This window comes from Pseudomonas sp. MYb118, assembly GCF_040947875.1.
Classification (GTDB): Bacteria; Pseudomonadota; Gammaproteobacteria; order Pseudomonadales; family Pseudomonadaceae; genus Aquipseudomonas.
The window spans coordinates 1,139,467-1,244,125 of sequence record NZ_JBFRXN010000001.1 but is presented as its reverse complement, the minus strand read 5'-3'; the positions used below and the strand labels follow the sequence as shown (position 1 = coordinate 1,244,125).

General features: G+C 62.4%; 84 protein-coding genes and 4 pseudogenes (1 of these 88 cut by a window edge). 49 read left to right on the top strand and 39 right to left on the bottom strand.

All coding sequences use genetic code 11. From position 1 onward, the window contains the following. Positions 1–80: 80 nt before the first annotated feature. Positions 81–956, bottom strand: a complete 876-nt coding sequence (locus ABVN20_RS05785) for a substrate-binding periplasmic protein (RefSeq protein ID WP_368554535.1) — start codon at positions 954–956, stop codon at positions 81–83. Positions 957–959: 3 nt separating this feature from the next. Further along, positions 960–1,420 (bottom strand): annotated as a pseudogene (gene pedF / locus ABVN20_RS05780) (cytochrome c-550 PedF). Between the two features lie 257 nt (positions 1,421–1,677). Here pedF and exaA point away from each other — a divergent pair. Together exaA and ABVN20_RS05770 are read left to right on the top strand one after the other, a co-directional pair. Further along, a pseudogene (gene exaA, locus ABVN20_RS05775) lies at positions 1,678–3,566 on the top strand (quinoprotein ethanol dehydrogenase). Positions 3,567–3,741: 175 nt separating this feature from the next. Beyond that, positions 3,742–4,388, top strand: a pseudogene (locus ABVN20_RS05770) (pentapeptide repeat-containing protein). 139 nt (positions 4,389–4,527) lie between these two features. Here the strand turns inward: ABVN20_RS05770 and ABVN20_RS05765 are convergent. From ABVN20_RS05765 to ABVN20_RS05755, 3 genes are read right to left on the bottom strand one after another with little or no spacing between them, the layout of a single operon-like run. Then, the gene (locus ABVN20_RS05765) at positions 4,528–5,160 is read right to left on the bottom strand and encodes a response regulator (protein ID WP_368554534.1); all 633 of its coding nucleotides are present in this window, start codon (positions 5,158–5,160) and stop codon (positions 4,528–4,530) included. Next, positions 5,157–6,434, bottom strand: a complete 1,278-nt coding sequence (locus ABVN20_RS05760) for a histidine kinase (RefSeq protein WP_368554533.1) — start codon at positions 6,432–6,434, stop codon at positions 5,157–5,159. The genes ABVN20_RS05765 and ABVN20_RS05760 overlap by 4 nt, the downstream gene beginning before the upstream one ends. 2 nt (positions 6,435–6,436) lie before the next feature. Then, a complete protein-coding gene (locus ABVN20_RS05755; protein WP_368554532.1) occupies positions 6,437–6,559 on the bottom strand; it encodes a hypothetical protein in 123 nt (40 codons plus the stop codon). A gap of 157 nt (positions 6,560–6,716) precedes the next feature. Here ABVN20_RS05755 and ABVN20_RS05750 point away from each other — a divergent pair, with 157 nt between their 5' ends. From ABVN20_RS05750 to ABVN20_RS05725, 6 genes are all read left to right on the top strand, one after another. Next, positions 6,717–7,901 carry an ABC transporter substrate-binding protein gene (locus ABVN20_RS05750; RefSeq protein ID WP_368554531.1) on the top strand — a complete coding sequence of 395 codons (1,185 nt, stop codon included), beginning with the start codon at positions 6,717–6,719 and terminating at the stop codon, positions 7,899–7,901. A 35-nt stretch (positions 7,902–7,936) separates the two neighbouring features. Beyond that, complete coding sequence (locus ABVN20_RS05745) at positions 7,937–8,896, top strand: YVTN family beta-propeller repeat protein (RefSeq protein WP_368554530.1); 960 nt, start codon at positions 7,937–7,939, stop codon at positions 8,894–8,896. Further along, positions 8,893–9,624, top strand: a complete 732-nt coding sequence (locus ABVN20_RS05740; protein ID WP_368554529.1) for an ABC transporter ATP-binding protein — start codon at positions 8,893–8,895, stop codon at positions 9,622–9,624. The genes ABVN20_RS05745 and ABVN20_RS05740 overlap by 4 nt, the downstream gene beginning before the upstream one ends. Beyond that, the gene (locus ABVN20_RS05735) at positions 9,621–10,412 is read left to right on the top strand and encodes an ABC transporter permease (protein ID WP_368554528.1); all 792 of its coding nucleotides are present in this window, start codon (positions 9,621–9,623) and stop codon (positions 10,410–10,412) included. The genes ABVN20_RS05740 and ABVN20_RS05735 overlap by 4 nt, the downstream gene beginning before the upstream one ends. 226 nt (positions 10,413–10,638) lie before the next feature. Next, entirely contained in the window at positions 10,639–11,196 is a 558-nt protein-coding gene (locus ABVN20_RS05730; protein ID WP_368554527.1) for a PQQ-dependent catabolism-associated CXXCW motif protein, read from the top strand. A gap of 56 nt (positions 11,197–11,252) precedes the next feature. Then, positions 11,253–11,918, top strand: a complete 666-nt coding sequence (locus ABVN20_RS05725; protein WP_368554526.1) for a response regulator — start codon at positions 11,253–11,255, stop codon at positions 11,916–11,918. A 178-nt stretch (positions 11,919–12,096) separates the two neighbouring features. Here the strand turns inward: ABVN20_RS05725 and nahK are convergent, their stop codons facing one another. The 4 genes from nahK to ABVN20_RS05705 all read right to left on the bottom strand — a co-directional run bounded on the left by nahK (position 12,097) and on the right by ABVN20_RS05705 (position 18,450). Further along, complete coding sequence (gene nahK, locus ABVN20_RS05720) at positions 12,097–14,733, bottom strand: hybrid sensor histidine kinase/response regulator NahK/ErcS' (RefSeq protein WP_368554525.1); 2,637 nt, start codon at positions 14,731–14,733, stop codon at positions 12,097–12,099. Next, complete coding sequence (gene nosP / locus ABVN20_RS05715; RefSeq protein ID WP_368554524.1) at positions 14,663–15,826, bottom strand: nitric oxide-sensing protein NosP; 1,164 nt, start codon at positions 15,824–15,826, stop codon at positions 14,663–14,665. The genes nahK and nosP overlap by 71 nt, the downstream gene beginning before the upstream one ends. A 443-nt stretch (positions 15,827–16,269) precedes the next feature. Then, the gene (locus tag ABVN20_RS05710) at positions 16,270–17,454 is read right to left on the bottom strand and encodes a porin (protein WP_368554523.1); all 1,185 of its coding nucleotides are present in this window, start codon (positions 17,452–17,454) and stop codon (positions 16,270–16,272) included. A gap of 189 nt (positions 17,455–17,643) precedes the next feature. Continuing rightward, positions 17,644–18,450: a sulfite exporter TauE/SafE family protein gene (locus ABVN20_RS05705; protein WP_368554522.1), complete on the bottom strand. Its 807-nt coding sequence runs from the start codon at positions 18,448–18,450 to the stop codon at positions 17,644–17,646. Between the two features lie 159 nt (positions 18,451–18,609). Here ABVN20_RS05705 and ABVN20_RS05700 point away from each other — a divergent pair, with 159 nt between their 5' ends. Together ABVN20_RS05700 and ABVN20_RS05695 are read left to right on the top strand one after the other, a co-directional pair. After that, positions 18,610–19,473 (top strand): MBL fold metallo-hydrolase, encoded by an 864-nt coding sequence (locus ABVN20_RS05700; protein WP_368554521.1) that lies wholly within the window; start codon positions 18,610–18,612, stop codon positions 19,471–19,473. A 123-nt stretch (positions 19,474–19,596) separates the two neighbouring features. Further along, positions 19,597–20,451 (top strand): tyrosinase family protein, encoded by an 855-nt coding sequence (locus tag ABVN20_RS05695; RefSeq protein ID WP_368554520.1) that lies wholly within the window; start codon positions 19,597–19,599, stop codon positions 20,449–20,451. Between the two features lie 12 nt (positions 20,452–20,463). Here the strand turns inward: ABVN20_RS05695 and bkdR are convergent, their stop codons facing one another. After that, positions 20,464–20,952 (bottom strand): Bkd operon transcriptional regulator BkdR, encoded by a 489-nt coding sequence (gene bkdR, locus ABVN20_RS05690; RefSeq protein WP_368554519.1) that lies wholly within the window; start codon positions 20,950–20,952, stop codon positions 20,464–20,466. 186 nt (positions 20,953–21,138) lie between these two features. Here bkdR and ABVN20_RS05685 point away from each other — a divergent pair, with 186 nt between their 5' ends. From ABVN20_RS05685 to ABVN20_RS05665, 5 genes are all read left to right on the top strand, one after another. Next, complete coding sequence (locus ABVN20_RS05685; protein WP_368554518.1) at positions 21,139–22,374, top strand: 3-methyl-2-oxobutanoate dehydrogenase (2-methylpropanoyl-transferring) subunit alpha; 1,236 nt, start codon at positions 21,139–21,141, stop codon at positions 22,372–22,374. A 1-nt stretch (position 22,375) separates the two neighbouring features. Further along, on the top strand, positions 22,376–23,434 hold the full coding sequence (locus ABVN20_RS05680) for an alpha-ketoacid dehydrogenase subunit beta (protein ID WP_368554517.1): 1,059 nt from the start codon (positions 22,376–22,378) through the stop codon (positions 23,432–23,434). Then, complete coding sequence (locus ABVN20_RS05675; protein WP_368554516.1) at positions 23,435–24,706, top strand: dihydrolipoamide acetyltransferase family protein; 1,272 nt, start codon at positions 23,435–23,437, stop codon at positions 24,704–24,706. A 3-nt stretch (positions 24,707–24,709) separates the two neighbouring features. Next, positions 24,710–26,092, top strand: coding sequence for a dihydrolipoyl dehydrogenase (gene lpdA / locus ABVN20_RS05670; protein WP_368554515.1), 1,383 nt, complete (start codon positions 24,710–24,712; stop codon positions 26,090–26,092). A 238-nt stretch (positions 26,093–26,330) separates the two neighbouring features. Then, positions 26,331–27,350 carry a branched-chain amino acid aminotransferase gene (locus ABVN20_RS05665; protein ID WP_368554514.1) on the top strand — a complete coding sequence of 340 codons (1,020 nt, stop codon included), beginning with the start codon at positions 26,331–26,333 and terminating at the stop codon, positions 27,348–27,350. A 577-nt stretch (positions 27,351–27,927) separates the two neighbouring features. Here ABVN20_RS05665 and ABVN20_RS05660 read toward each other — a convergent pair. Both ABVN20_RS05660 and ABVN20_RS05655 read right to left on the bottom strand, forming a co-directional pair. Beyond that, positions 27,928–28,755: a TIGR03915 family putative DNA repair protein gene (locus ABVN20_RS05660; protein ID WP_368554513.1), complete on the bottom strand. Its 828-nt coding sequence runs from the start codon at positions 28,753–28,755 to the stop codon at positions 27,928–27,930. Continuing rightward, positions 28,752–29,972: a putative DNA modification/repair radical SAM protein gene (locus tag ABVN20_RS05655; protein WP_368554512.1), complete on the bottom strand. Its 1,221-nt coding sequence runs from the start codon at positions 29,970–29,972 to the stop codon at positions 28,752–28,754. Before ABVN20_RS05655 ends, ABVN20_RS05660 begins: the two co-directional genes overlap by 4 nt. A 204-nt stretch (positions 29,973–30,176) precedes the next feature. Here ABVN20_RS05655 and ABVN20_RS05650 point away from each other — a divergent pair, with 204 nt between their 5' ends. After that, positions 30,177–31,208, top strand: coding sequence for a D-cysteine desulfhydrase family protein (locus tag ABVN20_RS05650; RefSeq protein WP_368554511.1), 1,032 nt, complete (start codon positions 30,177–30,179; stop codon positions 31,206–31,208). Between the two features lie 3 nt (positions 31,209–31,211). Here ABVN20_RS05650 and ABVN20_RS05645 read toward each other — a convergent pair whose 3' ends face one another. Further along, on the bottom strand, positions 31,212–31,550 hold the full coding sequence (locus tag ABVN20_RS05645; protein ID WP_368554510.1) for an FKBP-type peptidyl-prolyl cis-trans isomerase: 339 nt from the start codon (positions 31,548–31,550) through the stop codon (positions 31,212–31,214). A gap of 229 nt (positions 31,551–31,779) precedes the next feature. Between ABVN20_RS05645 and ABVN20_RS05640 the strand changes: the two genes are divergently transcribed. The 3 genes from ABVN20_RS05640 to ABVN20_RS05630 all read left to right on the top strand — a co-directional run bounded on the left by ABVN20_RS05640 (position 31,780) and on the right by ABVN20_RS05630 (position 35,260). Then, positions 31,780–32,841: a diguanylate cyclase gene (locus ABVN20_RS05640; protein WP_368554509.1), complete on the top strand. Its 1,062-nt coding sequence runs from the start codon at positions 31,780–31,782 to the stop codon at positions 32,839–32,841. 325 nt (positions 32,842–33,166) lie between these two features. Continuing rightward, positions 33,167–34,459, top strand: a complete 1,293-nt coding sequence (locus tag ABVN20_RS05635; protein ID WP_368554508.1) for an MFS transporter — start codon at positions 33,167–33,169, stop codon at positions 34,457–34,459. 24 nt (positions 34,460–34,483) lie between these two features. Beyond that, complete coding sequence (locus ABVN20_RS05630; RefSeq protein ID WP_368554507.1) at positions 34,484–35,260, top strand: substrate-binding domain-containing protein; 777 nt, start codon at positions 34,484–34,486, stop codon at positions 35,258–35,260. On the opposite strand, the gene ABVN20_RS05625 is transcribed toward ABVN20_RS05630, so the two are convergent. After that, a complete protein-coding gene (locus ABVN20_RS05625; RefSeq protein ID WP_368554506.1) occupies positions 35,250–36,155 on the bottom strand; it encodes a LysR family transcriptional regulator in 906 nt (301 codons plus the stop codon). The two genes, ABVN20_RS05630 and ABVN20_RS05625, sit on opposite strands and share 11 nt — an antisense overlap. Positions 36,156–36,403: 248 nt before the next feature. On the opposite strand from ABVN20_RS05625, the gene ABVN20_RS05620 reads away from it, so the two are divergent. Both ABVN20_RS05620 and ABVN20_RS05615 read left to right on the top strand, forming a co-directional pair. Beyond that, complete coding sequence (locus ABVN20_RS05620) at positions 36,404–38,212, top strand: monovalent cation:proton antiporter-2 (CPA2) family protein (protein ID WP_368554505.1); 1,809 nt, start codon at positions 36,404–36,406, stop codon at positions 38,210–38,212. A 150-nt stretch (positions 38,213–38,362) separates the two neighbouring features. Then, entirely contained in the window at positions 38,363–39,463 is a 1,101-nt protein-coding gene (locus ABVN20_RS05615) for a DNA alkylation repair protein (RefSeq protein WP_368554504.1), read from the top strand. A gap of 112 nt (positions 39,464–39,575) precedes the next feature. On the opposite strand, the gene ABVN20_RS05610 is transcribed toward ABVN20_RS05615, so the two are convergent. Next, a complete protein-coding gene (locus tag ABVN20_RS05610) occupies positions 39,576–40,463 on the bottom strand; it encodes a LysR family transcriptional regulator (RefSeq protein WP_368554503.1) in 888 nt (295 codons plus the stop codon). Between the two features lie 132 nt (positions 40,464–40,595). Here ABVN20_RS05610 and ABVN20_RS05605 point away from each other — a divergent pair, with 132 nt between their 5' ends. The 3 genes from ABVN20_RS05605 to lldD all read left to right on the top strand — a co-directional run bounded on the left by ABVN20_RS05605 (position 40,596) and on the right by lldD (position 45,452). Then, entirely contained in the window at positions 40,596–42,242 is a 1,647-nt protein-coding gene (locus ABVN20_RS05605; protein ID WP_368554502.1) for a GMC family oxidoreductase, read from the top strand. A 237-nt stretch (positions 42,243–42,479) separates the two neighbouring features. After that, positions 42,480–44,102 (top strand): MFS transporter, encoded by a 1,623-nt coding sequence (locus ABVN20_RS05600; protein WP_368554501.1) that lies wholly within the window; start codon positions 42,480–42,482, stop codon positions 44,100–44,102. A gap of 195 nt (positions 44,103–44,297) precedes the next feature. Then, on the top strand, positions 44,298–45,452 hold the full coding sequence (lldD, locus tag ABVN20_RS05595) for an FMN-dependent L-lactate dehydrogenase LldD (protein ID WP_368554500.1): 1,155 nt from the start codon (positions 44,298–44,300) through the stop codon (positions 45,450–45,452). Between the two features lie 33 nt (positions 45,453–45,485). On the opposite strand, the gene ABVN20_RS05590 is transcribed toward lldD, so the two are convergent. Next, positions 45,486–45,854 carry a DUF427 domain-containing protein gene (locus ABVN20_RS05590; protein ID WP_368554499.1) on the bottom strand — a complete coding sequence of 123 codons (369 nt, stop codon included), beginning with the start codon at positions 45,852–45,854 and terminating at the stop codon, positions 45,486–45,488. Positions 45,855–46,120: 266 nt separating this feature from the next. Here ABVN20_RS05590 and ABVN20_RS05585 point away from each other — a divergent pair, with 266 nt between their 5' ends. From ABVN20_RS05585 to ABVN20_RS05570, 4 genes are all read left to right on the top strand, one after another. Next, positions 46,121–48,367: a C1 family peptidase gene (locus tag ABVN20_RS05585; protein ID WP_368554498.1), complete on the top strand. Its 2,247-nt coding sequence runs from the start codon at positions 46,121–46,123 to the stop codon at positions 48,365–48,367. A gap of 257 nt (positions 48,368–48,624) precedes the next feature. Further along, entirely contained in the window at positions 48,625–50,574 is a 1,950-nt protein-coding gene (locus ABVN20_RS05580) for a DNA topoisomerase III (RefSeq protein WP_368554497.1), read from the top strand. A 540-nt stretch (positions 50,575–51,114) separates the two neighbouring features. After that, complete coding sequence (locus ABVN20_RS05575; RefSeq protein WP_368554496.1) at positions 51,115–51,444, top strand: hypothetical protein; 330 nt, start codon at positions 51,115–51,117, stop codon at positions 51,442–51,444. An 805-nt stretch (positions 51,445–52,249) separates the two neighbouring features. Then, positions 52,250–52,552: a hypothetical protein gene (locus ABVN20_RS05570; protein WP_368554495.1), complete on the top strand. Its 303-nt coding sequence runs from the start codon at positions 52,250–52,252 to the stop codon at positions 52,550–52,552. 20 nt (positions 52,553–52,572) lie between these two features. On the opposite strand, the gene ABVN20_RS05565 is transcribed toward ABVN20_RS05570, so the two are convergent. Together ABVN20_RS05565 and ABVN20_RS05560 are read right to left on the bottom strand one after the other, a co-directional pair. Continuing rightward, complete coding sequence (locus tag ABVN20_RS05565) at positions 52,573–54,075, bottom strand: aldehyde dehydrogenase family protein (protein WP_368554494.1); 1,503 nt, start codon at positions 54,073–54,075, stop codon at positions 52,573–52,575. A 78-nt stretch (positions 54,076–54,153) separates the two neighbouring features. Continuing rightward, positions 54,154–55,230, bottom strand: a complete 1,077-nt coding sequence (locus ABVN20_RS05560; RefSeq protein WP_368554493.1) for a methyl-accepting chemotaxis protein — start codon at positions 55,228–55,230, stop codon at positions 54,154–54,156. Positions 55,231–55,880: 650 nt separating this feature from the next. Here ABVN20_RS05560 and ABVN20_RS05555 point away from each other — a divergent pair. Genes ABVN20_RS05555 through ABVN20_RS05545 form a run of 3 tightly spaced genes read left to right on the top strand, consistent with a single transcriptional unit; the run spans position 55,881 to position 57,414 of the window. Further along, on the top strand, positions 55,881–56,084 hold the full coding sequence (locus tag ABVN20_RS05555; RefSeq protein ID WP_368554492.1) for a hypothetical protein: 204 nt from the start codon (positions 55,881–55,883) through the stop codon (positions 56,082–56,084). A 54-nt stretch (positions 56,085–56,138) separates the two neighbouring features. Next, complete coding sequence (locus ABVN20_RS05550) at positions 56,139–56,654, top strand: DoxX family protein (protein WP_368554491.1); 516 nt, start codon at positions 56,139–56,141, stop codon at positions 56,652–56,654. 58 nt (positions 56,655–56,712) lie between these two features. Continuing rightward, positions 56,713–57,414, top strand: coding sequence for a dienelactone hydrolase family protein (locus ABVN20_RS05545; RefSeq protein WP_368554490.1), 702 nt, complete (start codon positions 56,713–56,715; stop codon positions 57,412–57,414). Positions 57,415–57,552: 138 nt separating this feature from the next. Here the strand turns inward: ABVN20_RS05545 and ABVN20_RS05540 are convergent, their stop codons facing one another. Continuing rightward, on the bottom strand, positions 57,553–58,173 hold the full coding sequence (locus tag ABVN20_RS05540) for a cell wall hydrolase (protein WP_368554489.1): 621 nt from the start codon (positions 58,171–58,173) through the stop codon (positions 57,553–57,555). Positions 58,174–58,370: 197 nt separating this feature from the next. On the opposite strand from ABVN20_RS05540, the gene ABVN20_RS05535 reads away from it, so the two are divergent. Next, complete coding sequence (locus ABVN20_RS05535; protein ID WP_368554488.1) at positions 58,371–59,225, top strand: CAP domain-containing protein; 855 nt, start codon at positions 58,371–58,373, stop codon at positions 59,223–59,225. Beyond that, on the top strand, positions 59,222–60,121 hold the full coding sequence (locus ABVN20_RS05530; protein WP_368554487.1) for a bestrophin family protein: 900 nt from the start codon (positions 59,222–59,224) through the stop codon (positions 60,119–60,121). The genes ABVN20_RS05535 and ABVN20_RS05530 overlap by 4 nt, the downstream gene beginning before the upstream one ends. On the opposite strand, the gene ABVN20_RS05525 is transcribed toward ABVN20_RS05530, so the two are convergent. Further along, entirely contained in the window at positions 60,106–60,894 is a 789-nt protein-coding gene (locus ABVN20_RS05525) for a DeoR/GlpR family DNA-binding transcription regulator (protein WP_368554486.1), read from the bottom strand. The genes ABVN20_RS05530 and ABVN20_RS05525 overlap by 16 nt on opposite strands. 70 nt (positions 60,895–60,964) lie before the next feature. Continuing rightward, positions 60,965–61,627 carry an ATPase gene (locus ABVN20_RS05520; RefSeq protein WP_368554485.1) on the bottom strand — a complete coding sequence of 221 codons (663 nt, stop codon included), beginning with the start codon at positions 61,625–61,627 and terminating at the stop codon, positions 60,965–60,967. A 236-nt stretch (positions 61,628–61,863) separates the two neighbouring features. On the opposite strand from ABVN20_RS05520, the gene ABVN20_RS05515 reads away from it, so the two are divergent. Then, positions 61,864–63,429: a methyl-accepting chemotaxis protein gene (locus ABVN20_RS05515; protein ID WP_368554484.1), complete on the top strand. Its 1,566-nt coding sequence runs from the start codon at positions 61,864–61,866 to the stop codon at positions 63,427–63,429. A 126-nt stretch (positions 63,430–63,555) separates the two neighbouring features. On the opposite strand, the gene ABVN20_RS05510 is transcribed toward ABVN20_RS05515, so the two are convergent. Then, the gene (locus ABVN20_RS05510; RefSeq protein WP_368554483.1) at positions 63,556–66,345 is read right to left on the bottom strand and encodes an amino acid adenylation domain-containing protein; all 2,790 of its coding nucleotides are present in this window, start codon (positions 66,343–66,345) and stop codon (positions 63,556–63,558) included. A 116-nt stretch (positions 66,346–66,461) separates the two neighbouring features. After that, positions 66,462–67,394 (bottom strand): LysR substrate-binding domain-containing protein, encoded by a 933-nt coding sequence (locus ABVN20_RS05505; protein WP_368554482.1) that lies wholly within the window; start codon positions 67,392–67,394, stop codon positions 66,462–66,464. Between the two features lie 141 nt (positions 67,395–67,535). Between ABVN20_RS05505 and ABVN20_RS05500 the strand changes: the two genes are divergently transcribed. Both ABVN20_RS05500 and ABVN20_RS05495 read left to right on the top strand, forming a co-directional pair. Further along, a complete protein-coding gene (locus ABVN20_RS05500) occupies positions 67,536–67,943 on the top strand; it encodes a RidA family protein (RefSeq protein ID WP_368554481.1) in 408 nt (135 codons plus the stop codon). 48 nt (positions 67,944–67,991) lie between these two features. Further along, positions 67,992–68,486: a PaaI family thioesterase gene (locus ABVN20_RS05495; RefSeq protein ID WP_368554480.1), complete on the top strand. Its 495-nt coding sequence runs from the start codon at positions 67,992–67,994 to the stop codon at positions 68,484–68,486. 237 nt (positions 68,487–68,723) lie between these two features. Here the strand turns inward: ABVN20_RS05495 and ABVN20_RS05490 are convergent, their stop codons facing one another. The 3 genes from ABVN20_RS05490 to ABVN20_RS05480 all read right to left on the bottom strand — a co-directional run bounded on the left by ABVN20_RS05490 (position 68,724) and on the right by ABVN20_RS05480 (position 73,057). Further along, positions 68,724–70,121, bottom strand: coding sequence for an MFS transporter (locus tag ABVN20_RS05490; RefSeq protein ID WP_368554479.1), 1,398 nt, complete (start codon positions 70,119–70,121; stop codon positions 68,724–68,726). A 494-nt stretch (positions 70,122–70,615) separates the two neighbouring features. Further along, complete coding sequence (locus ABVN20_RS05485; protein WP_368554478.1) at positions 70,616–71,629, bottom strand: GlxA family transcriptional regulator; 1,014 nt, start codon at positions 71,627–71,629, stop codon at positions 70,616–70,618. A gap of 51 nt (positions 71,630–71,680) precedes the next feature. Continuing rightward, positions 71,681–73,057, bottom strand: a complete 1,377-nt coding sequence (locus tag ABVN20_RS05480) for a Fic family protein (RefSeq protein WP_368554477.1) — start codon at positions 73,055–73,057, stop codon at positions 71,681–71,683. Positions 73,058–73,368: 311 nt separating this feature from the next. Between ABVN20_RS05480 and ABVN20_RS05475 the strand changes: the two genes are divergently transcribed. Then, the gene (locus ABVN20_RS05475) at positions 73,369–73,794 is read left to right on the top strand and encodes a hypothetical protein (protein ID WP_368554476.1); all 426 of its coding nucleotides are present in this window, start codon (positions 73,369–73,371) and stop codon (positions 73,792–73,794) included. Positions 73,795–73,956: 162 nt separating this feature from the next. Here the strand turns inward: ABVN20_RS05475 and ABVN20_RS05470 are convergent, their stop codons facing one another. From ABVN20_RS05470 to ABVN20_RS05460, 3 genes are all read right to left on the bottom strand, one after another. Further along, positions 73,957–74,607: a response regulator transcription factor gene (locus ABVN20_RS05470; RefSeq protein ID WP_368554475.1), complete on the bottom strand. Its 651-nt coding sequence runs from the start codon at positions 74,605–74,607 to the stop codon at positions 73,957–73,959. Between the two features lie 97 nt (positions 74,608–74,704). Next, on the bottom strand, positions 74,705–75,166 hold the full coding sequence (locus tag ABVN20_RS05465) for a lecithin retinol acyltransferase family protein (RefSeq protein ID WP_368554474.1): 462 nt from the start codon (positions 75,164–75,166) through the stop codon (positions 74,705–74,707). Between the two features lie 112 nt (positions 75,167–75,278). Next, positions 75,279–80,756 (bottom strand): AAA family ATPase, encoded by a 5,478-nt coding sequence (locus ABVN20_RS05460; RefSeq protein ID WP_368554473.1) that lies wholly within the window; start codon positions 80,754–80,756, stop codon positions 75,279–75,281. Between the two features lie 284 nt (positions 80,757–81,040). On the opposite strand from ABVN20_RS05460, the gene ABVN20_RS05455 reads away from it, so the two are divergent. Then, entirely contained in the window at positions 81,041–81,430 is a 390-nt protein-coding gene (locus ABVN20_RS05455; protein ID WP_368554472.1) for a response regulator transcription factor, read from the top strand. A gap of 272 nt (positions 81,431–81,702) precedes the next feature. Further along, on the top strand, positions 81,703–82,650 hold the full coding sequence (locus tag ABVN20_RS05450) for an MBL fold metallo-hydrolase (RefSeq protein WP_368554471.1): 948 nt from the start codon (positions 81,703–81,705) through the stop codon (positions 82,648–82,650). Positions 82,651–83,247: 597 nt separating this feature from the next. Here ABVN20_RS05450 and ABVN20_RS05445 read toward each other — a convergent pair. Both ABVN20_RS05445 and ABVN20_RS05440 read right to left on the bottom strand, forming a co-directional pair. After that, positions 83,248–83,592: a hypothetical protein gene (locus ABVN20_RS05445; RefSeq protein ID WP_368554470.1), complete on the bottom strand. Its 345-nt coding sequence runs from the start codon at positions 83,590–83,592 to the stop codon at positions 83,248–83,250. Positions 83,593–83,799: 207 nt separating this feature from the next. Further along, positions 83,800–84,180, bottom strand: a complete 381-nt coding sequence (locus ABVN20_RS05440; protein ID WP_368554469.1) for a response regulator transcription factor — start codon at positions 84,178–84,180, stop codon at positions 83,800–83,802. Positions 84,181–84,733: 553 nt separating this feature from the next. On the opposite strand from ABVN20_RS05440, the pseudogene ABVN20_RS05435 reads away from it, so the two are divergent. The 4 genes and pseudogenes from ABVN20_RS05435 to ABVN20_RS05420 form a co-directional block, all read left to right on the top strand. Continuing rightward, positions 84,734–85,090, top strand: a pseudogene (locus ABVN20_RS05435) (phage infection protein); the annotation flags it as partial. A gap of 255 nt (positions 85,091–85,345) precedes the next feature. Continuing rightward, positions 85,346–85,735 carry a phage infection protein gene (locus ABVN20_RS05430; protein WP_368554571.1) on the top strand — a complete coding sequence of 130 codons (390 nt, stop codon included), beginning with the start codon at positions 85,346–85,348 and terminating at the stop codon, positions 85,733–85,735. 161 nt (positions 85,736–85,896) lie between these two features. Further along, positions 85,897–87,420, top strand: a complete 1,524-nt coding sequence (locus ABVN20_RS05425; RefSeq protein ID WP_368554468.1) for an ATP-binding protein — start codon at positions 85,897–85,899, stop codon at positions 87,418–87,420. A gap of 74 nt (positions 87,421–87,494) precedes the next feature. Continuing rightward, the gene (locus tag ABVN20_RS05420) at positions 87,495–88,514 is read left to right on the top strand and encodes a GlxA family transcriptional regulator (RefSeq protein ID WP_368554467.1); all 1,020 of its coding nucleotides are present in this window, start codon (positions 87,495–87,497) and stop codon (positions 88,512–88,514) included. On the opposite strand, the gene ABVN20_RS05415 is transcribed toward ABVN20_RS05420, so the two are convergent. Further along, positions 88,506–89,951: a mechanosensitive ion channel family protein gene (locus ABVN20_RS05415; RefSeq protein WP_368554466.1), complete on the bottom strand. Its 1,446-nt coding sequence runs from the start codon at positions 89,949–89,951 to the stop codon at positions 88,506–88,508. The two genes, ABVN20_RS05420 and ABVN20_RS05415, sit on opposite strands and share 9 nt — an antisense overlap. Positions 89,952–89,978: 27 nt before the next feature. Further along, positions 89,979–90,941, bottom strand: a complete 963-nt coding sequence (locus ABVN20_RS05410; RefSeq protein ID WP_368554465.1) for a LysR family transcriptional regulator — start codon at positions 90,939–90,941, stop codon at positions 89,979–89,981. Positions 90,942–91,298: 357 nt separating this feature from the next. On the opposite strand from ABVN20_RS05410, the gene ABVN20_RS05405 reads away from it, so the two are divergent. From ABVN20_RS05405 to ABVN20_RS05385, 5 genes are all read left to right on the top strand, one after another. Further along, positions 91,299–92,822: a sensor histidine kinase gene (locus ABVN20_RS05405; RefSeq protein ID WP_368554464.1), complete on the top strand. Its 1,524-nt coding sequence runs from the start codon at positions 91,299–91,301 to the stop codon at positions 92,820–92,822. A gap of 25 nt (positions 92,823–92,847) precedes the next feature. Then, a complete protein-coding gene (locus ABVN20_RS05400) occupies positions 92,848–93,498 on the top strand; it encodes a response regulator transcription factor (RefSeq protein ID WP_368554463.1) in 651 nt (216 codons plus the stop codon). A 217-nt stretch (positions 93,499–93,715) separates the two neighbouring features. Then, positions 93,716–94,921: an NAD(P)/FAD-dependent oxidoreductase gene (locus ABVN20_RS05395; protein WP_368554462.1), complete on the top strand. Its 1,206-nt coding sequence runs from the start codon at positions 93,716–93,718 to the stop codon at positions 94,919–94,921. 89 nt (positions 94,922–95,010) lie between these two features. Next, entirely contained in the window at positions 95,011–95,259 is a 249-nt protein-coding gene (locus ABVN20_RS05390) for a transmembrane sensor/regulator PpyR (protein ID WP_368554461.1), read from the top strand. Positions 95,260–95,789: 530 nt separating this feature from the next. Further along, positions 95,790–96,461 (top strand): class I SAM-dependent methyltransferase, encoded by a 672-nt coding sequence (locus tag ABVN20_RS05385; protein WP_368554460.1) that lies wholly within the window; start codon positions 95,790–95,792, stop codon positions 96,459–96,461. 22 nt (positions 96,462–96,483) lie between these two features. Here the strand turns inward: ABVN20_RS05385 and ABVN20_RS05380 are convergent, their stop codons facing one another. Next, positions 96,484–97,308, bottom strand: coding sequence for an alpha/beta fold hydrolase (locus ABVN20_RS05380; RefSeq protein WP_368554459.1), 825 nt, complete (start codon positions 97,306–97,308; stop codon positions 96,484–96,486). Positions 97,309–97,524: 216 nt separating this feature from the next. Between ABVN20_RS05380 and ABVN20_RS05375 the strand changes: the two genes are divergently transcribed. Next, positions 97,525–97,929, top strand: coding sequence for a helix-turn-helix domain-containing protein (locus tag ABVN20_RS05375; RefSeq protein ID WP_368554458.1), 405 nt, complete (start codon positions 97,525–97,527; stop codon positions 97,927–97,929). A gap of 10 nt (positions 97,930–97,939) precedes the next feature. Here the strand turns inward: ABVN20_RS05375 and ABVN20_RS05370 are convergent, their stop codons facing one another. The 5 genes from ABVN20_RS05370 to ABVN20_RS05350 all read right to left on the bottom strand — a co-directional run. After that, entirely contained in the window at positions 97,940–98,887 is a 948-nt protein-coding gene (locus tag ABVN20_RS05370; RefSeq protein WP_368554457.1) for a helix-turn-helix transcriptional regulator, read from the bottom strand. Positions 98,888–99,014: 127 nt separating this feature from the next. Further along, complete coding sequence (locus ABVN20_RS05365) at positions 99,015–99,575, bottom strand: cysteine hydrolase family protein (RefSeq protein ID WP_368554456.1); 561 nt, start codon at positions 99,573–99,575, stop codon at positions 99,015–99,017. Between the two features lie 71 nt (positions 99,576–99,646). Next, a complete protein-coding gene (locus ABVN20_RS05360; protein ID WP_368554455.1) occupies positions 99,647–101,110 on the bottom strand; it encodes a catalase in 1,464 nt (487 codons plus the stop codon). 500 nt (positions 101,111–101,610) lie between these two features. Then, a complete protein-coding gene (locus ABVN20_RS05355; RefSeq protein ID WP_368554454.1) occupies positions 101,611–103,038 on the bottom strand; it encodes an efflux transporter outer membrane subunit in 1,428 nt (475 codons plus the stop codon). Beyond that, positions 103,038–104,659: the 3' portion of an efflux RND transporter permease subunit gene (locus tag ABVN20_RS05350; RefSeq protein WP_368554453.1), read on the bottom strand. Its footprint extends 1,570 nt past the window's final position; 1,622 of the gene's 3,192 nt are visible here — the last part of the coding sequence; the start codon falls outside the window, past its right edge; it ends in the stop codon at positions 103,038–103,040. The genes ABVN20_RS05355 and ABVN20_RS05350 overlap by 1 nt, the downstream gene beginning before the upstream one ends.

The following is a 104,659-nucleotide window of genomic DNA, read 5'->3' as shown; positions in this document are numbered from 1 at the left end:
CACCGGGTCCTTGCCCGCCGGGGCGGCGGCGTGCGCGGCCAGGGGCAACCAGCAGGCCAGCAACCAGCTTGCCCGCCAATTCATGGCTGGTACATCTCGGGCACGGCATAACGCAGGCCGTAGCGAGCGTAAATGGCTTGCACCAAGCCATCGAGGATCAGCGCCTCCAGCGCCTCTTCCACGGCGTAGGCCAATTGCCGATTGCTTTCATGCACGGCCATGCCGATCTCCCAGCGCTGCTTGCCCATGTTCGGGTAGGCGTTTTCCGCCAGGGCGATTTGCGGGTCGGCCGCTTCGTGCACCTGCCAGTCGATCTCGCCGCGCATGGCCATCACCGCATCGACTTCGCCGGCCTGCATCGCCGCGAACGCCTGGGGCACGCCCGGGTAGTGGCGGGTCTTGCCGGCGAGCATGCCGTTGAACACCGAGGTCAGGTAGAACGACGGCACGCTGTCGACTTCGACGCCAATGGGGTGCTCCTGAAACACCGCGACGCTGGCCACCGAGTCCAGGCGCCGGCGGTCATAGGCCACCTGCCATTGCTCGGTCTGGTACGGGCCGAACATCACCACATGCTCGTTTTCCAGTTCGCCGACGTCATTGCGCTTGCGCGCGTAGTCCTGGTCATAGGGCACGCGCATCATCAGGTCCGCCAATTGCTGGTTGTGCAACTGGCTGGCGCGCCAGATGTAGTCGCGCAGGTCGTCGTCGAGCTTCTCGCCGGGCGGCGCCCAGATCAACGCCAGGCGCACGCCGAGCTTGTCGGCCAGGGCGCTGGCGAGTTCGACGTCGACGCCCCTGGGCGTGCCGGCGTCTTCGAAACTGTAGGGAGCGAAGTCCTTGTAGACCGCCACCTTCAGCTCCCCGGCGGCGATCATCTGGTCATAGCTGCGAACCTGCGCCTGCACCGGGCAGCACAACAACACAGCGCTGAGCAACAACGCGAGCAGGCGCATGGATCAATTCTCGACGCGAACGCTGTCGAGGTAGGTGCGCACTGCCCACAGGGCTTCCTGGCTCAGGTAGTCGGCCATTTTCGGCATGTACACCCGCCCGTCGCGCACCGCACCGTGGCGCACGCGCTCGACGAACCACTCATCACCGGCGTCGTCGGCATCAAGCATGCGCAAGTCGGGGGCGATGCCGCCGGACTTGGCTTCCAGGCCATGGCAGGCCGCACAGTTCTGGTTGTAGGCCGACGAGCCGATTTCCACGGCCTTGTCGTGCTCGGGAGACTTGCGGTAAGGGTTGACCGAGGCCCAGCCATCAGCATCGACCTGTACGCCGGCGTCCTTGATCGGGGTCAGTCCCTTCGTCTCCACGGCCTGCGGACCACGTTGCCGTGGGCGAAGACCGAACCTGCACTGATAACGCCGGCCAGCAGGCCGGCAACGAGCAAGGCGTTGCGTTTAGTTGTCATTGTTATGCCCTCAGGATTGCACGCAAAAACCTCTTGGCAGAGGCTATGGCAGCCATCTTAGAAAGCACCCGCCGCCATCCCCATGCTGCTTTGGTGGTCGCGACTTAGTACCTTGGTAGTAGGGCTTGTGGGGCACACCCAAATCAGGTGCGCCCTGGGAACTCTTTCCCGGCAACGGCGGGACTTTTTCCGTATGCCAACGCCCCACCCGCAGCCCACCCTGTGCAGGCCAAAACCTCCACTGGGAACTGCAAACCATGACAATAAGATCGCTACCCGCCCTTTCCCCCCTGACCCTCGCCCTGGTATTGGCGGGCGTCTGGCCCTGAGCACTGCCAGCCATGGCGCCGATGCCAAGGCCGCCACCAGCCATAACGTGACCTGGGAAGACATTGCCAACGATCACCTGACCACCAAGGACGTGCTGCAATACGGCAGGGCACCAACTGCCCAGCGCTGGAGCCCGTGGCCCAGGTCAACGACAAGACCGTGTTCAAGCTGACCCCGGCCTGGTCCTACTCCTTCGTGCACGTCGAGAAGCCGCAGCGCCGGCCAGGAATCCCAGGCCATCGTCAGCGACGGTGTGGTGTACGTCACCGGTTCCTACTCGCGGGTGTTCGCCCTCGACGCCAAGACCGGCAAGCGCCTGTGGACCTACAACCACCGCCTGCCGGACAACATCCGTCCGTGCTGCGACGTGGTCAACCGAGGGGCGGCCATCTATGGCGACAAGATCTACTTCGGCACCCTGGATGCGCGGGTGATCGCGCTGGACAAGAACACCGGCAAGGTGGTGTGGAACAAGAAGTTCGGCGACCACGCCGCCGGCTACACCATGACCGGCGCCCCGGTGCTGATCAAGGACAAGACCAGCGGCAAGGTCCTGCTGATCCACGGCAGTTCCGGCGATGAGTTCGGCGTGGTCGGCCAGTTGTTCGCCCGCGACCCGGACACCGGCGACGAAGTATGGATGCGCCCATTCGTCGAGGGCCACATGGGCCGTCTCAATGGCAAGGACAGCACGCCGACCGGCGACGTCAAGGCGCCGTCCTGGCCGAACGATCCGACCACCGAAACCGGCAAGGTCGAAGCCTGGAGCCACGGCGGTGGCGCGCCCTGGCAGAGCGCCAGTTTCGACGCCGAGACCAACACCATCATCGTCGGCGCCGGCAACCCCGGCCCGTGGAACACCTGGGCGCGCACCTCCAAGGATGGCAACCCGCACGATTACGACAGCCTGTACACCTCAGGGCAAGTCGGCGTCGACCCGAGCACCGGCGAAGTGAAATGGTTCTACCAGCACACGCCGAACGATGCCTGGGACTTCTCCGGCAACAACGAGTTGGTGCTGTTCGACTACAAGGACAAGGACGGTAAGACCGTCAAGGCCACCGGCCACGCCGACCGCAACGGCTTCTTCTATGTGGTCGACCGCAACAACGGCAAGCTGCAGAACGCCTTCCCCTTCGTCGACAACATCACCTGGGCCAGCCACATCGACCTCAAGACCGGGCGCCCGGTGGAGAACGAAGGCCAGCGCCCGGCCAAGCCACTGCCCGGCGAAACCAAGGGCAAGCCGGTGGAAGTGTCGCCACCGTTTCTCGGCGGCAAGAACTGGAACCCCATGGCCTACAGCCAGGACACCGGGCTGTTCTACATCCCGGGCAACCAGTGGAAAGAGGAATACTGGACCGAGGAGGTCAACTACAAGAAGGGCTCGGCGTACCTGGGCATGGGCTTTCGCATCAAACGCATGTACGACGATCACGTCGGCACCCTGCGGGCGATGAACCCGACCACGGGCAAGGTGGTGTGGGAGCACAAGGAACACCTGCCGTTGTGGGCCGGCGTACTGGCGACCAAGGGCAACCTGGTGTTCACCGGCACCGGCGATGGCTTCTTCAAGGCCTTCGACGCGAAAACCGGACAGGAACTGTGGAAGTTCCAGACCGGCAGCGGCATCGTCTCGCCACCGATCACCTGGGAACAGGACGGCGAGCAATACATCGGCGTAACCGTCGGCTACGGCGGCGCGGTGCCGTTGTGGGGCGGCGACATGGCCGAACTGACCAAACCGGTGGCCCAGGGCGGGTCGTTCTGGGTGTTCAAGATTCCGAGCTGGGATAACAAGGTCGCGAAAAAATAACCCACTCCCCCGCTCGCTCCCTGACTGTCTTGCACTGTGTGGGAGCGAGCCTGCTCGCGATGGTCGTGAACGATTGCACGGGGCATCAGATACCCCGCGGCGGTCTTGAGTCCATCGCGAGCAGGCTCGCTCCCACAGGGTTGAGTCAGGGTGGCCTTTGCACAGAGATCCTGCGATGAACTACCTCCCCCTATTCCTGCTCCTGACCCTGTCCGTCGCCCACGCCACCGACGACGACAGCCCACCCACCGTCAACGGCTGCATCCTCGCCGAACACAGCCAATGCCCCGGTGCCAACCTGCGCGGCGCCGACCTGAGCAACCAGGACCTGCGCAACATGAACCTCAGCGGTGCCGACTTGCGCGGGGCCGACCTGCGCCATGCGCGACTGGACCTGGCCAACCTGGAAAAGGCCCAACTGCAAGGCGCCAACCTGTCCCGCGCCAGCCTGCAACAGAGCAATGCGCGCCTGGCGGATTTCACCGGAGCCAACCTGATGGCGATCCAGGGCTGGGGCCTGTTCGCCCAGGGCGCGCAGTTTCAGGACGCCAACCTCAGCGCCGCCTACCTGCAATTCGCCAGGTTGTCCGCTGGGCCAGACTGCACAACGCCAACCTGCGCGCCGCCGACCTGGAAATGACCTGGCTGAGCAAGGCCGACCTCAAGGGCGCCAACCTGGGCGATGCCAATCTGCAGGAAGCCAAGTTCGGCGAAAGCAACCTCGAACAGGCGAACCTCAGCGGCTCACGCCAGCATTATGCGAATTTCCAGGATGCGAATATGGAGGGGTGTGAGGGGTGTCCGAAAACCTGGGACAGGTAATCCGAATGCCCTGCCCCACCCCAATCCACTGTGGGAGCGAGCCTGCTCGCGATGGGGTCAGTACAGTCAACACTGATTGTTCTGGCCTCATCGCGAGCAGGCTCGCTCCACAGGTGTTCAATTTGCGGTCCTGACAAAGTCATCCCGCCTTTCTCACCACCCCCAGATCAATCCCCAAATGCACCAGCTCGGCATGGGAGCTGACCTGCAGCTTGCTCTTGAGCAGGGTCAGGTGATTGGACACGGTCTTGCTGCTGATGCTCAGTTGCTCGGCGATCTGCCGGGCCGGGGTGCCTTTGGCGAGCATGACGAAGATCTCCAGCTCGCGCTGGGTCATGCTTTGCAGGCGCGGGTCCTGCTGGTGCGGGTGGCAGGCCAGTTGGGTGGCCAGAGGCTGTTCGATGTAAACATGCCCGGCGAGGATGCGATGCACCGCCTCGACCAGCACCTGCGGCGCCGAGGTCTTGGTCAGGTAGCCCGAGGCCCCGGCGTCCAGGGCCTGGCGCACCAGCGGCAGCTCATCGTGCATGCTGAAAAACAGCACGCGCAGTTGCGGCAGGCGCTGGCGCAGGCGGCGGGTGGTTTCCAGGCCGCTGATGCCTGGCAGGCCGAAATCCATGATCACCAGGTTCGGCACGGCCTCCTGCACCCGCGCCAGCGCTTCCTCGCCGGTTGCCGCTTCGCGCACTTGCATGGCCGGCAGCAAGGCGCGCAACAGGCTGGCGTAGCCCTGGCGGACCACCGCATGGTCATCGACCAGCAGAATATTCATGACACCTCTCCAGGCATGTTCAAGACAGGCACGTTCAAGGCCAGCGCCCAACCGGCACCGGGTTGGCTGATGATGCGCAGTTCGCCGCCCAGGCTGCGCGCGCGTTCGAACATCGAGTACAGGCCGACACCCGGCCGCTGCGGTTGCTGTGCACCGCAACCGTTGTCGCGGATCAGCAGGCGCCAGTGCCGGCCCCGCTGGTGCAGGCGCACACTCACGGCGCTGGCGCCGGCATGCCGGGCGATGTTGGTCAGGGCTTCCTGCAACAGGCGATACAGGTGGGTCTTGGCCGGCGTCGATAACTCCGGCACCTGTACGCCGACCCGCAACCGACAGTCGATGCCCTGGCGCGTCTGCCATTGCTCCACCAGCAAGCCCAGGGCTTCGGCCAACGGCAGGTGTTGCAACACCACCGGATACAAATCGCGCACCAGCGCGCGGAAACCCTGCTGCAAATGTTCGCAGTTGTGTTCCAGTTCGCGCACGGTTTGCGCTACCACTGACGGCTGATCCGCTACCAGCGGTAACAGGCAGGCCTGGGCGCGGATGCCCGCCAGGTATTGGCCGAGGTCGTCGTGCAGGGTCTGCGCCAGGTGCGTGCGCTCCTGCTCCTGTAACGCCAGCAGGGTCTGGGTCAGTTGGGTGTTGTCAGCCCGGGCCTGTTCCAGGGCAGCGGTCATCTGGTTGAAGTGCATCGCCAGTTGCCGCGCCTCCGGCAGGCCCTGCGCCGGCAGGCGCACCTTGAGCTGGCCGGCGGACACCTGGCGCAAGGCGTGCAGCAGGTCGTCGAGCAAGCCCATGCCCCGGCGCACGGCCCAGCGGATGGTCAGCAGGCTGAGCAGCAACGCCAGCGCGCACAGGGCCAGCAGTTGTTGCAGGGAATCCCAGACCTCATCAATTTCGTCCCGTGGGTCGACGGCGATCTGCACGCGGCGGCCATCGGCCAGGTCCAGCACGCGCTCACTGTGGCGCGCCTCGGCGAACAACAGCCGGCCGAGCCAGGCGTCCAGGCCTGCCTGCGTTGGCAAGGTGGCTGCCTCGTCCGCCCCCAGCCAGCGCACCCGCACATGGCGCAGGCTGCGGGTCAGTCGCGGTTGCAGGCTGGCGGGGTCGCGCTCGGCGGTTTCGCTCAGGTAATGCACCACCGCCTCGGCCGATTGCAGCTCGCGCTCCACGTCCGCCAGCGCCTGATGCACCAGCAGCGCCATGCACGCCACGGTGACCAGGGTGAAAAACCCGCAGACCCACAGGTTGATCCGCCACAGCGCCGACATGTTCAGCGCCCCGGAAGCGCCGGCAAAACCGGCAACGGGGCCGGGCGTGGGCCGTGCAGTTTGTCGACGCCGATCAGGCTGAGGATCAACAGCAACGGCAGCAGTAACGCCTTGAGAATGCGCATGTTCAATCTCCTTGGGGGGTGATGGCCGTTAACACCATGCTAAAACCGCGCCGCCCGGCGTGTGTTACTACCTTGGTACTGCCCGCTTGGTACTTTCTGCATATTTCCTCACCCCGTTCGGCTTCCTATGCTGGCGCTACCTGTAACGGAGTGACTTATGCGCCAGCTAGCCCCTTACGCCCTGATCTACCTGCTCGCGATCGCCTGCGCCGCTGGCCTGGCCACCCGGAGCCAGGCCGCCGAAGCACCGTTGCAGGTGCGCATCGGCTACCTGGGTTATCGCCCTGATCCGGGCCCGCTGCTGTCCAACATCATCCCCGAGCCCAGCGACGCCGGGTTGCGCGGTGCCGAACTGGCGATCACCGACAGCAACAGCACCGGGCGCTTTCTCAATCACAGCTACAGCCTGGTCGCCGCCAGCGTCGACAGCCCCGAAGCCCTGCTCGACGCCGCCAAGGCCCAGCACGCCCAAGGCCTGCGCCTGTTCGTGATCAATGCCCCGGCCGCCAGCCTGCGCCAGCTCAGCGCCGCGCTGCCCGACAGCCTGCTGTTCAACGCCGGCAGCCCGGACGACGCCCTGCGCACCCGCGACTGCCTGCCCAACGTGCTGCACACCCTGCCAAGCCGGGCGATGCTCGCCGATGCGCTGGCGCAGTTCCTGGTGGTGCGCAAATGGCCAAAGGCGCTGCTGATCGTCGGCCCCACCGAGGACGACCAGGCCTACGCCGCCGCCCTGCGCCGCGCCGCCAAGCGCTTCGGCCTGCAACTGGTGGCGGAGAAGGCCTGGAGCTTCGACAACGACCAGCGCCGCAGCGCCCAGGCCGACATGCCGCTGTTCACCCAGACCGCCGAATACGATGTGGTGCTGGTGGCCGACGAACGCGGCGATTTTGGCGAATACGTGCCCTACCAGACCTGGTACCCGCGGCCGGTCGCCGGTACCCAGGGCCTGACCCCGGTGGGCTGGCACAAGACCGTCGAGACCTTTGGCGCGGCGCAATTGCAGAAACGCTTCGAAGCCCTGGCCGGGCGCTGGATGAACGACCGCGACTTCGCCGCGTGGATGGGCGTGCGCAGCATCGCCAGCGCGGTGAGCAAGTTGCGCCAGACCGACGCGATGGCCATCCGTGACCTGGAAATCAGCGATCAACTGCCCCTCGACGGGTTCAAGGGCCGCAAGCTCAGCTACCGCCCGTGGAACGGCGAACTGCGCCAGCCGATCCCCATCGTGCAGCCGCGGGCACTGGTCAGCACCTCGCCGCAGGACGGTTTCCTGCACCCCTTCAACGAAATGGACAGCCTGGGCTACGACAAGCCCGAGGTCAGCTGCCAATTCCCCTGACCGTTCTCCACAACCACAACAATAAGGAACATGCCATGCGCCGTACCCTGCTTTCCTGCGCCCTGCTCTTAGCCGCCGGGCACGCCGTGGCCAGCACCGCCTGGGTCTCCAACGAGAAGGACAACAACCTCAGCCTGATCGACATGCAGACCCTGCAGGTGATCGACACCCTGCCCGTCGGCCAGCGCCCGCGCGGCCTGCTGCTGTCCCACGACAACAAGCTGTTGTACATCTGCGCCAGCGACTCGGACCGGGTCCAGGTCATGGACGTGGCCACGCGCAAGATCATCAAGGAGCTGCCGTCCGGCAAGGACCCCGAGCAGTTCGCCCTGCACCCCAATAACCGCTGGCTGTACGTGTCCAACGAGGACGATGCACTGGTGACGGTGATCGACACCGAAACCTCGAAAGTGCTCGGCCAGATCAACGTCGGCGTCGAGCCCGAGGGCATGGCGGTCAGCCCCGACGGCAAATGGGCGGTGAACACCAGCGAAACCACCAACATGCTGCACTGGATCGACACCAGCACCCAGACCCTGGCCGACAGCACCCTGGTGGATCAACGCCCGCGCTTCGTCGAGTTCTCGCCTGACGGCTCCAAATTGTGGGCTTCGGCGGAAATCGGCGGCACGGTGACCATTCTCGATGTCGACAGCCGCAAGATCCTCAAGACCCTGAACTTCCAGATCAAGGGCGTGCACCCGGACAAGGTGCAGCCGGTGGGCGTCAAGCTCAGCGCCGACGGCAAGTACGCCTTCGTCGCGCTGGGCCCGGCCAACCATGTGGCGGTGGTCGACGCCAAAACCTTCGAAATCCTCGATTACCTGCTGGTGGGCCGGCGCGTCTGGCAGATGGCGTTCACCCCCGACCACAAGCAGTTGCTGGCCACCAACGGGGTCAGCGGCGATGTCTCGGTGATCGACGTCGACAGCCTCAAGGTGCTCAAGTCGGTGAAGGTCGGGCGTTATCCGTGGGGCGTGGTGGTGACGCCATGAACGCCCTGGAGGTCAGCGAGCTGAGCTTTGCCTACGGTGCGCGGCAGGCGCTGAACCAGGTGAGTTTCCAGCTGGCGCCGGGGCGATTCGCCGCGCTGTTGGGGCCCAACGGCGCGGGCAAGTCGACGCTGATCGCGCTGCTGACCCGGCTGTACGACCTGCAACGCGGCGACATCCGCGTCGGCGGCCATTCGCTGCGCGATGCACCGCGCCCGGCGCTGCGGCAACTGGGCGTGGTGTTCCAGCAAAGCACCCTGGACCTGGACTTGAGCGTCGAGCAGAACCTGCGTTATCACGCCGCCTTGCATGGCCTGTCGCGGCAACAGGGCGCGGCGCGGGTCGATGCCGAACTGGCGCGCCAGGCCTTGACCGAGCGCCGGCGCGAACGGGTGCGCGAACTCAACGGCGGGCATCGACGCCGGGTGGAAATCGCCCGCGCCCTGCTGCATGAGCCACGCCTGCTGCTGCTCGACGAAGCCAGCGTCGGCCTCGACCCCGCCAGCCGCCTGGCGCTCAACCAACATCTGCGCAGCCTGTGTGTCGAGCAACGCATCAGCGTGCTGTGGACCACCCATCTGCTGGATGAAGTACAGGCCAGCGACGACCTGCTGATCCTGCATCAGGGCCGTCTGGTCGCCAGCGGCCAGGCCGATGCGCTGAGCCTTGAGCACGGCGGCGACCTGGGCTCGGCCTTTACCCGCCTGACCACCTCGGGAGCCCGTCCATGAACGCTTACTGGCAATGCTTGCAAGGCATCGTGCTGCGCGAATGGCTGCGTTTCGTGTTGCAGCGCACGCGGTTTCTCAGTGCGCTGGTGCGCCCGCTCCTGTGGCTTCTGGTGTTCGCCGCCGGGTTTCGCGCAGCGCTCGGCATCGCCATCATCGAGCCGTACGACACCTACATCCCCTACGAGGTGTACATCATTCCGGGCCTGGCCTGCATGATCCTGCTGTTCAACGGCATGCAGGGCTCGCTGTCGATGGTCTACGACCGCGAGATGGGCAGCATGCGCGTACTGCTGACCAGCCCGCTGCCGCGCACCTTCCTGCTGTGCAGCAAGTTGCTGGCGACTTCGCTGATTTCGCTGTTGCAGGTGTACGCGTTCCTGGCGATTGCCTGGGTCTACGGTGTGCAGCCACCGGCCATGGGCCTGCTGATCGCGCTGCCGGCGCTGCTGCTGGTGGCGCTGATGCTCAGTGCGCTGGGCTTGCTGTTGTCCAATGCGATCCGCCAGTTGGAAAACTTCGCCGGGGTGATGAATTTCGTGATCTTCCCGCTGTTCTTCCTGTCCTCGGCGTTGTACCCGCTGTGGAAAATGCGCGAGGCGAGCGAGTGGCTGTACTGGCTGTGCGCGCTCAACCCGTTCAGCCACGCCGTGGAGCTGGTGCGGTTTGCCCTGTACGAACGCTTCAACCCCCTGGCACTGGCGGTGTGCGCCGGGCTCACCGTGGTGTTCGCCCTGCTCGCGGTGCTGACGTTCAATCCGCAGCATGCGGCGTTGCGTAAGGCCGGCTGACCACACACTCCCCCTGTAGGAGCGAGCTTGCTCGCGATCGCAGTCTGTCAGCTTGCACATGTGTCGACTGATACGCCGTCATCGCGAGCAAGCTCGCTCCTACAGGGGCGGCGGTGAAATCCGTGGGGAAACTACGACTTTAGTACTGGTTCGCCCTGTCTATCGTCGCATTCCCAACGCACCGCGACTGGCATGTAATGGGCTCATAACTATAAGGACCATCCCCATGCCGCGTGCCCGCCGCTGTCTGCTGCGCCCTTCTCTGGCCGTGTTGTCGCTGAGCCTGCTGCTGGGCGTCGCGCAGGCCGAGACCCCGCTGTTTTCCGAAGACGGCTATCGCATCGGCCTGTACCGCAGCCCGACGCCAGCCCAGGCGCAAGGCGCTACCCTGGTCGACACCCCCACCCTGCAGGCGCTGCTGGCCCAGACCCCGCCGCCGGTGCTGATCGACGTCTACAAGCGCCAATACCTGCAAGGGCGCTTCATCGAAGACCAGCCCCATGCCAACCTGCCCGGCAGTCACTGGCTGGCCAACACCGGCGACGGTGACCTGACGCCCGACTGGCAGGCCTACTTCAGCCGGCACCTGAAGCAGTTCACCGCAGGCGATGTGCGCCAGCCGCTGGTGTTCTACTGCCGCTCCGATTGCTGGCTGAGCTGGAACGCGGTCAAGCGTGCCGCCGCCATGGGCTACACGACCCTGTATTGGTACCGCGACGGCCTGGATGCGTGGCAAGCGGCGAACCTGCCCGTGAGCCCCGCCCAGCCGGAACCCTTCCCGTAGGCTTTACGCATGCGCGTTGTTGCCACACCATAACGAAAATAATGAGGTGAAAGGCTATGTACAAAATCCTGATTGCCGACGATCACCCGCTGTTTCGCGAAGCCATTCACAACGTCATCAGCGATGGTTTTCCGGGCAGCGAGGTCATGGAAACCGCCGACCTGGACAGCGCCCTGGCGCTGACCGAAGAGCATGACGACCTCGACCTGATCCTGCTCGACCTGAACATGCCCGGCATGCACGGCCTCAATGGCCTGATCAACCTGCGCAACGAGGCGCCGACCATTCCGGTGGTGATCGTTTCGGCCGAGCAGGACAAGCAGATCGTGTTGCAGGCCATCACCTATGGCGCTGTGGGTTTCATCACCAAATCCTCGCCCCGCCTGCAAATGACCGACGCCATCCAGCAGATCCTCAACGGCAACGTGTACCTGCCGCCGGACATCATCCGCACACAGAAAAACAGCGCCAGCCGGCGGATGAACGACACCCCGAGCTTCCCGCCCGAACTGCTCCAGGCGCTGACCCGTAAACAGCTGCTGGTATTGGAGCGCATGACCAAGGGCGAATCGAACAAACAGATCGCGTATACCCTGGAAATCGCCGAAACCACGGTAAAAGCGCATGTGTCGGCGATCCTGCGCAAGCTCAATGTGCACAACCGGGTGCAGGCGATCCTGAGTGCGGGGGATATTGATTTCGGCTCTTACCTGCGGCGTTAACACCGCCGCCCCCCCTGTAGGAGCGAGCTTGCTCGCGATGGTCGTTAACGATGACGCTGACTGCCTGACTGCCCGCGGTGCCTGGGCTACCATCGCGAGCAAGCTCGCTCCTACAGGGATTCATGTCCCCTGTAGGAGCGGGCTTGCCCGCGATGAGGCCCGCCAGGCACCGCGACGCTCAAGGCCGACCAAGCAAATGACTCATCGCCGTCTTCAGCTTCATCGGCCGCACCGGCTTGTGCATCAGGGTGTGCCCCAGCTCGCGGATCTGCACTTTCAATTCATTGCTGTAGTTGGCGGTGATCATCATCGCCGGGATCGCTGAGCCACGCCGCGCGTTGATCCGCGCCACCGCATCGACGCCATTCTGCTCGTCATCCAGGTGATAGTCGGCAATCAGCAAGTCGGCCTCGGCATGGTAATTGTCCACCTGGCGGGCCAGGTCCTGTTCCGACAAGGCCGTGACCACCTGGCATCCCCAGCCTTCCAGCAAGGTGCGCATGCCGGCACAGATGGCCGCGTCGTTGTCCAGCACCCAGACCCGCGCACCCCGCAGGCGTTCGAGCATCGGCTCGCTGATCAACGGCGAAGGCAACGCCTTGGGCGCCGTGGCGCTCAGGGGCACCTCGACGCTGAACACCGAGCCCCGGCCCGGCCACGAGCGCACGTGAATGCGGTGGCCGAGGATCCCGGCGATTTTCTCGACGATGGCCAGCCCCAGGCCCAGGCCACGGTCCTGGTCGGGCCGCTGCACTTCGCCGCGCTTGAACTCCTGGAAAATTTCCTCCAGGCGATCCTCGGCAATGCCCATGCCGCTGTCCCACACCTCGATCGACAGCTTCTGCGGATGCCGCCGGCAACCGAGCACCACTCGGCCGCTGTAGGTGTAGCGGATGGCATTGCTCAACAAATTGCGCAGGATCCGCGCCAGCAGCTGGATATCGCTGCGCACCAGCGCCGAACAGCGGATGAAATGCAGTTGCAGCCCTTCGCTGCGCGCCACCTGGGTGTATTCGGCGGCGAGGTTTTCCAGCAATTCGCTCAAGGCGAACGGCGCGATGTCAGCCTTGATCACCCCGGCATCGAGCTTGGAAATATCCACCAGGGTGCCCAGCAGGTTTTCCACATCATCCAGTGAATTGCTGACGTTGCGCACCAGAATCTGGTTGGGCAGCGGCTCGCCCCGCTCAAGCAAGGCGCTGGTGAACAGCCGCGCGGCGTTCAGCGGCTGCAGCAGGTCATGACTGACCGCCGCGAGGAATTTGGTTTTCGACAGGTTGGCCTGCTCGGCGTCCAGCTTGGCTTCGCGCAGGCGTGATTCGACGCGGCGGCGCTCGTCGATCTCCTTGAGCAACTGATCGTTGAGGGTGGTCAGTTCCGCCGTGCGCTCGCGCACCCGCAGTTCCAGATTCTGGTAGGCCTGGTGCAGCGCCTCGGCGGTGCGGCGGCGCTCGGTGATGTCGCGGATCAACACGAAGATCCCCACCACCTCGCCGCTGGCCAGCCGATTGGGCACATAGGAGCGCAGCATGTAGCGCTCCTGGTTGTTGATGTTGGTTTCGGCAAACTCGAACGTCACGCTTTCACCGGCCAGCGCCCGTGCCACATAAGCTTCCAGGCGCTGGTAATGCTGTTCGCTGTGCACCTCGCGCAGGCTCTGCCCGAGCATCACCCCGCGCGGCCAGCAGTACCATTCCTCGTAGACCTTGTTGGTGAATTCATAGACCAGGTCGGCGTTGAGGTAGGCGATCAACGCCGGTACGTGGTCGGTGATCAGGCGAATCCAGCGCTCGCTCTCGCTCAGGGCCTCGGCGTGCTGGTACCGCTCGGTGATGTCGGTGAAGGTGTTGACGAAACCGCCGGTGGGCAGCGGATGGGTGCGGATTTCCAGGACCCGGCCATCGTACAGGCGCTGTTCCAGTTCCTGCACCGGGCGGCCATTGCCGTCGCGGCTGGCCGGGGTCAGGAGGCTCAGTTCGCTGTCCGCGATCACCTCGGCGAACGGCCGATGGGCCGCCACCGGGGCCAGGCCGCTGAGTTCGAGGAAACGCCGGTTCCACAACTCCAGCACGCCCTCGGCATTGACCATCGCCACGCCCTGGGACAGGTTGTCGACTGCCCGTTGCAACAGGTGCGACTTCTGCGCCACCGCCTGTTCGCGGCGCATGGTCTCGCTGAGTTTGACGTCGGTGATGTCGGTGAGCAGGATCACCCGTCCGCCGTCCTGGGTCGGCCGTTCGCTCGCCTGCAGCCAGCGGCCATTGTGCAGGCGATACAGCAGGTTTTCGTCGGCCTGGCCGCGTGGTTCTTCGGTGAACAGGCCGGTGGCGAACATCAGGCGTTTGACTTCGCTCAAGCGCATGCCGGCGTTGATACGCACCCGGCTATGGCTCCAGAACGCCTTGAAGCGGCTGTTGAACAGCACGATGCGTTGCTCGGCATCGAACAGCACGAAGGCGTCGGAAATGCTCTCGATGGCGTCGATCAGGTGCTGGTGCGCGGTTTCCGCCCGCAGCCGCGCTTCGCTGAGCAGGCGATTGCCCGACTTGAGCTCGGCCATGGCCTGGTTCAGCGCATCGGTGCGTTCGCGTACCTGTTCGGCGAGCACCACCGAATGCTGGAACGCGCGATAAGGGTCGTTGCCGCGGGTCACGCCGGACTCGATGCGCTCGATCAGCGCGGCATTGATGCGCCGCAGCTTGCGGTTTTCATGTTCAAGGCTGGCGATCCGCGCCTGATCGCCGTCAATGTCGCCCAGGGGAACGGCCACGGGCAATGGCGACCCCGGTGAAGGTCTGGTTGATGTGCATGCCATTGAACTGTTCTCCGTAGGTGTTGAACCCCAGCACCCGTTGATCGCGCAGAAAACTGCCGATCTGTTCCAGGCTGCCGTCGGCCTCCAGCTCCAGCCGCCGCAGGAAGCAGTCGCAGCCGATGGTCAGGAGCAAATCGCCGAGGCGCGCCTGCAAGCCGTCGAACAGGTTTTGCAGGTTCGGCAGCATGGGGCCCGGGGTCATGACGGTGAGGACGATGCCGTTTTCCACGGCGCAGTAGAAACTCAGGCTCAGGTCCGCATGCACCTGCTGGATCGCCCGCACGTAGTATTGATCGTTGATCCGCACCGCCAGCGGGTGCGCGGCGAACACCCGGTGATCCAGCGTTGCCACCGGCACGCCGATGTGCCGGGCGTATTCCTCGGCGGCGGGCTCGGCGTTCAGCTCGAAGACCCGGCGCGAGGTGCTGTCGGCGCCGGTGACCACCAGCTTTTCCGCGCGCGGCAGGATGTGGTGGGTGGTGAACACTTCGAAATCCAGCCAGGTGTTGACCAGCACCACCACCGCAGCGCCGCTGTGGAATTCGCCGCCGAAATAGACATGGGTGTGGTGCAGGTAGTTGTCGTCGCCGGCCGAGCCACCGAAATGCGGGATGTCGCCCAGGGCCGCACTCAGCGCCGCCAGGACCATTTCCTCACGACTGGACAGGCCGTCGAGCAGGGTCAGAGCAAAGCTGTTGCCCTTGATCGGTGCCAGGGTATTGCTGCGACAGCCACTGACCAGACGCTCGACCATCTGCTGGGCGTCGATCAGGCTGAAGCGCTCCATTTCATCGATCAGCTCGGCGTCGATGGAAAAATGCCGATGGTCGAAACCCACCGCCGTCACGCAGTTGCGGCCATAGCCTTGCGGGGTGATTTCGCCGGCGCTGGTGCAGCCCACCAGGCGAATGCCGCCAAAGCTCTGCTGCAAGGCCTGGCCCAGGGCCTGCAAGTCGTACTCGGCGGAGCAGAAAAACAGCACGAAGCCCAGGTGCGGATGCAACAGCTGCCGCGCCAGCTCCTGCGCCACCTGCTGCGCATCGGTCGCCTGGGACATGGCGCTGACGATACCGTCGTTGTTCACCCCTTGCATCGTCGCCTCCCGCAGGCGCCTGTTGGTGGCTCGAGTGTACGAAGGCCGGGGGCTGCGCCGTATGCTACTTGGGTAGCGGTCTGGCGGTTCGATGGGATTAGGTGTGTGCGGATGAACCACACAAAACCGCTTTTCTGTGGGAGCGGGCTTGCTCGCGAAGGCGGTGTGTCAGTTGGCCCATATGTTGACTGACACACCGCCTTCGCGAGCAAGCCCGCTCCCACAGGGGTAGGTCTGTGGGGCTGGGAAAGGATTACCAAGTCAAGACTGCACCCTGCGCGAAGAATGGAAATTTTCAGCCGCCATAAACCAATGTGGGAGCGAGCCTGCTCGCGATGGCGCCGGGTCAGTCGCTTTCGAGTTGACTGATCCACCGCTATCGCGAGCAGGCTCGCTCCCACAGGGGGGGATGTCTCCCACAACGGGGATGTGTAGGCACAGAATTACCAGTTCAACACCGCACCCACCGCAAAGGTATCGGTGTCTTCGTTCTGCGCGCTGGTGTGATGCCCGTTGATTTCGAACTGGTTGTACTCGGCCACCAGCTTGAGGTTGTCGTTGACGTCATGGAACAGCGCAATACCGCGGGTCTCGTAGTCGGCGCCGGTGCCCACCGCGCCGTTGCCGTCATCCTTGGTCTTGCCGTAGGACAGGGCCACGCGGTTTTTGCCGAACTTGTACGAGCCCTGCAACAGGTAGCCATCGCTGTCGACGTTGCGCAGGGTCGGCTCGCCGGCGTTGTTGGTGAAGAACGGGTTGATGCCCTTGGCCTGGAACCCCGAGCCGGTCAGCGAGAAGCCGCCCATTTTCGCCTGCACGCCGTAACCGACGCCTTTGGAGGTCACCGACTGCACCGTCGAATCGGTATTGTCGGAAGTCTGGTAGCTGCCGTTGAGCCAGCTGTAGATCTTCGCCCCGCCGACATCGAACTGGTAGGTGATCTCGCTCTCGGTGCGCGGGTTTTCCTGGTAGGCCTTGCCGGTCGGGCTGCTGTCGTTGGTGTCCACCGGGTCCATGATGCCCACCGCCACGCGCAAGCCGTCCATCACCGGCGTGCGGTAGGTGATCTGCGAAGTCGGGAACGGATACGGGTAACCGCTGCCGATGTTGCCGAACGACACGCCGCCACCATCGACCAGGCCCAGGGTGTCGCTGACCTGGCCCACCCCTGGCAGCAACTCATCGAGCAGGATATTGGAACGGGCGAACAGGCCAAAGTCCTTGCCGATCAGCACTTCGCCCCACTCCGGGTTGGCCACGGTGCCGTAGAACTGGCGCACGTCGATGGCGGTGTCGGTGCCGTTGGTTTCGCTGTCGTTGATGGTCACCCAGAACGACGCCCGGGCGCCGAGCTTGAGGTCATCGACCAGCTTGCCCATGTTGAAGCCGATGTAGTTGGGCAGGAAGCCCATCTTCACCCGCGACTGGCGACGATCGTACTGCTCGCCGGCGCGGTCGACGTCGCTGTTGACGTAGAAGGCGTTGATGTAGCCGTCGGTGGAAAAGGTGGTCTGGTCCTTGTCGTACAGCATGATTTCGGCTTCGGCCAGGGTGCTCAGGCCAAGGCCCGACAGGCTGGCGATGAAGGCTGGCAAGTAACGACGCTTGAAGTTCTTATTGTTGTGCATGACGCGCTCCGCAGCGTGGGGACTGGATGTCGGAGGCGATTATCGAAAGGCGACCGGCGGCGTCATACGCTGCCTTGGAGGCGGTTTTCAGGTGCTTTGGACTGGCGGGCCGGGCGTGCCAAATGAGCCCGGCCACTTGGGCGTAGGACCGGGCCGCGACAGGGCCCGGAACTTAGGGCGTAAGACCGCCTAGCCCTGAGAACGAAACAGCATATAGGCCGCCACCACCAGGCACACGCTGGCGAAGCCCACCTGCAACGCCCGCGCAGGCACCCGGGCACACAGCTTGCGGCCGATGATCATGCCGACCACGCTGGCGGCGATGAAGGCGAAACCCAGGCCGTCGATGCGCACCCCGGCATGCAGCGCGCCGATCACGCCGATGGCGGAAATCAGGCTGATGACCATCAGCGAGGTGGCGACGATGCCGCGCATCTGCACATCGGTCAGTTGCTTGAACGCCGGGACGATCAGGAAGCCGCCGCCGACACCGAGCAGGCCGGAGACCACACCGGTGACCGCGCCTAGGGCCGCCAGGGTCGCGGTGCATTTGGCGGTCCAGGAGAAGCGCCCGGTCTGCTGGTCGAGCATGCAGTTTTTCTGCCCCCAGTTGGCGTGGCCGTGGTCGCTGGGGCCGTCATCGTGGCGCTCGCGGCGCAACATGCGCCAGGCCACCATGACCATCAGGCCGCTGAACAGGATCATCAGCACCCGTTCCGGCAACTGGTGGGCGAAGTAAATGCCGACCGGGGAAAACACCGCACCGAGCAAGGCGATCAACAGCGCCGCCCGGTAGCGCACCAGGCCATGGCGCAAGCCGTCAATGGCGCCGACCGCCGCCGCGCTGCCCACGGCGAACAGCGCCACCGGCGCCGCCTGGGTCATGCTCAGGCCCAATCCCAACACCAGGGCCGGAACGGCGAGGATGCCGCCCCCTGCCCCGGTCAACCCCAGAAGCAGGCCCATGACCACGCCAAACACGCTTGCCAGCAGCATAAAACACTCGAAATCCGCGAGAAGAGCCGGGAACGCCCGGTATCGTTGAGTGACAGGATAGAGCCCGCGCAGTTTTTTTCATCAAATGAATGGGCCGCACTGGCCAGCAACAGGAAAATGCCACTACCCTCATGGCCTACTCACCAAGAAGCGGCCACCATGCCTGCCCTGATCGAAGCCTTCCTCGACCCCGCGTCATCGACCTTCAGCTACGTCATTTATGAAGACGATGGCGGCCAGTGTGCGATTGTCGACCCGGTGCTCGACTACGACGCCGCTGCCGGGCGCACCGCCACCACCCAGGCGGACCGCATCGTCGCGTTCGTCAACGGCCACCGCCTGCAGGTGCAATGGTTGCTGGAAACCCACGCCCATGCCGATCACCTGTCCGCCGCGCCTTACCTGCGCAAGTTGCTCGGTGGGAAAATCGCCATCGGCCAGTCGATCAGCGCGGTGCAAGGCGTGTTCAAGGGCCTGTTCAACCTCGAAGCCGAATTTGCCGTGGATGGTTCGCAGTTCGATCACCTGTTCTCGCCGAACGAGTCGTTCCAGATCGGCAACCTGCACGCCATGGCCCTGCACGTGCCCGGCCACACCCCGGCGGACATGGCTTACCTGATCGGCAACGACATCATCCTGGTGGGCGATACCCTGTTCATGCCGGATGTCGGCACGGCGCGCTGCGATTTCCCCGGCGGCAACGCCAACCAGCTGTATGCCTCGATCCAGAAACTGCTCGCCTTCCCCGCCAGCGTGCGGCTGTACGTGTGTCACGACTACCCGCCCGAGGGTCGCGAACACCAATGGCTGACCACTGTCGGTGAGCAGCGCAAAAACAATATCCATGTGCACGACGGCATCAATGAAGCGGCGTTCGTCGAGATGCGCACCAAACGTGACGCCGGGCTGGGCATGCCGACCTTGTTGCTGCCGGCCATTCAGGTCAATGTGCGAGCAGGAAACCTGCCGCAGGCGGAAAACAACGGCGTGGTCTACCTGAAAATTCCGCTTAATGCCTTTTGAGCGGCATTGTCTGCGCCGCTCTAAGTGACTTTTCCCACCCCCGCCAGCGAAAGGAGTGAATTGAAGCCCGCGTCATCCACGCAGAGACTTGATTGGGCAAACAACCAATGGAGTTTTCGCAATATGGATATTCGTACCAACCACCGGGACATGACGGCGGACCAGAAGTCGCGGTTCATCAATGCCATCCTCAAACTGAAAACCGATGTCGACAGCGTTCTGCGGCCCGGCGAGCAGAGTCGCTACGACGACTTCGTGCAAATCCACAGGAACTCGATGGGACGTGGCAACCCGCTGACCCCCAATCCCCATTCCAGCCCGTTGTTTTACCCCTGGCACCGGGTGCTGCTGCGCCAGTTCGAATTGGCATTGCAATCCGCCGCCAGCGATACCGGCATTACGCTGCCCTATTGGAACTGGCAACTCACGGGCGCCGACAATCCTTTCACTTCGGACTTCATGGGGGGCAACGGCGACAGTTCGCAACAACAGCACGTGACCAGCGGCCCCTTCACCGTCGAAGGGGGTCGGTTCAGTGTGGCGGTGTGGAACACCGAGAACGGCGATATCAATTTGCGCCGTAACCTTGGCCAGGACGGCGGCCTGCCGCCGCCCGCGATGGTCATTGATGCGCTCAACAGCACCGTTTACTGGGAGGAACGCGCCGGATGGGAAAACGTCTCGGAAGCGCAATTGCACAACCCGGTACACGCCTGGATTGGCGGCAACATGACAGAGGCAGCCTCTCCCAACGATCCGATCTTTTTCCTGCACCACTGCTACCTCGACCTGCTATGGGAGCGCTGGAGGCAGCAGCACCGCGACGCACTACCGTTTTCCAGCCCGGCGGGCGCTGCCGGCCTGAACGAAGTGCTGGTCTTTCATCCGGGCAACGAACCGGCTCCGTGGACGCGAGCCTACACAGTACGCGATACCCTCGACACTCGGGCGCTCGACTACACCTACGCCTACGTCTGACGCTGACATTGATCAACTGCCCAGGGTCAAACCATTGGCTGGCAATGGCAGCGCGGTCTTGTAGCGCACCTGCTTGAGGGCAAAGCTGGAGCGGATGTTCGCCACGCCAGGCACCTTGGTGAGGAAGTCCATCATGAAGCGCTCCAGCGCCTGGATGCTCGGCACCAGTACGCGGATCAGGTAGTCCGGGTCGCCCGCCATCAGGTAGCACTCCATGACTTCCGGGCGATCGGAAATCGCTTCCTCGAAATGCTGCAGGGCCATTTCCACCTGCTTCTCCAGGCTGACGTGGATGAACACGTTGACGTGCAGCCCCAGCAGGTCGGCGTCTAGCAACGTCACCTGCTCACGAATCACTCCCAGTTCTTCCATGGCCTTGACCCGGTTGAAACACGGGGTGGGCGACAGATTGACCGAGCGCGCGAGGTCGGCGTTGGTGATGCGCGCATTCTCCTGAAGGCTGTTGAGAATGCCGATGTCGGTACGGTCCAGTTTACGCATGAGACAAAAACACCTGATTTTTATGTTTGTGCAGATTTTTTATCTGCAAATGATCGCCAACGCAACGAAACACAGATAAATATTCTCCTGCGCCGAGCCTATGATGTTTGTAGGACAAGATTTCCATCACCCATGGAATGAATGTCAGCTCACTACAAGAAATTCACAAGATCGAGCGTAGAAGCCATGACCCAAGCGTATGAACCGCTGCGTCTGCACGTCCCCGAACCCTCGGGCCGCCCAGGCTGCAAAACCGACTTCTCCTACCTGCGCCTGACTGACGCGGGTACGGTGCGCAAACCCGCCATTGACGTTGAACCTGCCGACACCGCCGACCTGGCCCGCGGCCTGATTCGCGTGCTCGACGATCAAGGCAATGCCTTGGGCCAATGGGCCGAAGACATTCCGGTGGAGATCCTGCGCAAAGGCATGCGCGCCATGCTCAAGACGCGCATCTACGACAACCGCATGGTGGTCGCCCAGCGCCAGAAGAAAATGTCGTTCTACATGCAGAGCCTTGGCGAGGAAGCCATCGGCAGCGCCCAGGCCCTGGCGCTGAACATCGACGACATGTGCTTCCCCACCTACCGCCAGCAGAGCATCCTGATGGCCCGTGAGGTGCCGCTCGAAGGCCTGATCTGCCAGTTGCTGTCCAACGAGAAGGACCCGCTCAAGGGTCGCCAGCTGCCGATCATGTATTCGATCAAGGACGCCGGCTTCTTCACCATTTCCGGCAACCTCGCCACCCAGTTCGTCCAGGCTGTCGGCTGGGGCATGGCCTCGGCGATCAAGGGCGACACCAGGATTGCCTCGGCCTGGATCGGCGACGGCGCCACCGCCGAGTCCGACTTCCACACCGCCCTGACCTTCGCCCACGTCTACCGCGCGCCGGTGATCCTCAACGTGGTCAACAACCAGTGGGCGATTTCCACCTTCCAGGCGATTGCCGGCGGTGAAGCCACCACCTTCGCCGGACGCGGCGTCGGCTGCGGCATCGCTTCGCTGCGGGTCGATGGCAACGACTTTGTCGCGGTGTACGCCGCCTCGCGCTGGGCCGCCGAACGGGCGCGCCGCAACCTCGGCCCGACCATGATCGAATGGGTCACCTACCGCGCCGGCCCGCACTCGACCTCGGACGATCCGTCCAAGTACCGCCCGGCCGACGACTGGAGCCACTTCCCGCTGGGCGATCCGATTGCCCGCCTCAAGCAGCACATGATCAAGATCGGCCACTGGTCCGAGGAAGAACACAGCGCCGTCAGCGCCGAACTGGAAGCCGAAGTGATCGCCGCGCAGAAAGCCGCCGAACAGTTCGGCACCCTGGCGGGCGGGCAGATTCCAAGCGCCGCGACCATGTTCGAAGACGTCTACAAAGAGATGCCGGAGCACTTGAAGCGCCAGCGTCAGCAGCTGGGGATCTGACATGAACGATCACAACAACAATATTGCGCTGGATACCGCCATGACCACGACCACCATGACCATGATCCAGGCCCTGCGCTCGGCCATGGATGTGATGCTTGAGCGTGACGACAATGTCGTGGTGTTCGGTCAGGACGTCGGCTACTTCGGCGGCGTGTTCCGTTGTACCGAAGGCCTGCAGAGCAAATACGGCACCTCGCGGGTGTTCGACGCGCCGATCTCCGAAAGCGGCATCGTCGGCACCGCCGTGGGCATGGGCGCCTACGGCCTGCGCCCGGTGGTGGAAATCCAGTTCGCCGACTACGTGTACCCAGCCTACGACCAGATCATTTCCGAAGCGGCGCGCCTGCGTTACCGCTCGGCCGGCGAGTTCACCGCGCCGCTGACCCTGCGCATGCCCTGCGGCGGCGGCATCTACGGCGGCCAGACCCACAGCCAGAGCATCGAGGCGCTGTTCACCCAGGTGTGTGGCCTGCGCACCGTGATGCCGTCCAACCCCTATGACGCCAAGGGCCTTTTGATCGCCTCCATCGAAAACGATGACCCGGTGATCTTCCTGGAGCCCAAGCGCCTATACAACGGCCCGTTCGATGGCCACCACGAACGCCCGGTCACCCCGTGGTCGAAACACCCCGCCGCCCAGGTACCGGACGGTTACTACACCGTACCGCTGGACGTGGCCGCCATCGCCCGCCCGGGCAAGGACGTGACCATCCTGACCTACGGCACCACGGTGTATGTGTCGCAAGTCGCCGCCGAAGAAAGCGGCGTCGATGCCGAAGTCATCGACCTGCGCAGCCTGTGGCCGCTGGACCTGGAAACCATCACCAAGTCGGTGAAGAAAACCGGCCGCTGCGTGATCGTCCACGAAGCGACCCGCACCTGCGGTTTTGGCGCCGAACTGGCAGCCCTGGTGCAGGAACACTGCTTCCACCACCTGGAAGCGCCGATCGAACGCGTCACCGGTTGGGACACCCCCTACCCGCACGCTCAAGAGTGGGCGTATTTCCCTGGCCCGTCCCGTGTGGTCGCGGCTTTGCATCGGGTCATGGAGGTCTGAATGGGCACGCACGTTATCAAGATGCCGGACATTGGCGAAGGCATTGCAGAAGTTGAGTTGTCGGTGTGGCACGTCAAGGTTGGCGACATGGTCGTCGAGGACCAGGTGCTGGCCGATGTGATGACCGACAAGGCGATGGTCGACATCCCTTCGCCGGTGCACGGCAAGGTGATTTCGCTGGGCGGCGTGCCGGGCGAAGTCATGGCGGTCGGCAGTGTGCTGATCAGCATCGAGGTCGAAGGCGCGGGCAACGTCAAGCATGCGCCCCAGCCTGAAGCGGTCAAGGAAGCTGCGGCGCCGGTGGTAGAAGCCAAAGTGGAAAGCAAGCCGGTTGCGGCGCCTGCACCTGTCGCAAAAGCGCCGGTGGCCCAGGGGCCGATGGTGGCACGCGAAGCGGATGAACGCCCGCTGGCCTCCCCGGCCGTGCGCAAACACGCGCTGGACCTCGGTATCCAGCTACGCCTGGTGCGCGGCAGCGGCCCGGCCGGCCGCGTGCTGCATGACGACCTCGAAGCCTATCTGGCACAGGGTCAGTCCAATGCATCGAGCGTCCCTGCCGCTTATGCGCAGCGCCATGACGAAGAACAGATCCCGGTGATCGGCATGCGCCGCAAGATCGCCCAGCGCATGCAGGACGCCACCCAGCGTGCCGCGCACTTCAGTTATGTCGAGGAAATCGACGTGACGGCCGTGGAAGAACTGCGCGCTCACCTGAACGAAAAACATGGTGCAACGCGTGGCAAGCTGACCTTGCTGCCGTTCCTGGTCCGCGCACTGGTCGTGGCCCTGCGCGATTTCCCGCAGATCAACGCCCGCTACGACGACGAAGCCCAGGTCATCACCCGTCTGGGTGCCGTGCACGTGGGCATCGCCACCCAGGCCGACATCGGCTTGATGGTGCCGGTGGTGCGTCACACCGAGGCCCGCAGCCTGTGGGACAACGCCAGTGAAATCGCCCGCCTGGCCAACGCCGCGCGCACCGGCAAAGCCAGCCGCGATGAGTTGTCCGGCTCGAGCATCACCCTGACCAGCCTTGGCGCGCTGGGCGGCATCGTCAGCACACCGGTGCTGAACCTGCCGGAAGTGGCGATCGTCGGCGTGAACAAGATCGTCGAACGGCCGATGGTAATCAAAGGCCAGGTGGTGATCCGCAAGATGATGAACCTCTCCAGCTCGTTCGATCACCGGGTGGTCGATGGCATGGATGCGGCGCAATTCATCCAGGCCGTTCGTGGCCTGCTCGAACAACCCGCTACCCTGTTCGTGGAGTAAGGCATGCAGACTTTGAACACCACGCTGCTGATCATCGGCGGCGGCCCCGGCGGTTATGTGACGGCGATTCGCGCCGGTCAACTGGGCATCCCGACCATTCTGGTCGAGGGCCAGGCGCTGGGCGGCACCTGCCTGAACATCGGCTGCATCCCTTCCAAGGCGCTGATCCACGTGGCCGAGCAGTTCCACCAGACCCACCAGCACAACCAGCACTCGGCGCTGGGCATCAGCGTCGGCGCGCCGAGCCTGGATATCGGCAAGAGCGTGGAATGGAAGGACGGCATCGTCGATCGCCTGACGACTGGCGTGGCAGCGTTGCTGAAGAAAAACAAGGTCCAGGTGATCCAGGGCTGGGCCAAGGTCATCGACGGCAAGACCGTTGAAGTCGGCGACCAGCGTATTCACTGCGAACACCTGGTACTGGCTACCGGTTCGAAGAGCGTCAACCTGCCGATGCTGCCGATTGGCGGGCCGATTATCTCCTCCACCGAGGCCCTGGCGCCGAAGTCGCTGCCCAAGCGCCTGGTGGTGGTCGGTGGCGGTTACATCGGCCTGGAGCTGGGGATTGCCTATCGCAAGCTCGGTGCCGAGGTCAGCGTAGTCGAGGCCCAGGAGCGCATCCTGCCAGCCTACGATGCCGAACTGACCCAGCCGGTGCATGAGGAACTGAAGAAGCTTGGCGTGAAGCTTTACTTGAAGCATAGCGTGCAAGGCTTTGATTCTAATAGTAATACCCTGCAAGTCAGCGACCCGAATGGCGACACCTTGAACCTGGAAACCGATCAGGTGCTGGTGGCGGTCGGACGCAAGCCGAACACCCAGGGCTGGAATCTGGAAGCGCTGAACCTGGAGATGAACGGCGCGTCGATCAAGGTCGACCACCGGTGCCAGACCAGCATGCGCAACGTCTACGCCATTGGTGACCTGAGCGGCGAACCGATGCTCGCGCACCGGGCCATGGCCCAGGGCGAGATGGTCGCCGAGCTGATCAGCGGCAAGACCCGCGAGTTCAGCCCCACCGCCATCGCTGCCGTGTGCTTCACCGACCCGGAGCTGGTGGTGGTCGGCAAGACCCCGGACCAGGTCAAGGCCGCGAGCCTTGACTGCATCGTGGCGAACTTCCCGTTCGCGGCCAATGGCCGGGCCATGACCCTGGAGTCGAAAAGCGGCTTCGTGCGAGTGGTCGCTCGTCGCGACAATCATCTGATTGTCGGCTGGCAGGCAGTGGGCGTGGGCGTTTCGGAGTTGTCGACCGCCTTCGCGCAAAGCCTGGAAATGGGCGCCCGCCTGGAAGACATCGCCGGCACCATCCACGCGCACCCGACCCTGGGCGAAGCGGTGCAGGAAGCGGCGCTGCGGGCGTTGGGGCATGCGTTGCACCTTTAGATCGGGGGCGCGGCCATCGCGGGCAAGCCCGCTCCTACAGCGGCAACGCATTCCCCTGTAGGAGCGAGCTTGTCGAGGCGTCGAACCGTCACGATCTTTTCAGGACGACGAGATTTTCTGCCCGTCATCCGATAGTCCGGGCTGCGAAACAACCCCGGAATGAAGTATTGTTGTGCCCATCCAAAAAACGTCAGAAGCCTTGAACCGTTTCGACGGTTGTTAAGTGATAGAGGGTGTCATGGGTAACGAAAGCATCAATTGGGACAAGTTGGGTTTTGACTATATCAAGACCGACAAGCGCTATCTGTCGTACTTTCGCAATGGCGAGTGGGACAAGGGCACCCTGACCGAAGATAACGTGCTGCACATCAGCGAAGGCTCCACCGCCCTGCACTACGGCCAGCAATGCTTCGAAGGCCTCAAGGCCTACCGTTGCAAGGACGGCTCGATCAACCTGTTCCGCCCGGACCAGAACGCCGCCCGCATGCAGCGCAGCTGCGCACGCCTGCTGATGCCGCACGTGTCCACCGAGCAGTTCGTCGAGGCCTGCAAGCAAGTGGTTCGCGCCAACGAGCGCTTCATCCCGCCTTACGGCACCGGCGGCGCGCTGTACCTGCGTCCGTTCGTGATCGGCGTGGGTGACAACATCGGCGTGCGTACCGCGCCGGAGTTCATCTTCTCGGTGTTCGCGATCCCGGTCGGCGCCTACTTCAAGGGCGGCCTGACCCCGCACAACTTCCAGATTTCCACCTTCGACCGCGCCGCGCCACAAGGCACCGGTGCTGCCAAAGTGGGTGGCAACTACGCCGCCAGCCTGATGCCAGGCTCCCAGGCCAAGAAAGCGCACTTCGCTGACGCCATCTACCTGGACCCACTGACCCACAAGAAGATCGAGGAAGTCGGTTCGGCCAACTTCTTCGGGATCACCCACGACAACAAGTTCGTCACCCCGAACTCGCCATCGGTCCTGCCAGGCATCACCCGCCTGTCGCTGATCGAACTGGCCAAGACCCGCCTGGGCCTGGAAGTGGTCGAAGGCGACGTGCTGATCGACAAGCTGTCGGACTTCAAGGAAGCCGGCGCCTGCGGTACCGCTGCGGTGATCACGCCGATCGGCGGCATCAGCTACAACGACCACCTGCACGTGTTCCACAGCGAAACCGAAGTCGGCCCGATCACCCAGAAGCTCTACAAAGAGCTGACCGGCGTGCAAACCGGCGACATCGAAGCGCCAGCGGGTTGGATCGTCAAGGTTTGACCTGACGCTACAAGAAAAAGCCCCCCATCGCGTTGGTGATGGGGGGCTTTTTTGTGTCTCCTGGAAACAGGGTCTCCCCACCCCTGTAGGAGCGGGCTTGCCCGCGATGGTAGCCCAGACACCGCAGGACATCAGGCAGCCAGCGTCATCGTTGGCCTCCATCGCGAGCAAGCTCGCTCCTACAGGGGGCCTGGTCGCTCACAGAATATGTGTCTACCCCCAAACCCTGTGGGAGCGGGCTTGCTCGCGATGGTAGCCCAGACACCGCAGGGCATCAGGTAGCCAGCGTCATCGTTGACCTCCATCGCGAGCAAGCTCGCTCCTACAGGGGACCTGGCCGTTCACAGAATATGTATCTACCGCAAAACCCTGTGGGAGCGGGCTTGCCCGCGATGGTAGCCCGACCACCGCAGGGCATCAGGCAGCCAGCGTTATCGTTGACCTCCATCGCGAGCAAGCTCGCTCCTACAGAGGCCGGGGCCGTTCACAGAATATGTATCTACCGCAAAATCCTGTGGGAGCGAGCCTGCTCGCGATGGTAGCCCAGACACCGCGGGGCATCAGGCTACCCACCTCATCACCCACGCCCCTCATGCACAATCCGCTTCCCCGCCCTGCCCTTGATTCCGCTCGCCTGGCCGTCCTGCTGCTTGCCGGTACGCGCTTGAGTGATCAAACCGGGAATCAGCGCACCTTCGGGCAGGTTCTTCCAGAACCGGGTCGGCAGATGGCCCTGCATGACCTTCGGGTTCAGCCGCGCCGGGTTGAAGATGTGGCTGTAGTAGGTCAACCACATGTCGCCGTGAGGATCGTCAACGTTCTGCGCCAGTTGCTGCCACTCCAGCGGGCACTCGCGCTGGTAGATCAGTTGCTCACCGTCGTAGTAAACCCCATCCCGAGGCGTAGCGATCAGCCAGCGGTGGCGGCCCATGCGGCCGATGAAATGTTCGCTGGCGCTGTGCAGGATGTCATGGGCCGGCTCATGCCACGCCACGTAATGCGGCCCGGGGTTTTCCGGCAAGGCGACGAAGCGCACAAATGCATGTAGATGATGAGATTCACGTCGTATCTGCTTGATTCTTCTCTGTAATTCACTGCCAAGCCGATCCCCCGCCATCATCGCCGTGCGGTCGCCATGGCTGACTCGCCACAGCACCTCGTACAACAGACTCCAGCGTTGATCACCGCGATAATGCGACGCCTGTTCCAACGTATCGAGCAACGTTCGCGGGATTCGCGCCTGAAACGGCCCCAGGTCCGCCGGCAAGGGTTCATCACTGGCGAACAGGTCTGCCACCTCTTCACGTGCCCAACTGGCCCGACTGGGGTCCACGCCATGGCTCAACAGCCAGCGCGCCTGCTGGCGCCAGGTGTCGAACAGGTCGGCGCAATCGAGGTGGATCATCCCCACAAACCCATTTGCTGCGGCTGCGGCCTGTCGCGCATCTGCTGGTACAACAGATCACTGGTGACCTCGGCCTGCTGCGGGTGGTAGTCGCTGGTGATGAAAAACGGTTTGGCCTTGGTCAGCACGCAACGCATGCGCGCCAGGTCTTCGTAACGAATCCGCCGTTGCCGGCGAAGCTCGACCAGTCGTTCGGTGGTGCGCAGGCCGATGCCGGGGATCCGCGCGATCAGCGTCGCCTCGGCACGATTGAGGTCCAGCGGAAACACCTCGCGGTTCGCCAGCGCCCAGGCCAGCTTCGGATCAATGTCCAGCGCCAGGTGTCCGGGGCCCTTGAACAACTCTCCGGCGCTGTACCCGTAACTGCGCAAGAGGAAATCCGCCTGGTACAAGCGGTGTTCGCGCATCAGTGGCGGCGCGGCCAGGGGCACGCTTTTCGGGCTGTTGGGAATCGGGCTGAAGGCCGAGTAATACACCCGGCGCAACTTGTAGTTGCCGTACAAAGCCTGGGCACTGTGAAGGATGGTGCTGTCGTCGGTCTCGTCCGCGCCGACGATCATCTGCGTGCTTTGCCCGGCCGGTGCGAATCTGGGCGCCCGGGGTTCGTTGAGCACGGTCTGCTCGCCGGTGTAGATGGTCTTCATCGCCTGGCGAATCGAGCCCAGCTGTTTTTCCGGGGCCAGGGTCTGCAGGCTGGCGTTGGTGGGCAACTCGATGTTCACGCTCAAGCGATCGGCATAACGCCCCGCTTCCTCGATCAACGCCGGATCGGCTTCGGGAATGGTCTTGAGGTGGATGTAGCCGCGAAACTCGTGCTCTTCGCGCAGCAGCTTCGCCACACGCACCAGTTGTTCCATGGTGTAGTCCGCCGAGCGGATGATCCCGGAACTGAGAAACAAGCCGCTGACGCAATTGCGCCGGTAGAAATCCAGAGTCAGCTTCACCACTTCTTCCGGGGTGAACCGCGCCCGGGGCACATCGCTGGAGCGGCGGTTGACGCAATACTGGCAGTCGTACAGGCAGAAGTTGGTCAGCAATACCTTCAACAACGACACGCAACGCCCATCCGGGGTATAGCTGTGACAAATGCCCATGCCATCGGTAGCCCCCAACCCGCTCTTGCCCTCGGAACTGCGCTTGGGCGCCCCGCTGCTGGCGCAGGAGGCGTCGTACTTGGCGGCGTCGGCGAGAATACTGAGCTTGTCGATGAGTTCCATGGGGCTGGCCTTTTACTGTGTAAACATACAGTATCCCGACACTCACGCGCGCACAAGCCATCAAGCAAACCCTTGGTCGGGCCGCAACGAACGCAAAAGCCTGATTCATTACATCAAGTCAAAGCTGTAATAACTTGAGCAACGTTTATCACCCGGATCTTTGTCCCTAGAGTCGCTGCAACAATCGTCAGCGAGGCAACCTCTATGTACACCCCACTGGACCAGGCCCTGAGTGCCTTTGCCCGAACCGAGCTGCTGCAAGGCCCGACGCCCATCCAGCGGGCCGAACGGCTGGAACGGCTTTTAGGCCTGGATACCCAGAAAATCGGTCTGTATCTCAAGCGTGACGACCACATGTCGCTGGGCGGTGGCGGCAACAAATTGCGCAAACTTGAGTTCCATCTCGGCGCCGCACAGCAGGCTGGGGTCGATACCGTCATTACGGTCGGGGGCCTCCAGTCCAACCATGCGCGCCTGACCGCTGCGGCCTGCGCCAGCCGGGGCATGGCCTGTGAATTGATACTGACGCGCTCGGTCCCCAAAGCCGATGTCGATTACGAACTCAACGGCAACGTATTGCTCGACCAATTGTTCGGCGCTCAGCTGCAGGTGCTCGCCGCAGGCACCGACGCGCTGGCCAACGCCGAAGCACGCGCTGCGCACCTGCGTGATTCAGGGCACCGGGTTTTGGTGATCCCCATGGGCGGTTCCACGCCCCTGGGCAGCCTCGGCTATGCCCGCTGCGCCGCAGAGATCGCAGGCCAGGAAAGCGAACTGGGCCTTACCTTCGACCAGATCGTCGTGCCAAACGGCAGCGCAGGCACCCACGCCGGCCTGGCTGCCGGTTTCCAGCTGCTGGAACGCGGTACTTCGATCGTCAAGTCCTACTCGGTGCTGTCGGACCGGCACCTGTCGGCGATCCGAACCCTGAACCTGACACTGGACACCCTGGCCTTGCTCGGCAGCCAGGCCAGACTGACGGACGCAGATATCGTCATCGACGGCAGCCAATTGGGCCAGGGCTACGGCCTGCCGACCCACGCCATGCAGGACGCCGTCCGCCTGATGGCCCGCGCCGAAGGCCTGCTGATCGACCCGGTCTACTCCGGCAAAGCCTTCGCCGGCCTGCTGGCCGACCTGCGCCAAGGGCGCTTCCGCCCCGGCGACAACGTGCTGTTCGTCATGACGGGCGGCACACCGGGGCTGTATGCCTATCGGGAAACGCTTCAGGCCTGAGCCTCAATCGTCCCGCGTCAGCACTTCCAGCAATTCAATCTCGAAAACCAGGTTGGAATTGGGCGTGATCTTGCCCATGGTGCGCTCGCCGTAGGCCAGGTGCGCCGGCACCCGTAATTTGCGTTTGCCGCCAACCTGCATGCCCATCAGGCCCTGGTCCCAGCCTTTGATGACCCGTCCGGTGCCGATCACGCATTGGAAAGGTTTGCCCCGGCTGTAGGAGGAATCGAATTCGGTGCCATCTTCCAGCCAGCCGCGGTACTGGGTGGTGATCAGCGCGCCCTTGACGGCGGCTTTGCCGCTGCCCGGCTCGATGTCGATGATTTGCAGTTCGTCGTTCATGTTTGCACTCGTTCACTGTCGCCCGGCTACGGGCGCGGACGCAGGTTTTCGCAGAATTTGTCGTCCATGGCAATCCATGGAACCGCGTGGTGTTTAACGCGATCCCATAAATGAGGAACTATCCTGCACAGTACCGGGAGTTTCTTTACTGGCTCTAGCTGCTTTGAGCCGGTGTGTGGTCTACCATAGGCGCAATTTCGCAATGATGGCCAGCCATGATGGCACCCCAATGAATTTCGTCTGGATCAGCGCAGTGCTTGGCGCAACGGTGGTCGTTCTGATCGCCGCGATGGTCTGGCGTGAGCGCTCGTTGCGCAGGCAATTGGCCGAACAGCAGGTGCGAATTGGCAGCTTGACCGAGCGGCAAACGGCCCTGGAGAAAGGCGACGCCGAACGCTACAAACGCAGCCAGTACTTTGCGCGTATCGGCACCTGGGACTGGGATGTCGACACCGAACGTCTGTATTGGTCCGACGCGATCTTTGGCATGTTCGGTTTCAAAATTGGCGAAGTCGTGCCTTCCTACGCGCTGTTTTGCAGTTGCGTACACCCTGAGGATCGCGAGCGGGTGCGCGCAGGCGAGTTGCGCTGCCTGGAAACCGGCGAAAACCATGATGAGGAATACCGGGTCGTCTGGCCGGACGGCACCATTCGCTGGCTGCGCGAAACCGGTAATGTGGTGAAGAACGCCCACGATGAAACCATCAAGATGATGGGCGTGGTGCGCGACATCACCGAGGAAAAAGCCTCCGCCAGCTACCTCAAGCACCTGGCCCATTTCGACCCGCTGACCGGGCTGCCCAATCGCCTGGTGCTCGAAGAACGGCTGTCCGATGCATTGGAACAGGCGCGCATCAGCGGTACTCGCGTGGCGCTGGTGTTCATCGACCTCAACGGTTTCAAGGCGATCAACGACCGTTACGGCCACGCCGCTGGCGACCGTGTGCTCGTCACCATGGCCACCCGCCTCAAGCGTATTCTGCGGGCCACCGACACCGTCGCGCGCATCGGTGGCGACGAATTCGTGGTGATCCTCCAGGGCTTGCCGGAGGGTGGCAATTTGCAGGATGAAGCCCGGGTGATCTGCCAGAAGATCTTCGTCGAGCTGTCGCCGCCCATCAACATCGGCAGTGACCACCGCCATATCGGCACCAGCCTGGGTGTGGCGATGTTCCCCGATCATGCGCCGAGCATGGATCGCCTGATCCATATTGCCGACCTGGCGATGTATGAGGCCAAGCGCAGTGGGAACAACCAGTATCGGTTGGGTGGGCAGGTGGTTGGGCATTGATGCCCTTGATTTTCTGGCGACTGGGATTACGCCATCGCGAGCAGGCTCGCTCCCACAAAATGCACCGCTGTCCCCTGTAGGAGCGAGCATGCTCGCGATGGAGGTCCAGACACCGCGGGGTATCAGTCAGCCAGCGTTATCGTCAACGACCTTCGCGAGCAAGCCCGCTCCCACAAAAGCAGGAGAGTATTGATCCGCTTCACGCATCAATCTATGCCAACAATGCACTTATCATATCGGTCCCCCTGCTCCACCATTCGCCCCAATAAGAACCGTGCGCCGCGTCCCTTTGGTGCACGTCATAACAGCGGTGGAGTACAGGTCAATGACTGCAGCAATCCCTTCCGGGCGTTCACGCGCCGGTGCCATTTTCCGAGTGACGTCGGGTAACTTCCTCGAACAGTTCGACTTCTTCCTTTTCGGTTTTTATGCCACGCAGATCGCTGCCGTGTTCTTCCCGGCCAGCAGCGAATTCGCCTCCCTGATGATGACTTTCGCGGTGTTCGGCGCCGGCTTCCTGATGCGTCCGCTCGGCGCGGTGGTGCTGGGTGCCTACATTGATGACGTGGGCCGGCGCAAAGGCCTGATCGTCACCCTGTCGATAATGGCCAGCGGCACGATACTGATTGTGCTGGTGCCCGGTTACGAAACCATCGGCTTGTTCGCCCCCGCCCTGGTGCTGATCGGCCGCCTGCTGCAAGGCTTCTCCGCCGGTGCAGAGCTGGGTGGCGTGTCGGTGTACCTGGCGGAAATCGCCACCCCTGGCAGAAAGGGCTTTTTCACCAGTTGGCAGTCCGGCAGCCAGCAAGTGGCGATTGTCGTCGCGGCAGCGCTGGGCTACGGCCTGAACCAGTGGATGGCACCGGCGGCGATTGCCGATTGGGGCTGGCGCATTCCGTTTTTCGTCGGCTGCATGATCGTGCCGTTCATTTTCCTGCTGCGCCGCAACCTGCAGGAAACCGAAGAGTTCGCCCAGCGTAAACACCGCCCAAGCATGCGCGAGGTATTTCGCACCCTGGCGCAGAACTGGACCATCGTGCTCGCCGGCATGCTGATGGTGGCACTGACCACCACCGCGTTCTACCTGATCACCGTGTATGCACCGACCTTCGGCAAGACCGTGCTGCACCTGAGCACTTCCGATGCCTTGCTGGTGACCCTGCTGGTGGGTGTGTCGAACTTCTGCTGGCTGCCGATTGGCGGCGCCCTGTCTGACCGCATCGGCCGCCGTCCGCTGCTGATCGCCATGGCCCTGCTGGCCCTGGCCACCACGTACCCGGCGCTGACCTACCTGGTCAACGCCCCGAGCTTCGCCCACATGCTGCTGGTGCTGCTGTGGCTGTCGTTCATCTACGGCCTGTACAACGGCGCAATGATCCCGGCGCTGACCGAAATCATGCCGGCCGAAGTGCGCGTGGCCGGTTTCTCCCTGGCCTACAGCCTGGCCACCGCGGTGTTCGGCGGTTTCACCCCGGCGGTGTCGACCTTCCTGATCCAGTACACCGGCGACAAGGCGGCACCTGGCTACTGGATGAGTTTTGGTGCGCTCTGCGCGCTGTGCGCGACGCTGTACCTCTACCGCCGCGCCAGCGGCCGCCTGCAACCGGCGATGTCCTGAGCCTGCCCCTTGGAGAACAATAAAATGAAAAAACTGTTCAACCTCGCCGCCCTCACACTGGCCGCCAGCCTGGGCCTGTGCAGCCTCGCCCAGGCCGAAGAAATCCGCGTGATGACCTCCGGTGGTTTCACCGCTGCCTATAAAGTCCTCGGGCCGAAATTCGCCGCGTCCACCGGCAACACCCTCGACACCGCTCTCGGTCCGTCGATGGGCAAGGCGCCGGAAGCGATCCCCAATCGCCTGGCCCGTGGCGAACAGGCCGATGTGGTGATCATGGTCGGTTACGCCCTCGACGAGCTGATCAAGCAAGGCAAGGTCGACCCGGCATCGCGCGTCGAACTGGCTGACTCGCGGATCGGCCTGGTGGTGCGCGAAGGCGCGCCGAAGCCGGACATCAGCTCGGTGGATGGCCTGAAAAAGACCCTGCTCGACGCTAAATCGGTGGCCTACTCCGACAGTGCCAGTGGCGTGTACATCGAAGACCAGCTGTTCAAGCGCCTGGGTATCGAGGATCAGCTCAAGCCCAAGTCGAAGATGATCCCGAAGATCCCCGTGGGTTCGGTGGTTGCCACGGGTGACTATCAACTGGGCTTCCAGCAGGTCAGCGAATTGCTGCCGGTGCCGGGTGTGAGTTTCGTGGCGAAGATTCCGGAATCGGTGCAGTCGGTCACCCGGTTTGCCGCCGGCATCCCGGTCGGCGCCCAGCACCCGGCGCAAGCCAAGGCGCTGCTCGACTACCTGGCGTCTTCCGCCGCACAAGCGGACGTGAAAGCCACCGGGCTGGATTCGGTCAGTCGCTGACTTCGACCTTCATTTCCACCACCAGGCGTTCCAGCTCCAACGCCGCCGGGGTCAGCGTACGACCCCGGCGCTTGATGATACCGACGCTGCGCATCACCTGCGGGTCGGTCAACGGCACCCGCGTCAGGATCGGATGATCCGCCGCCGGCATCGCCATCAGCGGCACCGCCGCCACCCCCAGCCCCGCTTCCACCAGGCCGATCATGGTCGTCACATGCCGGGTTTCGCAGATGCTCTGGCGCTGCGGCACGATCCCGGTCAAGGCTTGATCGAGCAGAAAACGATTGCCCGAGGTTTTATCCAGCGAAATGTAGTCCTGCTGGTAGAACTCGTCCCAGGTCACGCTGCTGCGCCCGGCCAGCGGATGATCGCGCCGACAAGCCACCACATACCCCTCCTGCACCAGCGGCTCGAAATCGACTTCGGCTTCCAGGGTGCCCATGAAGCTCAGGCCGAAATCCGCTTCGCCGTTGACCACCGCGCTCAAGACGTCGTGGGCGCTGGAGTCGAGGACCTTGACCTTGATGCGCGGAAACTGGCGGTGGTAGTGGGCCACGACCCGCGGCATGAAGTAGTACGCCGCTGACGGCACGCAGGCCACCGTGACATGACCGAGCCGGGTCGAGGCCACTTCGCTGATGCCCAACAGCGCCACGTCCAGGTCGTCGAGCAAGCGCTCGACACTGGGCATGAAGCCGCGACCGGCCTGGGTCAGGCTGACCTTGCGCGTGGTGCGCTCGAACAGCCGTACGCCCAGGGCATCTTCGAGCTTCTCGATGCGCCGGCTCAGGGCCGGTTGGGAGATGCGTACGGCGTCGGCGGCCTTGCGGAAACTGCCCTGCTCGACCACGGCACGAAAGGCTTGCAGGTCGTTGAGGTCGAAGTTGATGGCCATGCACGGGCTCGGGGCGTGGGAAAGATTGATCAGCTTATCCTATGAATGTAACTTTTTAATGCAAAATGTAACTGGATTTGTGTTGTTAGAGAGGCCGCCATCGCGGGCAAGCCCGCTCCTACAGGGGATTTGTGTCGTTGGAAGGCCTTCTGTGGGAGCGAGCCTGCTCGCGATAGCTTTTACTGACGCACACAGCCTCAACCTTTATCCTTGCGCCCCCCGCCACACCGAGTCCTGGAGTTTTCCCGATGCCCCATGAAGGCAACCTGTTGCAAGCCGCTGTCGTGTTCCTGTTCGCGGCGGTGCTCACCGTTCCCCTGGCCAAGCGCCTGCAACTGGGGGCGGTGCTGGGCTATCTGTTTGCCGGCGTGATCATCGGCCCGTCGGTGCTGGGGCTGATTGGCAACCCGCAGAGCGTGAGCCATATCTCCGAACTCGGGGTGGTGTTGCTGCTGTTCATCATCGGCCTGGAATTGTCGCCACGGCGTTTGTGGGTGATGCGCAAATCAGTGTTCGGCGTGGGCCTGGCGCAGGTGTTGCTGACCGGTTCGGTCATCGGTGTGGTCGCGCTGTTCCTGTTCGGCCAACCGCTCAACAGCGCCATCGTGCTGGGTCTGGGCCTGGCGTTGTCGTCCACCGCCTTCGGCCTGCAAAGCCTGGCCGAGCGCAAGGAGCTGACCAGCCCCCATGGCCGGCTGGCGTTTGCGATCCTGCTGTTCCAGGACATCGCCGCCATCCCGCTGATCGCCCTGGTGCCGATGTTGGCCGGCGGCGATCACACCACCAGCGCTTCCCAGGATTTGAACCACGCCCTGCAAGTGCTGGGCAGCATCGCCGTGGTGGTCATCGGCGGACGCTACCTGTTGCGTCCGGTATTCCGCGTGGTCGCACGCACCGGTTTGCCGGAAGTGTCCACGGCCACTGCCCTGCTGGTGGTGATCGGTACGGCATGGCTGATGGACCTGGTGGGCGTGTCGATGGCGCTGGGCGCCTTCCTCGCCGGCCTGCTGCTGGCGGACTCCGAGTATCGCCACGAACTGGAAGCGCAGATCGAGCCGTTCAAGGGTTTGCTGCTGGGCCTGTTTTTCATCAGCGTCGGCATGGGCGCCAACCTCGGGCTGCTGCTCAGTGCACCGATCACCGTGCTGGGCCTGACGCTGCTGTTGATTGCAATCAAGCTGCCGCTGCTGTTCGTGGTGGGCCGACTCGCGGGTGGCCTGGGCAAGGTCAGCGCGATTCGCCTGGGCATCGTGCTGGCGGCAGGTGGTGAATTCGCCTTCGTGGTGTTCAAGATCGGCCGCGATCAGGGCCTGTTCGAGCCGCGCCTGTACGACCTGCTGGTGCTGACGATCACCCTGTCCATGGCGCTGACACCGCTGTTGCTGCTGGTCTGCGCCCGGCTGGTCAGCCCGAAGGTGCAGCCGGTGGCGGTGCCGGAGAAATTCCGCGAAATCGACACCGACGAGCCTCGGGTGGTGATCGCCGGCATGGGCCGCATGGGCCAGATCATTGCGCGTATCCTGCGGGCGCAGAACATCAAGTTCGTCGCCCTCGACACCTCGGTGGAAACCATCGAACTGTCGCGCAGCTTCGGCGGCGTGCCGGTGTTCTACGGCGACCCGATGCGTCCGGAAATCCTCAGCGCGGCCAAGGTCGAGCAGGCGGAATACTTCATCATCGCCACCGATGACCCGGACGCCAACATCAAGACCGCCGAGGTCGTGCACCGCCTGTACCCGCACATCAAGATCATCGCCCGCGCCCGTAACCGCCAGCACGTGCACCGCCTGGTGGACCTGGGCGCCGAGGCGATCCGGGAAACCTTCTATTCGAGCCTGGAAATGAGCCGGCGCACCCTGGTCGGTCTCGGCCTGACCGAAGCCCAGGCGGATGCGCGAATCAAGCGTTTCAAGCATCACGACGAGCAGGTGCTGGAAGCGCAGCATGCGGTGTATGACGATGCGGCGAAGGTGTTGCAGACGGCGCAGGAAGCTCGGGCTGATCTGGCCAAGCTGTTTGAGTCGGATCAGCTTGAGGAGCAGGCCAGTAAGAATTGATGTGAGCTATAGGGCCCCATCGCGAGCAGGCTCGCTCCCACAATGGATCTCTTGTGGACATAGCATTTGTGCTCACCCAAAACCCACTGTGGGAGCGGGCTTGCTCGCGATGAACGATAACGCGGTCTAACTGATTAAAGGGACATGCTGATGGCAACCGACCAACCCGCCCCAGCCCTCAAGGAAATCTTCAACGCCGAGCGCCTCCAGCACATCGCCACCGAGATGAGCGCGGTCTACCCCGAATTCGACGCCCGCACCTTCCTGCGCATGGCCAACGACGGCCTGGCCGAACAGTCGATCATGCAGCGCATGGCCCGGGTCAGCGAGTGCCTGCACGCCACGCTGCCGTTGAGTTACGAAGCCTCGCTGGAGGTGTTGCGCGCCCTCGCCCCACGGCTGAACAGCGCCTTCGTCAGCGTCTCGCTGCCCCACTACGTCGCCACTTATGGCAGCAACGCCTTCGAGCCGTCGATGGCGGCGCTGAAGTACTTCACCACCTTCGGCTCCGCCGAGTTCGCCATTCGCCACTTCCTGCGCAGTGATTTCGAACGCACTCTGGCGGTGATGCACGACTGGTCACTGGACGCCAACGAACACGTACGCCGCCTGGCCAGCGAAGGTTGCCGCCCGCGCCTGCCGTGGTCGTTTCGCCTGGAGCGCATCCAGGCCGACCCGCGCCTGGCGGCGGTGATCCTCGACAACCTCAAGGCCGATGACAGCCTCTACGTGCGCAAGTCGGTGGCCAACCACCTCAACGACATCACCAAGGACCACCCCGACTGGGTGCTGGACCTGATCGAAGGCTGGTCGCTGGACAACAAGCACACCGCCTGGATCGCCCGACATGCACTGCGCAGCCTGATCAAGCAAGGCAACCAGCGCGCGCTGGCGATCATCGGTGCCAGCGGCAAGGCCGAGGTCGAGATCATCGGGGTGAACGTCACGCCGACGGTGATCGCGCTCGGCGAAAAGATCACCCTGTCGTTCACGGTCAAGTCCACGGTAGAGAGCAGCCAGCGCCTGGTGATCGACTACGCCATCGACTATGTCAAAGCCAATGGTGGGACGTCGGCGAAGGTGTTCAAGCTCAAGGCGCTGACCCTGCCGGGCGGCGCCAGCGAGACGGTCAGCCGCAGCCAGTCGATCAAGGAACTGACCACCCGCCGGCACTATGCCGGGCGGCATGCGGTGCATGTGCTGGTGAATGGGGAGCGGTTGGCGAGTAGTTACTTCGATATCTTGCCCTGAACACCGCTCCCCCTGTAGGAGCGAGCTTGCTCGCGATGGCGGTCTGTCATTCAAAACTGTGTCGACGGACCGGGCCTCATCGCGAGCAAGCTCGCTCCTACAGGGGAAGCGGTTATGCGCCTAGCAGCAGGCTCTGCTCACGCTCACACATCTGCACGATGTAATCCCACATCACCCGCAGCCGCACCGACTTGTGCAACTCGCGGCGGGTGCTGATCCAGTAACTGCGCTGGATGCTCTCCTCCGGAAACAACGGCACCAGTTCCGGATCGGCGCTGGCCATGTAGCACGGCAGCACGGCGATGCCCAGGCCCGCCCGCGCCGCCTGTTGCTGGGCGATCACGCTGGTGCTGTGGAAGACCACCTGCGGGTTGCGGCAGAAACTGTTGAGGAACATCAGTTCCTGGCTGAACAGCAGGTCGTCGACGTAGCCGATCCAGGCGTGCCGGCTGAGGTCTTCGCGGCTGTGCAGCGGCGGCGAGCGGTCGAGGTAAGCCTGGCTCGCGTACAACGCCAGGCGGTAGTCGGTGAGCTTGCGCGTGACCAGCATGTCGGCCGACGGGCGTTCGAGGTGGATGCTGATTTCCGCCTCACGGTTGAGGATGCTGACGAAGCGCGGCACCGCCACCAGCTCCACTTCCAGCCCCGGATAACGTTCGAACAGCCCGTTCATGCGGCTGGTGAGAAACATGATGCCCAGGCCTTCGGTCACGCCGACGCGGATCTTGCCCAGTGGCGCAGTCGATTGGCTGATCTCTTCCTGGGCCAGCAGCGCGACGTTCTCCATCGCCTCGGCATGCTTGAGCAGCGCCTCGCCGGCCGGTGTCAGCTCGTAGCCCTGGGCGTGCTGGACGAACAGCGCCGCGCCCAGACTTTTCTCGATGGCCTCGATATGCCGCGCCACGGTGGCGTGGGTGGTGTGCAAGCGGCGTGCGGCGGTGAGCAGGCGCCCGCTGCGCTGCAACTCGAGAAAAAACCGCAGGTCATTCCAGTCGAACATGAAGCGTTCCCCAGGCGGGTGGCTTGAACGCGCTGTTTAAAAACGCACAGCAGCTGCGCAAAAACTAACATTCTTTTGTCGAAAGCTAACAACTAGGATGACCGACAACAAGAACAACAACAGAGGTCAGGGATGCAGACTTCCCTTGATGAGTTCGACTACATCGTGGTCGGGGCCGGGCCGGCCGGTTGCCTGTTGGCCAATCGCCTGTCGACCAACCCGCAACATCGCGTGTTGTTGCTCGAAGCCGGCGGCCGCGACAACTACCCGTGGATTCACATCCCCGTGGGTTACCTGTTCTGCATCGGCAACCCGCGCACCGACTGGTGTTTCAAGACCGAAGCGCAAGCCGGCCTGCAAGGCCGCGCCCTCAGCTACCCGCGTGGCAAGGTGCTCGGTGGCTGTTCCTCGATCAACGGCATGATCTACATGCGTGGCCAGCGCGGCGACTACGACGGCTGGGCCGCCGAGGGCAATGCGGGTTGGGGCTGGGACGAAGTGCTGCCGCTGTTTCGCAAAACCGAAAACCACTTTGCCGGCGACTCGCCGTTCCACGGTGCCAGCGGCGAATGGCGCATCGAACGCCAGCGCCTGTCCTGGCCGATTCTCGATGCGTTCCGCAGCGCCGCCGAACAGAGCGGCATCGCCAGCATCGACGACTTCAACCAGGGCGACAACGAAGGTTGCGGGTACTTCCAGGTCAATCAGAAAGGCGGGGTGCGCTGGAATGCGGCCAAGGCTTTTCTCAAGCCGATCCGCCAGCGGCCCAATCTCACGGTACTGACTGAAGTCGAAGTCGACCGCGTCCTGCTGGAAAACGGCCGCGCCGCTGCAGTCAGTGCCCGCTGGCAGGGCCAACCAAAAAGCTTCAAGGCCCGCCAGGAAATCATCCTGTGCGCCGGTGCCGTCGGCTCGCCCGGCATCCTGCAACGCTCCGGCATCGGCCCGCGCCCTCTGCTGGAAAAACTCGGCATCGGTGTCGTGCATGAACTGCCGGGGGTTGGCGGCAACTTGCAGGATCACCTGCAACTGCGACTGATCTATCAACTGGAAAACGCCCGCACCCTGAACCAGATTGCCGGCAGCGTATGGGGCAAGATGGGCATGGGCCTGCGCTACCTGTATGACCGCAGCGGGCCCTTGTCGATGGCGCCGAGTCAGCTGGGCGCGTTTGCCCGCTCAGGGCCGGAGCAGACTTCGGCCAACCTTGAATACCACGTGCAGCCGCTGTCGCTGGAGCGTTTCGGCGAGCCTTTGCATGCCTTCCCCGCCTTCACCGCGTCGGTGTGCGACCTGCGTCCACAAAGCCGCGGGCGTATCGACATCCGTTCGGCCGACCCGCAGCAGGCGCCCTCGATCCAGCCCAACTACCTGAGCCACCCTGAGGACCTGCGTGTGGCGGCCGACGCCATCCGCCTGACCCGGCGCATCGTCTCGGCGCCCGCCCTGCACGCGTTCAAGCCGGTGGAATACCTGCCTGGCGAGAGTTTGCAGAGTGAGGAACAGCTGCACGAGGCGGCCGCGCGTATCGGCACGACGATATTCCATCCGGTGGGCACCTGCCGCATGGGCCATGACGCAGGCGCAGTGGTCGATGCGCAGCTCAAAGTCCACGGCATCCCCGGCCTGCGCATCGCCGACGCGTCGATCATGCCGCGCATCACCTCGGGCAACACCTGCTCGCCGACGTTGATGATTGCCGAGAAGGCGGCGCAGATGATTTTGGCGCCTGTAACACGAACCAACACCCCAACCGTGGAACTGGCCACGAACACCTGAACTCAATGTAAGCAACTGTGGGAGCGAGCCTGCTCGCGATAAACCCGAGAGCGCCGCAGGTTTCAGGGAGTCCGCGTCATCGTTCACGAACATCGCGAGCAGGCTCGCTCCCACAGAGGTCATATCAACATCGAGTAGAGAGCACACAGATCCAGGAACATCGACGATTGCGGCACCCGCCCACAAGGCAGGTGCCGACAGTGGAACAACAAAAACAATCACTGTGAGGGAACCGATATGTCAGAACATGTTCAGCCGCTCAACATCACGCGCAGCGCCGACATCGGCCGCGATACCCGCAAGGTCATCTTCGCCTCATCACTGGGGACGGTGTTCGAGTGGTACGACTTTTTCCTCTACGGTGCCCTCGCGGCCGTGATCAGCAAACAATTCTTCGCCGGGGTCAACGACACCACCGCGTTCATCTTCGCCCTGATGGCGTTTGCCGCCGGCTTCATCGTACGGCCGTTCGGTGCGCTGGTGTTCGGTCGACTGGGCGACATGATCGGGCGCAAGTACACGTTCCTCGCCACCATCGTGCTCATGGGGGTGGCGACCTTCTGCGTCGGCCTGCTGCCGACCTACGCCAGCATCGGCATCGCCGCACCGATCATCCTCGTGGTGCTGCGCATGCTCCAGGGCCTGGCCCTCGGCGGTGAATACGGCGGTGCAGCGACCTACGTCGCCGAGCACGCGCCCATCGACAAGCGCGGTTTCCACACCAGCTGGATTCAGTCCACCGCCACCCTCGGCCTGTTGTTGTCGTTGCTGGTGGTACTCGGCTGCCGCTATTTCACCGGTGATCAGTTCGAAGTCTGGGGCTGGCGCATCCCGTTCCTGTTTTCCATCGTGCTGCTGGGCATCTCCACCTGGATTCGCCTGAGCCTGCACGAGTCGCCCGCGTTCGTGAAAATGAAAGAGGAAGGCAAGGTGAGCAAGTCGCCGCTGCGTGACTCGTTCGGCAAATGGGAAAATCTCAAGGTCGTGTTGATCGCCCTGTTCAGCATCAACGCAGGGCAAGCCGTGACCTTCTACGCGGCGCAGTTCTACGTGCTGTTCTTCCTCACCCAGTTCCTGAAAATGGACCCGGCGCTGGCCAACAGCCTGTTGATCATCAGCGTGACCATCGGTGCGCCGTTCTTCATTTTCTTCGGCTGGCTGTCGGACAAGGTCGGGCGCAAGCCGGTGTTGATGCTCGGCCTGCTGCTGGCCACGGTGCTGTACTTCCCGATCTTCAAAACCCTGGCCCACTACGCCAACCCGGCCATCGACCAGGCCAGCCGCCAGGCGCCCATCACCGTGCTGGCCGACCCGGCCACCTGCACCTTCCAGTTCGACCCGGTGGGCAAGGCGAAATTCGACAGCCCCTGCGACAAGGTCAAGACCTTCCTGGTCAAACAGGGCCTGCCCTACAGCAGCGAAGCCGCACCGGCCGGCAGCAACGTGCAGATCAGCATCGGCGATGTGAAAATCGAAGGCTACGACGAAGCCGCCCTGCGTGGTGCGGTGACCCTGGCCGGCTACCCGTCGCAGGCCGACACCCAATCGATCAACAAGACCATGATCGTGGCGCTGATCGTCGCGCTGATCATCATCTCCGCCATGTGCTACGGCCCGCTGGCAGCGCTGATGGTCGAACTGTTCCCGACCCGCATCCGCTACACCTCGATGTCGCTGCCGTACCACATCGGCAATGGCTGGTTCGGCGGGTTCCTGCCAACGGTGTCGTTCGCGCTGGTGGTATACACCGGGGATATTTTCTACGGCCTGTGGTACCCGGTGCTGATCACGGCGGTGAGCCTGGTGGTGGGGATGCTCTGCCTGCGTGAAACGAAACAGGTGGATTTGAACAAGAACTGATTTGCAGGCAGCTCTTGCCCTATCCCTGTGGGAGCGAGCCTGCTCGCGATAGCGGTGTGTCAGTCACCCTTGGTATGCCTGACACACCGCTATCGCGAGCAGGCTCGCTCCCACAATAGATCAGGGGATGCCACTAATCGCAGCATTTTCGCTACTCTTGCACCATCGCCCCGCCCCCCACTCGCACGAGGCCCCATGATCATTTCATCCGCATCCGACTACCGCGAGGCAGCCCGTCGCAAACTCCCAAGGTTCCTGTTCGACTACATCGACGGCGGCGCGTACGCCGAGCACACGCTGCGGGCCAACAGCGCCGACCTCATGGACATCAGTCTGCGCCAGCGCATTCTCAAAAACGTCGAGTCGCTGAGCCTGGAAACCACCCTCTTCGATCAACCGCTGGCGATGCCGATTGTCCTGGCGCCGGTTGGCCTGACCGGCATGTTCGCCCGTCGCGGTGAAGTGCAGGCGGTCAAGGCCGCCCAGAACAAGGGCATCCCCCTGTGCCTGTCGACCGTTTCGGTGTGTTCGATCGAGGAAGTCACCCGCCAGACCGAGCAGACCATCTGGTTCCAGCTCTACGTGCTCAAGGACCGCGGCTTCATGCGCAATGCCCTGGAGCGGGCCAAGGCCGCCGGGGTGAAGAACCTGGTGTTCACCGTCGACATGCCCACCCCCGGTGCCCGTTATCGCGATGCTCACTCGGGCATGTCCGGGCCGTTCGCGTCCTCGCGCCGAATCCTGCAGGCCATGACGCGCCCCGACTGGGCGTTCAACGTCGGCGTGATGGGCCGCCCCCACGACCTGGGCAATATCTCCAAATACCTGGGCAAGGCCGTCACCCTGGAAGACTACATGGGCTGGCTGGCCAACAACTTCGACCCGTCGATCAGCTGGAGCGACCTGGAATGGATTCGCGACTTCTGGCAAGGGCCGATGATCATCAAGGGCATCCTCGACCCGCAGGATGCCCGTGACGCCGTGAGCTTCGGCGCCGACGGCATCGTCGTGTCCAACCACGGCGGCCGCCAGCTCGATGGCGTGCTGTCCACCACCAAGGCCTTGCCGCCGATCAAACAGGCGATTGGCGAAGACCTGACGGTGCTGGTCGACTCGGGTATCCGCTCGGGGCTGGACGTGGTGCGCATGCTCGCCCTGGGTGCCCAGGGCGTGTTGCTGGGGCGCTCGATGGCCTATGCGCTGGCGGCCGACGGCCAGCGCGGCGTGGAAAACATGCTGGACATCTTCGCCAAGGAAATGCGCGTGGCGATGACCTTGACCGGCGTCACCTCGATTGCCCAGATCGACCCCTCGACGCTGGTGCAGGCGGTGCGCGAACTCAAGGATTGATCAGCTGACGCCCTGCCATGCAGGGCGCTTCGCTCAACCGACGTCCGGAAGCAGCTCGAAGGTGACCTTGTCCGGATAGAACGCCACATAGTTCTTGATCTGCGCCACCGACACCTTGGGCTCTTCGTAGCTCCACACCGCATTCGCCGCTTCGTGCCCTTCGACCTTCAGGCTGAAATAGCTCGCATCGCCCTTGTACGGGCAATAACTGGTGTGGTCGGTGCGCACGTAATACTCATCCTCGATGTCTTCCCGTGGCAGGTAATACACCGGCGGATAGTTGGCTTCCAGCAACACCAGCGCCCGGGTGGACGCGGCCACTTCGACGCCGTGAAACTTCACCATCACGCAGCCCGGCTGCTCGGCGATGGTAATGACAGGACTGGGACCTGAGCTCTTCATGTAATGCATTCCTCGGCACGAAGTGGGACTTGGGCAGCAGCGGCAAAATCCAGACAACACCCTGTCAGGTATAACCCACATTTGGCTCCAGCGACGGCTTCGCAGCCGAACGGAATCGACAAAAGCGCGGCAACCCTCCATCCGTCAACTGGTACGGGTCACGCCCGATCATCGTCTACGATCATTAGCACCGTAGAAATCCCCGCTCCGCAGTCAGGCCGTCGTGGCGAGGGGGTCCGAGTCTCAGGCACCTGAGGATCACCCACATGCCGGCCAGCCGATTTTCCCTCGACAACAACCTCATCACCCTCGATGCCCGCCCCGATCGTCTCGACCTGCGCGATCGACTGTTCACGCCACGGGTGCAGTCGCTGCCACCCTCCTGGCCGGCCGACAAGGACATCGCCGCCGAACTGTCGGGCTACCTGGCCCGCGACATGGTGCTGTTCCAGGGCAAGGAAGGCGCCTGCACCGGCTTCGGCCTGGCGGCAGTGGTCAACTACCTGCTGTGGCGCCGCGACCGGGCGGCCATCAAGACCAGCCCGCGCCAGCTCTATCACCTGGCCAAGCTGTATGACGAATGGCCCGGCGAGGATTACTCGGGGTCGAGCTGCCGAGGCGCCTTGAAGGGCTGGCACAAACATGGCGTGTGCGCCGAAGAACTATGGCCCTACACCGTCAGGCCCGATGGCTCGGTCCCGGAATTCGAGGCGCCGGCCGAGAACTGGGCCGCCGACGCCGTGACCCGGCCGCTGGGCATCTACTACCGCGTGGAAAAGGACGACGTCACCGCGATGATGGCGGCGCTGTATGAAACCGGCGCGCTGTACGTCTCGGCCAATGTGCACCAGGGCTGGGCGTTGACGCGCCCGCCAGGCAAGAAAGGCCAGGCGGCGCTGTCGAGCATGACGCAACTGCCGGTGATCAAATGGTCGGCCAACATCCAGGGCGGCCATGCCTTTGCCTTGATCGGCTACAACAGCCAGGGCTTCATCGTGCAGAACTCCTGGTCCACCGACTGGGGGTTCTCGGGCTTCGCCATCCTGCCGTACGAGGACTGGCTGGCCAACGGCACCGATGCCTGGACCGTCGGTCTGGGCGTGCCGGTGGTGCATGGCGGGCTATCCCCGGAATGTCGGCCGTCGCGCAGCAAGGCCGATAGCCAGTCGGCGTTTCGCACGGCGCTGACGGTGTCCAGTGCCAAGCGCGAAGGCTTTTCGCTGTTCACCGCCAACGCCCGCGACGCCGAGCGCAAGGGACCGGCGCCGCTGACCAAGGACCAGGCGTATGGCTTGACCGTGGTCATGGAAAACAACGGCAGCATCGGCCCACGGCTGACCGATGTGCCCAACGTTCGCGCCGCGGTCAAACGGATCGTCTACGAATCCCCCAGGGCCTGGTACGACAAGCTGGACAAGGCGAACAAACCAGCGGCTTTGCGCATTGCGGTCATTGCCCATGGCGGGCTCAATTCCGAACAGGACTCCATCAACCGCATCTGCGCCATGGCGCCCTACTTCCTGGAAAACGGCATTTATCCGTTGTTCGTCACCTGGCGCACCGGCGCCCTGGAAACCCTGGTGTACATCCTTCAGGACGCCATGCCCGGCGTGTTCGGCGAAGGCGGCGGCATGTTCGGCGGTGGCGGCATCAACGACGTGTTGAAGCTGATCAAGGACAAGACCCTGGAAGGCCTGGACCGCACCATCGAAATGGCCACCAAGAAACCCGGCGGCGACCAGTGGAGCCAGATGAAACAGAACGCCGAGGCCGCCGCCTCCAGCGGATTCACGCCACGGGGCCTGGTGGAGATGGCCGACAACCTGAAGAACCTGGTCACCGACCTGGGACCGAAAAAAGTCCAGTTGCACTTGATTGGACACTCGGCCGGTTCCTTGATCAACGGCCACCTGATCCGCCTGCTATGGGCCCGAGGGCTGCCTACCGAAACCTCGACACTGCTGGCCCCGGCCTGCACCCTGGATTTCGCCAACCAGACCTACCGCAAGGTCATCGAGGCCGGCGGGCTGGCGCGCAAGGATTTCCACATCCACCTGATGTCGGACCAGCGCGAACAGGCCGATAACGTCATCAGCGTGTACCACAAGTCGCTGCTGTATCTGGTATCGCGCGCCTACGAAGAACTGCAACGCATGCCGCTGCTGGGCATGGCCACGGCCCTGGACGGCAGTTGCCAGGACTTCAGCGACCCGGACCTGGCGGTGTGGAACATCGCCGCCCGCAACATGACCGAGCAATGGAACCAGTTCTACTGGGGCGGCAACATTCCCAGCGGTTTTGCCAAGACCGGCAGCGGGCTGCCAGCCGCAGCGGCGCAGACCCTGCACATCTTCAACGATGCGAAGATGAACTACGGCGCGGGGGTCAAGGCCGATACGTCCCATGGCGGGTTCGACAATGACATCAACGTCATCACCACGACCCTGCTGACCATCCTGCGCCAGCCGGCGGGGACCAAGCTCACGCAGCCGGTGGTCAATTTAAATTATTGAAAACCCTATCCCTGTAGGAGCGAGCTTGCTCGCGATGGTAGACCAGACGACGCTGGCTGTCTGACGCCCCGCGTTATCGTTGACGACCATCGCGAGCAAGCTCGCTCCTACAGGTTTTGGGTCAAGTTTCGGTTGGCGTTCAGGTTGAAATTCGGGGCAGACACAAAAAACTGTACATCCATACAGATAAAGATTGCCCCCTCGCTCATCTCCCGCCATCCTGTGCATCTCCCGGCAGTTGATCAACGATGGTGGTTATGCGGCTGTACCTCTGTGAAAAACCGTCCCAGGCCAAGGACATTGCCGCCGTGCTCGGTGCCAGGCGCCGTGGCGACGGCTGCTGGCTGGGTACGGGGGTCACGGTCACCTGGTGCATCGGCCACCTGCTGGAAACCGCGCCACCGGATGCCTACGACACACGCTACAAGCGCTGGGTGCTGGCCGACCTGCCGATCATCCCCGACAAGTGGAAAATGACCGTCAAGCCGCGCACCGCCAGTCAGTACAAGGCCGTCAAGCGCCTGCTGGGCGAGGCCAGTGAACTGGTGATCGCCACCGACGCCGACCGCGAAGGCGAGATGATCGCCCGGGAACTGGTGGAGCATTGTCGCTACCGCGGGCCGATCCAGCGCCTGTGGCTGTCGGCACTCGACGACGCCTCGATCCGCAAGGCCCTGGCCGCCCTGAAGCCGGGGGCCGAGACCTTCAGCCTGTATCATTCGGCGCTGGGCCGCTCCCGGGCCGACTGGCTGATCGGCATGAACATGAGTCGCCTGTTCACCCTGCTCGGGCGTCAGTCCGGGTATCAGGGCGTTTTGCCGGTGGGTCGGGTACAGACCCCGACATTGCGCCTGGTGGTGGATCGCGATCGCAGCATCGCCGACTTCGTCCCCGTCGCCTACTGGGCCATCGACGTGCAACTGCGGCACGAACAGACCGCCTTCACCGCGCAATGGCGGGCGCCGGCCGATGCCTGCGACGACCAGGACCGCTGCCTCAACCAGGCCCTCGCGCAACAGGCGGCCGCGGCGCTGAGCGGTGCGGCGAGTGCCAGAGTGATCAAGCTGCGCACCGAGCGCCTGAAGGAAGTGGCGCCGCTGCCGTTCGATCTCGGCACGTTGCAGGAAGTCTGCTCGAAGAAACTCGGCCTCGGCGCCCAGGAAACCCTCGACATCGCCCAGGCGCTGTACGAAACCCACAAGGTCATCACCTACCCGCGTAGCGACTGCGGCTACCTGCCGCTCAGCCAGCACGGCGAAGCACCGGGCATCCTCGCCGCGCTGCGCCAGGCCGACCCGACGCTCGACGCGCTACGCGATCACCTGCAACCCCAGCGCCGCTCGCGGGCCTGGAATGACGCCAAGGTCAGCGCCCACCACGGCATCATCCCCACCGCCGCGGCGAAAAACATCGAGCGCCTGGCCGGCAAGCAGCGGGCGGTTTACACGCTGATCCGCGCGCGCTACCTGGCGCAGTTCCTGTCCGATCACGAATACGACCGCACCCAGGCCGACTTCGACTGCGCAGGTCAGGCCCTGCGTGCGGTCGGCAAGCAGATCGTCGAACCCGGGTGGAAACGCGCCCTGCCCGAAGCCCTGGCGCCGGCCAAGGGCCGCGAAGCGCCAGCACCGCAAACCCTGCCGCGGCTCAGCGAAGGCTGCGAGTGCGCCGTCGATGACGTCAAGCTCAAGGACCTCTGGACCCAACCGCCCAAGCCCTTCACCGAAGGCGACCTGATCAAGGCGATGAAGAACGTCGCCAAGTTGGTGCAGGACCCGGTACTCAAGCAGAAGCTCAAGGACACCACCGGCATTGGCACCGAAGCCACCCGCGCCTCGATCATCCAGGGCCTGCTCGACCGTGGCTACTTGGTCAAGCACGGCAAGGCCCTGTCCGCCACGCCGGCGGCGTTCAGCCTGATTGATGCGGTGCCGCGGGCGATTGCCGACCCTGGCACCACCGCGATCTGGGAGCAGGCGCTGGACATGGTGCAAAGCGGTGAAATGAGCCTGGAAGAATTCGTCACCAAGCAAGCCGCCTGGATGAGCAAGCAGGTGGCCCGCTGCGCCGGCCTGAACCTGACCATCAGCGGCCCGGCCAGCCCTGGCGGCCGCGCTGCCACGCCGTGGAAAAACAAGCGCAAGAGCGGCAAACGCAAGGCTGCCAGCGGCGCCAAACGCACGGCCAAACCGGCCAGCAAGGCCTGACACCCCCGCCCCGGCACCACTGTCCCTGAGTGGCGCCCTTCATTCCAAACAGCTTTGTCAGACAATATGTAGTGCTTGAAAATAATCACTACAAAACCGTTGACGGCTTCGATTTGCCCTTGCATGATGCAGCCATCTCCCCGATCGGGAGTAAGGCAACATGTTTGAGCAAGCTCGTCTGACCGCCGAGCTGTTTTTCCCGGATACACGCTGCCCACAAGGCAGATTGAAGAAGCTGACCTGGCCCGAACGTCCAGTACAAGGACGAGAAGCGCTGGCGATCAATCCTCATGAAGCTTGTGGCCGACCTTGAAACGTCGGTAGTGGCCTTAAGGTAATCGCTGCTTCTCTTCGTTGTGACGCTATCGCGTAGCAGTTATTCAACACGACTACATGCAACAGATGCGGGGCCCCGTCGAGTATGACGGACGAACGCTGACGTCCTGGTTTCGGTGCCAGGGATCAACTAACCGATGGGCTACTTGTATTTAGCGAATCAACTTTGAAAAAGATCACCAAATGGTCAAGGGGGCTTTAATGATGAACCTGAACAATCAACCAACCATCGACGAATTGGCGCGTATCTTCGCTGCGAAAAAAGACAGCCATGACAGCCATATCCTGTGGGTCAGCAAATCGGGCCAGGTTCAGATCGACTGCCTGGCGCCCCACGCCCATGAAGCCGAGTTCGACCAGAACCACGAGAACCTGGCGGCCCGCCTGAAGATGTACCGTCGCGGCCAGGGCTACGTCGGCAAGAAAGCCGCGGCCGACAAGGACTACATTGGCAGTGTCCTGCAGACACTTAAACAGGCTTGGGACTCGATGCAGAACAAGAACGAAGTTCAGGTGATTGACCGGTTTTATTAATTAAGTCGCTTAACTAAAAGGCCCCGCTCGATGATTCGAGCGGGGCCTTTTTATTTGATTAATGATTTACCTGTAGGAGCGAGCTTGCTCGCGATGGAGTATCAGGCACCGCTGAGTGTCAGGTAGCCAGCGTTATCGTTGACGACCATCGCGAGCAAGCTCGCTCCTACAGGTACGATGTGATCCTTGTGGGAGCGAGCCTGCTCGCGATGGAGGTTCAGGCACCGCTGAGTGTCAGGTAGCCAGCGTCATCGTTGACGACCATCGCGAGCAAGCTCGCTCCTACAGGTACGGTGTGATCCTTGTGGGAGCGAGCCTGCTCGCGATGGAGGTTCAGACACCGCTGAGTGTCAGGTAGCCAGCGTTATCGTTGGCCTCCATCGCGAGCAAGCTCGCTCCTACAGGTACGGTGTGATCCTTGTAGGAGCGAGCTTGCTCGCGATGCAGGTTCAGGCACCGCTGAGTGTCAGGTAGCCAGCGTCATCGTTGACGACCATCGCGAGCAAGCTCGCTCCTACAGGTACGGTGTGATCCTTGTGGGAGCGAGCCTGCTCGCGATGGAGGTTCAGGCACCGCTGTGTGTCAGGTAGCCAGCGTTATCGTTGGCCTCCATCGCGAGCAAGCTCGCTCCTACAGGTACGGTGTGATCCTTGTAGGAGCGAGCTTGCTCGCGATGCAGGTTCAGACACCGCGGGGTGTCAGGTAGCCAGCGTTATCGTTGGCGACCATCGCGAGCAAGCTCGTGTATGTGTGGCAAACACAGCTATCGTTAACGCCACGCGATGTCGTCCATTGGAGATGTGCAATGAGTATCAAGCTGATCGCTGCGCTGTTGCTGGTGGGAGCGGGCACGGCCCAGGCCAACAACGTTCAAGGGGTGCCCTCCTTCGCCGTGGAATGCCCCGGCAAGTTTCTCGTCCAGGCCGATCAGGACGGCCCGGTGCTGATCAACAGCAAGGAAGCCGAAACCCGCGCCCTCACCGACCGCAGCTTCGAAGCCAAGGGCTCGGGCATTACCCTGTCGATCGTGATCGCCGATGACGATTCGGTGGAGGTGTCATCGACCGGCAAGGCACCCAATGGCGTGTGCCAGTCGGTCGATGACTGATTGGCGCAGAAGACCGGCGCCTAGCGTTTGACCGACAGATCGACCTGGGTCATGCGACTGCGAATGGTGAACACACCGTCTCCGGAGAGAATGGCGCTGCGGGCGAACAGGCGCCCGCTCTCCCAGTTCGAAAGCCCCAGTTCCGGCTTGTTCAGCGCGTATTGGCCATCGACCCAGCGGGTAATGCCGTTGCCGACGAAGGGCGCGTTGACCGCGTTGTAGAAACGCTCATGGCTTGGCGCCGATTCGCTGATCAGCGACACGGTGAACTGCGGGCTGTAGCGATTGAACAAGGCGATGGCGCTGTCCAGGTCGTCGACGATCTTCAGGCTGACTTCCGGGGTTTCTTCCCACTCCCACTCGCGGCCCAACTGATCTTCCGGCAGCGCTTCGGCCATGGCCTCGCTCTGATAGCCTTCGGCGCGGCAGACGTCGACAGTGGCGTGACGCCATTCGAAAGGCAGGTGCGATTCGCTGCCTTCGACAATGTGCAACTTGCAACCTTCATCCCGTGCCGCGCCCGCCGCCTTCAAGGCCTCGAGAAACAGCGGCACCAGTTCGGCGGCGCGCTCGCGGTGGATCAGGCAGACGTTGAGGGTGTTGCAGACCTTGCGGTCCAGGGAATTGCGCACCACGGCGGCAAAGCGCGTGGCGTCGGCGTCCTTGTCGGCGATCAGCCAGGCGCCACCGGTGCCGTGCAGGCTGACCGCGGTGCCGGCCTGCTGGGCGATGCTGCCCAGTTGGCTGACGGCACGCCCCGAACCGCGGGCCACCGCCAGCGACAGGCGCCGGTCGGCGAACATCGCCCAGCCGGCCGCGTGGTTGACGCTTTCCACCAGCGACACCGCGCCCACCGGCAAACCGGCGGCGCTCAACGCCGGGTTCAAGGCGTGGGCGACGATCGCTTGCGCCGTGCCCAGGGCATCGCTGCCAATGCGCAGCACAGCGGTGTTGCCGGTGCGCAGCACACCCGCAGCGTCGGCGAACACATTGGGCCGGCCTTCGAAGACAAAGGCGACAATACCCAGCGGCGACACCACTTGCTCGACTTTCCAGCCGTCGTGCTCGACGCAACTGATCACCTTGCCACGGGACGCCTGCGCATCGCGCCAGGCACGCAGGCCGGCGATCATGTCGCGGCGCATGCGCTCATCGGCCAGCAGCCGTGTGGTCGAACGACCCCGCGACTTGGCCCACTCGATATCGGCAAGGTTGGCCGCCTCGATCAAATCCCAGCAATCCTGATCTTCCAGGCGCTGGGCGAACAGGTCGAAAAACTCGCTGATGGCCTCGTCCGAGACCGTCGACATGGCATTGAAGGCCGCTTCGGCGCGTTCGATGGCCACGGCGGCAGCCTTCTGGTCTGCCACGGGAATCAACAGCAACTCGCCGCTGACCTGCTCCACCAGCAGGTGGTCCCCGGGCTGGAAGCGCAAGGCCAGTTCGGGGCTGACCACGGTCACGCGGTTACCGGCGAAAGGGATTGGCGTACCAGCGACTAGACGTTCGAGCGCAAGAGACATGAAACGGATTCACCATGCAGGGAGCGGCCGGAAAATGTATAGGAAAATCCCCCTAGCGTCATTATCCGGCGGCCTGCGCTAACGGGATTGCAACCGCGCGTGCAGCAGTCCCTTGACCGTGCGCATCACCGTCGCATTCGCTTGCTCCATCTGCCCCACCTGGTTGAGGGTTTCTTCCAGCTCGCCGCGACCGTGGGCATCCAGCGCAGCCTGGCCGCTGCTGTGCACCAGTCGATGCGGCACTTCCACCCGGCGGAATTCGGCATCGCGTAGTTGATCCTGATTCTGATCACTGTAGTACCACTGGCCGAAAAGGCACTCGGTTTCGTCAGGCAGGGTCAGCGGTGCATGCGGCTTGGGGTTGAGCAGGCGGTCGTACACCGTGACTTTGAGCGTCAACTCCTGCAGGTTGGCCAGTTCGACATTGGACAGCAGGCTCGACTGGTCGATGTCGCGCTGCATCTGTTGTGCTTCACCGTACATCCCGGCCATGGCATCGGCCGTCTTGTCGATCACCGCGCCAAAGGCGTCGGAAACCTCGCTCTGTTGCGAAATCGCCTGTTTGGCCTGGCTGATTTCATCCTGGATGGCCGAGGTCTCCTTGACGATTTCGCGGGTCGCCTCGGCGGTTTTCTCCGCCAACAGACGGACTTCGCCGGCCACCACGGCAAACCCCCGCCCGGTATCCCCGGCGCGCGCGGCTTCGATGGCGGCGTTGAGTGCCAGCAGATTGGTCTTGCGGGCGATGTCGCTGATCAGGTCGACGATGCGGTCGATCTCGCTGGCGCGTCCCACCAGATGGGTGATGACACCTTCCAGCGCCTCCAGCCCCGCCGCCATGACCCGCGATTGTTCCTGCAGATGGCGGACTTGCTCGCGGTTGTCGACGGCGGCGCGCGCCACGGATTCAGCCCGTTCATGATTGAGCTTGAGGCGCTGGTTGAGCATCGAAAAGGATTCACTGACCGGCGTCAGCGAGTTGCCGCAGGTCAGCAGGTGCTGTGCCAGGCCCCGGAAAAAGTCCCGGTCGCGCAACTCGATCTCGCGGGCGGCCTGCAGGGCTTGAATCTCGCCCGACATCACGGATGTTTCCAGCGTCGGCACGGGTGCTTCGACGGTGTCCTCGGTGTTCTTGCTGCGCCAAGTGAAAATCATCGCCCATCCCCTCGCCCCGACGCACAGCGCCAAAGGCGGGGACGATACGAATGATCGGTGGCGCAGAGAAGATCCAATTTGACGGAAAACAAGAAGACCGCACAAATCCCAAACCATCTTCCCCTGTAGGAGCGAGCTTGCTCGCGATGGAAGACCAGACACCGCGGCCCTCCAGACACCCCACATCATCATTCACGACCATCGCGAGCAGGCTCGCTCCCACAGAAGAGCAAGATCAAAAACGAACGCTGATCCCCTGTAGGAGCGAGCTTGCTCGCGATGGAAGACCGAACACCGCGGTCCTCCAGACAGCCAGCGTCATCGTTAACGACCATCGCGAGCAAGCCCGCTCCCACAGAAGAGCAAGATCAAAAGCGAACGCTGATCCCCTGTAGGAGCGAGCTTGCTCGCGATGGAAGACCAGGCACCGCGGGCTTCCAGACAGCCAGCGTCATCGTTGACGACCATCGCGGGCAAGCCCGCTCCCACACTGCATGTATCGCAATGTGTACATCCCCACCTTCGACACACCTGCCCAACAAAACACCGGCCCCGCGACACATCGCAGATACACCCCATTGATGAAATGCACCCGTCGACTGGCTCAGCCAACCCAGACACTCAACTCACTCAATGCACGGAGTATCACCATGTTCAAGCTCTCGACCTCTTCCCTGACCCTCGGCCTGATCGTTGCTGGCGGCCTGGCCCTGGCCAATGTGGCGTCGGCTTCCGAATCCGAGGCGTTCAGCATGAAGCAGCTGGCCCACGGCTACAGCCAGGCCCAGGCGGACAGCAGTGAGAAACCGGCTGAAGGCAAATGCGGCGAAGGCAAGTGCGGCGCCGGCGAGTAACCCCTGCGCGGGGCCAGCCGGCCCCGCATCCCTGACTCAATGGAGACCCCATCCATGAACGCTGCAATCTCATCGGCCGTCAAAGGCCTGCACCTGAACCTCGATCGCGCTGGCGCCTGGCTCGCCCCCCTGACCTTGAGGCTGTTCATCGCCTGGGAGTTCTTCGAATCCGGCCTGGAAAAATGGAACGGCGAAAACTGGTTCGCCGACATCCAGGAACGTTTTCCGTTTCCGTTCGACCAATTGCCGGCCACGCTGAACTGGGAACTGTCGATGTGGGCAGAACTGATCTGCGCCCTCGCCATCCTGGTGGGCCTGGGTACACGCATCTCGGCGATCGTCCTGATCGTGGTCACGGTGGTGGCGACCGCGGCGGTGCACTGGCCGTCCGATTGGTCGACCTTGAGTGAACTTGCCCAGGGCTACGCCATCACTAACAAGGGTCACGGCAATTTCAAGCTGCCGCTGATCTACCTCGCCGCCATGCTCCCGCTGTTGCTGTCGGGTCCCGGCAAACTCAGCCTGGACACCCTGCTCGCCCGATATTTCTGGCGCCGCAACCGGCAGTGAAATGTTAACGTGGCAGCCTGTATGTTCCACCTCACTTGTGCAGTAGACAGGAGCCACCATGAGCGTGACCACCCAATGGATCGAGATCGACAGCGCCGACGGTAAATTCGGCGCTTACCTGGCCATTCCGCATACCCAGAAGGGTCCGGGGATTGTGCTGATCCAGGAAATTTTCGGTGTCAACGAACACATCCGCTCCGTCGCCGAGCAGTACGCTGCCGACGGTTACGTGGTGATCGTGCCGGACCTGTTCTGGCGCGAAGGCAAGCGTATCGAGCTGACCTACGACCAGGCCGGCTGGACTCGTGCCGTCGAACTGATGAACGCCACTGACATCGACAAGGCGCAGAAGGACATCGAGCTGGCCATCGACGCCTTGAAGGCCCTGCCGAACCATGAGGGCGGTGTCGCCTCCATCGGCTACTGCTTCGGCGGCCTGCTGTCGTACCACACCGCGGCCAACGGCCTGGTGGACGTGGCCATCGCCTATTACGGTGGCGGCATCCAGAATCAACTGGATCGCGCCGACAAGATCCAGGTCCCGCTGCTGCTGCATTTCGGCGAACGCGACAGCCATATCCCGCTGGAAGCCGTGGAAAAAATCGCCGAGCGTTTCGAGAACAACGAAAACATCGAGATCGTCGTTTATCCCGACGCCGAGCACGGTTTCAACTGCTCGCACCGCGACAGCTACAACCAGCGGGCGGCGGCTGAAGCTCATGGCAATTCGCTGATTTTCCTGGCGATGGATATGCCGTAAAAACCCTGTGGGAGCGAGCCTGCTCGCGATGATTTCAAGAACGCCGTTGTGTGTCAGGCAACCCGCGTTATCGTTGACAATTATCGCGAGCAGGCTCGCTCCCACATTGGATAGCGGGCCAGCCAGGAAAAACGAGGGTTATCGCGCTTCTCCTCCCTTGGGCTTGTAGAACAGAAACATCTCGGTCTCGCTGGTCTTGATGTATTTCTTCGCCCAGTCGGGCTTCACGTTACGGTCGTGAAAATACATCGCGCCCTTGGTGCGGTCGTTGAGTTGTTTGTTCAGCGCCTTGCGGGCGATTTCCTTGGCGATGGCGTATTGGGTTTCCTCCTGGACCGCGTCCGGGCGCCCGTCGCACCACCAGGAAAACTGGCAGTTCTTGTTTTCCGATCCCTGCTTGACCACCGCACAGACGGTGTCGGGAAACCCCTCATGCCCCAGGCGATTCATTACCACACTGGCGACCGCTTCCATGTCGGTGGTCGATTTGCCCTTGGCTTCCCAATAGATCGAACGTGCCAGGCACGTGATGGCATCGTCCAGCGGCGCCGCCCCGGCCGGGTCGACCGCCTGCGCTTCCGAGGTGGTGATGGCCTCGGACTTGGGCACCGGCAGGTCACTGTCCTTCTGCGCGGCCTTCTGCTCCAGCACCTCGGCCTTGTTCTCTGCTGCTTCCTTCTGTTGTTCCTGTTCAGTCGCCGATACCTGGCCGCTGAGTAGCGTGATTGCAATGCAAGCTGCCATCCAGATATATCGCATGATCAACCCTTCGAGATTAGACGGATTCAATCAACACAATGTCGGCACACAGCAGTCGTTCGGGCGACATGGCATGAGTGTAGTTGCCAATTGCCAGTGTGCTTGTGGGTGATCGGCAGCATTTCGCATGAAAAGACGTTGCACATACCGGGGTGTCATCGCGCATCATGTGCGCAGTCCGATCGAGGGAGATATCCATGGGTGTCCTGTCATCCGCTTTGCGTCTTGCCACGTTGTCCCTGAGCCTGCTGTTCGCCGCCAAGGCGCTGGCGGCCGACGAAAAACAACTGATCGACTCGATCAACGATTACCGCAGCCAGAACCAGCGCTGCGCCGGCCAGGTCTCCTCGGAACTGCCGCCGCTGGCAGGCGATCCGCGACTGGCCCTGTCTTCCAGCAGCATCGGCAACCTGCAGCAAGCCATGGTCAGCGCCGGTTACCCGATGAAGAACGTACAGGCGATCACCCTGTCCGGGCCACGGGATGCCGCGGCGGCGATGAAGGCGATCCAGGAGAGCTTTTGCCAGATTGTACTCGACCCGCAATTTGTCGACATCGGCGTCAGCCGCGATGAGCGCGACTGGCGCATCGTGGTCGCCCGCCCGCTGTTGAGCGCCCGCCTGGGCACTTCGCAGGCCGAGGGCCAGAAGCTGCTGGCTGAACTCAACGCCGCGCGCAGCCGGCCACACCAGTGCGGCACTCAGTCCTTCGCCGCCGCCCCTGCGCTGACCTGGAACCCGATACTGGCCACGGCCGCCGAAGAGCACTCGCGCTCGATGGCCAACAACAATTACTTCGACCACAAGGACCGCGATGGCCGCACGCCGGGTGACCGCGCGGAACTGGCGGGCTACAGCGGCCAGTTGGTGGGCGAGAATATCGCCGCCGGCCAGGACACCGTGTCCAGGGTGGTCGCTGGCTGGGTCGCCAGCCCCGGCCATTGTGCCAACCTGATGAATCCGCAGTACCAGGAGCTGGGCGCCGCCTACGCGGTGGACCCCAAGAGCGATTCGGGAATCTACTGGACGACGATGTTCGGTGCGGCGCAATGATCGTTCGCCCCAAACCCAACCTGATCAACATCCTCACGTCGCTCAAGGGTTCGATTTTCAAGAAGATCGTCGTGCGCTGCCTGATGGTCACGCTGCTGGCAGCGGCCATCGTGCTGGTGGAAACCCTGCAACCGAACTACTTCGCCAAGGTCAACGCCACGCCGTTCACGTTGCTGGGCCTGTCGCTGTCGATCTTCATGAGCTTTCGCAACAACGCCTGCTACGACCGCTGGTACGAAGCGCGCAAGGCCTGGGGCGACATCATGGTGGCGATCCGTTCGATGGTTCGCGAAACACAGATCATCAAGGACACCCCCCAACGCCAGACCCTCCTGCGCAACCTCTGCGGCTACACCCACGCATTGAATGCCCGGTTGCACGTCAAGAACGAGCTGCAAGCGGCTGGCAGTTGGCTGGAGCCGCGCCCGGACGAACAGGCGCCGGACATCAGCGGGCGCATTCTTGACCACGTCGGCCAGCAATGCTCGGCCCTCGCCGAGTCCGGTGCGATCAGTGAGTGGCGCTACACCAGCCTGGCCAACCACCTGACCAGCCTGACCCACGCGCAAGCGGTGTGCGAACGGATCAAGCACACGCCGTTGCCCTTCGCCTACACCTTGCTGCTGCACCGCACCACGTACCTGTTCTGCATCCTGCTGCCGTTCGCCATGGCCGAGTCCCTGGGCTGGCTGACGCCGCTGTTCACCGCCATCGTCAGCTACACCTTCTTCGGCCTGGACGCGATCGGTGATGAGCTGGAAGACCCGTTCGGCCGCGACGAAAACGACCTGCCGACCCAGTCGATGGTGCGCAACATCGAGCGCGAAGTGCTCACGGCCTTGGGCGAGACCGACCTGCCGCCGGTCCTCGAGCCCGTGGATTACGTGTTGAGCTGAATCACCTCGATGCCCAGCTTGCGATAGTCGCCGATATCGCCGGACGCCACGTGACGCTCGGTGATCAAGGTATGGATGCGGTTGCACGGCGCGACCACGAAGGGTTCGACGGCACCCAGTTTGTCCGCCGTGGTGACGGCGATCACCTGGGACGCGCTGTCGATCAGCGCCTGTTTCACCGGCATCTCGTCAAAATGCAGCGAGCTGATGCCCACCTCTGGATGGATCGCACAGACGCCGGTAAACAACAGGTCGGCCTTGATGCCCTGCAACAGGCGCACGGTTTCATGGCCGCTGACCGACATGGTCGCCAGGTTCAGTTGGCCACCAGCCAGAATCACTTTGATGCCAGGGTATTCGGCGAGGGTGATCGCGGTCATCGGCGATGTGGTGACGGCGGTAATGGCAATATCCGGGCGCAGCGAACGGGCGATCTGCAAGGTCGTGCTGCCCGAGTCGAACATCACGATCTGGCCATCCTCGACCTGGCGCGCCGCAAGTTGCGCCAGCTGGGTCTTGACCTCGTCGGTTTCGCTGACGCGGGTGAAATAATCCTTGCCGGTGTCCTTTGGCCGGGGCAACGCCCCACCGTGCACACGCTGGACCAGGCCGGCGGTGGCCAGCTCCGACAGGTCGCGGCGGATGGTGTCTTCGGAAACGGCGAAATGCTGACTCAGCTCACCGGACATGACTTTGCCGTCACGCTCGAGAATCAACAGGATTTTTTGCCGGCGCAGGTGCGGCAGATCGGCAGCGCAATGGACGTCTTGCATGTTTTTGCCTGAATGTGCGGGTTTGTGCGAGATTAGCCAAACCCTTTCTTCAAGGCAATCGCGGCGAGCCTCAGTTGCTTGCCACTTGCGCGCCGTTGCCCGAGGTCACCAGTGCCTTGAGCGACGCATCGAACTGCTCCAGCGCATTGACTTGCAGTGCGGTCTGCTGGGAGATCTGAGCGGCAATTTCCGGCGCGGCCTTGCCTTGCACCCACACCGACGGCATCTCCTGCGCCCGTGAACCTTCGGCCTTGCCGATGTATTGCAGGTCCGCATCGTAGAACTTGGCCATGAAGCGCGCTTCGACCTGGTTGTTGCGCTTGGACACCAGCCGGCTGTAGGTGTCCAGCATCACCACCACGTCGGGGCGGGCCTGCACCAAGGCATCGAGGTTGTCGTAGACGGTGACCGAAGCGAACTGTTTGTGCAACGAACCGAGTAGCCAGTTGATCGCCAGTTTTGGATCCGAGCTGCTGACGAACGCGCTGCTGATGCGCGAGTCCAGGGCCGGGTTGCTGGCACCCTTGAGGGCTACCGAGTGGTATTGCTCAAGGTATTCCAGGGTGTTGAGGGTGTTTTCGCTGTAGAGCACGCCCACCGACCGGGCCGCCTGCAAACTGGCGGTGCTGTCGGCGACCGGCGCGAAATGGCAGGCCGGCTCGGCAGCGCTGGCCGGCAGCGTGAACGCGGCAGTCAATACGGCAACAAGGGCAAGCCAGGCTGGAATTCTCATCGCACAGGTTCCTTCAAAGGCGAATTCGGTATGGGGTTATCTTCCTCTGTTGCCGGAAAAACAAAACTTGCGTTTATTGATGATGAACATTGATTAAACGAATGATTGAACCGCGATGATCGCAAAACGACGTTACGGATTATTTTCCGACGTACGACAGGTGTTTTTCTTGCTCCTTGCTAACCTTTCCCTCCGGGAAGCCGATGGATCTGCATCAGGAAAAGGAGCAACACAGATTGAGAAACAACCAGCCCGTCACGCAGCATGAAGTTGCCCTGGGACCTCAGCAGAAACTCATCTCGACCACCGACTCACAGGGCAACATCACCTACTGCAATGATGCCTTCGTCGAGATCAGCGGTTTCAACAGGTCAGACCTAATCGGCGCGCCGCAAAACATCGTGCGCCACCCCGATGTGCCCCCGGCGGTGTTCGCCCACATGTGGAGCGCGCTCAAGCAGGGCAAGCCCTGGATGGGAATCGTCAAGAACCGCGCACGCAATGGTGACCATTACTGGGTCAACGCGTACGTGACGCCGGTGTTCGACGGCAGCAGGATCGTCGGTTACGAATCGGTCCGGGTGAAACCGGATGCCGATCAGATCCGTCGCGCCGAAGTGCTCTACAAACGCATCAGCGAAGGCAAGGCGGTGCTGCCGGCCAGTGACAAATGGCTGCCCGCCCTGCTCGACTGGCTACCGCTGCTGGCAATGGGCGCGGTCGGTACACTGGGCGGCGCGCTGATCGGCACCACGCCGGCGCTCATCCTTGCCGTGGCGGTTTCGGCACCGCTGGCTGTGCTGGTTTCACGCCGGCGCAATCAGGGTGCACTGCACGTTCTGCAAATGAGCGAAGCCAGCACCTCTGACGCCTTGATCGCCAAAATGTACAGCGACGCCCGCGGCCCGCAGGCACGCCTGGAAACGGCTTTCGTCAGCCAGGCTTCGCGCCTGAAGACGTGCCTGACCCGCTTGCAGGACACCGCCGAACAACTCACTGGCCTGGCCGGCCGGTCCGATGGCCTGGCGGCCGACAGCTCCCGTGGGCTGGAGCGGCAGCGGGTCGAAACCGAGCAGGTCTCGACCGCCGTCAACCAGATGGCCGCCACCACCCTGGAAGTTGCCAGCCATGTCCAGCGCACGGCGGATGCCACACAAGAGGCCAACGTGCTGACCGGGCGCGGACGCGACGTGGCCCGTGACACCCGCGAAGCCATCCAGCGCCTGTCCGAGGTGGTGGGCGAGACCGGAGAAACGGTTGCCCAACTGGCCAGGGACAGCAATGAAATCGGCATGGTGGTCGATGTCATCAAAGGCATCGCCGATCAAACCAACCTGCTCGCCCTGAACGCCGCCATCGAGGCCGCGCGCGCGGGTGAAATGGGCCGCGGGTTTGCCGTGGTCGCCGATGAAGTACGGCAGTTGGCACAACGCACCACCGAGTCCACGGCGCAGATCCACAACCTGATTTCCAGGTTGCAGCATTCGTCGAACAACGCCGTGAAAATCATGGAAAGCGGACATCGCCAGGCCGAGGAAGGCGTGGCGCGGGTGCTCGAGGCGGACCAGGCGTTGGTAGGCATCAGCGAAGCCGTGGCGAACATCACCGAGATGACCACACAGATCGCTGCCGCGACCGAAGAACAAACCGCCGTGGCCGAGGAAATCAGCCGCAACATCACCACCATCGCCACCCTGGCCGATCAAACGTCGGAACAGGCCCGGCATTCGGCGGACCTGAGCAAGGAACTGACGCAAACGGCGGTGACCCAGTATTCGTTGGTGGAGCGATTCAACCGCTGAGTTCTGGCCCCCCGGAATCGGGTTGAATGTAATTCCTGTGGGAGCGAGCCTGCTCGCGATGGCGGAGCGTCAGGCAACCTGCGTTATGGTTGACGTCCATCGCGAGCAGGCTCGCTCCCACAGGTTCTAAACCACCCGCTCCATTGCATCCACGTCGTTTTTTTTCTTGCCTCGGTTCCAGAGCAGCACCAACATCCGCACGCCCTTGTTCCAGGCGTAAGCCACGCAAACGCCGCCGACGATGGCCAGTACCACCCCCAGCACCGGCTGTTCGGCAATGCGCTTGGCCACGGACCAGAACTGGAAGTGCGTCAGGTAGATGAACAACGTCGACGACGCGACCAGGGCCAGGCCCTTCGAGAGCAGGCCCGGTACGGCAATCGACTTGACCCAGATCAGCGCCAGGACACCCGGCACCGCAATGTCGATGTACTCCCGTGCGACCGACCCCTGTTGGTACAGGAACAGCAGGTCCTCCCCGCCCATCACGATGACCGCCACCGCACTGACGATCCACTTCTGCGCGCCGGAGTGGGCGTAATGAATCGCCATGCCAAGCACCATGATCGCCAGATAGTGTTGCGGCACCCGGTTGTACAGGTAGCTGGCGTCGAACAGCCAGGCACTGATCGCCAGATCCATCACGGCCAGGAGGCAGGCGGCGGTGACCAGGTGGCGAAACGGGTTGGCCATGATCACCTTCCTCACCCGCTCGAACGACAGGGCGAAGCCGATGAGCACGATCATCTGCACCAGCACTTCGATGTACCAGTAGGTGAACACGCCGATGACGCTCTCGGGAAACCAGTTGGACACCAGCAACAGCGTTTGCCAGTGGAATTTGTCGAACACCACCTGCACCAGCATGGCGTAGAGAATCGTCGGTACGGCGATGGCGGCGATGGATTTGCCCAGCGTGCGCGCGTTGCCGCGCTCGACGATGGCTTGCAGTTGAAAGCGCGCCAGGGCGATGCCCGAGACGATGAACAGCACTTTGGTCTCGCCCACGATCGGCCATTTGGCGAACACGTGAAGATGGCCGATGACGATGAACAGGATGGAGATCACCCGCAGCAGCACCGGCAATTCCATGGCCCGCAAGGAGAATATCGACGCTCGGGTCTTCTGCGTCAGCCCGCACAATTGGCGCACCGGCAGCATTTCCCAGCGATCCGGCAGATGGCCGATCAACCCTTCGAGCACCATGGAAGCCTGGACGAACGACAGCGAGTCCCCGCCCAACTCAACAAAGGACAGGTTGGCATCCAGATTCGGCACTTCAAGGATTTCCGACCAGGCCGCCACCAACTCCAGCCCCAGCGGCGACAGTTCCTCGTCGCTCGCCGGTGACGCCGCCTGGGGTTGCGCCATGGCTGGCAGCGCGCGCTTGTCGATCTTGCCGTTGGGCGTCAACGGCACCTTGTCGATGAACACGAACTGCGCCGGCACCATGTAGTCGGGCAACGCCTTGCCGAGGTGTTCGCGCAATTGCAGTGGTGAGACCTCGGCGCTGGCCACGCAATAGGCCACCAGGCGCTGGCTCGACTGTTCCGCCTGGGCCAGCACCACCGCCTGCTTGATTCGCGGATGGCGCGCGAGCACGCCTTCGATCTCGCTCAACTCGATGCGATGGCCGCGAATCTTCACCTGACTGTCGCCGCGGCCGAGGAACGTGACGCTGCCGTCGGCCCGGTATGCACCGAGATCGCCGGTCTTGTAGCAAATGTCCTGCTCGATCCGGGTAAACGGGTTGGGGACGAACTTGTCGCGGGTCAGCGCCGGATCGTTCCAATAGCCCAGGGACAGGTAAGGGCTGCGGATCAGGATCTCTCCCACCTCACCTTCGGCTGCCAGTTGACTGGACTCGTTCACCACCAGCAATTGTGCGCCGTCGATGCCTCGGCCGAGCGGGATCCGCTCATTGTCGGCGTGCGGATCGAGGCGATGGAAACCCATGGCCTGGGGCGTTTCGGTGGTGCCGTAGAAGTTGACACTGGCCGCATTGGGCGCGATCAGGCGAATCTGCTGGTAGAGCGTTTGGCTCAACGCATCACCGCCCCAGAAAAAATAGCGCAGGGCGTCGAAGGTCAGCCCTGCCAGTTTCGCCCCGGTTTCAATGAGTTTGCCCAGCGGTGGCGTGAGGTGAATGGCCGAAATCCGCTCGTCCTGTATCCAGGAGGCCAGTGCCAAGGGGTCGATGAGGCTCGACTGCGCCGGGCAGATGACGGTCGCACCGATGGACAAGGGTGTGAACACGTCACGGTAGACCGGGTCGTGGCCCAGGCCAGACAGCAGGGAAAAGCGGTCGTCGCGGGTGAAGCCGTGCTGCCGGACGTGCCATTCAATGAAATGCACCAACGGCGCATGGTGGGTCACCACCCCTTTCGGCTCACCGGTGCTGCCCGATGTAAAGGTGATGTAGGCCGCATGGGCCGGATTCACCTCCGGTAGATCCACAACAGCGCCGCCGAATGCCTGCAACGCTGCGTCGGGCAGTTCGGGAATACGGATGACCGGCGTTTCAAGCTGCAGATCCAGGTCGGCGTCGCCGCACAGCAGCACGAAGGCAGGCTCCAGCGTGCGAATGATCTGATCCACCCGCGCCGCCGGATAGGCGGCGTCGGCCACGGTGAAGGCCAGGCCGCCGCGCATCGCGCCCAGCATGGCGTAGACCAGCCCGGCACTGCGGCTGGCCACGATCACCACACGGTCGGAGGCGCTGGCGCCTTTTTCGATCAGCAACCCCGCCAGGCCACGGCTGATCGCCTCGAGCTGGCGATAGCTGCATTGTGCGCCAGGGGAAACGACTGCCATCGTCTCGGGTGTCTGCTGCGCCTGCTGGAGAAAGTCTGAAAAAATCGGCCGTTCAGCGCTGTATTCCAGGCCGAGTTCAGGGTTTGGGCGAAGATCGTGCATGTTCTTTTTCTGCTCCGCGTGATCCATACGAGGCCGACATTGCACCCCGAAAAGCCTGGGTAAACTGACGCGGAGTGTAGCCCAAGCCGAGCCGGGACAAACAGCTCGCTACGGGCTCAATCGGCGGTCACCTGTCGCCCGGCGACCGGTGCATGCACGGCCATCAATTCGCTGACCCAGTCGATGAACACCCGTAGCTTGAGGCTGATATGCCGATTGGGTGGAAAGGCGAGATAAAGAGGCATCGTCTCCAGGCTCCAGTCTTCGAACAACGGCACCAGTTCCCCGCTGGCCTCGAACTTTGCGGACATGTATCTGGGCAGCCAGAGAATGCCCAGACCCGCCAGGCCGGCGGCCAGAAAGGCGTTGCCATCGTCGACCGCCAAGGCGTAGCGCCCCTTGACCTGTACCCTTTCGTCCTGTTTGCGCAGGGCATACGGCACCGGTTTGCCGGTGCGCGCCCACAGGAAGCCGACCACGCGGTGTTCCGAGTCTTCCAGGTCCTGGGGATGCGTGGGTGTGCCGACCCGCGCCAGGTAGCTCGGGGCGGCAAAGATGCCCAACGGCAAATCCGCGACCTTGCGGGCCATCAGCGACTGATCCTTGAGCTCGCCGCCGCGCACCACGCAATCGACGTTTTCATCAATCATATCGACGATGCGGTCACTGACGCCCAGATCAATCTGGATGTCCGGGTAACGGGCGTAGAACCCAGGCAACGCCGGCACCAGGATCATGCTCGCCAACGGGCTCGGGACATCCACCCGCAACCGCCCGCGCGGCACTGCCGAGGCGGCGGACAGGCTGGTCTCGGCATCGTCCATGTCGGCCAGCAACTGGATCGCCCGCTCGTAGAACACCGCGCCATCGGCGGTGACGTTGACCTTGCGGGTAGTGCGGTTAAGCAGTTTGACCCGAAGCCGTGCCTCCAACTGCTGCACCAGTTGGGTCACGGTGGTTTTGCTCATGTGCAGGGTGTCGGCCGCCTTGGTAAAGCTGCCCGCCTCCACGACCCGCACGAATGCCTGCATCGCATCAAAACGGTCCATTACGGCCTCTCTTGTTCATCTGATTGTTTGGGATCTCCAAACAGTGAGCGCCAAGGTTGCTCGTTTATCGCCTGGGCGCAAGTCCCTAGAGTTCTTCTCAGGTTGATTCCAGTCGACCCCCGACCTTTGATGGAGACAGTCATGACACAACGCAACGTGGTTTTTCCGCCGGGCCGCCAGGCACTGTATGAGCGCTACCGCTATTCGCCGGCGGTCCGATCCAATGGCTTCCTGTTCGTTTCGGGCCAGGTGGGCAGCACCGAAGACGGTTCGCCCCTGGAAGACCTCGACGCACAGGTGAGGCTCGCATTCACCAACCTGAATGCCATCCTGGCAGCGGCCGGTGCCTCTTTCGATGATGTGGTCGACGTGACCGTGTTCATCGTTGACCCGGAGTCGCACTTCGAAAGAATCTGGGAGAACGTGGTGCCGCAGTTCTGGGGTAGCGCGCCCTTCCCGAACGTGACCTGCATCGGTGTCACCTGGCTGGCGGGTTTCCGTTTCGAGATCAAGGTGATCGCCAAGCTGCCGGAAGGCCACGGCGAGTGATTCGGCGTTAGAATCCGGGGCTCCGACAACCTTCAAGGATGCCCCGCCATGACCCGCCTCGACACATCCCTGCAAGACAGCGCCGCGCCCGAAGGCGTTTGTTACGGCTGCGGCGGCAGCAACCCGCACGGATTGCACATCAAGAGCCACTGGCATGAAGACGGCGTGCACGTCATCGCCGAACACCTGCCCGAGGCCAAGTATTGCGGCTGGCCGGACCTGGTCTATGGCGGCCTGATCGCGATGTTGGTGGACTGCCATTCCAACTGGACGGCGATGGCTTATCACTACCGCCAGGAAAACCGCGAAGTCGCCAGCCTGCCCCGCATCAACTGCGTCACCGGCAACCTGGGCATCAAGTTCATCAAACCGACGCCCATGGGCGTGCCGCTGACGTTGAAGGCGAAAGTGGAAGGTGAAACGGGGCGCAAGACCCGGGTCATCTGCGAGGTGTATGCCGGGGATGTGCTGACGGCGGTGGGGGATTCTGTTTTCGTACGAGTGGACGCCGAACAACTGGCCGCGCAGGCGCACGGCCGGTAAACACAAGACCTTGTGGGAGCGAGCCTGCTCGCGATGAGGCCGGCACATCCTGCATCAAGGGTGCCTGACACACCGCCATCGCGAGCAAGCCCGCTCCCACAGTTGATCTGGGTTGCTCACAACATTTGTGTGTACCTCGAAACCTGTAGGAGCGAGCTTGCTCGCGATGGCGTCGGCACATCCAGCATCAATGTGACTGAGCCACCGCTTTCGCGAGCATGCTCGCTCCTACAGTTCTTAGAGATCGGTGATTTCCTTGTGGCGCGGTACCAGCAGTTTCATCACGCTCCAGGCGACCAGGTACGCCAGCGCACAGATGGCGAACATGATCATGTAGCCGGTGTGGATGTCATTGACTGACTTGTAATAGTCGAACACCCAGCCACCGATCTTGGTCATCACCACGCCGCCCAGGCCACCGGCCAGGCCGCCGATGCCGACAACCGAAGCGACGGTCTTCTGCGGGAACATGTCGGAAACGGTGGTGAAGATGTTGCACGACCAGGCCTGGTGCGCGGAAGCGCCTACGCCGATCAGCAATACCGGCACCCAGTAGCTGATGTAACCCAATGGTTGCGCGAGCAACACCAGCAGCGGGAAGAACGCGATCACCAGCATGGCTTTCATGCGGCCGTCATACGGCGCATCGCCACGGGCCATGAAGTAGCTGGGGAACCAGCCGCCACCGATACTGCCGACCATGGTCATGCTGTACAGCACCGCCAGCGGGATGACGATGGCCGCGCCCTTCATGCCGTATTGCGCCGAAAGGTAAGTCGGCAGCCAGAACAGGAAGAACCACCACACACCGTCGGTCATGAATTTGCCGAAGGCAAAAGCCCAGGTCTGGCGATAGGTCAGCAGCTTGAACCACGACACCTTCTTCTGTGGCGCGTCGGTATCCGGGGTGACAATGCTCTGCGCGTCACTGCGGATGTAAGCCAGTTCCTCGGCCGACAGGCGCGTCTGGTTTTCCGGTTTGTCGTACAGGGCAATCCACGCCGCCACCCACACGAAGCCGAGCATGCCGATCACGATGAATGCCGCTTCCCAGCCCCACAGCGCGGCAATCAGCGGCACGCAGATGGGTGCCAGGACCGCGCCGACGTTGGCGCCCGAGTTGAAGATCCCGGTGGCGAAGGAGCGTTCCTTCTTGGGGAAATACTCAGCCGTGGCCTTGATGGCGATGGGGAAGTTACCCGCCTCACCAATGGCCAGCACTGCACGGGACAGCATGAAGCCGGCGATGGACACCGGGATCACCGCCAGGCCGAAGGCGCTGCACACCGCCGCGATACCCTCGCCCATCGGAACGGAGAACGCGTGCATCATCGCGCCAGTCGACCAGATGCCGATCGCGTAGACGTAGGCCTTCTTGGTGCCGATCTTGTCGACGAAACGCCCGGCGAACAGCATGGAAATGGCGTAGACGAACTGGAACACCGAGGCGATGTTGGCGTAATCGGTGTTGCTCCAGCCGAACTGCGTGGACAGGTCCGGTGCCAGCAGGCTGAGCACCTGGCGGTCCAGGTAGTTGACGGTGGTGGCGAAAAACAGCAGCGCACAGATGGTCCAGCGATATTTGCCGACCGCCTGGCCGACACGTTGCGCATTGATGGGCTCGTTCAGATTCATGGCATCACTTTTATTGTTGGAGTTGGGTGATGATCTCTCGGGGTCAATCGAGATCGGTGCTACACGCAGCACGCCGCTTGGCATGTCGCGTCAGACAAACAACAGGTGTGAATCAGGAGATTGGCGCGGCGGCCAGGGATAACGGGGATGGCGGTGACGAAGGTCGAGCGACCGGACCACGGGAAACGAGGTCGAGGGACGTGCGCAAGCAGGTAGCGTTCATGATGGGGCCCGGTTTTTTGTTATTGGGGGTTTGTAACATCATATGTCGTCGTACAACTGTGCCTTTTATAGCGACTCCCCTACCCCGCGTCAATCGGCAAAATAGCCGTTCGTCTTCACTTTTTAATTTGTTTGATCGCGGTCAAGCCTGACGCGCAAAGGCATTGCGCATGAGGGGCAGGAAGTGGAGCTGGCGTTCATTTGGTCGTACGACAACGCACGTCGCGTGCGCAGAGGGGAAAGTCGGCTGGCGAGAGCCGACTCGGGGAAGATCATTTGACCAGGCGTTTTTCCTTGGACGGCCGATAGCCGAAATACGAGCTGTAGCACTTGCTGAAATGGCTGGGTGACACGAACCCGCACGCCACCAGCACATCCACCTGGGACAGTTCGGTGTGTTGCAGCAACCTTCGTGCTTCGGTGATTCGCAGCTCCATGTAGTAGCGCTGTGGCGTGGTGCCCAGTTGCTCCTTGAACAGGCGCTCCAGCTGGCGACGGGAACGGCCCGCGTAGATCGCCAGTTGTTCCAGTTCCAGGGGCTCTTCGAGGTTGGCGTCCATCAACTTCACCACCTCGCGCAGCGGTGCGCTGACGCAAATGTTTTCCGTGGGCTTGATCCGTCGGTAACGCGATTCCTCGAACGCCAGGATGTCCTCGATGCCTTCGACCAGCGCCTTGTCGTGCAGGCCCTTGATCCAGTCCAGCGCCATATGGAAAGCCCCCGAGGGGCTGGACGCGGTCAGCCGGTCACGGTCGATGACGTAAGGTTCACTGGTGACGTGGGTAGCCTTGGCGATTTCCGCCAGGGCCGGTCGATGCTCCGGGTGAATGGCGCAACGATAACCGTCCAGCAGGCCGGCGATGCCCAGGAACCAGCCGCCATTCCACAGGCCGGCCAGGCTGATGCCTTGATCGGCGGCGAGTCGCAGCAAACTGGACAACTCGTCGCTGGCCTTGAGTTCAGTACGGTAGCCGCCGCAGATGACCAGCAGATCCAGCTCCTGGATCGCTGCCGCATCAATCCGCGCGTCCGGACGGATGACCAGCCCCAGGTCACTGACCACCTCGCCGTCGTGCAAGCCGAAGGTCCGCGAGGAAAACAGCTTGGGCCGCAACAGGTTGGCGGTGACGATGGTATCCAGCGCCTGGGTAAAGGCCGGCAGGGAAAAATGTTCGAGCAACAAAAAGCCGGTCCGGGTCAATTGAACAGGCTGGTTGGGGTTTTCGTTCAGGTAGCGAAGGTTCTTGCCCTTCATGCCTCCACTGAATTGGCGACGTTCGATCAAGATTCAGAGCACTCGTTAACGTTGGCGATCATGGAATCAGGATATCGCAAACTACGCACATTCGTTGCCCCCTGTGGGAGCGAGCACGTTCCTGCAGGGCCGCAAGAAGAACACCCACTCGCGTCCGATCCTTCTTTTCTCGAACACATTGAGCTCCACCAGCCCATTCAGCGCGGTCGACGCCGCGTTGTAGGAACAATCGAGATTTTGCTTCACATTGGCGGCCGTGAACTCCTTGGCCATCCCGCTCTTGGCGACCTGAAAAACGGCACGTTGCTTTTCGGTCAACTGGTGAAAGAACCCGGACTCCAGCAACCAGTTATCAAAACGATCGCTGTACGCCAGACTTTTCCGATAAGCCTGGGCGAAACCACCGACGGCCCGCAAAATCACCGAGCATTGGAAATCTATGAAGTACGTCAGGTCGAGGTCATCTGCCTCGCTGTTCAAATAGGAGCGCCCGTATTTCACCGGGGCATTGCGCAACAGAATGCTGATCGCGATGTAGCGGAAGGCCGAAAAGTCGTTTTTGAACATGAACCAGTAGAACAGCGCCCGCGCGACCCGGCCGTTACCGTCACGAAAGGGATGTTCATAGCCCAGCGCAAAATGCAGGGCGATCCCTTTAATCAAGGGATGAAGGTAATCCGCCTTTTCGATGTCGTTGTGAGACTGATTGATCCAGTCTGCCAGCCTGCGTAATCGAGACACCAGCCCGGCCGCCGGAGGCGGTACATGCACGGTATTACCCTCGCCGTCCTGGACCACGACGTTATCGTTGTCCCTGAACACTCCCGGCGAGTATTGCTCATCATCAATGCCCTCGACCCCCACTCGATGCATCGCTGAAATCAGCTCGGCGCTCAGGGCCTCGTCGCGCTTCTCCCAGGCGAAATTCATCATTTTGTAGTTACCGATCACCATCCGCTCGTCCGGCGTGCGCGGCAGGCGTTTGCGCTTGAGCATGTCCTTGGCCACCCGCGTGGTGGTCGCAGCGCCTTCGAGCTGACTGCTGCTGATGGCCTCGTCTTCGATCAGGTCATTGAGCAGGTAACTGAAATGTGCATGCTCGCCGATCTGGCTGGTCATGAACTCCAGCGCGGCCGTCGTCGCCTGACGGTCCACGGCAGAGATCGCTTTCTGCGCCAGCGGCGTGAGCAGATAGTGCCCCCACTGCAGAGGATCACCCAGCGGCAAAAGCCGAGTGTACTGCGCTACCCGCGCTTTCTTGACCAGCGCCCAGCACAGGTTCGCATCCAGACCAGGTGCCCAGCGGTAACGCAGTTCGTTGAACGGCCGGTAGCGCCTCTGGTCATCCAGTGGCACCAGCAGGGCCAGGTAATCGGCAAGGCGTTCCTTGTGTGGCGACTGTCCCAGCAGGTCGAACACGGGATCGTGTTGCCCTGTCAGCTTTGGCGGCTTTTTCATTGTTGCTGTCTCGAAACCTCATCAAACCGGGGCTCGAGTACAGCATTCGAGGGGGACTGACTCAATATCAGAGGTTTCTGAAACATTTGTAGGAGCGAGCTTGTCGAGTCGTCGCACCGTCGCGATGGAGGACCAGGCACCGCGGGCATTCAGTCAACCAGCGTTATCGTTGACGTCCATCGCGACGGCTCGACAAGCTCGCTCCTACAGAGGGGGGGAGATTGATTGAACCTCGCGGTTACCGGTGTTTTCGAATGACTATCGACGCAGCTCCCTTCCCTGGGCGAGGCGCCATTGTTGAGGATGCCCCGATGAACACCAGAGTTCTGCTTCTGCTCGCCAGCTTCAGCCCGGCGCTGGCCTTCGCTGAAGGGTGCGATGTGCTGACCCGCTCGCAAAGCCCTTCAGTACCCGCGGTAGAGTCCCACAGTTGTTATGAATACGAAGGCATGCCGGTAAATGCCATCGACTGGTCGTGCAGCAATGAAAGCAAGGACATGCTGACCAGCACCAAGAAGAAGGTCGCTCAGTGCGACGATCATTATCAGGCCCGTTGCGTCGCGACGCTGACGCAGGAGTCGCTGGCCAACCCGCATTCGACCAGCAAGGACAAGAATGCCAAATCGCCGAACATTCCCGATAACGCGCAGGTCACCACCTACTACTACGATGCCGAGCACCTGAGCCAGGTGAAGGTGGATTGCGAGTCGGGAGGTGGGCGCTGGGAAATGAAGTAGCCATGACCGCCCCCTGTAGGAGCGAGCTTGCTCGCGATAGCGGTGTGTCAGCCACCCTCGATATTGAATGTTCTGACGCCATCGCGGGCAAGCCCGCTCCCACAGGTTTCAGGTACACCCTGATGTCATACACCCACACAGGGAGTGGGGGCGGGTTCTGGGTCAGTGTTCCAGGCGTTCGCCCAGGGCTTCGGACATGCGCACCAGGTCGGCGAACGATTTGGCGTTCATCTTTTTCATGGCGTGGCCACGGTGGATTTTCACGGTGATTTCGCTGAGGTTCATCTGGCCGGCGATCTGTTTGTTCATCAGGCCTTTGACGGCCAGGGCCATGACTTCTTTTTCCCGCACGGTCAGCGATTGATAGTGGCTGTGCAGGTCGGAAAACTGCTGTTCGTTTTCCCGGCGTTTGACATCCGCCTGCAATGCCGCCGATACCGCGTCCAGCAGGTCCTGCTCGCGAAAGGGTTTGGCCAGGAAGTCCACCGCGCCGGCCTTCATCGCCTTGACCGACATTTCGATGTCGCCATGGCCGGTGATGAACACAATCGGAATATTGGCATTGCTGCTGGCCAACTGGCGCTGGAACTCCAGGCCACTGGCGCCTTGCAGCCGGACATCTAGCACCAGGCAACTGGCGTTGTCACCCTTGGGGCGGTCCTGGAACTCGGTCGTGGAGGCAAAGGTTTCGACCTGAATGCCGGCCGAGCGCAGAAGGTTGCTCAAGGCATTGCGCATGGACGCGTCATCATCCACCACAAACACCGTAGGGCTTTGATTGCCTTGCTTGTTGGAGGGTGGATTCCCGCTCATGCACAGCTCCCCGCTTGAGAAAAAGTGTAGTACGCCACTTTATCTCAGATTGAGCAGTACACAAACTTGCGTAAATCCATTGGAAATATGCGGACATTCACGCGATGAAGGACAGGTGCAGCGCCGAAACCAGCGACAGCCAGTAACGCGGGTAATGGAACAATGCCCTGATCTGCGCACTGCAACTTTTGCCGCTGATGCACCAGTTGCAGAAATGCTCACAGTTGTTGGAGAACACGCTGTATCGGCTCTCCCCTACCCTCGAGCGGGCACGGCTGACCACTTCATCATCCGAATATTCCCGGGCCTCCTGCACGATCCAGATGGACCGGCCATTGGCAAACTGTTCAAGACCGACCACTTCCACCGGCCCGGCCCTGAACGAACCGCTGAACCCGGAGTAATGAATGACCTCGCCGCCACCCAGGTAGATGCCGTGGTGCAAGTAAAAACCTCTGGGGCTGACCAGATGGCAACCGACCGGCAAGTTGTCAGCTTGCGCGTCGGTTTGCATCAGGTCCAGGCACCCACTCGTCAACTTCATGGCCAGCGTATTCACGATACATTCTCCGCAACCCTTGAAACGACTATATCGCTGGGGTTGCGGCACTACATTTGTACCTGTGACTACTTCAAACGACCATTCATATACCTCAGTGCAAACCTAAGTATTACGCCTCGACCTGTTCCACCGGCAGGGTGAACTGGACGACAGCGCCCCGCGGCGTATTGGCGCTGGCCCACAAGCGGCCACCATGTGCCTCGATAATCGAGCGGCAGATCGACAGCCCCATGCCCATGCCGGTCGGCTTGGTGCTGTAGAACGAGGCGAAAATCTGCTCGGTGTTGTCCGAAGAGAACCCCGGCCCCGAGTCGCTGACACAGACCAGCACGCTGCCGGCATCATTCAGTCGCGCGCTGATGTGCAACTGGCGCTCATCGTCACTCACGCCATTCATGGCTTCGAGGGCGTTCATGATCAGGTTGAGCAACACCTGTTGCAGCTCGACGCGGTCTCCGGTGATCGAAGGCAGCGCCTGCTCGATGTCGGTCAGCAGCGACGCGCCGTTCTTGCTGACCTGGCCACGGGTGAGTTCGATCATTTCGCCGATCGCCGCATGGATGTCCACCGGCCCCTTCTGCGGTGGCGCCTTGCGAATGTGTTGACGAATGCGCCCCAACACATCGGCCGCACGATTGGCGTCCTGGATCAGACTGCCCAGCACGGTGCGCACTTCGTCGATTTCCGGCGGTTGCAGGCTCATCCAGCGCAAGGCCGCGTCGGCATTGAGAATGGCGGCGGCGATCGGTTGATTGACTTCGTGGGCAATCGACGCCACCAGGTGCCCCATGGTCGCCACGCGGTTGGCATGGGCCAGTTCGGTCTGCACCTCGCGATAACGCCGCTCGCTGTCGCGGATTTTCTCTTCCGCCTGCTTGCGCTCGGTCAGGTCGAGGACGAAGGCCACGCCTTCCTTGGTATTGGCCTCGAACATGGCCAGGCCGACGATGACCGGCAGGCGCCCACCGTCCTTGGTGAAATATTCTTTTTCGTACGGTTGCGCATAACCGGTGCGCACCGCCTGGGCCAGATGTCGCTCGCTGATCTCGCGAAACTCCGGTGTGGTCAGGTCCCGCCAGCGCAACTGGCCCGAGGTCAGGTCTTCGCGTTCGTAACGCACCATGCGCAGGAACGCATCGTTGGCCTCGATGATGTCGCCATTGGCGTCCCACACCAGAATGCCGATGATGTTGGCATCCACCAGACGGCGGATCTTGCCTTCGCGCTCCGCGACCTCACGGTACAGACGAGCGTTTTCCAGGGAAATCGCCGCCTGCGAGGCCACCAGCTTGAGCACGGCAATGCGCGTGGGGCTGAATACCCGCGCGGCCAGGTTGTTTTCCAGGTAGAGCGCGCCGGTCAGCTTGGCCTGGTTCATCAGCGGCAGGCAGAGGATCGAGCGCGCATTGCGCTGGCGAATGTAAGGGTCGTCGGCGAACGCCGGTTCGGTCATCGCATCATCCAGCGATACGGTCTCGCCGGTACGCAACACATGGTAAAGCAGCGACTGGGGCAGTCGCGCCGATGTCATCGGTTCATCACCCAGCTGCATCGAGTCGCTGCCGGTGGTCACTTGCGCGGCGATGCGGTGCTCACCGGTGTCCGACAGGACCAGCACGCCCCGCTCCGCGCCGGCCTGCTCGATGGCCGTGCGCATGATCACGTCAATCAGCTTTTCCAGGACGATTTCACTCGACACTGCCTGGGAAACCTTGATCACGGTCGCCAGGTCGAGGTGTTCGACCGGCGCGACCATGGTCGTCGTCGGCCCGAGCGCCTGGGTTTCCGTACGCAGCGCCGGGTAGCGCGCCTCGAGCTGGCGCACCTTGCCGTCAGCGCCCCAGCGCAGGTAGCCGTAGCGGGCATCCTGCATGTACACACTGGCGACCTTGCCAAGCCCGCGAGCGGCGTAGAACCGCGCAGCCAGCTCGTTGGCCAGCGCTTCGATATGAATGAAGCCGCTTTTTTGCGCCGAGTGGATGGCCTGTTCGAACAGCAGCTCGGCCTCGATCATCCGCCCTTCGACACGGGCGATTTCGGCTTCGACCAAAGCGGCGCGGCTGGCGAAATTTTCCGGGCACTGTTGCGCCCAGGTGTTCAATTGCTGATGTGCGGCGGCCATGGCGCTCAGGTGCGGGGCGCGCTCACCGATTTCCAGACTGTCGCACCAGCGTGCCCGCGTCAGGGCGTCAAAGAAGTAGTACTCGGCCTCCTCGAAGAACAGGCTCATGGTCCAGAGCAACTGCCTGGCCTTGTCGGCCGCCTGCATGGCGGTGGGCAAATCGTCGGCCATGTAGCGGGCCTGGAGCTTGCGCACCCAGTACTTGCTCTCGGCCAGGGCCAGGTCCGGGTTGCTGGCGTAATGGGCCTCGATGCCTGTCTCGTTGAACTTGCTGTCATCGAGGCACCCGAAGACCGATGTCAGGCCTCGCAGCATGCGGATCAGCGCCGACTGTGTGCTCATGAAGCTGATCACCAGACCGAAACGCACCTTGCGTGCGTAGGACAACCCTCGCTTGGCCTCAGCCTGGACTTCGGACAATGGCTCGCCGGCAAACAACAAATCGGAAATCAGACTGTTACCGGCGTAGGCGCCATAGGGCAGATCACCGATTCGATTCGCCGCCACGAACGAACGGCGCAATAGATCACGGCACTCGCTGACGGGCTTCATCCAGCGCACGGCAAAAATCGAAAAACACAGGTAAGTACTCGCTTCGAAGCGCTTCAAACCCCGCTGTTCAACGAGCGCACAACCGAGCTGACCAAAACGGAACCCGGCTTGATAATCACCGAAACGCCGTCCCAGGACCCGGAAGGCATTGGCATAGTGCAAGCTCGCGGCATCACAGTTGCCACCTTCAAGGCACAGGCTGATCGCCTTGCAGATGACCAGGCATGTCAGGTTGGCATTGGTTTGCACCGCCGGCGGGAACAATTTGCCCAATGCGCTGACGGTCATCAACGAAGCGTCATCCTGCATCAAGGGCAAGTCGATCAGCGATTCGATTTCCCGGTTACCGAGCAACTTCCATATGCGTTCGTACTCTTCGCGTACTTCATCGTCGCTCGGGCTGGCCGACCACTCGATACCGACATGCCGCAGATAGTCGAGGCACACCGTGACCGCCGCATCGCTGCGATCCATCATCAGGTAGTCATCCACCTGCAGGCACACGACATTCGCCCGTTCAATCGTCGTCGTGGCGTGCTCCGACAGTGCTGAAAGGCGCTTTTCCGCGACCGACAATTGCCCGGTGAGCAGCTCGCATTCGGCCCGGTTCAGTTCCAGCGCGAAGATCAGATCGTGCAGGCGCTCCCAACAATCCTCGTCCAGCAACTGTGCGCCGGTGGTCAGGTAGTTGTGGGCCGAGGCGTAGGCTGTCGAAGCCTTGGCACGCTGGCCGGCCATCAGGTTGAACCTGGCGAGTTGCTCGCGTTCGTCCCGGTCGGTCAACAGCGCAGCGCCACGGTTGAGCTGGCCGACGATCTCGAAAATCGCCTCTTCACGTTCATGCTCGGGCGTCTGCGCCGCGAGCAAACGCCCGATGCGCAGATGCGCTTCGGGTCGCTCGGCCTTGGGAATCAGCGAATAGGCCGCTTCGTGAATGCGGTCGTGCATGAACCCGTAGGCACCTTCCAGGCGATGCACCAGTTCCTGGCGGATGGCCTCCCAGAACACCGCGCGCACCTGGGCCTTGGTCATGCCCAGCACGGTCGAAAGCGCCGCGGTTCCGGCCACGTTGCCCAGGCAGGCGAGTTGTTGCAGCGCGTGCTGGGTTTCCGGTGGCAGGCGGGTGAGCTTGCCGACCATCAGGTCGACAATGTTGTCGGTGTAGCCCTTGGCGTGGATGCGTTCGGCGCTCCAGCTCCACTGTCTGACCTGATGATCGAAGGTCAGCAGTTTTTCGTCGGCCAGGGTGTGCAGGAACTGAATGACGAAGAACGGATTGCCGGCGGTTTTTTCCAGCACCAGTTGCGCCAACGGCTCGATGTGCACGAGGTCGTCGTGCAGCGCATCGGCGATCAGCCGCTCGATGTGAACCTTGGCCAGGGGCGCCAGGGTGATTTCGTCGATCCGCCCACCGCTGTTGCGAATGGCCTGGAGCTTGCCGGTCAGCGAGTGGCCGACATTCACTTCGTTGCTGCGGTAGGCGCCCACCAGCAACAGGTGCTGCACGTCGGAGCTGGTCAGCAGGTCTTCCAGCAGATCGAGCGTCGCCGCGTCGATCCACTGCAAATCATCCAGAAACAGTGCCAGTGGATGCTCGGACCTGGCGAACACGCCGATAAAGCGTCGGAACACCAGGAGGAACCGTCGTTGCGCCTGCTGTGGCTCCAGGGCAGGCACCGGTGGCGGTTCACCGATGATCAGTTTCAGTTCCGGTATCAGGTCGGTCATCAGCCCCGCTTCGGCGTCCAGGGCACCTTGCAGCGCATCGCGCCACTGCGCCAGTTCGACGTCGTTCTTGCCCAGCAGCGTACGCACCAGGCTCTGGAACGCCTGCACCAGCGTGGCATAGGGAATGTCGCGCCGGTACTGGTCGAACTTGCCGGCGGCGAACAGACCACGGGGCGGCACCAGCGCCTTGTGCAGTTCATTGACGACGGACGACTTGCCGATCCCCGAATAACCGGTGACCAGCATCAGCTCCGGCGCGCCGCTGGCGATGCTGCGGTCGAACGCAGCGATCAGCGCGCTGACCTCCTGCTCGCGGCCGTAGAGTTTCTCGGGAATCATCAACCGGTCGGAGGTGCCCTGCTCGCCCAGCGCGAATGCATTGATGTGCCCCAGCGACTCCCAGTCGGCCAGGCATTGGCGCAGATCCTGTTCGACACTCGCGGCTGTCTGGTAACGCTCTTCGGCGGTCTTGGCCAACAATTTCATGACGATCCCGGACAGCACGTCGGGAACGGACTTGACCCGCTCGCTCGGCGACTGCGGCTTTTTCGCGATGTGGCAATGGACCCACTCGATCGGGTCAGAGGCCATGAAGGGCAACGAACCGGTGAGCATCTCGTAGAGCGTGACACCGAAGGAATACAGGTCGCTGCGCAAGTCGATCGAACGATTCATCCGCCCGGTCTGCTCGGGTGCCATATAAGCCAGCGTGCCGGCGATGGTTTCCAGCGCCTGGCGCTCGCGGGGCAGCCACGACGCCAGGCCGAACCCGGTCAGGCGAGCCCGGCCATCGGCGCAGTTGACCAGAATGTGCGACGGCTTGATGTCCTTGTGCACCAACCCGCGCTGATGGAGCTTGCCCAATGCCTGGGCAATGCTGATGGCCAGGCGCAGAAAGGTCGCCGTGGGCATGGGAGCATTCAACAATTGCAGCAGTGGCGTACCGCCGGTGTCCTCCAGCAGCAGATACATCTGGCCGTTTTCTCGCACCATCTCCAGCGGCCGCACGGCCCAGGCGCCATCGAGTTCATCCTTGAGGGCGAACTCGTGGGCGAAACGACCGAGGCACGCCGGCAGCGGTTGCTCGGCAGTCGGCCGCGCCACCAGCACCGGACGGCCGCCCTGCGCCGCCGAGCCCGGCTCTCGAGAGAACGTGCGCTCGCCATCGTTCCACAGTATCTGCATGTCGTTATCCATCGGATGGGGAACAAGAGGTCGGCTTGCAACGGCCGCGCATGACGGTCATGCGGTTATTGTTTTTTTCGGCGGAGCCGTCAGGGAGTTGTGCCATTGAGACTAGCCGTTAAATGAGAAGATAACCCATCCACGGCAAAAAAATAATCATTCCACAGGCGTTTCCAGCACGACAACGACGCTTAGGTCTTAGCCGATCATACATAGGTATACTTTTACCCCCACCCACTTCGCGTATGTTGTAATCACGATAGAAAACTTCATGAGCACACTTGATGAACCAGGACTCGAACACCGCCAGGATGATTGTTGCAATCGTCGATGATGACGATTCAGTGCGGATGGCGCTTGATAATCTGTTGCGTTCCATGGGCTACAAAATCAAGACTTACTGCAGTGCGCTGGCCTTTCTGGATTCGAACGACCCCGCTCACACCGACTGCCTGATTTCCGACATTCAGATGCCCGGAATGAGCGGCCTTGAGCTGCATCAACATCTGCTCGAAATGGGCCATCGGATTCCCACGATCTTCATCACGGCATACCCCGAAAACCTTCCCCAGGCGATCAGCGAGTCGCCGACGCTGATCGCCTATCTGCCTAAACCCTGTGAAACCAACAAACTTCTGAGCTATATCGAAACGGCCCTCCATCAGCACCGTTGAATGTATTGCCCATGCTGTTTTAAACCTTCGTATATCCCCATGCCACTGACGTATGGTTTTTCTGAACCGACGTAGAACTGCGCCATGGGCGGTCCGCCAATACTATGAATTTACAGCAGACAACCTGCTGCACTCATAACAAGCCTGAACTAGCGGCCTGCGTTGATTACGCCATGAAAGTTGCGGATAGATTGACAGCAACTGATTGAACAGCCGTCGGGCAGAGGAAAAATTTCATCGGAAATTTTGCCCCAAATACCGGAGACCGACCCATGACCTTGCACCTGGATACCAATCCCCAAGCCCTTGAACCCACCACCGCATTCAACCCGGGCACTGCCGGTTTCGAAGAGCTGGTGCCTTCTCGCTATGCGCTGCGCGTTGGCGAGATCGACGTGCTGGTAGTCAGCGATGGCGTGCTGCCGCTGCCGACCTCGACCATGTCCACCAACGTCGACCCACAAACCCGTCGCGAGTGGTTCGAGAGCATCTTCGTCGGTCCTGACGCATTCGATTGGGCACTGAACGTGCTGGTCATCCGCACCGGTAACCAGACCATCCTGGTAGACGCCGGCCTGGGTGGCCAATTCCCCGGGTTTCCACGGGCAGGCCAGCTTCCCAAGCGCCTGGAAAACGCCGGTATCGACCTGGGCTCCGTGACCGACATCATCATCACCCACATGCACATGGACCATATCGGCGGCTTGCTGGTCGATGACGTGAAGAAGCGCCTGAGTCCTGATGTGCGCATCCATGTGACGGCGACTGAAGTCGCGTTCTGGGAATCGCCGGACTTCGAACACACCGACATGCCGTCGCCGGTGCCGGATGTCCTGCGTGCCACCGCCAACCAGTTCATCAACGATTACCGCGGCAACGTGCGCACGTTCGACGACGAGTACGAAGTGGCACCGGGCGTGGTGGCCAAACTCACGGGCGGCCATACCCCAGGGCACTGCGTGGTCTACGTGAACTCCGCGGGCGAAAAACTGACCTTCGCCGGTGACGCACTGTTCCCCGTCGCCTTCGAACACCCGGAATGGCACAACGGCTTCGAACATGATCCGGAGGAATCGGTCCGGGTTCGCGTGCGCCTGATGCAGGAAGCCGCCGCGAGCGGCGAGCTGTTCGTGGCGACCCACCTGCCGTTCCCGTCCGTTGGCCGCGTGGCCATCGACGGCAACGCGTTCCGCTGGATTGCAGCGTTCTGGGATTACTGATCCGCCCCGCGAGAAAAAACGCCCCGGCCCTGTGGTCGGGGCGTTTTCGTTTCGGCAATCAACACCCTGCCTGTCCCCCGCCCCTGTAGGAGCGAGCTTGCTCGCGATGGTCTCAAAAACACCGCAGGGTGTCAGGCATCCAGCGTCATCGTTGGCGACCATCGCGAGCAGGCTCGCTCCCACAGTTACCTGCATTCCCCAACTCCCCCATTCGCCCATGTCCCTGTAGGAGCGAGCTTGCTCGCGATGGTCTCAAAAACACCGCAGGGTATCAGGCATCCAGCGTCATCGTTGGCGACCATCGCGAGCAGGCTCGCTCCCACAGTTACCTGCATTCCCCCACTCCACCATTTCGCCCATCTCCCTGTAGGAGCGAGCATGCTCGCGATGGTCTCAAGAACACCGCGGGGTGTCAGGTGCCCAGCGTTATCGTTGGCGACCATCGCGAGCAAGCTCGCTCCTACAGGAGAATGGGGGGAATGGGCGGATGGATAATCCTGGACAAAAAAAAGCCCCACATCCGATCAGGTGTGGGGCAAGGGAATTGGTTGGTTGCGGCCAACCAAAGGAGCTCGGGGCAAACGTTTACAGCTTGAATCAGATGCAGTCCTGGGCGGCGCGGCCAAAACTCGATGGCAGGAAGTTCGAGGCCAGCAGGTGCCGCTCGTAGATGAACACCTTGCCGCCATTACCGGCCTTGTAGGCCTCGACCACGTTGTCCGCGGAAATCTTGCTCGGCACGACGATCCGGTAGCTGCGCTGAGTCTGGGAGACCGTTGGGTGCAATGAATCACCCTGCAGTTTCGGCACAACGCAATCGGCGTATTCGGCCGGGGTCTTGCTGGTCTGCAAGGTCAGCGTCGGGTCATTGGGTGCCGAAGCACATCCAGCGAGCGTAGCGAGCGAGGCAACCGCCATGGCAGTAAAAAATAAACGACGCATCGGTCTCATCCTGAAAAAAAGGTTCGCTTGATCATTGAGGAAGCGGCGCCATGAGCGGGGTTAGCCGGATGATTCAAGGCAACTTCGTGATCTGCATTCGATGGAGGTGATTGTCCGGTGATTGCCGGCAAAGTGGAACTTGCGTTTGGTGATGGTCACTATTACCTCTAACAATAGTTGCCGAGGGTCGATGACTTCGCTGATGCACTAGCCGGCTGCCGCGGCGTTCAGGACATCCTGCACGCGGCTCATCAGTTGCTGACCGCTGAAAGGCTTCCTGAAGTAGCCGGCAGCGCCCAGTTCACGGGCCTTGAACTCGGTGGTTTCGCGCTGACAGGCGGTGATGAAGATCACTGGCAGACGTCGACCGCGCGCCTGCAATGCCTCGTACATCTGAAAGCCGGTCATGCCGGGCATGCGCACATCCGAAATCAGGCAAGCCGTTGATTCAGCAACGCTACATGCCAGATAGTCCTCGGCACAGGCGTAGGTCCTGGCGCTGTAGCCCATTGACCGAACCAGGCTGTCCAGCGAGGTACGAACGGTGTCGTCATCATCGACGATCGAAATGATTGGTGCGTTTGACAATTAGCTCAACCTTCAATGATTGGGGGCTATCTGACATGGCCCCGCCTGCTTGAAGACTGTCATCCGTCCCCACTGCTTACAACATACATATGTATAGATCGGGGTATCTAACAACCCATCGCTACAGCGGCCTAAAACAGTGTTAGAGCCTCTGCTTAATCGCCATTAATACCTAAGTGTGAGTAACTCATACAAAGATACCTGCGAGAAAACCCTACGCATAAGTGACGCAACTGTTCAGTCCTTTACTATTTAGTCAGTTCCGGCAATACCCAATTCCTGCAGTTTTATACGCTCGCTAACATGAATAGTGCATCGACCTGCCCGGGATATTCATGGAAGAGCCTACCGTCCACATAGGGTGAATATGATGAAGACTCAAGATCTCGGCCTGGCCATCGCTTTTCTTGCGGCAACGGGTTTGATCGCAGGGCACGCTGTCGCCGGCGAAACCTGCGTTGAACCGAATGTCGTTGCCGGGCGGGAGAACAATGCTCACGAAGACACCCAGCCACCGGAACAGCAATATCGCCCACGATCGGCACCTACCCGTATCGCTGAAGGAGGCGCGGATCGCCTCAGCGAACGCCGCGTTGCCGAAGGTGGTTCCGACCGCCTGATCGAACGCCGTGTCGCCGAAGGCGGCTCGGATCGCCTGATCGAACGCCGCGTCGCCGAAGGTGGCTCCGACCGCCTGATCGAACGCCGTGTCGCCGAAGGTGGCTCCGACCGCCTGATCGAACGCCGTGTCGCCGAAGGTGGCTCCGACCGCCTGATCGAACGTCGCGTTGCCGAAGGCGGGTCGGATCGCCTGATCGAACGTCGTGTCGCCGAAGGCGGTTCCGACCGCCTGATCGAACGCCGTGTCGCCGAAGGTGGCTCCGACCGCCTCATCGAACGCCGTGTCGCCGAAGGCGGGTCGGATCGCTTGATCGAACGCCGCGTTGCCGAAGGCGGGTCGGATCGCCTGATCGAACGCCGTGTCGCCGAAGGCGGGTCGGATCGCCTGATCGAACGTCGCGTTGCCGAAGGCGGGTCGGATCGCCTGATCGAACGTCGCGTTGCCGAAGGCGGGTCGGATCGGTTGATGGAACGCCGTGTCGCCGAAGGCGGGTCGGATCGCCTGATCGAACGTCGCGTTGCCGAAGGCGGGTCGGATCGGTTGATGGAACGCCGTGTCGCCGAAGGCGGGTCGGATCGCCTGATCGAACGTCGCGTTGCCGAAGGCGGGTCGGATCGCCTCATCGAACGCCGCGTCGCCGAAGGTGGCTCCGACCGCCTGATCGAACGCCGTGTCGCCGAAGGGGGCTCCGACCGCCTGATCGAACGCCGCGTTGCCGAAGGTGGCTCCGACCGCCTGATCGAACGCCGCGTTGCCGAAGGTGGCTCCGACCGCCTGATCGAGCGCCGTGTCGCCGAAGGTGGCTCCGACCGCCTCATCGAACGCCGTGTCGCCGAAGGTGGTTCCGACCGCCTGATCGAACGCCGCGTCGCAGCCCTGGGCACAGGTTACGACTCGCCCATGTATATCAACACGCACTTCAACATGGACTGACCGACCCGGTTTACTGCTCCATCAAGACCCGCACCCGATTTGGTTTCTCCTGGCCAGAATGGGTTTTAGCGCTCTTTCCCCAAAGAGCGCTTTTTTTATCAAGAACATGGCTCGTCGATTTTTCTGATCGTTTGGTCCAATCAAGTACGGAAGGCGACAACATGATGCTCACCCGACTGTGCAAGCGTATTCTGGCATCAGACCGGCTGGCGTTCAGCGCCTCTTTTTTGGCGGCCATTACCATTTCATCCATCAACCTGATGCTCGACTCGGATCTGGCCCATGCGGTGCTCTACATCACTTTGCTATTCGTCTCGGCGCATATCTTTTCGATTCGGGTAGTGTTGTACGTAGCGCTTCTCTGTTTCGTGCTGGTCACCGGCGATTTTATCTTCGAATACGTTATCCAGAAGACAGGCAGTATTGCCGGCTACATTCGGTGCGTCGTCTCGTTGCTGACCATCACCCTGCTGACCCTGCGCGGCAAATGGTCGACCGATGAGCTGCGGCGCAATCAGGCGTTTCTCACCAGCGCACAGCGCCTGAGCCGGACCGGCAGCATCGGCTGGCGCTTCGAGCATGGCCAATGCAAGGAAATTCGCTGGTCGGATGAAGCCTTCCGCATCTATGGCTACCCCCAGGACATCGAGCCCTCCTGGGCGTTGATGACGGCCCGCCTGCACCCTGACGACCGCTTGCAGGCTGACGATCTGTTCGCCCGACTCGCCGCCGGGGCATTGGACATCGAGTTGGAACAACGCCTGATCATGCCGGACGGCAGCCTGCGTTACGCGCAGATGGTGATCAATGCCATCAACCCCGGCAGTTGCCCCAAGTGCCGTGAATACGTGGCCGCGTTGATGGACATCACCTGCGAGCGCAAGGCCGAACAGGCGTTGTTCGATTCCCAGGCGCAACTGGCCCACGTCACCCGCACGACGTCACTGGGCGAGCTTGCCGCCTCCATCGCCCATGAAGTCAACCAGCCGCTGGCGGCGATCGTCTCCAGCGGCGAATCCTGCCTGCGCTGGATGGACCGTGAACCACCCGACCTACACGAGGCAAAACTGTCCGTGCAGCGGATCATTCAGAGCTCGCAGCGAGCCAATGAGGTCATCGCCTGCATCCGCGCACTGTCGAAAAAGTGCCTGCCCCATCGCCAGGAACAGGTGTTCGACAGCATCGTCACCGACACCCTGCTGCTGATCCAGCACGAGATGAACCAGAAGCACATCAGGCAGCACCTGGCGCTGGACACCGGCCAGGCCCGTATCAATGGCGACCGCGTGCAATTGCAGCAGGTGATCATCAACCTGGTGATGAACGCCTGCCAGGCCATGGGCACTTCGAGTGACGGTAACCGCTCGCTGGACATTCGCACCTGGGTGGAACGCAACGAAGTGCTGATCAAGATCGAAGACAGCGGCAAGGGGATCGAAGAAACCCAACTGTCTTGTTTGTTCAGCCCGTTCTATACCACCCGCGATGAAGGCCTGGGCATGGGCTTGTCCATTTGTCGCTCGATCATCGAGTTCCACGAAGGCCGGATCTGGGCCACGAGCATCAAAGGCCAGGGTGCCGCGTTCACGTTCGCCCTGCCCTTGCTCCCGCCCGCGGTCGACGCGAGAACGTGCAGCGGTCAGGCCAACGCGCTGCAATCTTTACCCAGCCTGAGCTTCGGATGAAAATGGCAGTCGACGCTCGACATGCCAGATAACCACCCCCACACCAATGCCTTGCGATCACCGAGCACGCCGTCATGAACATTCTCACCAGCCTCACCGACCACCCCACCGTCGCCCTCTCCCACCCGCGCACCGTGGTTTTCCTGGCTTATCCGCAGATGGGCCTGCTGGACCTGACCGGTGCGCAAACGGTGTTCTGGGCCGCCTCCAAAGCCATGGCCACACGCGGTCTGCCCGGCTATACCGTGCACACGGCCAGCCTGGAGGGTGGGTTGATTGCCACGGCCGAAGGCCTGTCGGTACACACCGCGTCGCTGCAAGACTTCACGGACAGCGCGGTGGACACCCTGATCGTACCGGGCGCGCCGGACATTCGCCGGGCCATGCTCGATGAGGTCGCGCTGGTCAATTGGCTGCGCCAGGCAGCGGCGAACGCCAGGCGCACCGCTTCGGTGTGCAGCGGTACATTCCTGATGGCCCAGGCGGGCTTGCTCGACGGCTTGCGCGCCGCCACGCACTGGGCGATGTGCGACCTGCTCAAGAGCGGCTTTCCAACGATCGAGGTCGACATTGACGCGATCTTCATCCAGCAAGGCGCGGTGTGGACGTCAGCCGGCGTGAGCACCGGTATCGACATGTCGCTGGCGCTGGTCGAGGCCGATTGCGGTCGCGAGGTGGCGCTGGAAGTGGCCCGGGAGCTGGTGGTGTACCTCAAGCGCCCCGGTGGCCAGGCGCAATTCAGTCATTTGCTGCAATCGCAAATGGACGACGGTGGCAGCTTTGACGACTTGCACCTGTGGATCAGCGCGAACCTGGGCGACGCCAACCTGACCGTCGAATCCCTCGCCCGCCAGGCGCAGATGAGCCCGCGAAACTTTTCCCGGGTCTACAAGCGCAAGGTCGGACGCACCCCGGCCAAGGCCCTGGAGATGTTTCGCATGGAGGCGGCGCGCAGGATGCTCGAGGACTCCGAGCGCAACATTGATCAGATCGCACAGCTGTGCGGCTTTGGTGATGAGGAGCGCATGCGCTACACCTTCCACCGCCATCTGTCGATTTCGCCGCGCGAGTACCGCAGCCGGTTTTCACGCTGACGGCAGGCGCTTTTTCTGCAACCAGCCGAGAAAACCGCTGCGTTTGGTGTGCACCGGTTTTTTCGCCACCACCGATTCACGGATTTCTTCGCGCTGGTGCACCAGATTGTCCAGGGCGATGTGCAGGTCATTGCTGTGTTCCAGTTGCGCACCCAGCAGGCTGCGCTCGATGCGGAACAACCGCCCGCTGGTCAGGCTGCGGAACTCGCCGCGCGAACGCCCTTCGGCCAGGATGCCCTCCTCACCCAGCACTTCGCCGGGCCCCATGCGCCCGGCTTCGATAAAGCGCTCACCGTCGTGGATCGACACCGAGACCACCCCGGTACTGATGATCATCAGGCAATCGGACACCGCGTCGAACGCCAGCAGGACTTCGTTGGCCTGGTAGTCCACGGCGGTCATGTGGTCGGCCAGGCGGTCGCGATCCTCAAGGCTCAGCGAGCGGAACACCCGCACATCTTCCAGCAGGCGGCGCGGCCGATTCCACGTCTGAACGTCGGGCAGCACGCTCCAACTGACGCCCGCCGCCTCGAGATGACGATGGGCAAGGTCGAACATCAGGTTACGCACTTCGGTCTTGTGCGACAGCGACTCGATGAACCCCTTGAGTTCGTATTCGTTGTATTCCAGGTGCGAGCTTTTCACCGAGACCTTGGGCGTGAACCCGGGCAGCAAGGCGCGGGTGCCTCGCAGGGCTTTTTCCAATGCATCAATGGCCTTGCGCGGACGGACAGTGCTGGGAATCGCCATCACTACACTGACGCCATAGGCATTGCCGGGGCGACTGAGGTTGAGGATCTTGGCTTTGGCCGCCAGCGAATTGGGGACAACGGCCATGCTGCCCAGTTTGGTCAGCATGTGCGTTGAGCGCCAGTCGATTTCCACCACCCGGCCCTCGACGCCATCAATGACGATCCAGTCATCCACTTCGTAGGGTTTGGTGGTGTTGAGCACGATGCCGGAGAACACGTCGCTCAAGGTACTTTGCAACGCCAGACCGACAACGATCGCCATCACCCCGGAAGTCGCCAGCAGCCCCTTGACCGGCAATTGCAGGACATACGCCGCCGCGCCGACGATCGCCATGAGGAAAATCGCCGCGCCGATCACATCGTGCAGCAAACGCGCGGTATGGCCGCCGCGCGAGGTCAGGCCATTGCCGAGCACCACCGTCAATGTCCGAGCGGCGAACAACCACCAGGCGATGCCGATCATCGTCGCCATCAGGTTGAGGATCGCGTCATCGGGCCACAACGGCGGCTGCAACGGGCTGATGCCGGCGGCCGTCAGCACCCAGGAAAATGCCACGAACACGGCGATGCGCGAAAACATGCGCACGACCGGGCGGTCGATGCCCAGCACGCGCCAGAGCGACAGGTCGAGCAGCATCAGCGCCGCACCGATGATCAGGGGGTGGGCCTGGAAGAAATTCAGCATGGTGTGTTACCGGCCATTGACGCCCGATCAGGCAACGGATGAAAGTGTGTTTTCGACCGGCAGCGACCGCCGCCCCCCTGCTTCCTGTTCGGCCAGGAACGCGCTGCAACGTGAGCGCAGCCAGCGCTCGGCCGGATCGTTGTGCGTCGCCCCGCGCCAGACCATCGACAGTTCCTGCTGCGGCAGGTCCAGCGGCGCGAATTCGGCGCGCAGTCCGTCGATCATGGCCATGGAGCGGGCCACGTAGTCAGGGACAATGGCGATCATGTCGCTGTCGGCCAGGAGCACCGGCAACGCGCTGAACTGTGGCACCGTCAGCACCACTTTGCGCTGGCGGTCGATATGGCTCAAGGTGCTATCCACTTCATCTATAACGTTGCCCATTGAGGAGACCACCGCGTTAGGGCGCCGGCAGAACTCGTCGAGGTCCAGCTCCCCGGGCTGCGAATCGGCGCGCAGCAGCATCGGGCGAATCGGGCGCAGCCCCTTGCGCCGCGCATTGGCGGGCAGGTCCAGGGTATGGCTGATGCCCAGGGAAATTTCCCCCGAGGTCAACAGTTGCGACATCTGCCAGTGGTCCGCGCGGCGCACCACCAGGGTCATGTTCGGTGCTTCCACCCGCAAACGCCGCAGCAAAGAAGGAAACAGCGCGTACTCGACATCATCCGACAGGCCGACATGGAACGTCGCCTCACTGGTCTCGGGATTGAACGCCTGACAACGACTCAGGGCCGCCGCGATGCCATCGAGGGCCGGCGCCAGGTTGGAAAAAATCTCTTCGGCCCGTGACGTCGGCTCCATCACCCGACCGGAGCGGATGAACAGCGGATCGTCGAACATCTGGCGCAAACGCCCCAGTGCACTGCTGATGGTCGGTTGACCGAGGAAAAGCTTCTCGCCGACACGGCTGACATTACGCTCGTGCATCATCGACTCGAAGACCACCAGCAGATTGATGTCAGCACGACGCAGGTCATTTCTGTTCATCATGGAAACCGCCCGGCGATGAGGCCTCAGAAGTTGGAAGGTTGGCGTGCCATCTCGCCCCCTTTCAATAATCCGGAGCAACGATGCGCGGTGTATGAGCAGGTTATGCCGTTGACCGGCAAACGTATGTCGTACCTGAGGTCAACGCGCTCATCCATGGGTTTGGCGTTTCATACCTGAGTATGGGAGCGATGTACTGGCGCCCCCGTCGACAGGTGAATATGGCCGTTTTTCAGGGATTTATGTCCTATCGGATGAGAACCGTTGCTTTGTAGGATATCTCCCGATGCTCCGTCCCCCCGCTATCAGATGTGCAGGGTCATAATGAAAAACAATCGGTCTGCGAGCACGCGCAAAGCGTTGCCCTTTTTTTTCAACCTCTTTGCCCGAACACCACGCAGCCCGAACCTTGTCGATGCCGTGATCGCCATCAGCCCCAGTCCATGGATCAATGCCCTCGGGTGGTTGATCGGGCTGGTGGTGGCCTGCGGGATCGTGGTGATCAACTCTGAAACCCACAACGACCTTGCCCCGACGATCCTGTACATCACCCTGCTGCTGATGGCCGCCAATCTGTTCTCGATCAACGTGGTGATCTCCATCGCCCTGATGTGCATCCTGCTGCTCACCGCCACCTATCTGATCAACGGTGGCTATCACCACTGGGAGTCGACCACCGGTTTTTTCCGCTGCCTGACGGCGTTGTCGGCCATCACCTTTCTGGCCCTGCGCAGCAAATATGCGGCCGAGCGCCTGCACCACAACGAGTTGTACCTGCTGGGCGCCCAGCGCTTGAGCCAGACCGGCAGCATCGGTTTTCGCGCGGATGGCAAAGCGATTTCCTGGTCTGAGGAAGCGTCGCGGATTTTCGAGTACCCGCAGAATGAATTGCCAACGGTCGAAATGGTGCGGGCGCGGACTCACCCCGACGATGTACACCTGGTCCACGAAGTGTTCGCCAAGGCGGCGACCCGCTCCGAGCTGATCGAGGTCAAGCATCGCCTGCTGTTTCCCGACGGGCGCATCAAGTACGTGCATATGATTGCCAGCCCGCTGTTCGAACAGCACGGGCGTTGCGACTACATCGGTGCGCTGATGGACATTACCGCGAGCAAGGAAGCCGAGCTGGCGCTGTTCTGCGCGCACACGCAACTGGCGCATGTCACCCGGGTGACTTCGCTGGGCGAGCTGGCGGCCTCGATTGCCCACGAAGTGAATCAACCGCTGACAGCGATCACCAGCAGCAGCGAAGCCTGTCGACGCTGGCTCAACCGGCCGCAGCCCGACTTGCCCGAAGCCCTGCAATCGCTCGACCGGATCCTTGCCAGCGCCTGCCGGGCGAGCGACGTCATCAGTGGCATCAAGGCGCTGTCACGCAAGAGTGATCCACGGCGCCAGCGTGAGTCGATAAACGACATCGTCAGCGAGACCCTGTGCCTGGTGCAGCAGGAGCTGGCGCATCATCAGATCACCTTGAAAGTCGAGCTGCTGGCGCAATCGGACGAGGTCAACGTGGACCGGGTCCAATTGCAGCAGGTGATCATTAATCTGATCATCAATGCCTGCCACGCCATGGACGGCGCCGAAACGCGCGACCGGGTGATGTACGTGCGCACCTGGGTGGTGGGAGGCGCGGCGGTGGTGGAAGTGGCGGACCAGGGTTCGGGCATTGCCGCCGATGTCCTGCCCTCCCTGTTCACGCCGTTTTTCACCACCAAGGCGAACGGCCTGGGCATGGGCCTGTCGATCTGCCGCTCGATCATCAATTTTCACGACGGCCAGATCTGGGCCACCAGCGCCGTCGGCCGCGGTACCTCGTTCAAATTCTCGCTGCCGGTGGCAAGCACCGCTGCGCGCACACCTGACGAACAACCGTCTGTTTAAGGATCACGCACTCTATGGAAGCTCCATGAACGAACAGCACCCCATGAACAAAATCGTCAATCAAGAGCCCCTGGTGTACATCGTCGATGATGACGCCCCCCTGCGCGAGGCGCTCGGCAGTCTGCTGCGCTCGATCGGCTTGCAGGTGGAGCTGTTTGGCAATGTCGCCGAGTTCATGAGTTTCACCCGGCCCGACATTCCCAGCTGCCTGGTGCTGGATGTGCGGTTGCAGGGCACCAGCGGCCTGGACTTCCAGCATGAACTGCTGGCGGCCAACATCAATCTGCCCATTGTGTTCATGACCGGGCACGGCGATATCGCCATGACCGTGCGGGCAATGAAGGCCGGCGCCGTGGATTTCCTGGCCAAGCCGTTTCGGGAGCAGGACCTGATCGACGCGGTGTCCGCCGCCCATGCCCGCGACAAGCAGCGTCGCGAGTCCGATCGGGGCAATGAAGAACTGCGCAGCCGCTACGCCACCCTCACGCCCAGGGAGCAGACCGTCATGGCGCTGGCGGCATCCGGGTTGATGAACAAGCAGATTGCCGGGGAAATCGGTTTGAGCGAAATCACGGTCAAGATCCATCGCGGCCAGGCCATGCGCAAGATGTTCGCGCGCTCCTTCGCCGACCTGGTACGCATGGCCCAGGCACTGGGTGTCGACCAGCCCCAGTGAGCCCGCGCCCACCAGCGCTCATACTTTGGTATATCCGCCTCACACCAAGGCGTGCCGGCACTGACCCTATGTAGAAGTGTTCTGGGGACGTGTGCTCGATAGCATCTTCCTACAGCGAATCGAACCGTTTCGCGGTTGCTCATGAGAGTCATCCGAAACGCGGTCACGCTTGAACAGACAACCCGTTAAACGTTCGTATTTCTTCAGGAGTCTTCCGATGAAGCAGCAAATTCTAGTTATTGGCGCAGGGTTTGGTGGAGTCTGGAGCGCATTGAGCGCCGCCCGTCTGTTGGACAAGCATGATCGCAACGACGTGGAGATTACCCTCCTGGCTCCACAGGCCGAGCTGCGCATCCGTCCACGCTTCTACGAGCCCGATGTGCACACCATGAAGGCGGATCTGAACGACCTGTTCGCGGCCGTGGGCATCAAATTCGTCAAGGGCAGCGCCGAGAACATCGACACCGCCAAGAAGCAGGTCAGCTACAGCGACGTCTACGGCACCAACGGTGTGCTGAGCTATGACCGCCTGGTGCTGGCCGCCGGCAGTAAACTGAACCGTCCGGCTGCACTGCCGGGCGTCGTCGAACACGCTTTCGACGTCGACGAAATCGAAGCGGCCGCTCGTCTCGAAGCGCATATCAAGGCGTTGAAGGATCTGCCCAATACACCGGCACGCAACACCGTGGTCGTCTGCGGCGGTGGCTTCACCGGTATCGAGACCGCCACCGAAATGCCGGCCCGCCTGCGCGCCGCGCTGGGCGACGATGCGCCGATCCGTGTGATCGTGGTCGATCGTGCACCGACCCCGGGGGCCTCGCTGGGCGCCGGTATCGGTCCATCGCTGATCGAAGCCTCGAATGAACTGGGCGTCGAGTGGGTGCTCAACGCTTCGGTCGCTGCGGTGGATGCCAATGGCGTGACCCTGGGTGACGGTCAGCACATCGAGTCGAACACCGTGATCTGGACCGTCGGCTTCCGCGCCAGCCCGCTGACCGAACAAGTGGCGGGTACCCGTGACCCACAAGGTCGCCTGCACGTTGACGGCAACCTCAAAGTGCTCGGCCATGCCGACGTCTACGCCGCCGGCGACACCGCCTACGCCGCCACCGATGACAAGGGCAACTTTGCCGCCATGTCCTGCCAGCACGCGATCTCCCTGGGTCGTTATGCCGGTAACAACGTCGCCGCGGACCTGCTGGGTGTCGCACCGACCCCTTACAGCCAGCCCAAGTACGTGACGTGCCTGGACCTGGGCGCCTGGGGCGCAGTGTTCACCGAAGGCTGGGACCGTGAGCTGAAGCTGGTGAAGAAAGAAGCCAAGGAGCTCAAGACCCAGATCAACACCGTGTGGATCTACCCACCGGCCGCTGATCGCGCCGCTGCCCTGGCCGCTGCCGACCCGCTGATTCCAGTGGCCTGAGTCGCCTGCCTGGCAATGCCCGCGGTACGGATCGTACCGTGCCGCGGGCCTGCAATACGTTTCAAGACACCTGCGTCGGGATGATCGACATGTATGTATTTTTCGAAAGTCCCCATCGCGTGTTGAAATTGTCTCACCTGCTGCTGATTGGCGGGCTGGTCATGTTGATCACGGGTATTTTCCTGGCTTATGGCTTTGATGCCTACCTCAACCTGCCACAGCTGATCGGCGCCCACGCCCTGACGATCCTCGGCCCGACCGCGATCAAGCTGGGGTATGTGATGCGGTTACTGGCGTTCAATCGGCTGCGACTCGACCAAAGCGTCGCGACCGGCTGAAGCCACACTTCCCAAAAGCCCGCCACTTGTTTTTCTGGCGGGCTTTTTTTTGTCTCTCGGGTGGGGGAGAACTGTGGGGGCTCGCGGTGTCTGGGCTGTTTTTTCGCGAGCAAGCTCGCTCCTACAGGGATCTGCGCTGTCCTCTGTGGGAGCGAGCCTGCTCGCGATGGGCGTTAACGATGACGCGGGTGGTCTGGATGCCTGCGGTGCCTGGGCCATTTTTCGCGGGCAAGCCCGCTCCCACAGGGGGGAATGCGGTCCTCTGTGGGAGCGGGCTTGCTCGCGATGGACGTTAACGATGACGCGGGGTGTCTGGATGGCTGCGGTGCATCGGCCATTTTTTCGCGGGCAAGCCCGCTCCCACAGGGGAATGCGGTTCTCTGTGGGAGCGGGCTTGCTCGCGATGGGCGTTAACGATGACGCGGGGTGTCTGGATGGCTGCGGTGCATCGGCCATTTTTTCGCGAGCAAGCTCGCTCCTACAGGGGGGCGCGTTTATTCTGGGGGAGTCCTTTTGCAGCGGATTTTGCCATGAGTTCTCCTGAGTCCATTCTTTTGCAAAGCTGGCAGCACAACGCGCAGGCCTGGATCGAGGCGGTTCGTGGTGGCGCTATCGACAGTCGGGTTCAGGTGACTGATCGGGCGATTCTGCTGGCCATTCTGGGTCGGCAGCCCGAGCGAGTGCTGGATCTGGGTTGCGGTGAAGGCTGGTTGTTGCGGGTGCTGGCCGAGCGCGGCATCACGGCGGTCGGTGTGGATGGGGATGCGACGCTGGTCCAGGCTGCCCGGGCCGCCGGTGCGGCGACGGTGCATCTGGCGACGTATGAGCAGTTGGTGGAAGCCGCGGTGGATATCGGCCGCGACTACGAGTTGATCTGCGCCAATTTCGCCCTGCTCCACCAGGACATCATTCCGCTGCTCGCGGCCATGCACGCCCTGCTCGCCCCCGCTGGCGCGCTGGTGATCCAGACGCTGCACCCGTGGGTGGCCGCCGCTGGCGATTATCAGGATGGCTGGCGCGAAGAAACCTTCGCGGGTTTCAAGGGCCAGTGGCAGCCCATGCCATGGTACATGCGCACCCTGTCCAGCTGGATCAATGCGCTGGACATGGCCGGTCTGAGGCTGACCGGCCTGCAGGAGCCACAACACCCGCAAAGCGCCATGCCGCAATCGTTGCTGCTGGTCGCCGAGCAGCAACGATGAGCGTCATCGCGCCCTGCGTGCCTTAGCTGCGCACGAAGGCCAGCAGGTCGGCGTTCAGCCGTTCCTTGTGGGTATCGGTGATGCCGTGAGGCGCCCCTTCGTAGACGATCAGCTTGGCGTTCTTGATCCGCTCCGCCGAAGCACGGCCGCCAACATTGATCGGCACGATCTGGTCGTCGTCACCGTGGATGATCAGCGTCGGCACGTCGAACTTCGCCAGGTCCTGGGTGAAGTCGGTCTCGGAGAACGCCTTGATGCTGTCGTAGGTGTTCTTGTGACCACCGCGCATGCCCTGCAACCACCAGGCCTGAATCACCCCTTGTGACGGCGTGGCACCCGGACGGTTGTAACCGAAGAACGGCCCGCTCGGAATGTCGAGGAACAACTGCGAGCGGTTGGCCAGCAGCCCGGCACGAATTTCATCGAACACCGACACCGGCACCCCGCCAGGATTGGCATCGGTCTTGACCATCAGCGGTGGCACTGCCGAAATGAGCCCGGCTTTCTTCACCCGCGCGGTGCCGTGACGGCCGATGTAGCGCGCCACCTCGCCACCACCGGTGGAGAACCCGAACAAGGTCGCGTCCCGCACATCCAGATGCTCGAGCAACTGCGCCAGGTCATCGGCGTAATGGTCCATGTCGTTGCCGTCCCAGGGCTGGCTGGAGCGGCCATGACCGCGACGGTCGTGGGCGATGCAGCGGCAGCCATTGGCGGCCAGGTGATACATCTGCGACTCCCAGCTGTCGGCATCCAGTGGCCAGCCATGGCTGAACACCACGACCGGGCCCGAGCCCCAATCCTTGTAATAGATTTCTACGCCGTCTTTGGTGGTGAAGGTACTCATGATCCTGTGCACTCCTGAGTTTTTCCGAGGGACCGCGGTTTCAACAGCATGGGTAATTCGATCACGGCGGACTACGTAAATCCGGCACGCTGGAACATCGCAGGAATAAATGACACTCCTGTGTCTGCGGTCGGCGAATTTGCCTGTTTTACGTAGTGCCGCCATCGAGTTTGGAGAGAGTCTTGATCACCTGACAAAGCCCGATAGCAGGTTGCGATGAAAAAGCTTGCGCCGCCGTGTCCAGATTCCGTACCCACCACCACGCGCGTCCGTTGGCAGCGGATCCAGCGTCGAGCCAACATCGCCAGGGTCCTGGAACTGCTGCAAGGCTACGACGAACAGCCGATGCGCCTGTCCGAGCTGTGCCGCCAGGCCGGTGTCAGCGAGCGCACATTGCGCTCGATTTTCCAGGAGGTGTTCGGCGTCGGCCCCAATCGCTACCTGCACATTCGCCGCCTGCACCGGGTACGCGCAGCCCTGTCGATCGCCAGCCCCGATACCGAGACGGTCAACCGGATCGCCCTGCGTTTCGGCTTTTCCGATCAGGGCCGCATGGCGGCCGACTACCATCGCTTGTTCGGCGAATACCCCAGCGCCACCCTGATGCGTTCGCTGTTCTGAGCGGCGGCGTTCAAGCCTGCACCCGCGTTTTCGCGGCCTTCAGCGATTGCGCTGGCAACTGACCGAAATACTGGCGGTACAGGCTGGCGAACCGGCCGAAGTCCCACACACCAAAACGCGCACAAATGCTGGTGACAGTCTCCTGCGGGCCGGCGTGGCGAATGGCGCAGCGGATGCCATGCAGGCGGCGGATCATCAGGTAGCGGTGCGGGCTCATGCCCAGGTATTCGTTGAAGACATTGCGCACCGTGCGTTCCGAAGCGCAGGTGGCCTGGCAGATGTCCTCGATGTAGACCGAGCGGGTCTCCAGGGCGTCGAGCAACTCCAGCGCCCGCCGCAGGATCTCCTTGTGGTCGCGATGATGACGCGGCGCGGCGTGCAGCGGATCAATGGGCAAGAGCAGGCGAAACACCAGGTCCATCACTTCCCGGCGCGCGGCCTCTTCGCCCATTTCACCGTGCAGGCCGTCCGGTTCATGGGCCTCGATGTGGAACAGACGGCGCGCGAGCCACAACAGCGGGCCGAGATTGCGCTGGGCATTGCTGACCATGTTGCGGTGCAGCACGGAAAAATCGAATTCGTCTTCACGCACCGCCGCCCAGCCCAGCACCTGTTCGCAGGACATCGCGACCGTCAGCCAGCTGGCCGGGCTTTTCGCGTTGATGTGGAACATGGCGTTGGGCACCATCCAGCCGATCCGTCGGCGATTGAAGGCTTGCCCGTCAACCGCCGTGGACTCATGCCCCGTCAGCGGCACGAAGATATTGAAGTAACCGGGCAGGCCGATGCCGGTGTACACGGTGCCGGCACCTTCGCGGCCGCTCATCAGGGCCACGCCGTTCAGATCGACCACGTTGAGTTGCCAGTCGCGCTGCTGACGGGTACGCAATACGTAGCGGCCCTGTACGCCGTACAAGGCTTCCTCGAATTCATCGAACTCCGGGCAGACCAGCTGCATCGGCGCACCTCCCCGAACAGTCGCAGGCAGCCTCCGTGCCGGATGAGTCCAGGCCAGTGAGCATAGACCACGGATTTGGCAGGTCGATGAACGGCTGTGACCGTCCATCGCCTGCCGCTGCCATGGCTCAGCGCTCCAGGTACTCGGAGGTGGAGATCACCGGCGCATAGCCGAAGCTCAGTGCCGCCATGAATGCGGCGTGCACCTGGGCAGCAGGCACCTTGACGCCATTGAATTCGAGGTCAAGGGTCGCGCAGGCATCGTGCAGGACTGTGGTGGTGTAGCCGAAATCCACCGAGGCGCGCGTCATGCCGTCCACACACATGTGGCTCATGTTGCCGACCACCACCACTTCATTGATCTGATGCCGGTCGAGGATGGCCTTGAGTTCGGTTTCCCGGAACGAGTTGATGTAGTGCTTGAGCACCACCGGCTCATCCGCGCGGTTCTTCGCGCTGTCGTGGATTTGCGCGCCTTCGCTGCCGGGACGGAAAAACGGCGCGTTGTCATCCTTGAATTCGTGGCGGATATGCACCACCAGATCGCCCCGCTCGCGAAATCGGTCAATCACCCGCGCCGCCTGCGCGGCGGCGGCCTCGACGTTGGACAGGGTCCATCTGCCCCCCGGGAAATAGTCATTCTGGATGTCCACGACCACCAGTGCCCTGTTGCTCGAACCATTGCTCATGATCTTGCTCCCGCTGAGGTTGTCGATGAGGCGTTCGCTGGCCAGGCCCCCGGCTCAGCTGCGCCCCGGATTCAATTGCTGGTCAGGGCTGGCTCCGGCAAATCCAGGCCCAATGCCCTGGCCACGCCCGCACCGTAGGCCGGGTCGGCCTTGGCACAATTGGCGATGTGTCGATGTTTGATCATCGGCGGTGCATCGCCCATTGCCCGGGCGGTGTTGTCGAACAGCGCCTGTTGTTGCGCCGGCGTCATCAGGCGGAACAGGTTGCCGGGCTGCTCGTAGTGATCCTCGATGACGCTCTGGTCCCAATGGCCGGCGTCGCCTTCAAGGGGCAACGGCGGCTCGTGCAAGTGCCGATGGTCCTGCCACTCGCCGAAGCTGTTGGGGTAATACGACAGGGTCGAGCCCTGGTTGCCGTCGGTGCGCATGGCGCCGTCGCGGTGATAGCTGTGGAACGGGCAACGCGGCGCATTGACCGGAATATGGTTGAAGTTCACCCCGAGGCGATAGCGCTGGGCGTCGCCATAGGAAAACAACCGCGCCTGGAGCATCTTGTCCGGCGAAAAGCCCACGCCTGGCACCACGTTGGCCGGCGAGAACGCGGCCTGTTCGACTTCGGCGAAATGGTTGTCCGGGTTGCGATCGAGTTGCAGGATGCCGACTTCCTCCAGCGGGTACTCGGCATGGGGCCAGACTTTGGTGAGGTCGAAGGGATTGTGCCGATGGGTGCGGGCCTGGTCCTCGGTCATGGTCTGGATGCACAGCTTCCAGCTGGGAAAATCCTGGCGTTCGATGCTTTCGTAGAGATCGCGGAGATGGCTCTCTCGGTCCTGGCCCACCACCTGTGCCGCATCGGCGTCGCTCAGGTTGCTGATCGGCTGCTGGCAGACGAAGTGAAACTTGGTCCAGACCCGCTGGTTGTCGGCATTGATCAGGCTGAAGGTGTGGCTGCCGAAACCGTGCATGTGCCGGTAACTGCCGGGGATACCCCGGTCACTCATGACGATGGTCACCTGATGCAATGCTTCGGGTAACAGCGTCCAGAAATCCCAGTTGTTGGTCGCCGAACGCAGCCCGGTGCGCGGATCGCGCTTGACCACATGGTTGAGGTCGGGAAAGCGCAACGGGTCGCGGAAGAAAAACACCGGGGTGTTATTGCCGACGATGTCCCAGTTGCCTTCGTCGGTGTACAGCTTGACGGCGAAGCCACGGATGTCCCGTTCGGCATCGGCGGCACCGCGCTCGCCGGCCACCGTGGAAAAACGGACGAAAGCCGGGGTCTGCTTGCCCACTTCGGCAAACAGGCTGGCCTTGCAATAACGACGGATGTCGGCGGTGACGGTAAAGGTGCCATAGGCGCCGGCCCCTTTGGCATGCATGCGGCGCTCGGGAATCACTTCCCGGTCAAAATGCGCGAGTTTTTCCAGCAGCCAGATATCCTGCAACAGCGCCGGCCCACGCGGACCGGCGGTCTGACTGTTGAGGTTGTCGACCACCGGCGCACCGGTGGCGTGGGTGAGGTGTTTGTCGTTCATCAGGGCGACCTCTCAGTGCATGACCGAACGCATGATCGGTAAATGCCCTGCCCCGGACTACGTAAAAACGGCAAATTGTCGGCGCTCCTCGCTCCTCTCATCTGTAGGAGCGAGCATGCTCGCGATGGACGCCAACGATAACGCTGAACACCTGACACTCTGTGGTGCTCTGGAAACCATCGCGAGCAGGCTCGCTCCCACAATGGACCAATGTGAGATCCCCTCTGTGGGAGCGGGCTTGCTCGCGAAGGGGCCATGTCAGTCACCTTTGATGTGTCTGATGCACCGCTTTCGCGAGCAAGCCCGCTCCCACAATGGGCCGATGTGAACACAGAATTCAAATCGGTCAGAGCCACTCCCTGTGGGAGCGAGCCTGCTCGCGATGGGGCCGTGTCAGTCACCTTTGATTTGCCTGATGCACCGCTTTCGCGAGCAAGCCCGCTCCCACAATGGGCCGATGTGAACTCAGAATTTAGATCGGTCAAATCGCTCCCACAGTTTCATGCACCGCCTCCCAGCTTCGCCAACGTCCCTGCCCCGCTGTCCCAGCCACCGCCCAGTGCCTTGTAGATCGCGACGATCGCCCGGTACTGGTCGGTTTCGCCCAGTGCCTGTGCGTCTTCGGCGTTGAGTCGTTCACGCTGGGCATCGAGCAGCACCAGATAGTCCACGGTGCCTTCCTTGTACTGCAAGGCTGCGAGGTCGGCGGCGGCGCGGCTGGATTCGCTCTGGCGGATCAGCGACAGCAGGCGCTGCTGGCGTTTGCCGTAGTCGCTGAAGGCATTTTCCGATTCCTCCAGTGCCAGCAACACGTGCTGCTCGTACGTAGCCAGCGCGCCTTCGGCGTTGGCGTCGGCACCGCGAATGCGTGCCCGGACGCTGCCCAGGTCAAACGCTGCCCAGCTGATGTTCGGCCCCAGCGCCCAGGCCCTGGCTGCGCTGGAACCGATCTGCGAACCGCGACCGGCGGTGAACCCCAGGAAACCGCTGAGGCTGACCCGTGGGAACAGGTCCGCAGTGGCGACACCGATGTCGGCGGTGGCAGCCGCCAGCCTGCGTTCGGCGGCAAGGATGTCTGGTCGGCGGCGCAGCAGTTGGCCTGGATCACCGATAGGCAGTGCCTTGGCGATGGCAGGCAGGTCTGCGGGGCTCAACGACACGCTCAGGCTGTCCGGGCGCTCGCCCAACAGCGTGGCGATACGGTTTTTTTGCCGCACCTGCTCGGCCTGCAACTGTGGCACCGTCGCCTCGACCGCCGCCAGTCGCGCATCGGCGCGCACGACGTCCAGCTCATTGCCGGCACCGGCATCGCGCAGACTGACGGTCACGGTGCGCGAGTCCTGCTGATTTTTCAGGTTGGCCAGGGCGATCTTTTCGCGCAACTGGGCGCCGCGTAGCTGGCCGTAGGCGTCCACCAGTTCGGCGATCATCGTCACCCGCAATTGGTACAAGTCGGCCGCAGCGGCGTCTTGCTGGGCATCGCTGGACTCCAGTTGACGCTGGATGCGGCCAAACAGATCGACTTCCCAGGCCATGTCCAGGCCCAGGTCATACCGCTCCTGATTGACCCGGCTCTCGGTCTGGCCAGGCACTTGCCCCCGGCCCTGATGGCTGCTGGCGCGACTGGTGATCACCGGCAGGTTGTCATTGCTGATGTCATCGCGAATTGCCCGCGCGGCCTTCCAGCGGGCAAACGCCACACGCAGGTCTCGGTTGCCTTGCAGGGATCGGCTCACCAATTGGTTGAGCGTGGGGTCGTCGAACTGCTGCCACCACACCGTTTCGAACCGCGTTTGATCGTATTGCGCGGTTTTGGCGAACTGGAGGTTGGCCGGCTCGGTATCCGGCGTTTTGTAGTCCGGGCCCACGGTACAGGCAGCGAGTGCCACCACCAGCAGAGCGGGCAGAAAGAGCTTGAGGTTGTTCATCAGTGTGCCTCCGGATTCAGGGCGTTGGCCGGGTCGAGTCGGCGAGTCTTGCGCGCGTTTTTGCGCTCGATGTAGCGACGGATCAAGACGAAGAACACCGGCGTCAGCAGCAAACCGAAGAACGTCACGCCGAGCATTCCGGAGAACACGGCCACCCCCATCGCCCGGCGCATTTCCGAACCGGCTCCGGTGGATGTCACCAGTGGAATGACGCCCATGATGAACGCGAAGGAGGTCATCAGAATCGGCCGCAGGCGCATGCGGCAGGCCTCCAGCACCGCGTCCAGCGGTGACAGGCCCTGCTCCTGTTTGTCCTTGGCGAACTCCACGATCAGGATCGCGTTCTTGCAGGCCAGCCCCACCAGGACGATCAGCCCGATCTGGGTAAAGATGTTGTTGTCGCCCTTGGAAATGATCACCCCGGCAATGGCCGACAGCAGCGTCATCGGCACGATCAGGATCACCGCCAGCGGCAGGCTCCAGCTTTCATACAGTGCCGCCAGCACCAGGAACGCCAGCAGCACACAGAGCGGGAACACCAGCAACGCGGTGTTGCCGGACAGGATCTGTTGGTAGGTCAGGTCGGTCCATTCGTAGGTCATGCCGTTGGGCAGTTCTTCCTTGAGCAGCTTCTCGATGGCCGCCTGCGCCTGGCCGGAACTGTAGCCCGGCGCCGCACTGCCATTGATTTCAGCGGTGACGAAGCCGTTGTAGTGCGAAACCCGGTCCGGCCCCGAGGTCGGGCTGATCTTGACGAACGTCGCCAGCGGGATCATCTCCCCACGGTCATTGCGCACCTTCAACTGGCCGATCTGTTCCGGTTCCTGGCGGAACTGCTGCTCGGCCTGCACATTGACCTGATACGTACGACCGAAACGGTTGAAGTCGTTGGCGTACAACGAACCGAGGTACACCTGCAGAGTGTCGAAGATGTCGTTGATCGCCACGCCATGGGTCTTGGCTTTCTCACGATCAATGGCGGCCTCCACCTGCGGCACGTTGACCGTGTAGCTGGTGAACAGGTTGGCCAGTTCCGGCACGCTGCGACTCTTGCCGATGATGTTCATGGTTTCCTTGTACAGCTCGTCGTAACCCAGGTTGCCACGGTCTTCGATCTGCAACCGGAAACCGCCGATGGTGCCCAGGCCTTGCACCGGCGGAGGCGGAAACACGGCGGTGTAGGCGTCCTGGATGCCACCGAACTTGGCATTCAGCGAGGCAGAGATCGCCCCGGCGGACAGGCTCGGGTCCTTGCGCTCATCGAACGGCCGCAAGCCGATGAAGGCGATGCCGGCGTTGGGGCTGTTGGTGAAGCCGTTGATCGACAGGCCGGGGAACGCCACGGCACTGTCGAAGCCCGGCTCGTTCATGGCGATGGTGCTCATGCGGCGAATCACCGACTCGGTGCGATCCAAGCTGGCGGCGTCGGGCAACTGCGCGAAAGTCACCAGGTACTTCTTGTCCTGGGTGGGCACAAAACCGGTGGGGGTGGTGCTGAAGCCCATGTAGGTCAGCGCGATCAGCCCGGCATAGATCAACAGCGCGACACTGCTGCCGCGGATGATCTTGCCCACGGCAATCACGTAACCATGGCTGGCCTTGTCGAAGAAGCGGTTGAAGG

Excerpts from the sequence above, each read along its gene's own strand:
- ABVN20_RS05785 (WP_368554535.1), bottom strand. The coding sequence starts at position 956 with ATGCGCCTGCTCGCGTTGTTGCTCAGCGCTGTGTTGTTGTGCTGCCCG.
- ABVN20_RS05765 (WP_368554534.1), bottom strand. The coding sequence starts at position 5,160 with ATGAATATTCTGCTGGTCGATGACCATGCGGTGGTCCGCCAGGGCTAC.
- ABVN20_RS05760 (WP_368554533.1), bottom strand. The coding sequence starts at position 6,434 with ATGTCGGCGCTGTGGCGGATCAACCTGTGGGTCTGCGGGTTTTTCACC.
- ABVN20_RS05755 (WP_368554532.1), bottom strand. The coding sequence starts at position 6,559 with ATGCGCATTCTCAAGGCGTTACTGCTGCCGTTGCTGTTGATCCTCAGC.
- ABVN20_RS05750 (WP_368554531.1), top strand. The coding sequence starts at position 6,717 with ATGCGCCAGCTAGCCCCTTACGCCCTGATCTACCTGCTCGCGATCGCC.
- ABVN20_RS05745 (WP_368554530.1), top strand. The coding sequence starts at position 7,937 with ATGCGCCGTACCCTGCTTTCCTGCGCCCTGCTCTTAGCCGCCGGGCAC.
- ABVN20_RS05740 (WP_368554529.1), top strand. The coding sequence starts at position 8,893 with ATGAACGCCCTGGAGGTCAGCGAGCTGAGCTTTGCCTACGGTGCGCGG.
- ABVN20_RS05735 (WP_368554528.1), top strand. The coding sequence starts at position 9,621 with ATGAACGCTTACTGGCAATGCTTGCAAGGCATCGTGCTGCGCGAATGG.
- ABVN20_RS05730 (WP_368554527.1), top strand. The coding sequence starts at position 10,639 with ATGCCGCGTGCCCGCCGCTGTCTGCTGCGCCCTTCTCTGGCCGTGTTG.
- ABVN20_RS05725 (WP_368554526.1), top strand. The coding sequence starts at position 11,253 with ATGTACAAAATCCTGATTGCCGACGATCACCCGCTGTTTCGCGAAGCC.
- nahK (WP_368554525.1), bottom strand. The coding sequence starts at position 14,733 with ATGGCATGCACATCAACCAGACCTTCACCGGGGTCGCCATTGCCCGTG.
- nosP (WP_368554524.1), bottom strand. The coding sequence starts at position 15,826 with ATGCAAGGGGTGAACAACGACGGTATCGTCAGCGCCATGTCCCAGGCG.
- ABVN20_RS05710 (WP_368554523.1), bottom strand. The coding sequence starts at position 17,454 with ATGCACAACAATAAGAACTTCAAGCGTCGTTACTTGCCAGCCTTCATC.
- ABVN20_RS05705 (WP_368554522.1), bottom strand. The coding sequence starts at position 18,450 with ATGCTGCTGGCAAGCGTGTTTGGCGTGGTCATGGGCCTGCTTCTGGGG.
- ABVN20_RS05700 (WP_368554521.1), top strand. The coding sequence starts at position 18,610 with ATGCCTGCCCTGATCGAAGCCTTCCTCGACCCCGCGTCATCGACCTTC.
- ABVN20_RS05695 (WP_368554520.1), top strand. The coding sequence starts at position 19,597 with ATGGATATTCGTACCAACCACCGGGACATGACGGCGGACCAGAAGTCG.
- bkdR (WP_368554519.1), bottom strand. The coding sequence starts at position 20,952 with ATGCGTAAACTGGACCGTACCGACATCGGCATTCTCAACAGCCTTCAG.
- ABVN20_RS05685 (WP_368554518.1), top strand. The coding sequence starts at position 21,139 with ATGACCCAAGCGTATGAACCGCTGCGTCTGCACGTCCCCGAACCCTCG.
- ABVN20_RS05680 (WP_368554517.1), top strand. The coding sequence starts at position 22,376 with ATGAACGATCACAACAACAATATTGCGCTGGATACCGCCATGACCACG.
- ABVN20_RS05675 (WP_368554516.1), top strand. The coding sequence starts at position 23,435 with ATGGGCACGCACGTTATCAAGATGCCGGACATTGGCGAAGGCATTGCA.
- lpdA (WP_368554515.1), top strand. The coding sequence starts at position 24,710 with ATGCAGACTTTGAACACCACGCTGCTGATCATCGGCGGCGGCCCCGGC.
- ABVN20_RS05665 (WP_368554514.1), top strand. The coding sequence starts at position 26,331 with ATGGGTAACGAAAGCATCAATTGGGACAAGTTGGGTTTTGACTATATC.
- ABVN20_RS05660 (WP_368554513.1), bottom strand. The coding sequence starts at position 28,755 with ATGATCCACCTCGATTGCGCCGACCTGTTCGACACCTGGCGCCAGCAG.
- ABVN20_RS05655 (WP_368554512.1), bottom strand. The coding sequence starts at position 29,972 with ATGGAACTCATCGACAAGCTCAGTATTCTCGCCGACGCCGCCAAGTAC.
- ABVN20_RS05650 (WP_368554511.1), top strand. The coding sequence starts at position 30,177 with ATGTACACCCCACTGGACCAGGCCCTGAGTGCCTTTGCCCGAACCGAG.
- ABVN20_RS05645 (WP_368554510.1), bottom strand. The coding sequence starts at position 31,550 with ATGAACGACGAACTGCAAATCATCGACATCGAGCCGGGCAGCGGCAAA.
- ABVN20_RS05640 (WP_368554509.1), top strand. The coding sequence starts at position 31,780 with ATGAATTTCGTCTGGATCAGCGCAGTGCTTGGCGCAACGGTGGTCGTT.
- ABVN20_RS05635 (WP_368554508.1), top strand. The coding sequence starts at position 33,167 with ATGACTGCAGCAATCCCTTCCGGGCGTTCACGCGCCGGTGCCATTTTC.
- ABVN20_RS05630 (WP_368554507.1), top strand. The coding sequence starts at position 34,484 with ATGAAAAAACTGTTCAACCTCGCCGCCCTCACACTGGCCGCCAGCCTG.
- ABVN20_RS05625 (WP_368554506.1), bottom strand. The coding sequence starts at position 36,155 with ATGGCCATCAACTTCGACCTCAACGACCTGCAAGCCTTTCGTGCCGTG.
- ABVN20_RS05620 (WP_368554505.1), top strand. The coding sequence starts at position 36,404 with ATGCCCCATGAAGGCAACCTGTTGCAAGCCGCTGTCGTGTTCCTGTTC.
- ABVN20_RS05615 (WP_368554504.1), top strand. The coding sequence starts at position 38,363 with ATGGCAACCGACCAACCCGCCCCAGCCCTCAAGGAAATCTTCAACGCC.
- ABVN20_RS05610 (WP_368554503.1), bottom strand. The coding sequence starts at position 40,463 with ATGTTCGACTGGAATGACCTGCGGTTTTTTCTCGAGTTGCAGCGCAGC.
- ABVN20_RS05605 (WP_368554502.1), top strand. The coding sequence starts at position 40,596 with ATGCAGACTTCCCTTGATGAGTTCGACTACATCGTGGTCGGGGCCGGG.
- ABVN20_RS05600 (WP_368554501.1), top strand. The coding sequence starts at position 42,480 with ATGTCAGAACATGTTCAGCCGCTCAACATCACGCGCAGCGCCGACATC.
- lldD (WP_368554500.1), top strand. The coding sequence starts at position 44,298 with ATGATCATTTCATCCGCATCCGACTACCGCGAGGCAGCCCGTCGCAAA.
- ABVN20_RS05590 (WP_368554499.1), bottom strand. The coding sequence starts at position 45,854 with ATGAAGAGCTCAGGTCCCAGTCCTGTCATTACCATCGCCGAGCAGCCG.
- ABVN20_RS05585 (WP_368554498.1), top strand. The coding sequence starts at position 46,121 with ATGCCGGCCAGCCGATTTTCCCTCGACAACAACCTCATCACCCTCGAT.
- ABVN20_RS05580 (WP_368554497.1), top strand. The coding sequence starts at position 48,625 with ATGCGGCTGTACCTCTGTGAAAAACCGTCCCAGGCCAAGGACATTGCC.
- ABVN20_RS05575 (WP_368554496.1), top strand. The coding sequence starts at position 51,115 with ATGAACCTGAACAATCAACCAACCATCGACGAATTGGCGCGTATCTTC.
- ABVN20_RS05570 (WP_368554495.1), top strand. The coding sequence starts at position 52,250 with ATGAGTATCAAGCTGATCGCTGCGCTGTTGCTGGTGGGAGCGGGCACG.
- ABVN20_RS05565 (WP_368554494.1), bottom strand. The coding sequence starts at position 54,075 with ATGTCTCTTGCGCTCGAACGTCTAGTCGCTGGTACGCCAATCCCTTTC.
- ABVN20_RS05560 (WP_368554493.1), bottom strand. The coding sequence starts at position 55,230 with ATGATTTTCACTTGGCGCAGCAAGAACACCGAGGACACCGTCGAAGCA.
- ABVN20_RS05555 (WP_368554492.1), top strand. The coding sequence starts at position 55,881 with ATGTTCAAGCTCTCGACCTCTTCCCTGACCCTCGGCCTGATCGTTGCT.
- ABVN20_RS05550 (WP_368554491.1), top strand. The coding sequence starts at position 56,139 with ATGAACGCTGCAATCTCATCGGCCGTCAAAGGCCTGCACCTGAACCTC.
- ABVN20_RS05545 (WP_368554490.1), top strand. The coding sequence starts at position 56,713 with ATGAGCGTGACCACCCAATGGATCGAGATCGACAGCGCCGACGGTAAA.
- ABVN20_RS05540 (WP_368554489.1), bottom strand. The coding sequence starts at position 58,173 with ATGCGATATATCTGGATGGCAGCTTGCATTGCAATCACGCTACTCAGC.
- ABVN20_RS05535 (WP_368554488.1), top strand. The coding sequence starts at position 58,371 with ATGGGTGTCCTGTCATCCGCTTTGCGTCTTGCCACGTTGTCCCTGAGC.
- ABVN20_RS05530 (WP_368554487.1), top strand. The coding sequence starts at position 59,222 with ATGATCGTTCGCCCCAAACCCAACCTGATCAACATCCTCACGTCGCTC.
- ABVN20_RS05525 (WP_368554486.1), bottom strand. The coding sequence starts at position 60,894 with ATGCAAGACGTCCATTGCGCTGCCGATCTGCCGCACCTGCGCCGGCAA.
- ABVN20_RS05520 (WP_368554485.1), bottom strand. The coding sequence starts at position 61,627 with ATGAGAATTCCAGCCTGGCTTGCCCTTGTTGCCGTATTGACTGCCGCG.
- ABVN20_RS05510 (WP_368554483.1), bottom strand. The coding sequence starts at position 66,345 with ATGCACGATCTTCGCCCAAACCCTGAACTCGGCCTGGAATACAGCGCT.
- ABVN20_RS05505 (WP_368554482.1), bottom strand. The coding sequence starts at position 67,394 with ATGGACCGTTTTGATGCGATGCAGGCATTCGTGCGGGTCGTGGAGGCG.
- ABVN20_RS05500 (WP_368554481.1), top strand. The coding sequence starts at position 67,536 with ATGACACAACGCAACGTGGTTTTTCCGCCGGGCCGCCAGGCACTGTAT.
- ABVN20_RS05495 (WP_368554480.1), top strand. The coding sequence starts at position 67,992 with ATGACCCGCCTCGACACATCCCTGCAAGACAGCGCCGCGCCCGAAGGC.
- ABVN20_RS05490 (WP_368554479.1), bottom strand. The coding sequence starts at position 70,121 with ATGAATCTGAACGAGCCCATCAATGCGCAACGTGTCGGCCAGGCGGTC.
- ABVN20_RS05480 (WP_368554477.1), bottom strand. The coding sequence starts at position 73,057 with ATGAAAAAGCCGCCAAAGCTGACAGGGCAACACGATCCCGTGTTCGAC.
- ABVN20_RS05475 (WP_368554476.1), top strand. The coding sequence starts at position 73,369 with ATGAACACCAGAGTTCTGCTTCTGCTCGCCAGCTTCAGCCCGGCGCTG.
- ABVN20_RS05470 (WP_368554475.1), bottom strand. The coding sequence starts at position 74,607 with ATGAGCGGGAATCCACCCTCCAACAAGCAAGGCAATCAAAGCCCTACG.
- ABVN20_RS05460 (WP_368554473.1), bottom strand. The coding sequence starts at position 80,756 with ATGCAGATACTGTGGAACGATGGCGAGCGCACGTTCTCTCGAGAGCCG.
- ABVN20_RS05455 (WP_368554472.1), top strand. The coding sequence starts at position 81,041 with ATGAACCAGGACTCGAACACCGCCAGGATGATTGTTGCAATCGTCGAT.
- ABVN20_RS05450 (WP_368554471.1), top strand. The coding sequence starts at position 81,703 with ATGACCTTGCACCTGGATACCAATCCCCAAGCCCTTGAACCCACCACC.
- ABVN20_RS05445 (WP_368554470.1), bottom strand. The coding sequence starts at position 83,592 with ATGCGTCGTTTATTTTTTACTGCCATGGCGGTTGCCTCGCTCGCTACG.
- ABVN20_RS05430 (WP_368554571.1), top strand. The coding sequence starts at position 85,346 with ATGGAACGCCGTGTCGCCGAAGGCGGGTCGGATCGCCTGATCGAACGT.
- ABVN20_RS05425 (WP_368554468.1), top strand. The coding sequence starts at position 85,897 with ATGATGCTCACCCGACTGTGCAAGCGTATTCTGGCATCAGACCGGCTG.
- ABVN20_RS05420 (WP_368554467.1), top strand. The coding sequence starts at position 87,495 with ATGAACATTCTCACCAGCCTCACCGACCACCCCACCGTCGCCCTCTCC.
- ABVN20_RS05415 (WP_368554466.1), bottom strand. The coding sequence starts at position 89,951 with ATGCTGAATTTCTTCCAGGCCCACCCCCTGATCATCGGTGCGGCGCTG.
- ABVN20_RS05410 (WP_368554465.1), bottom strand. The coding sequence starts at position 90,941 with ATGATGAACAGAAATGACCTGCGTCGTGCTGACATCAATCTGCTGGTG.
- ABVN20_RS05400 (WP_368554463.1), top strand. The coding sequence starts at position 92,848 with ATGAACGAACAGCACCCCATGAACAAAATCGTCAATCAAGAGCCCCTG.
- ABVN20_RS05395 (WP_368554462.1), top strand. The coding sequence starts at position 93,716 with ATGAAGCAGCAAATTCTAGTTATTGGCGCAGGGTTTGGTGGAGTCTGG.
- ABVN20_RS05390 (WP_368554461.1), top strand. The coding sequence starts at position 95,011 with ATGTATGTATTTTTCGAAAGTCCCCATCGCGTGTTGAAATTGTCTCAC.
- ABVN20_RS05385 (WP_368554460.1), top strand. The coding sequence starts at position 95,790 with ATGAGTTCTCCTGAGTCCATTCTTTTGCAAAGCTGGCAGCACAACGCG.
- ABVN20_RS05380 (WP_368554459.1), bottom strand. The coding sequence starts at position 97,308 with ATGAGTACCTTCACCACCAAAGACGGCGTAGAAATCTATTACAAGGAT.
- ABVN20_RS05375 (WP_368554458.1), top strand. The coding sequence starts at position 97,525 with ATGAAAAAGCTTGCGCCGCCGTGTCCAGATTCCGTACCCACCACCACG.
- ABVN20_RS05370 (WP_368554457.1), bottom strand. The coding sequence starts at position 98,887 with ATGCAGCTGGTCTGCCCGGAGTTCGATGAATTCGAGGAAGCCTTGTAC.
- ABVN20_RS05365 (WP_368554456.1), bottom strand. The coding sequence starts at position 99,575 with ATGAGCAATGGTTCGAGCAACAGGGCACTGGTGGTCGTGGACATCCAG.
- ABVN20_RS05360 (WP_368554455.1), bottom strand. The coding sequence starts at position 101,110 with ATGAACGACAAACACCTCACCCACGCCACCGGTGCGCCGGTGGTCGAC.
- ABVN20_RS05355 (WP_368554454.1), bottom strand. The coding sequence starts at position 103,038 with ATGAACAACCTCAAGCTCTTTCTGCCCGCTCTGCTGGTGGTGGCACTC.